Source organism: Achromobacter sp. UMC46, assembly GCF_014170335.1.
Classification (GTDB): Bacteria; Pseudomonadota; Gammaproteobacteria; order Burkholderiales; family Burkholderiaceae_B; genus Achromobacter.
Window position 1 is genome coordinate 1 of sequence record NZ_LZZS01000035.1, and the last position, 114516, is coordinate 114516.

A 114516-nucleotide genomic window follows, 5' to 3' on the forward strand; every position below is an offset into this window, starting at 1 on the left:
CTCCAAGCGCGGCAAGCCGCGTGCCCAGAACGCGCCGCGCAAGCTGTTCGTGCTGGACACCAACGTGCTGCTGCACGATCCCAGCTCGCTGTTCCGGTTCGAAGAGCACGACATCTTCCTGCCGATGATGACGCTGGAAGAACTGGACCACCAAAAGAAGGGCATGTCGGAAGTGGCGCGCAACGCGCGCCAGGTCAGCCGCTCGCTGGACGCGCTGGTGCAGGACACCACGCAGCTGGACGAAGGGCTGGAACTGGCCAAGCTGGGCAACAAGGACGCCACCGGACGCCTGATGTTCCAGACGACCGCCATCCACAGCACCCTGCCTTCCGACCTGCCGATGGGCAAGGCCGACAACCAGATCCTGGGCGTCGTCCGGGCCTTGCAGGAAAAGTACCCGCAGCGCGAAGTCGTGCTGGTGTCGAAAGACATCAACATGCGCCTGAAGGCGCGCGCGCTGGGCATGGCCGCCGAAGACTACTTCAACGACCACGTCCTGGAAGACTCGGACCTGATGTATTCGGGCGTGATGCAGCTGCCCGAAGACTTCTGGAACAAGCACGGCAAGGACGTGGAATCGTGGCAGCAAGGCGGCACCACCTTCTACCGCATCCACGGCCCGCTGTGCTCGCAGTTCGTCGTCAACCAGTTCGTCTACTTCGAAGGCCAGATGCCGCTGTACGCGCAAGTGCGCGAAGTCAGCGGCAAGATGGCGGTGCTGGCAACCCTGCGCGACTACACCCACGGCAAGAACAACGTCTGGGGCATCACGGCGCGCAACCGCGAGCAGAATTTCGCTATGAACCTGCTGATGAACCCGGAATGCGACTTCGTGTCGCTGCTGGGCCAGGCAGGCACGGGCAAGACGCTGCTGGCGCTGGCCGCGGGCATCACGCAGGTGCTGGAGACCAAGCGCTACACCGAGATCATCATGACGCGCGTCACGGTGCCCGTCGGTGAAGACATCGGTTTCCTGCCCGGCACGGAAGAAGAGAAGATGCTGCCGTGGATGGGCGCGCTGGAAGACAACCTGGACGTGCTGAACATGGGCGACGGCGAGGGCAACGGGGACTGGGGCCGCGCCGCCACCATGGACCTGATCCGTTCGCGCATCAAGGTGAAGTCGCTGAACTTCATGCGCGGCCGCACGTTCCTGAACAAGTACCTGATCATCGACGAAGCGCAGAACCTGACGCCCAAGCAGATGAAGACGCTGGTGACCCGCGCGGGCCCCGGCACCAAGGTGATCTGCCTGGGCAACGTCGCCCAGATCGATACGCCGTATCTGACCGAAGGCAGTTCGGGCCTGACGTTCGTCGTCGACCGCTTCAAGGGCTGGCCGCACTCGGGGCACGTCACGCTGCAGCGCGGCGAACGTTCCCGCCTGGCCGACTACGCGGGGGATGTGCTGTAGGGCATCCGCGGTCAAGTATGGAAAAAGCCCCTTGATCGCTCAAGGGGCTTTTTCTTGCCTGGGCAACGGGGCCGACGGTTACTTGTCGGCCGCGTTGGTGATGGCATTGCCGGCCCGCGACATGTCCTTGCCCATGCCGGCGACGGTATTGCAACCGGCGAGCACGAACCCGAACACGACAAAGGCGGTCAGCACGATCTTGCCGCGCATGCTGGAACTCCTGAACAAGATGAAAGAAAACGGTGCCGGAATCAGGCGATCTGCACGCGCAGTTCGCCCAGGCCTTCCACGCCGCCGGTGATCACATCGCCCTGCACGACCGCGCCCACGCCTTCGGGGGTGCCCGTGAAGATGATGTCGCCCGGCTGCAGTTCGAACAGACCCGACAGGTACGAGATGCTTTCCGGGATGTTCCACAGCATCTGCGAAATGTCGCTGGACTGCTTGCGCTGGCCGTTCACGTCCAGCCAGATCGCGCCCTTGTCCAGCGTGCCGACGACGCTGCGCGGGTGGATCGGGCCCATCGGGGCGGATTCGTCGAACGCTTTGCCGATTTCCCAGGGGCGGCCCTGCTTCTTCATTTCGCCCTGCAAGTCGCGGCGGGTCATGTCCAGGCCCAGCGCATAGCCCCACACGCAGTCATTGGCTTCTTCGACCGGGATATCGCGGCCGCCCTTGCCCAGCACCACGACCAGTTCCATCTCGTAGTGCAGGTTGGAGGTCTTGGGCGGATAGGCCATCTTGCCGGTTTCGCCGTCAGCCACGCTCAGCACGGCATCGGCCGGCTTGCAGAAGAAGAAGGGGTCTTCACGGCCCGTGAAACCCATTTCCTTGGCATGTTCGGCGTAATTGCGGCCGACGCAGTACACGCGGCGGACCGGAAAAAGCGCGGCGCTGCCGGCGACGGGGACCGCGACGGGCGGCTGGGGAGGTAGTACGTAGTCCATGAGCGATCAACCTATGACAAATACGTGAGGCGGGCAGCTTTATCCTGGGGCGGCCCGGATATCAAAAATCATCCGCGAGTTTATCGCTTTCCCGGGCGCAAGGCGCGCCCCTTGCGCGTTCAGGAAAACGTAGGGATATCCCCATCGAACACCACCAGGCGTTCGATGAAATCCGCCATGTAGGCCTTCATCTCCTGGTGCGCGGCGGACACCTGATAGCGGTCATGCGCCGCGCCGTCCGCGAAGGCGGCGACGACCGCATGGGTCAGACCGTCGGCGCGGGCGGCCTGGTTGGGCCGGAACGCGTACCCCGACACCCCGTCGCATTCCGCCAGGATCCGGTCGCAATACCCCGCTACCCGCCCATGGAAATCCGCATCGGCCGCGGCCGACAGTTGCAACATCACGACATGCAGGAACATCAGGACTCCTTTTTCACGCGGGTCGCGGCCAGCCAGGCGCGCGACACCAGCCCCATGATGCCGTCTCGCAACAGCAGCACGCACAAGACGAAGATCGCGCCCTGGACGATCAGCACCCAGGACCCCAGCGGCGCCAGGTAGTTCTGCAGCGACACGAAGGTGAGCGCTCCGGCCAGCGGCCCGAACACCGTGCCAATGCCGCCCAGCAACGCCATCAGCACGACCTCGCCGTTCGCATGCCAATGCACGTCGGTCAGCGAGGCCACGCCGAACACCAGCACCTTCAGCCCGCCCGCCAACCCGGCCACGGACGCCGACAGCGTGAAGGCGATCAGCTTGTAGCGCGACGTGGAATAGCCCAGCGACCGGGCGCGCTGCTCGTTGTCGCGCACCGAACGGATCACTTCGCCGAACGGCGAATTCAGCACGCGCAGCACGAAGGCGTAGCCCAGCGCGAACACGGCCAGCGTGAAGTAATACATCGGCATCACGCTTTCCAGGTCGAACAGGCCGAACAGCTTGCCGCGCGGCACGCTCTGCAGGCCGTCCTCGCCCCCCGTGAAGCCCACCTGCACCGCGATGAAATAGACCAGCTGCGACAGCGCCAGCGTGATCATCGCGAAGTAGATGCCCTGGCGGCGGATCGCGATGGCGCCGAACAGCAGACCCAGCAGGCCGCCCGTGACCACGCCGGCCAGCAGGCCGAGTTCCGGCGTGGCGCCGAACAGCTTCATGACGATGCCCGTGGCGTATGCCGCGGCGCCGAAGAATGCCGCATGGCCGAACGACAGCAGGCCCACATAGCCCACCAGCAGGTTGAACGCCGCCGCGAACAGGGCGAAGCACAGCACCTTCATCAGGAACGTGGGATAGACGAACCAGGGCGCGATCAGCGCCACCACCGCCAGCGCCGCCATCGACACGCGCATGGCGCGCCGGCTCAGTTGCACGGGCTGGCGCGTCGCTTCCGCGGCCAGCACGTTCTGCACCTGCAAGGGCTTGCCGAACAGCCCCGCCGGCTTGCACAGCAGCACCAGCACCATGATGATGAAGATCGCCAGGTTGGCGGCCTCGGGATAGAACACCTTGGTCAGGCCTTCGATGATGCCCAGCCCGAAGCCGCTGACGATGGCGCCCATGATCGAGCCCATGCCGCCAATGACCACCACCGCGAACACGACCACCACCAGGTTCGATCCCATCATCGGGCTGACCTGGTAGATGGGCGCCGCGATCACGCCGGCCACCGACGCCAGCGCCACCCCCAGCGCATAGGTCAGCGTGATCAGCAGCGGCACGTTGATGCCGAACGAGCGCACGATCGTGGGATTCTCCGTGGCCGCGCGCAGCATCGCGCCCACCCGCGTCTTCTCGATCAGCACCCAGACGGCCAGGCACAGCACCAGCGACACCGCCACGGCCCAGCCGCGGTACCAGGGCAGGAACATGAAGCCCAGGTTGACACCGCCGGTCAGCGCCTTGGGGATGATGTAGGGCAGGCCCGACACGCCGTAGGCCTGGCGCAGGCCGCCCTCGATCAGCAGGGCGATGCCGAAAGTCAGCAGCAGCCCGTACAGGTGGTCCATGCGGTACGTGCGCGAGATCAGCAGGCGCTCGGTCACGATGGCGAACACCGCCATGATGAGCGGCACCAGCACCAGCGCGGCCCAGTAGTTCATCCCCAGGTAGTTCAGCAGCATCCAGGCCAGGAACGCGCCCGCCGTGTACTGCGCGCCATGGGCGAAGTTGATGATGTTCAACAGGCCGAAGATCACCGCCAGGCCGATCGAGAGCAAGGCGTAGAACGACCCGTTGATCAGGCCAAGCAGCAGTTGGCCGAACAGCGCCGTGGACGGCACACCGAAAATTTCGAACACAGGCATTCTCCTCTCAGACGCCCAGGCGGCGTGCGATCCGGGCGGGATCGCGGCGCGCCTCATCCGCCGACAGCTGGTCGACCACGCAGCCGTGCTCCATGACGTAATGGCGGTCGGCCACCTTGGTCGCGAAGCGGAAGTTCTGCTCGACCAGCACGATGGTGAAGCCCCGCTCCTTCAAGGTGCGGATGGCCTGCCCGATCTGCTGCACGATGACGGGTGCCAGCCCTTCGGTGGGCTCGTCCAGCAGGATCAGCTGGGCCCCCGTGCGCAGGATGCGCGCAATGGCCAGCATCTGCTGCTCGCCGCCGGACAGGTTGCCGCCCGAGCTGGCGCTGCGTTCGCGCAAGTTCGGGAACAGCCTGTAGATCTCGTCCAGCGACATGCCGCCGGCGGCCAGGCGCGGCGGCAGCATCAGGTTTTCGGTCACGTTCAGGCTACGGAACACCGCGCGTTCCTCGGGGCAATACACCACGCCCAGGCGCGGAATGCGGTGCGGCGCCATGCCTACCGTTTCTTGCCCGTTCAACCGGATGGAACCGCGCCGCTTGTCAAGGATGCCCATGACGGCGCGCAGCGTCGTGGTCTTGCCCGCGCCGTTGCGGCCCAGGATGGTGACGAGTTCGCCCCGGTTCACGTCGATGTCCACGCCGTGCAGCACATGGGACTCGCCATACCAGGCGTTGAGGTCTTTGATCGACAGCATCTCAGTGCGCCTCCTCGTCGGAGCCCATGTAGGCGGTGATGACCCGCTCGTCGCGGGAGACGGCCGCGTAATCGCCCTGCGCCAGCACCGCGCCGCGCGCGAGCACGGTGATGGTGTCGGACAGGTCGGCCACCACTGACAGGTTGTGCTCGACCATGAGGATGCTGCGGTTCACCGACACGCGCCGGATCAGCGCGGCGATGCGGGCGACGTCTTCCTGGCCCAGCCCCGCCATGGGCTCGTCCAGCAGCATGACCTCGGGTTCCAGCGCCAGCGTCATGGCGATTTCCAGCGCGCGCTTGCGGCCGTAGGGCAGCAGCGCGGCAGTGCTGTCCGCCAGCGCCGCCAGGCCGACCGCGTCCAGCAATTCCATCGCGCGGCCGTTCAGGCGGTCGACGCTGCGCCGGCTGCGCCAGAAACGCAGGCCGTCGCCATGCTGGCGCATCAGGGCCACGCGCATGTTCTGCAACACGGTCAGGCCGAGGAAGACGGCGGAGATCTGGAACGAGCGGACGATGCCCAGCCGCGCGATCTGCTCCGGGGCCAGCGAGGTGATATCGCGCCCGCGGTAATGGATGACGCCTGCGTCGGGCGCCAGGAATTTGGTCAGCAGATTGAAGCAGGTGGTCTTGCCGGCGCCATTGGGGCCGATCAATGCGTGGATGGAGCCTTCTTGCAGGGCGAGGGTCACGCCGTCGACGGCATTGAAGCCGCCGAACCGCTTGACCAGCCCCTGCGCGGACAGAACCGCTTGGGTGCTCATGGCGGCGCTCCTACATGCGGGCCAACAGGCCGCCGTCGATCGCCAGGACATGCCCGTTGACGAACGACGCGCCCGGCGACGCCAGATACACCACAGCGGGCGCGATGTCTTCCGGCGCGGCCCAGCGCCCGGTCGGCACGGCGGTCGACAGGAACGACTGGAACTGCGGATTGTCCTGCAGCCCCTGCGTGAAATCCGTGCGGACGAAACCCGGCGCAAGCGCGTTGCAGGTCACGCCGCTGGCGCCGTATTCCACCGCCAGCGCCCGCGCGAACGCGGCGATGGCGCCCTTGGCGGTCGCGTAGGCGGCGATGTTCGGCATGGTCGCCTGCCCCGCCACGGACGACATCAGGATGATGCGCCCGAACCCGCGCTTGCCCATCCCGGGCAAGACGGCGCGGGCGCAATGGAACGCGCCGTTGACATGCACGTTCTGCAACGCCTGCCACTCGGCGGGGCTCATCTCCACCACAGGTTTGCGGTTTTGGTTGCCGGCGTTGCTGACCAGCACGTCGATGGCCAATCCCACGGCCTCCAGCCGGGCGACGGCGGCGGCGACCGCCTCGCCGTCGGCCACATCGAACGCGGCGCCGCGGGCCTTGATGCCGTCCTCCGCCAAGCGTGCGCAAGCGGCGTCGCAGGCCTCTGCCGACAGGTCGTTGACCACGACCTCCGCGCCCGCCATTCCCAGGCTCCGCGCGATGGCGAAGCCCAACCCCCTGGCGGCTCCCGTCACCAGCGCGACGCGCCCCGCCAGACCGAACGTCTGGTCCAGATAGTCGTGTTTCAAGCTTGTCTCCTTGTCTTATATGCACCGGATCTCTGGGTCCGGCCTGTATCGCCTTTGCTTTCTGGATGCAAAAACAAAGTTGACATCAATCTCAATATACGCGACTATTTTTAAACACTCAATAACAAGATTTTTACTTTATCTTCAATAACGAGTTACGGCTAGGAGACAAACCATGGCCCTCGAAACCCCCGGCTGCCCTGCGGCCAATGCGTTGCCGCCACTGGCCTCGCGCTTCCTGAAAGTCGCCGACCTGCCCTGGAAACCCACCCAGGTGGAAGGCATCGAGATGAAGGTGCTGATGCAGGACAAGGAGTCCGGCCTGCTCACCGCCCTCTTCCGCTGGCAGCCCGGCACCGAACTGCCGCTGCATGAACATGTGGAGGTCGAGCAGACCTTCGTGCTGGAGGGATCCATCGTGGATGCCGAAGGCGAAGTGTGCGCGGGCGACTACGTCTGGCGTCCGCGAGGCAACCAGCACGTGGCGCGCGCGCCCAACGGCGCGCTCGTACTGAGCTTTTTCCTGAAACCCAACCTGTTCATCGACGCCTACGCCGGCCAGACGCTGGAATAGGCCGGACCGCCGAATACCCCCGCGCGACCGCCCGGCACAGGGCGGCGCGCAACAGAACCAAGCCCCCGAGGAGACAACCCCATGAAGACCCGAATCAAGAACAGCCTTGCCGCCTGCGTGCTGGGCACCCTGTCCCTGTCCGCCCAGGCGCAGGTGTCGGACGATGTCGTGAAGATCGGCGTGCTGGGCGACCAGTCCGGCATGATGGCTGACCTGTCCGGCAAGTTCGGCGTGGAAGCCGTGAAGATGGCCGTCGAGGATTTCGGCGGCACCGTGCTGGGCAAGCCGATCGAAGTGATCTCGGCCGACCACCAGAACAAGGTCGACATCGGCGTGTCCATCGCCCGCCGCTGGTATGAGAACGACAAGGTGGACCTGATCCTGGACGTGCCCAACTCGGCCATCGCGCTGGCGGTCCAGGACCTGACCCGGCAAATGAAGCGCGTCGTGATCTTCACCAGCGCGGGGTCGGCGGACCTGACGGGCAAGGCTTGCTCGCCCAACGGCATGCACTGGACGTACGACACCTACGCCTATGCCACCGGCGTGGCCAACGGCGTGATGGATGACGGCGGCAAGAGCTGGTACTTCATCACGTCCGACTACGCCTTCGGCCATTCGCTGGAACGCGACGCGATGGCGGTGGTGAAGGCCCGCGGCGGCCAGGTCGTCGGCAGCGTGCGCCATCCCATCGCCAGCTCGGACTTCTCGTCGTTCCTGCTGCAGGCGCAGGCGTCCAAGGCGCAGGTGATCGGGCTGGCCAACGGCAGCGGCGACACCATCAACAGCATCAAGCAGGCGTTCGAATTCGGCATCATGGGCAGCAAGCAGCGCGTGGCCGCGCTCTTCATGAGCATCGTGGACGTGCGCAGCGTGGGCCTGGAATACGCCCAGGGCCTGAACCTGGTCGAGCCCTTCTACTGGGATCAGGACGACAAGGCGCGCCAGTGGTCCGAACGCTACTTCAAGCGCACCGGCCGCATGCCCTCGATGGTGCAGGCCAGCAACTACAGCGCCGCCATGCATTATCTGAACGCCGTGAAGGCAGCAGGCACCGACGGATCCGAGGCCGTGCTGAAGAAAATGCACGAGACGCCCATCAATGACTTCATGACGGAAAACGGCCGCATCCGCGAAGACGGCCGGGTCATGCGCGACCTGTACCTGTTCCAGGTGAAGAAGCCGTCCGAGTCCAAGCGCGAATGGGACTACTACAACCTGGTGCGCAAGATCCCGGCCGAGCAGGCCTTCCGCCCGCTCAAGGACGGCGGCTGCGCGCTGGTGAAGTCGTGATGGACGGCGCGCTTGGCCTCTTGGCCGGCAAGCGCGCCGTTGTCACGGGGGGCGCCAACCCCCGTGGCATCGGCGCGGCCGTCGTTGACCTGTTCCTGGCGCAAGGCGCCACCGTGGCGGTTCTGGACCAGGCCTATCCCGAGCGCGCCGGCGCCGGCTTGGCCGAAGGCCGCGTGGAGCTGCATTGCGACGTGTCGCGGGCCGCCTCCTGCGAAGCCGCCGTGGCGCACGCGGCGCAAGCGCTGGGCGGCGTCGACATCCTGGTCAACAACGCGGGCATCGTCGCCGCGACCCGCATCTGGGACCTGGCCGAAGACGAATTCCGCCGCATGATCGACGTGAACCTCACCGGCACCTACAACATCACGCACGCGGCCTTGCCGGCCCTGCTGGAAAGCACGCGGCGCCCCGCCATCGTGAACCTGGGCTCCACTGCCGCCCTGCGCGGCGGCGGCCTGCTGGGCGGGTCGCACTACGCGGCTTCCAAGGGCGGGGTCATCAGTTTCACCAAGGCGCTGGCGCGCGAACTCGGCCCGCGCGGCGTGCGCGCCAATTGCGTGGCGCCGGGCATCATCGAAACCGATATGACGCTCGGCAAATTCGGCGAAAATTGGGAACAAGAACTCAAACAGGGCATTCCGCTGCAACGCTTCGGCCTACCCGCCGACGTCGCGCAGGCCATCCTCTTCCTGGCCTCGGACCTGTCCTCCTACTCAACCGGCATCGTGGTCGACGTCAACGGCGGCTTCCACATTCACTAGGCGTTCCCACAAGCAATGAGCACTCCCGACCGCATGCTGTCCATCCTCGACCTCTTTCGCGACGGCACCACCGCCGCGTTCCAGGAAGACGTCATGGCGCATCTGGAGTGTTCGCGCGCCACCGCCTACCGCTACTTGAAATCGCTGACCGAAAGCGGCCTGCTGGCGCCTACCGCCGGCGGCGCCTATGTGCTGGGGTCGCGCATCATCGAGCTCGACCGGCACCTGCGCCAGCACGATCCGCTGATGCGCGCCGCGCGCGAGGTCATGCGCGCGACAGGCGACGAGCTTCACGCCAACCTGATGCTGTGCAGCTATTACGGCGACAAGGTCCTGTGCGTGGACCGCTACTGGACCGACCACTCCATCGAATCCAGCTATGCGCGCGGCCGGCCCTTCCCGATGTTCCGCGGTGCCACCGCCAAGCCCATCCTGGCCAACCTGCCGCCCTACCAGCTGCGCAACCTGATGCTGTGGCATGCAGCCGAAATCCGCGAAGCCGGGCTGGGGGACGACTGGGACGCGTTCCGGGCGAATCTGAAGCGGCTGCGCACGGCGGGCGTGTGCGTCTCGCATGGCGAAGTCGACCGCGGCCTGATGGGGATCGGCGCGGCGATCTTCAGCGCCGAACAGAAGGTAGTGGGCAGCCTGGTATTCATTGCTTCGGAAGCGCACACCCCGCCCGACCGCCTGGACATCCTGCAGGCGCGCATCCAGGTCGCGGCGGCCGAGGTGTCGCGGAACCTGCAGGCCCCGCAAAGCAACGGCGCGGCGGCGATCGGCATCATGCCGTCGCGGCCGCGCCGCATCAGAGCGCCGGCCGGTGCAGCACCGGCGCGGCCCAAGGCCTGATCAGGCCTTGTTGTAGCGTTCCACGCTGCTCACGATTTCCTGGTGGGCGGCATCGACGCCCTTCCAGCCCTTGACCTTGACCCACTTGCCCTTCTCCAGATCCTTGTAGTGCTCGAAGAAGTGCTGGATGCGCGCGACGTCTTCGGTCGGCAGATCTTCATAGGACTTGATGTTGCGGTACGGGGGGTACAGCTTTTCGATCGGCACGGCCAGCAGCTTGGCGTCGCCGCCCGACTCGTCGTCCATTTCCAGCACGCCGATTGCGCGGCAGCGCACGACGGCGCCGATCTGGATCGGGAACGGGGTCAGCACCAGCACGTCGGCGGGGTCGCCGTCGTCGGACAGGGTCTGGGGGATGTAGCCGTAGTTGCACGGGTAGTGCATGGCGGTCAGCATGAAGCGGTCAACGAAAATCGCACCCGACTCTTTGTCGACCTCGTACTTGACCGGGTCGGCGTTCATGGGGATTTCGATGATGACGTTGAAGTCTTCCGGCAGCTTCTTGCCAGGGGAGACGCGATCAAGACTCATGATTCAACCTTGTTGTTTGTCTGAAGAAATGTTCAAAGCGAGCCGTCGTCCTTGAACGGCGGCTTGGTGGCCGGCACCGGCGCCGCGGCAGGCGCGGCGGGTGCGGCGGGCTTGGGGCTGGCCGGCGAGTACGTCGGCACGGGTTCGTCGAAAGCCGCCGCCGGGATCGGGGCGCTGTCGAAGTACTCGTCGATGTCGGACGTGCCGCCAGCCAGCGGCGCGTCTTCCGGCGCCAGCGCGCGGGCGCGCTGGTCCTTGTTGACGCGCGCATCCGGATCCAGCACGAAGTCGGAGGCCGACGCGGCCACCGACGGCGGCAGCGCCGGGTAGTCGCCGCCGTTCTCGGCATCGCCGTCGGCGTCCGACAAGCCCACCGCGTAGCCGCCTTCGGCGTCCACGCGGTAAGGGTCCGAACCCGTGTCCGCGGCAGGCAGCGCGGCATCCGCGGCCAGCACCGGCAGCGCCATGCTGGCCGCCGTGGCCAGGCGCCAGTGGCGCACGGCATCGGCCGGACGGTCCAGGCGGTCGTACAGGCTGCCCAACAGCGCATGCGTCCGCGCATCGCTGCGGCGGCTGAGGCTGCGCAGCAGATAGCGTTCGGCCTGGCCCCACAACTGGCCGTTCAGGCACAGCATGCCCAGCGCGGTCAGCAGATCGGGATCCGTGGGACGCTGCTGCAGCCAGGTCTCGGCCTTCGCCAGCCGGCGCGACACCTGTTCGGCTTCGCAGCGAGCATAGGCAGCTACCAGCGTCGGATTGAACTTCACGGCCACGGCGGCTTCCAGCACGCGGGCCGCTTCGTTGGCTTCGCCGGCCGCTTCGAAAGCGGCCGCGCCCGCCAGCGCGATATCGGGCAGCAGGCGTTCTTCGGCCTTCAAGTCTTTCCAGATGGCGCGCCAGGCGTCGCTATTGGCCGCCGCGCGCAGACGCGCCGCGCCGGAAGCGTCGATCAGCTGATCGGCTTCGTTGCGGGCCAGCGCATTGCGGCGCACCAGGCCGCGGGCCAGCGTGAAGACTTGTTCGTCGTGGTGCAGCGCGGTGTGTGCGCGCAACAACAGACGCATGGTGTGCAGATGGCGGGCGCCGCCATCTGCCAACGGCGCCAGCACCGCCAGCGCGCGCTCGGCGCGGCCTTGGTCCAGCAGCATGTCGGCCGAGACCGTGGCCGTGGCTTCCACCAGGCCCGGCTCGGTGCCGGCGTGTTCCTGAGCGGTCGCCAGCAGACGATCGCGGCGGTCGAATTCACCCAGGCCATGCGCGGCGCGCGCGGCGGACAGGGCGGCCAACACGCGGCGGGTCTGGACCTTGGTCTGCTCAAGCAGCTTGGTCAGGTCCTTTTCGGCGTGGGTATAGCGGCCTTCCAGCAGGCCGATCCAGCCGCGTTCCAGCAATTCGTGGTCGCGCGCCTGGGCGCGTTTGCCGCGCCACACGCGGACGCGGTCGGGAATGGCCAGCAGCCATGCCAGCAGGCGCAGGCCGATGTACAGCGCGATGAAGGCCGCGACGATCAGCAGCACGGCCAGCGTCAACGACATCCCGATGCGCCACGGCCAGACCAGCAACAGCACGTTGCCGGAATGGGAACGCAGCACCACCGCCAGGGCGACGGCAATGACGGCAAGCAGCAGAGTCCAGAACCAGGTACGCATAAGGCTCAGTCCTGCCCGCTAGTCTTGAAACCCGCGGCGCGCAAGGCGGCCACGGCGTTCAGGCTGTCGGCCACTTCCGGCATGCGCACGGCGATGTCGGTCTGCGCCAGTTCGCGTGCCAGCGTCTGGGCGGCGACGGTGTCGGGGGAGCGGTTGTCGAAGTACTTGGCGAGCGTGACGCCGACGTTGTCGAGCTCGCTCTTCCAAACGGCCGGCTGGCGCATCAACATGGCCAGTTGCACGGTCAGCAGGCGCTGGCGCAGCGTGCCGCGCACCTGGTCGGCCTGTTCGGGCGACAGCAGCAAGGCGGCAGGTTCGTCCACGCGCTGGATCGTGATCAGGCCGCCCAGTTCCTGCGCCAGCGCGGAACCCGCGCGGCCAGGCCAGGAGACCACTTCGGCGCGCCAGCGCTGCCACCACGGGGCATCGGCCGGCAGGCCGGCCAGTGGATCGACCGCTGGCGCGGGCGCCACGGCCGGGCGGCTTTCGCCGGCGGCGACCACGCCCGGGGCGATGTTGTCGGGCACCAGCAAGGGGGCCTTGCCGACCAGCGACACCAATCGTTCGATGCGGGCCGATTGCGCCGGGATGTCAACCGTGGAGACGGCGCGCAAGCGGTCCAGGTCACCGTTGATCGCCTGTTGCAGGCTGGAGAAGCGGGGGCGGTCGGCGCGGGCCAGGCGCGATTGCGCGGTTTCCAGCGCCACGATCGCATTGGACACGTTGCCGGCCAGGCGCAACTGCTGGTTGGCGATGGTCAGCAGGCGTTCGATGTCGTTGGCCAGCAGTTCGTCGCTGGCGCTGTCGTTGAAGTTCTGCCAGGCCAGTTGCAGCGCGCTGTATTGGCTTTGCGCTTCACGCACAGTGTCTTCGAGCTCGCCCACGCGGCCGGCCTGGGCTTGCGCCAAGGCCAGGGCTTCGCGCGTGTCCTTGCGGGCTTGCGCCACGTCGGCCGTCAGCGTGTCGATACGCGACGCGACCTCGCGCCCGGCGGACACGAACTGCGTGCGCTGCTTCCACAGCGCGTAACCCAGGCCGACGGCCAGCAGGATGACGATTATCAGGGCGGTGACCAATGGGCCACTGCCGCGCTTGGCCGGACGGGCCTTGACGGAATCGGCCGGGGCCGATGCGGGCGCGCTTGCGCCCGGGGCGGCCGAGGGAACGGCCGGATCGGTAGCGGGAGTCTTGTCTGTCATGACGCGATTGTATTCGGTGTCTGTCCGATGCAACGAATCAAGCAGCAACAAAAGCCTGGAAAATCGACTCGTCGTTGGGCAAGCAGATTTTTACCATTGCTGAGGGTTCGCCATCATGACAGCCCGCCGGCACGCGTCGCGCCAGCGAGGGGTGCGTCAGCACGAAGCGGCACTGGCCCCACCAGGGGGCCAGCCCTGCGGCGTCCAGGGCCGCGCGCACGGCGTCCGCGCCCTCCCCGCTGGTGATGAGCCAAGTGGCGCTGACGCCGGCATCCGCCCAACGCCGCAGCGCCGCCCGTTGCGCCGCGTCCCAGCTTGCCGGATGGCGCCGATAGGCCGCGTGGCGCGTGACGGCCACGCCGTGCGCCTCAAGCCGGTCGCCCAGCCAGTCGCGGCCCTGGGTGCCGCGCACCAGCAGCACGCGGGCCGGCAGCCGCGGCAGGCCGCAAAGCACATTCCACAGGGCTTCGGAGTCGTGGCTGGGCGCAGCCTCGCCAGGATGCAGGACTGTTGTATTCGCGCCAAAGCCCGGGGATTCGCGCAGGCCTTGGGCGCTGGCCGGCCCGACCGTGGCGGCGACCGTGCCCGCCGGCCAGGCGGACGGACCGTCGGCGCGGGCCAACTGGTCGAGGTATTGCTTGCCCGCATTGCCGCTGACGAACACGACCATGTCGAAGTCCGCCGGCCGCGGCAGGTCCGCCGCGGCGACGTCCAGCGGGTGGATTTCAAGAGCCGGCAGGATGCAGGCGGACCAGCCGGCGTCGGTCAGACGGCCGGCCAGCGCCTCGTTCCGGCCCGCGGGCCGTGTCAGGACAGCGACGCGCGGCGGCGTGGACATCAGTCCGGCCGGGCGTCGTCTTGCAGCAGTTCCTGGAGGATGGCGGCGGCCCCGGCATCCAACAGCTCTTGTGCGGCGGCGATACCCAGCGCTTCGGCGCCGTCCACCGGGCCGCTGCGGGTCGCGTGGACCATGCGCGTGCCGTCGGGCGATGCCACCAGCGCGCGCAGCGACAGCGTGTCGCCCGAGATCTCGGCGAATGCCGCCAGCGGCACCTGGCACGAACCGCCCAGCTTGCGGGACACGGCCCGCTCAGCCAGCACACAGGACGTGGTGGCGGCGCTGATCAGCGGCGCCAGCCACGCGCGCATGTCGTCGCGGTCGTCACGGATTTCGATGCCCAGCGCGCCCTGCCCGGCTGCCGGCAGGCTGTCGGCCGGGTCCAGCAGGCTGCTGATGCGCCCGCCCAGCCCCAGGCGTTCCAGCCCGGCGGCCGCCAGCACGATGGCGTCGTATTCGCCCTTGTCCAGCTTGCCCAGGCGCGTGTCCAGGTTGCCGCGCAGCGGCTTGACCACCAGGGCCGGGTAGCGCGCGCGGATCTGCGATTCGCGGCGCAGGCTGGACGTACCCACGACTGCGCCCGCCGGCAGGTCTGCCAGCGTCGCATAGCGATTGGACACGAAGGCATCGCGCGGATCCGCGCGATCAAGGACGGCGCAAAGCTCGAACGGGGCTTGCAGATCCACCGGCACGTCCTTCAAGGAGTGCACGGCCAGATCGGCGCGCCCGTCGAGCAGCGCGTTTTCGAGTTCCTTGACGAACAGTCCTTTACCGCCCACCTTGGAAAGGGTGCGGTCGAGGATCTGGTCGCCCCGGGTCGTCAGGGTAAGAAGCTCAACCGCGCACGCCGGGTACAGCGTGCGCAGCCGGTCGCGCACATGCTCGGCTTGCCACAGGGCAAGCCGGCTGGCGCGGGTCGCGATGACCAGGCGTTGCGGAAGAGACACGAGACGTCATCAAACGAAATTGGAGACGATGACCGTCGCGACTACCCCGAGGATGGCCAGCACGAAAAGGCCCTGAAGGAGGCTCAGGCCCGATTCGGATTGCTGGGGATCAACGGATCTACGCAGACTCATGGGATTCCTTGGAAGCGGTTTTGCGGCTTGCCAGCCACCGTCCAAGGACAACAACGAGCAAGGCGCCGATAATTTCAGCGGCGATTTTAACCGTAGTGGGCTGAACACCGAATTGACGTTCGACAATAACATCGGTAATCAGCATTCCGCCGGCGATCCAGCCCAGCAAGGCGGCGCCAAACGTAACAACCAACGGGTACTTGTCGATCAGCTTGAGGACCAGCGTGCTGCCCCAGATGATGATCGGCACGCTGACGATCAGGCCGAAGGCGACCAGGCCGATCTGATGGTCGGCATGGGCGTTCTGGGCCGCGCCGGCGATGGCGATCACGTTGTCCAGGCTCATCACGAAGTCGGCGATGATGATGGTCTTGATGGCCGCGGCGATGGATGTCCCGCCCTTCACGTTGCCATGCGCATCGTCTTCAGGGACCAGGAGCTTGACGCCGATCCAGAGAAGCAGAAGGCCGCCCACGACTTTCAGGAACGGAATCGACAGGAGCGTCAGTGCGAAGGCGATCAGCACGACACGCAGGATGATGGCGCCCGCGGTGCCCCACATGATGCCCTGCATGCGCTGCTTGGGGGCCAGGTTGCGACAAGCCAGCGCGATCACGACGGCGTTGTCGCCGCCCAGCAGGATGTCGATGAGGATGATCTGGAATACCGCTGCCCAACTCAGCGTCTGGAAAAACTCAAGCACTATAGAACCCCCGAAGGCATTTATATGAAAAGAAAGGCCGGTCCCGAGCCGGCCATCCTGCCGTGCCGTGCACGGCAGGATCATTCAAAACAACTAATTATTGTAATTCAGCTTTCAGTCAGCTTTCTGGCGCATCAGCAAAACTTTACCAATTGCCAGCACCAGCACCGCGCCCAGCACCCCGGTCATCAGCTCGAAGCTGTGATGGGTGATGCCCAATGCCGCGTCGATACGCGCCACCGGTTCCTGCAGGACGGGATCCCCGACCAGCAATTCGCCCGCGATGAAGCCCAGCAGCGCCGCCCCCACCCAGACAATGACCGGGAAACGCTCAATGACCTTCAGAAGCAACGTGCTGCCGAAGATGACCAGGGGGATGCTGATGGCCAGGCCCAATACCAGCAAGGTCGTGTCGCCCATCGCGGCGGCGGCGACCGCGACCACGTTGTCCAGGCTCATGACCAGGTCGGCAATCATGATAGTGCGAATTGCCGTCAGCAGATTGCCTTGTGTCTTGCCCGCACCGTCTTCTTCGCCTTCCGGCATCAGCAACGTCACGCCGATGTAGACAAGCAGCAACGCGCCGATCAGCTTCAACCACGGCAGCAGCAGCAACTTGGCCGCCACCAGGGTCAGCACGATACGCATGATGATCGCGGCGGCCGAGCCGATCGTGATCGCTTTCTTCTGTTGGGCCGGAGGCAACGAACGTGCCGCCAGCGCAATAACCACGGCGTTGTCGCCTGATAGCAGGATGTTGACCCAAATGATCTGGAGCAACGCTATCCAGAATGCCGCTGAACTGAGTTCCATGCCTCTCTTTCCTAGGTGTGATCCCCCTAGGACAAACCAAATTAATGGATGAAAAAAAACGAAAGCCGTACTGACCGTCTTGGTGCGAGCCCGACGGCATTCTTGCTGGGTACGTGCGAAATTTCTTTCATTATAGTTTCGTTCAGCTTTCCGTATGTTTGCGCGACCGCGATATGGACACGGGATTTCCCTAGGGTCACCCGGGAATTTCCAGCCATCACCCCGAGGACGGACGAAAAAAAGCCCGCCGAAGCGGGCTTTTTGGCGCAATGCTGAAGACTTACAGCACCGACTTGAGCAGCTTGCCCATTTCGGAGGGGTTGCGCGTGGTGCGGATGCCGCAAGCTTCCATGACTTCCAGCTTGGCATCGGCCGTGTCGGCGCCGCCGGAGATCAGCGCGCCAGCGTGGCCCATGCGCTTTCCAGGAGGCGCGGTGACGCCGGCGATGAAGCCGACGACCGGCTTCTTCATGTTGTCCTTCGCCCATTCAGCGGCGTTGACTTCGTCCGGACCGCCGATTTCGCCGATCATGATGACGGCGTCGGTGTCGGGATCGTCATTGAACATCTTCAGGACGTCGACGTGCTTCAGGCCGTTGATGGGGTCGCCACCGATGCCGACGGCGCTGGATTGACCCAGGCCCAGCTCGGTAACTTGCGCCACGGCTTCGTACGTCAGGGTGCCCGAACGGCTGACGATGCCGATGCGGCCCTTGCGGTGGATGTGGCCCGGCATGATGCCGATCTTGATTTCGTCCGGCGTGATCAGACCCGGGCAGTTCGGGCCCAGCAGCAGCGTCTTGCTGCCCTTGGCCTTCATGCGGTTCTTGACTTCCAGCATGTCGCGGACCGGGATGCCTTCGGTGATGCAGATCACCAGATCCAGTTCGGCTTCGACAGCTTCCCAGATGGCGGCGGCGGCACCGGCCGGCGGCACGTAAATGACGGACACGGTCGCGCCGGTGTCGGCCTTGGCGTCTTTCACCGTAGCGAAAATCGGCACGCCTTCGAAGTCTTCACCCGCCTTCTTGGGGTTCACGCCAGCCACGAAGGCGGCTTTACCATTGGCATACTCACGGCACATGCGGGTGTGGAACTGGCCCGTCTTACCCGTGATGCCCTGGGTGATGACTTTGGTGTCCTTGTTGATCAGAATCGACATTTGTGAATCCTTGGCAATTTCTTTTACCGCCGGGCCGTCCCAAGGTGGAAAGCTCCCCCATGGGGGGCAGCAAGCCACGAAGGGGCGCGGCGAGGGGGCATATTTACTTAACGGCGGCTACGACGCGGGTGGCGGCTTCGGCCATCGTGTCGGCGCTGATGATCGGCAGACCCGAGTCGGCCAGCATCTTCTTGCCGAGTTCTTCGTTGGTGCCCTTCATGCGGACGACCAGCGGCACGTTCAGGTTGACGGCCTTGCAAGCAGCGATCACGCCTTCGGCGATGACGTCGCAGCGCATGATGCCGCCAAAGATGTTGACCAGAATGGCCTTCACGCTCTTGTTGGCGAGCATGATCTTGAACGCTTCGGTGACCTTCTCGGCCGTGGCGCCGCCGCCGACGTCCAGGAAGTTGGCCGGCTCGCCGCCGAACAGCTTGATGGTGTCCATCGTGGCCATGGCCAGACCGGCGCCGTTCACCAGGCAGCCGATGTTGCCGTCGAGCTGGATGTAGGCCAGGTCGAACTTGCTGGCTTCGATTTCAGCCGGATCTTCTTCGTCCAGGTCGCGGTAGGCGACGATTTCCGGGTGGCGGAACAGGGCGTTCGGATCGAAGTTGAACTTGGCGTCCAGGGCGATGATGTTGCCCTTGCCGTCGCGGTTCAGCGGGTTGATTTCAACCAGCGACGCGTCGGTGTCCATGTAGCACGTGTAGAGCTTCTGGAACACGTCCACGGCTTGGGCGGTCGAGTCGGCGGGCAGGCCGATCGCGTTGGCGATCTTGGTGGCTTGCTCGGCGGACAGGCCGGTCAGCGGATCGATGTATTCGGTGATGATTTTTTCGGGAGTGGAGTGGGCCACTTCCTCGATGTCCATGCCGCCTTCGCTGGAGGCGATGAAGGCGACCTTCTGCGTGGCGCGGTCAGTGACCAGCGACACGTAGTATTCCTTCTGGATGTCGGCGCCGTCCTCGATGTACAGGCGACGGACCTTCTGGCCTTCCGGGCCAGTCTGGTGCGTGATCAGCTGCATGCCCAGGATTTCCGAGGCCAGCTTGCGGACGTCGTCCAGCGAGCGCGCCAGCTTCACGCCGCCGCCCTTGCCGCGGCCGCCCGCGTGGATTTGTGCCTTGACGACCCAAACCGGTCCACCCAGCTTTTCAGCGGCAGCCACGGCCTCGTCGACGGAAAGAGCGGGAATCCCGCGCGGCACCGGGATGCCAAATTGCTTCAGCAGTTCCTTGCCTTGATACTCGTGGATTTTCATGTGTTACCTGTCAGGACGTATGAGAAAGAGAAGGTGAATCGGAGGACGAATCGGCCGATGCCTCAGCGCTACCCCCGGTGTACCACTTGGGATAGTGCTCAGCCACCACCGGGCCGCCAGTGCTGAGCGCATGACAGCCGTCCAATTGGAATGGACGCCGGTTCGGGTTGGTTTCCTGCCGCCGGCGGTTGGCCATGGTCTGGACCGCCGCGGTGGGAAGCACCTGCGACAGCTCGGTCATGTGCGTACAGCCTTCCACGTGCCCGAACCGCTCTTTGACCTGGCGGCGGAATCCCTTAAGCAGATTCATGCCGATCAGATCAGTGTAAGCCGGCTCGATGGCCATGCAATGACCGCCGTAAGGGGCGGCGTCATAGACCGCCTGCGCCGCCACGATCGAGAAATTCTCGTCGATGGTGATGCGCAGGTGCATATGGTGGATGGGCTGCCCGGCCTTGAACATCTTGCCGTCGCTCTTGGGGAAATCGTACGCCTTCACGTCGATCAGCTCGGCTTCCAGATCCCAATTGCCGTCCTCGCGCGCATACGACTGCACGCGTATGGAACGCGTGTGCAGCGGTTGGCGAGGGTAATCCGGCGGTGGCAAGGGCATGCTGGGGGCCTGCGGGGCGAAGATGGCCTGCGCATGGTGCGCGGCAACAAAACCTTGAAAGTATAGCGCAGGCGGGCGGCCATCAACCGTCTTGCTGCGGGCCGGCCGCTGGGGGACACAGCGCGGCGGAGGCCCAGAGCCCGTCGTGGCGGACCTGGCCGGTCAGCCGCGCGGCGGCCAGATGGCGTTCCCGCAGGGGCGTGTATTCCTCCAGCCCGCGGCGGCACGCCTTCAACCGGGCCTCCAGCGCGCTCCAGGTCCGGGCGAAGGCGTCCGCGCGCGCGGACGGGTCGCAGGCGGCCAGGCGGGCTGCGGCTTCCGGACCGCAATAAAGGCGGGCGACGTCGATGTCGCCTTCTCCGCCCCCTGCCCCGCCGTCGGCCAGGTCCACGCCGGGCATGCCCAGGCGCGACAGGCCGCACAGGATATAGGGGCCACAGTAAGAGAAAGAACTGTTCCAGCGGGCGCCCGGCGCCATGGCCGGGCCCTTGGGCGTTTCGGCCCAGGCCGGTGGCGTGCCGTCCCGGCGCAACAGTTCAGCGGAAAGCCAGTCCCGGGCGGCCTGGCGCTGCCCTTCCCGGCCGGCCGCCGCGTGCAGCAGCCACAACTCGACCGGTGCGCCCGCCTCGTTCAACCGCAGCGTCGCCGGCGGGGCCGCCGTCGTCGCCTGGAACTGGGCAATGGCCGACGCCCTGATCTCCCTCATCGCGTCCACGGGGTGGCCGGACTGCCCATCCAGGCCTGCCCGGCCGGGATGGCTTCGCCCTTCAGCACCAGGGTCAACGGGCCCAGCACGGCGCGGTCCTCGACGTGGGTGTCGTACAGGATCGTGCTGCGCGGGCCGACGTTGACGCCGCGGCCAATGCGGACCAGTCCGATCTTCATGACGCGGTCCTCGAACAGGTGGGTCTGCGGCCCGGACCAGGCATGCAGCACCGCGTCGTCGCCGATCTGGACGCAGTCGTATTCGGTGACGTCGGTTGTGTCCATGAAAACGCGCTTGCCGATGCGGGCGCCCATGCAGCGCAGCGCCAGGGGCAGCCAGGGCGTCGCGCGCAGGAAATTGAAGAAGTTCGGCACGGCGATCGACTCGTACAGGCTGGTCACCGCCTCGCTCTTCCAGACGAAGGGCGTCCACATGGGCTCGGCGCGCGGCCGGTACCGGCCCACCAGCACCCATTTCAGCAGCACCAGGAACAGGAACGTGCCCAGGCCGTACAGCACGCCCGCCAGCATCAGTTCATCGAACGCGGCCAGGAAGCCGTGGGCCGCGGCGATCGGGATGACCTTCATGACGGTCAGGTAGCCCACCGCGATCACGACCGCCAGCGGCAGGATCATGCGCATGCCTTCGACCGCGCCGCGCGCGACCTTGCGGCCCAGGCTGGGCCGGAACGTCAGATGCGCGGGGAAGCCCGCCGTCTGTTCCCGCGCGGGCAAGGCCAGCGGCGGATTGCCGAGCCAGGTCTGGCCGCTGGCCATGCGGCCGTTCGCCGGCGCCCGGCTCTGCACGCCGATCAGCACGTCATCAGGCAGCACCGAGCCATCAGGCACGTAGGCCCCGTTGCCGACAAAGCTGCGGTTGCCGATGACGGTGGGCCGCATGGTCATCCAGCCCCGGTCGATTTCCTCGTCACCCAGCATGACGCCGTCGGCGATGAAGCTGTCGCGTCCCAGCGTCAGCATGTCGGGCACGATGCCCATGGCGGTGGAGATTTCGGTGCCGCGCCCCACTTTCGCCCCCAGCAGCCGATACCAGGTGCCGGCGTAGATCGATGCGTACAGGCCGTGCAGCACGCTCAGGCTGGATTCCTGGATCTGGTTGGTGAGCCATCGGCGCAGATAGATCTGCCCGTAGACCGGCCAACGTCCGCCCGTCAGCCTGGGCAGCAGCGCCCAGCGCAGCAGGGCGGACACCAGCACCGTCAGCAAAAGCAGCAAGGCGCTGGCCGGCAATGCCAGCAGCAGATAGCAGAGGAAGGCGTAGGGCCAGGACACGCGGTCGCCCGTCAGGTCCAGCCAGCGCGCGTCGATCCAGTCGATCAGCACGAAACTGGGGAAGACCGGCATGAAGAACAACGCGGCGATCAGCGTGCCGCCCAGGGCATAAGCCACCACGTCCAGCCGGCGCAGGCGTCCCTCGCGGACGGGGCGAGGCGGCAATTCAGGCGCCTGCGCCTGGGGAGCGTGCCGCGCGGGCGAGCCCGTCCAGACCTGCCCCGCCGGCACGCGCGCGCCCGACGCCAGCGACGACAGGCCGTCCAGCCGCGCGCCCTCGCCCATCGACACGTCGCCTTGCAGCACCGCGTACGACCCGACGTAGGCGTTGTCCGCCAAGGTGATCGGCGCCACTTCCCAGACGCCGCCGCGCACCGCGAAGTTCTCCAGATTGACCGCCGCGCCGATGCTGACGCCATCGCCGATCGACAGCAGGTCCGGCGCGCGGACCGAGATGCGGCTGATGGCGGCATCCCGGCCGATGCGCGCGCCCAGCGCCCGCAGGTACCAGACCTGCAACGGGGAGCCGGCCAGCAGATGGGCCGGCGGAATGTCCAGCACCCGGTCCACCAGCCACCACCGGTAGAAGCGCCAGCCATACAGCGGATAGCGGCCTGGTTTGAGCCTGCCCAGGATGCCCCACTTGCAGGCCACGGCCACGCCGAAGCTCAGCAGGTTGCAGACCAGATAGCTGGCAATGGACAGCGCCACCGCGCGCCAGACCGAGTCGCCCTCGTCGCCCGTCCAATAGTGATAGGTGAAAAAGGGCGTCAACCAGATCAGCATGCGCACGCCGATCAGCAGCGGCAGCGCGGCCAGCTGGGCCAGGCCACATGCCCAGCGCCGCCATTCCGGCGCACGGGCGGCAAGGTCGGCGGCGCCGGCGTGGGTCTTTCCGTCGCCCTCGCCGCCGCTTGCACCTTCCGCCGCGACCGGCCGGGCCGCCGCCAGCGCGTCCAGGCGCGCGGCCAGCGCCCCCAGGCCCGGATGCTGATAGAGCTCGTGCATCGTCAGCGCCGAAAACTGCGGATGCTTGCGCAGTGAAGACACCAACCGCGCGGCCAACAGGGAATGGCCGCCCAGGTCGCGGAAGAAATCGCTGGCCAGGCGCAGGGGCTGCCCCGGGAACAACGGGCGCAGCGCATCGAATAGCGCCTGTTCGCCGGGCGTGACGGCGTCGTCGTCTTCGCCGCTGGGCTCGGACACGCTTTCCAGTTCACGCGACTTGAGCGCTTTGCGGTCGATCTTTCCCGAGGTCAGGCGCGGCACCTCGGCGACCCGCTCGAAGCGCGCCGGGATCATATAGGCAGGCAGGCCCTGCGCCAGCGCGGCCCGCAGGGCGTGCAGGTCCAGCCGCGCTTCGCCTTCGGGTTTCAGGAAGGCCACCAGTTGATCGATGCCCCCCAGATCGCGCAACACGACCGCCGCCGCGCCCACGCCCGGTTGCCGGTACAGCGCCGCTTCGATCTCGCCCAGCTCGACCCGGAAGCCGCGCACCTTCACCTGATCGTCGCTGCGGCCCAGGCACTGGATCTGGCCGTGCTCGTCGATGCGGGCCAGATCGCCGCTGCGGTACATGCGCGTGTCGTGATCGCCGACAGGCCGCGGATTGGCCAGGAATTTTTCCGCCGTCAGCTCGGGGCGCCCCAGATAGCCGCCCGCCACGCCCGGGCCGGTGATGCAAAGCTCGCCGACCTGCCCTTGCGGCAGCACCGCGCCGTCCTCGCCGCGGATCAGCATGCCGTAATTGGGCAGCGGCGTGCCGATGGTCACCGGCTGACCCGGCAGCAATTCCGCCAGGCTCGCCGATACCGTGGTTTCCGTCGGGCCATAGGTATTGAACAGGCGCCGGCCGGGCGTGGACCATCGCGGCACGAGGAAGTCGGGGCACACCTCGCCGCCCAGGTTCACGATCCGCAGCCCCGGCACGTCGCGCGCGAACAGCGCCAGCAAGGTCGGCACCGCGTGCAGCACGGTGACACCTTCTTGCACCAGCGCGTCGGGCAGGCCTTCGGGGTCGGTCGTCAACATCTTGGGCGCCACCCACAGGCTTGCGCCGACCAGGTAGCTGATCCAGATCTCTTCGAACGACATGTCGAAGGCCACCGAGAATCCCTGGTAGACCTTGTCGCCGGCCCGCACGCCCAGCACCTCGTTTTCACTACGCAGGAAATGGCAGATGCTGGCCTGGCTGATCGGTACGCCTTTCGGCTTGCCGGTGGAGCCGGACGTGTAGATCACGTAGGCGGGATGTTCGGGCAGCAGCCCTTCCCGCTTTCGCAAGCCGGCTTCCACGGGCATCGACAGCGCCCAGGTGGTCCAGGTGGCCATGCCGTCCAGGCGCACGTCGGCGCCCGCGATCAGCCCCTCCGCGCCCGCGTCCTGCAGACAGGCCAGCATGCGGTCGGGCGGCGTATCGGATTCGAACGGCAACCATGCCGCGCCAGCCTTGGCGATGGCCGCCTGCATCACCAGCAGGTCCGCGCCGCGCGGCAGGCACAGGCCCACGATCTGGCCGGGCCGCACGCCGGCCTCGATCAGATGGTGCGCGGCCAGATCGGCGCGCTGGCCCAGCATGTCGTACGTCAGGGTTTGATCCAGCCAGTGGATGGCGGCGGCGGCGGGAGACCGCAGGATCGTGGCTTCCAGAATATCGGGCAACGTTTCCGCGGTAAGCAGATCCGGCCGATAGGGGCCTTGAAGAATCATAGGAACGGCGAGAATCCGGCTGTGGGGATTTTTTTCTTATTGACCCACGCCGCGCGAATTCGTTCAAGCTCCCGCTCAAAAAAAATCCCCTGATTCGCGCTTGCGACACGCGAACCTGGGGCTTGCACCCGCGCCGCCGGCCTGAGGACTGACGGCGCGGACGGCCGATTGTCAGTTCGACTGGCGCAGCGTGCGGGCCGCTTGCACCATGCCGATCAGCGCGGCCTCGGTTTCGGGCCAGGCGCGCGTCTTCAGGCCGCAGTCAGGATTCACCCACAGGCGTTCCTTGGGCAGACGGGCGGCCGCCTTTTCCATCAGGCCGACCATCCAGTCCACTTCGGGCACGTTGGGCGAGTGAATGTCATACACGCCAGGGCCGATGTCGTTCGGGTAGTCGAAGTCTTCGAACGCCTTGAGCAGCTCCATGTTGGAGCGCGACGTTTCGATCGTGATCACGTCCGCGTCCATCGCGGCGATCGATTCGATGATGTCGTTGAACTCCGAATAGCACATGTGGGTGTGGATCTGCGTTTCGTCACGCACGCCGGCGGTCGACAGGCGGAAGCAATCCACGGCCCAGTCGAGGTATGCCTTCCAGTCGGCGCGGCGCAGCGGCAGGCCTTCGCGGATGGCGGGTTCGTCGATCTGGATGACGCTGATGCCGGCGGTTTCCAGGTCCACCACTTCGTCGCGCAGCGCCAGCGCCAGTTGGCGGCAGGTCTGTTCACGCGGCTGGTCGTCACGCACGAACGACCATTGCAGAATGGTGACCGGACCGGTCAGCATGCCCTTGACGGGCTTGTCCGTCAGCGACTGCGCGTACGACGACCACCCCACCGTCATCGGCGCAGGACGAGCCACGTCGCCGAAAATGACCGGCGGCTTGACGCAGCGCGAACCGTAGCTTTGCACCCAGCCGTTCTTGGTGAACGCGAAGCCGGCCAGCAATTCGCCGAAGTACTCCACCATGTCGTTGCGCTCGGGTTCGCCGTGCACCAGCACGTCCAGACCCACCTTTTCCTGGAAGCGGATGACTTCCTCGATTTCCTTGCGGATGGCGGTCTCGTAACCCGAATCCGTCAGCGCGCCGGCCTTCCAGTCGCGGCGCAACGCGCGGATCTCGGCGGTCTGCGGGAACGAACCGATCGTGGTCGTCGGGTAGGCGGGCAGGCCCAGTTGTTCTTGCTGGCGGGCGATCCGGCCGGCAAACGGAGCGCGGTCGCGCGACACGCCGGCCGCGCCAGCCATGCGCTGGCCCACCACCGGATTATGGATGCGGGCCGACGAACGGCGGGCGGCCAAGGCGGCGCGTTGCGTCGCCAGACCCGCCTGCACGGCCGGTTCCGTGGCGTTGTCCAGGGCTCGGCCCAGCAGGCTCAATTCTTCCAGCTTCTGCGCGGCGAACGACAACCAGCTCTTCAGCTCAGCGTCCAGTTCCGTTTCGTTGGCCAGGTCCACCGGCACATGCAGCAGCGAGCACGACGGGGCCAGCCACAGGCGGTCACCCAGTTGCTGCTTGACCGGAGCCAGCGCCGTGATGGCGGCGTCCAGGTCGGTGCGCCAGATGTTGCGGCCGTTGATGACGCCGGCGGACACTACCTGATCGACGCGCAGGCCGGCCACGACCTCAGCCAGTTGCTCTGGGGCGCGGACCAGGTCCACGTGCAGGCCGGCCACGGGCAGCGCCTGGACGGTGGACAGGTTGTCCTTCAAGCCATCGAAGTAGGTAGCGATCAACAGCTTGGCGGGGCTTGCGGCCAGCGTGGCATACACCTGCCTGAAGGCGTCGCGCCAGGCTGGCGGCAGATCCAGCACCAGGATGGGCTCGTCGATCTGCACCCATTTCACACCCAGCTTGGCAAAGCGGGCCAACACTTCTTCGTACACGGGCAGCAAGGCGGCCAGCAGTTGCAGCTTGCCGACATCGGCCGCGCCGCCCGCAAAGGCGTCGCCCTTGCCCTGGTATAGCCAGGTCAGCGGCCCCGGGATCACCGGCTTGACGGCATGGCCCAGTGCCTGCGCTTCCTGGATCTGCTCGAACAGCGATTCACGCGCAATGCGGAACGTCTGGCCCGGAACCAGTTCCGGCACGATGTAGTGATAGTTGGTGTCGAACCACTTGGTCATTTCGCAAGCGGCGGCGGGCTTGCCCGTCGGCGCGCGGCCACGGCCCATGCGGAACAAGGTGTCCAGCGTGACCACTTCATTGTCGCTCTGGCCGAAACGGGCCGGCACGGCGCCCAGCAGCGTGCTCCATTCCAGGATTTGGTCGTACCAGGCAAAGTCTCCCACGGGCACGAACTTCAAGCCGGCTGCGGCCTGCAGCTTCCAGTGCTTGGCGCGCAGTTCGCGGCCGGTGTCTTCCAGCGCTTCGGCGGTTTGCTTGCCGGCCCAATACGCTTCCACAGCGCGCTTGAGTTCGCGCTGGGCGCCAATTCGAGGAAACCCCAGATTATGAATAATAGTCATGACACCCCCGCCGTTAGACAAAATTTGTTCAAGTGAGGGCTATTGTGCAGGCAAATCTACATGAATCAAAATCAATGTCTACATTCATAAGATGAGTAAATCTCATACAATATGAGTTCATTCCACTCAGAGGGGAGGGAGCCGGCCGCGAACGCCCGCCGGGCGCCGCCCCCTCGCTCCCGCCGAAACCGATGCTAGAAATCCGCCATCTTGAAACGCTGACCGCCATCCGCGAAGGCGGCAGCCTGCAAGAAGCCGCCGAACGCCTGCACCTGACCCAATCCGCCCTGTCGCATCAGTTGCGCGACCTGGAAACCCGCCTGGGCACGCCGCTGCTCAACCGGCGCACCCGGCCGGCCCGGCTGACCACCGCCGGTTTGCGCGTGCTGGCTCTGGCGGACGACGTGCTGCCCCGCATCCGCGCGACTGAACGCGAATTGCAGCGGCTGGCCGCCGGCCGCACGGGCCGCCTGCATCTGGCCATCGATTGCCATTCCTGCTTCCAATGGCTGATGCCGGCGTTGGACGCCTTCCGGGCGCAATGGCCGGACGTGGCGCTGGACCTGTCGGCCGCGTTCTCGTTTGCTCCCCTGCCCGCGCTGGTGCGCGGCGACCTGGATCTGGTCATCACGTCGGATCCACAGCCGCTGGAAGCGGTCGAGTACCTGCCGTTGTTCAAGTACGAACTGGTGCTGGCGGTGTCGGAATCCAACCCGCTGGCCGGCAGCAAATTCATCATGCCCGACCAGTTGGCCGACCAGACGCTGATCACCTATCCGGTGGACAAGCAGCGCCTGGACGTCTTCACCGCCTTCCTGGATCCGGCCGACGTGGAACCCGCCACCATCCGCAAAGCGGAACTCACCCCCATCATCGCGCAACTGGTGGCCAGCAACCGCGGCGTGGCCGCGCTGCCGAACTGGGCGTTGACCGAATACATGAACCAGGGCTGGCTGCGGCAGTGCCGCCTGGGGCCGCAAGGCGTGTGGCGCACCCTGTACGCGACGGTCCGCAGCGAAGACACGGATGCGTCGTACATCGATGAATTCCTGACGATCACCCGCGACGTCTGCTTCAAGACGCTGTCAGGCATCAAATCCGCAAAATAAAGCTCGCAGGCTTGCTCTTCATCAGTCTTCGTCGCTGTCGCCCAATATCTTGCGGATGACGTCGTGCGCGAAGCCGCGGCTGGCCAGAAAGCGGGCTTGCTTGGCGTAGGCTGCGCGGTCGGCCGGCTTGGCATCGAAGCGTTTTTTCCAGACTTCCAGCGCGCGGTCATATTCGGTGGCGCGCAGCTTGTCGCGCAATTCCGCCACCTGATTGTCGTCCACGCCATGCTGGCGCAATTCCTGCACGATTCGGGCCGCGCCTTGCCGCGACGCGCGCCGGTGCACCAGGCTTTGCGCGAAACGTTCCGTGGACAGCCAGCCTTCTTTTTCAAGCGCGTCCAGCACCGCCTCAACCTCGGCGGCGTCTTCGGCGTAGGCCGACAGCTTGCGCGCGAGTTCTTCGCGGGCATGTTCGCGCCGCGATAAATACCCCACGGCGCGCATTTTCAGCGACGGCCCTTTACGCTCCGGCTTGCCGTTATCGGACTGGCCTGCCTGGCTGGCGGCACGTCGGCCGCGGGCGGGCGCACGCTGTTCGGAACTGCGCTGCCACTCGCCCGTATCGGCGGCGGGCGCCGCAGTTTCCTGTTCACGGCGCGCATCGGACGTGCGCCGCAAGCCCAGCGGCTTGGCGACGGTTTCGAATTCGTCATCCAACTTGGCGCGAAGACGGTCGGCTGACGCGGGGGTCGGTTTCCAGCTCATGCGCTTCCTGCTTGCTATGCAAAAACGGCAGGCCCGTCATGGCGCCTGCCGCATGTCGCCGACCCGAGGGCGCGGCGCAAACAATGTGCGGGCCGCCTGCGGTGCATCCGCCGGCGGCCGCAAGATTGCTTATTCGGCGGTGTCTTCCACCGTAGGCACGAATTCGGCGGCACGACTGACGATGCCCTGGTTCTCGCGAACGCGGTTCTCGATCTCGATGGCGATTTCCTTGTGCTCTTTCAGGTATTCGCGGACGTTGTCCTTGCCCTGGCCGATGCGGTTGCCGTTGTAGCTGTACCACGCGCCCGACTTGTCCACCACGCTGGCGGCCACGCCCAGGTCGATGATTTCGCCTTCGCGCGAGATGCCGGCGCCGTACATGATGTCGAACTCGGCCTGCTTGAACGGCGGCGCGACCTTGTTCTTCACGACCTTGACGCGGGTTTCGTTGCCGACGACTTCGTCGCCCTTCTTGATCGAGCCGATGCGGCGGATGTCCAGGCGCACAGAGGCGTAGAACTTCAGCGCGTTGCCGCCGGTGGTGGTTTCGGGGTTGCCGAACATCACGCCGATCTTCATGCGGATCTGGTTGATGAAGATGACCATGCAGTTGGTGCGCTTGATCGTGGCGGTCAGCTTGCGCAGCGCCTGGCTCATCAGGCGGGCTTGCAGGCCGGGCAGCGAATCGCCCATTTCACCTTCGATTTCGGCCTTGGGCACCAGCGCGGCCACCGAGTCGATGACGATCAGGTCGACCGAGCCCGAACGCACCAGCGCGTCGGTGATTTCCAGCGCCTGCTCGCCCGTGTCCGGCTGCGAGATCAGCAGGTCGGTCAGGTTGACGCCCAGCTTGTTGGCGTACTGCACGTCCAGCGCGTGTTCCGCGTCGACGAAGGCGCAGGTGCCGCCGATCTTCTGCATTTCAGCAATGACCTGCAGCGTAAGCGTCGTCTTGCCCGACGATTCCGGGCCATAGACTTCGACCACGCGGCCGCGCGGCAAGCCGCCGACGCCCAGCGCGATGTCCAGCCCCAGGGAACCCGTGGAAACGACCTGGATATCGTGCGAGACCTCGTTGTCGCCGTAGCGCATGATCGAGCCCTTGCCGAACTGCTTTTCGATCTGCGAGAGCGCGGCGGCAAGCGCCTTGGCCTTTTCCGAAGCGGCGGCCTTGGTGGTTTTGTCGTCCATGTAGAGTCCTGTCTGTAACGTATCTGGTGTCGAAGGGTGCCGGAGAGGTCGCCGGTCAGGCTGTGCGGGTTGCGCTGGGGTAGTGCGGTGTTGCCCTGCGCTTTGATTCAAGTGCAGATTATGGCATCGGATTGTACTGTACAAAAAACCAGTGTGCCAGAGTTTTGCACGTATACCCTGAGTGGGCAAGCCCCCCGCCATATGACAGAATCCAAAGCGAACCCGGCGTTTCGTCCCTTTTCCGCCGCCGGGCCGCCCGCAAGGCGGATGAACAAGGCGGACTGCCCCAAAGAGGGGCAAACGCGGCGCGCAAAGCGCTGGCGGCACAGGGACCCCTTCACTAGCAGCCCATGCGTATCCTGATCGCCGAAGACGACAGCATTCTGGCCGATGGCCTGTCCCGGTCCTTGCGCCACAACGGCTATGCCGTGGACGCCGTGCGCGACGGACTGGCCGCCGATTCGGCGCTGGCGGCGCAGGCGTTCGACCTGCTCATCCTGGATCTTGGCCTGCCGCAGCTGGCCGGCCTGGAAGTGCTGCGCCGCCTGCGCGCCCGCAATTCCGCCCTGCCCGTCCTGATCCTGACCGCCGCCGACAGCATCGAGCAGCGCGTCAAAGGCCTGGACCTGGGCGCCGACGACTACATGGCCAAGCCCTTCGCACTGTCCGAACTGGAAGCGCGCGTGCGGGCGCTGACCCGGCGCGGCGCCGGCGGCGGCGCCACGATGCTCAAGCATGGCCGGCTGCTGTTCGACCAGACCGGACGCGTCGCCATCGTGGACGACCAGACGCTGGACCTGTCCGCGCGCGAGGTCAGCCTGCTGGAGATCCTCTTGACCCGCAGCGGCCGCATGGTCAGCAAGACGCAACTGGTGGACCACCTGTGCGAATGGGGCGAGGAAGTCAGCACCAACGCCATCGAAGTCTATGTGCACCGCCTGCGCAAAAAGCTTGAGCCCAGCGGCGTGAAGATCGTGACCGTTCGCGGCCTGGGCTATTGTCTGGAGCGGGACCAGGGTGCCGCGTACCTCGCCAGCTGAATCTGCGCGGCCCGAGCCGCTGAATCAGGAAGCACTGGATATCTTGCAGGCCGGCTCCAAGGGCCCGAGCTTCGCGCCGCCCCAGCGCTCGCTGCTGGGCGAAATCCTGGACTGGATGCTGGCGCCGCTGTTCCTGCTGTGGCCCATGAGCGTCGCGATCACCTATGTGGTCGCGCAGAACATCGCCAACGTGCCGTATGACCGAGCGCTGGCCAACAACCTCCATGTGCTGACGCGCCAGGTCCACGCGCAGGACGGCCGCGCCGTGCTGAAGATGACCGACCCCGCGCGCGACGTGTTGCGCGCCGACGAGACCGACAGCGTGTTCTGGCTGGCGCTGGGCAGCCGCGGCGAATACCTGGGCGGCGACCGCGCCCTGCCGCTGCCGGCTTCCGTAGGCCAGCCCCGCCCCGGCGAGGTCCAATACGAAGACGACACCATGCGCGGCTTCGGCATCCGGCTGGCCTTCACGTGGGTCGACCTGAACCTGCCCGACACCCAGCCGGCGCTGCTGATCGTTGCCGAGACGGTGGAAAAGCGCACGCAACTGGCCAACGACATCATCAAGGGCGTGATCATTCCGCAGTTCGTGGTGCTGCCGATCGCCGTGCTGCTGGTGTGGTTCGGGCTGTCGCGCGGCGTGGCGCCGCTGAACGCCTTGCAGCAACGCCTGCGCGCCCGGCGCCCCGACGACCTTTCCCCCATCGACGAGCGCGCGGCGCCGTCCGAGATCGCCCCGCTGGTGGCGGCCATGAACGACCTGCTGGACCGCTTGTCCGCCAACGTCCAGGCGCAGCGCCGCTTCGTGGCGGACGCCGCGCATCAGTTGAAGACGCCGCTGGCGGGCCTGCGCACGCAGGCCGAACTGGCGCTGCGCGACGCCAGCCCCGAAGAGATGCAATCCAGCCTGCGCCAGCTGGTGACGGGTTCCGAACGCGCCACCCGGCTGGTCAACCAGCTGCTGCTGCTGGCGCGCGCCGAAAACCCCAGCGCCATCGGCCTGACGCGCACCGACCTCAACGCCATCGCCTATGAACAGGCCATGCACTGGGTGCCGCAGGCCTTGTCGCTCAGCACCGACCTGGGATTCGAGGGCGCGGACGAACCCGTCGAGATCAGCGGCAACCCCCTGCTGCTGGCGGAACTGCTGAACAACCTGGTGGACAACGCGCTGCGCTACACGCCGCGCGGCGGCCACATCACGGTGCGCGTGCAGCGCGTCGGCGACGAAGCCGTGCTGGAGGTCGAGGACTCCGGCCCCGGCATCCCGCCCGAAGAGCGCGAGCGGGTGTTCGACCGCTTCTACCGCGTGCTGGGCACGGGGTCGGACGGCAGCGGGCTGGGTCTGGCGATCGTGCGCGAAATCGCCCAGAAGCATCAGGCCACCGTCCTCATCAGCGATCACCCCACCGCGCACTCGGACCTGCCCGGCACCCGTATCCGCGTGGTGTTCCCGGGGTACGTCGAACACCCCGACCTGCTTGAAAGTTAAGCAGCGCCACCCGTCCGCCCGGCTAAGGACTATCCCTAGCCTCGCACGCAATGATTACATAATGTTTCAATTTTAAGATTCGGGTAAGGGTTACGTCAGAACCTCGTCAGCCTCGCGCCTCAATGTTGCGTATAGCTCGATGTCGGCTCGCCGGCGGAGGGTCAAGCACGGCGGAAAACCGCCGGCCTAAAACGAGGAGACATCATGAGCACAACAACCATGGCAGGCCGCGGTCCTTCCGCGGAACCGCGCCCGATGACCAAGGATGAACGCCGCGTCATCTTCGCGTCATCCCTGGGCACGGTTTTCGAGTGGTACGACTTTTACCTATACGGTTCGCTCGCGGCCATCATCGCGCAGCACTTTTTCTCGGGCGTGAACCCCACCGCGGGCTTCATCTTCGCGCTGCTGGCATTTGCCGCAGGGTTCGCCGTGCGGCCGTTTGGCGCACTGGTGTTCGGACGCCTGGGCGACCTGGTCGGCCGTAAATACACGTTCCTGGTCACCATCGTGATCATGGGCCTGTCGACCTTCCTGGTCGGCGTGCTGCCCAGCTACGCCAGCATCGGCCTGGCCGCTCCGGCCATCCTGATCGTGCTGCGCCTGCTGCAAGGCCTGGCGCTGGGCGGCGAGTACGGCGGCGCGGCGACCTATGTCGCCGAACACGCCCCGCACGGCCGCCGCGGCTTCTACACGTCGTGGATCCAGACCACCGCAACGCTGGGCCTGTTCCTGTCGCTGCTGGTCATCCTGGGCATCCGCACGGTCATGGGCGAAGACGACTTCAAAGCCTGGGGCTGGCGCATTCCGTTCCTGATCTCGGTCGTGCTGCTGGGCATCTCGGTGTGGATCCGCCTGCAACTGAGCGAATCGCCCACCTTCAAGCGCATGAAGGAAGAAGGCAAGGGTTCGAAGGCGCCGATCGCTGAATCGTTCGGCCAGTGGAAGAACCTGAAGGTCGTGATCCTGGCGCTGCTGGGCCTGACCGCCGGCCAGGCCGTGGTCTGGTACACGGGCCAGTTCTACGCGCTGTTCTTCCTGACGCAGACGCTGAAGGTCGACGCCAACACCGCCAACATCATGATCGCGATCGCGCTCCTGATAGGCACCCCGTTCTTCGTGGTCTTCGGCGCGCTGTCGGACAAGATCGGCCGCAAGCCCATCATCATGGCGGGCTGCCTGATCGCCGCGGCGACCTACTTCCCGATCTTCCAGGGCATCACGCACTTCGCCAACCCGGCGCTGGAAAAGGCCCAGGCCACGGCCCCGGTCACCGTCATCGCCGACCCCGGCACGTGCTCGTTCCAGTTCAACCCGGTGGGCACGTCCGCGTTCACCAGCTCTTGCGACGTCGTGAAATCCTTCATGGCCCGCAACTCGGTGAACTACAAAAACGAAGCGGCGCCGGCAGGCTCGCTGGCCAAGGTCAAGATCGGCAACGACGAATTCGCCTCGTTCGACGGCAAGGCGATGGCCCCCGCCGACTTCAAGGCCAAGGCCGCTGAACTGGACAAGGCCCTGACCACCGCGATCCGCAGCCACGGCTACCCGGCCAAGGCAGATCCGGCGCAAAGCAACAACGTCATGGTCGTGGTGCTGCTGGCGATCCTGGTCCTGTACGTGACCATGGTCTACGGCCCCATCGCCGCCATGCTGGTTGAGATGTTCCCGACCCGCATCCGCTACACCTCGATGAGCTTGCCGTACCACATCGGCAACGGCTGGTTCGGCGGCTTCCTGCCCCCGGTCGCCTTCGCGGTGGTGGCTGCCACCGGCAACATCTACGACGGCCTGTGGTATCCGATCATCATCGCAGTCATGACCCTGGTCATCGGCACGCTGTTCGTGCGCGAATCCAAGGACAACGACATCAACGACTAAACGACCATCCCCCGCCGGGTGGGACTGCTGCGCCTGCCCGGCCTTTCAAAAGCTCCTTATGGAGCTTTTTTTTTGTGGACCCCCACGCTGCGCGCTTCGCACTTGCTGCCCCCCGAGGGGGCTTTTTCCCCTTGGGGCGGCCCGGCGGGGGGAGAAAAGGCCCCCACGCTGCGCACGCTTTGCGTGCTTGCTGCCCCCCGAGGGGGCTTTTTCCCCTTGGGGCGGCCCGGCGGGGAAAAGGCCATCTTGCGACGGTCGTGGAGGCATGCCTGGCGCGCCGCTTGAAGGGGCGTCTTCGCAATTCCAGGGAGCAGACGGCTCTACGCGTCGCCCAAAAATCTCTTCTGCATTTTCAGGACGATGTCAGACCCTCCCGCTTAGACTGGCGCCTCAGATTACGGCCTTGCGCTGAATCGGCTGACGATTGATCCCCCTGTCAGACGATTGCAGGGCTAGTGTTCTGACACCGATACCGCGTTCCCCGCGAGCCTTTTATGACGCGGTATTGTGTGCTCCCGTACCGGCCCGGCCTTTATTGAGCCGGGCCGCTTTTTTTTGTGCGCGCAAAAAGAATGGCGGCCGCTAGGCGGCCGCCAGGGTCGGGCTGCGGGCCGGCCAGGCCGGCCGCCCCTTCAACGGCGCATGCCGACGCCGATCGCCAACACGCCGGCCACGATGGCCGCGATGCCGGCCCAGGTCGGGATGGGCACCGACTTCTCGGTTTCGGCCGTGGCCTTCACCGAACCGATCTGCAAGACGGTTTCTTCGGACTTGTAGTTGAAGCCCTTGTAGGCCAGGGCGGCAATGCCCAGGACGATCAGGATGGCGCCAATAATTTTCATGTATTCCTCTCCGATTCCATGCCGGTGCGCGGAAGTTAACGCATAGGCCCGCATGTGTCAGTGACAGAACGTGTCGCCTGTCGCAACCGTATTGCAGCACTTCGGCAAACTGCCCGCGTCGTATAGAATCTAGCCTTTTGGCCGACGCTCATGTGGTTCAAAAACCTCAAGATTTACCGCCTCTCCTCGCCGTGGACGCTCATTGGCGAGCAGCTTGAAGAAACGCTTGCGCGCCACGCCTACCAAGCGGGCAACAACCTCGAAATGCAAAGCCTGGGCTGGGTTCCGCCGCGCGAAAACGGCGGGCTCGCCCACGTCGTCAACGGCCAGATCCTGCTGTCGCTGCGCGCCGAGAAAAAGCTTCTGCCCGGCACGGTCGTGAACCAGGTCGCCAAAGCGCGCGCCCAGGAAATCGAAGAGCAGCAAGGCTACAAGCCGGGCCGCAAGCAGATGAAGGAAATCAAGGAACGCGTCACGGACGAGCTCCTGCCGCGCGCATTCAGCGTGTACCGCGACACCCGCGTCTGGATCGACCCGCAGAACCATTGGCTGGTCATCGACGCCGCCGCTTCGGCGAAGGCCGATGAAGTCATTGGCCTGCTGGCCAAATGCGTGGATCCGTTCCCGCTCGAAAACCTGTACGTGGCGCAATCGCCCGCGTCCGCGATGACGGGCTGGCTGGCCGAAGACGAGGCCCCGTCCAACTTCACCATCGACCAGGACACCGAGCTGCGTTCGTCGGGTGAAAGCGGCGCGGCCATCCGCTACGTGAAGCACTCGATCGACGCCGACGACGTGCGCCGCCACATCCAGTCGGGCAAGCAGTGCACGCGCCTGGCCATGACGTGGGCCGACCGCATCTCGTTCGTCCTGACCGAAGGCCTGGACGTCAAGCGCGTCTCGCCGCTGGACGTGCTGAAGGAAGGCAATGAAGGCGTCGCCGCCAACGACGACGAGAAGTTCGATTCCGACATGATGCTGATGACGGGCGAACTGGCCAAGATGATGGCCGAACTGGTCGAAGCGCTAGGCGGCGAAAAGAAGATCTAAGCCTCGCGCGGGCCCAGGCCCGAAGTAAAAGGCCGCTCTGCATCTGAACTGACCCCCGAAGGTTGGATCTACGTCCAACTTTCGGGGGTCAGTTCAGCATCAGGGCGGCCTTTTTTCATGGGAGCGCACGGCAGGCGGCGGGCAAGCCCGCCGCGATCAGGCCGCGACGCTCCGGTCGCGCCCCGCCTGCTTGGCGCGGTACAGGGCCTTGTCGGCGCGGTCGATCAGATAGGCATAGTCCGGGTGGCCGTCGAACGTGGCCACGCCGATGCTTGCCGTGATGCGCAAGGCGCCCGCTTCGGGAATCGAGAACGCGTGCCGGCGGATTTCGGCGCCCAGCTTCTCGGCCGCGGCCAGCGCGGCCTCTTGCCCCGTGTCCACCAGCACCACCAGGAATTCTTCGCCGCCGTAGCGGAACACGAAGTCGCTGGACCGGCAGGACTGATGCACCACTTCCGCGAACTGCCGCAGCACCTGATCGCCACCGGAATGCCCGTGCGCGTCGTTGATCGCCTTGAAATGGTCGATGTCCAGCAGCAGCACCGAAAAGCGGCTGCCCTGGCGGGTGGAGATGGCGATTTCCCGCCCCACCACCGACGGCAGGAAGCGCCGGTTCAACACATTGGTCAGCGGGTCGCTGCCGCTTTCGATCTCGGCCACCATGTCGAACAGGCCGTTGAGCAGATGCTTGATGCGCGCCACCAGTTCCTGCAGTTCTCGCACCTGGTCGGGCATCGATACCTGTTGCTGCGCGTCCGCCAGCATCAGTTGCGGCAGCACCACGTCGTCCAACTGCGCGACCGCCTCGGTGATCTGGCGAAGCGCCGGCGCGCTTTCGAACATCACGCCGCCCTTGTGCTGCAACCACAAGCCGAACTCGGACGCCGCCAGGCGTGGCAGCGCCTGTTCGGGTGCGCGGTAGTGCAGGCCGATCAGCACGGCTTGGCTCCATTCCAGCAGCGCGGCGCGCTGGCGCTCGCGCTCGGTCGATATGTTCTGGCCCAACGCGAACAGCCGGTAAGCCTCGTCGTTGCGCGCGCCGCGATTGATGTCGCGCATGAAGGCGCGGCTCATCTGCTCGATCGCCAGGTCGAACAGGTTGCAGACGTACTGCATCGCGATGGAGGCCGCCGTGCCGTCCAGGTCGCTCGCGCGCAGCCGTTCGGCGATTTCGTTCTTCAGGACGCGGGCGCCCGCCATCACCAGATGGATCGGGATATGGACGCGGGCATGCACTTCGCCCACTTTCTTCTGCGTCGCCATCAGCGCGGCGATATCGCCCTGGTCGCGTACGCAGAGCAGGCCTTTCAGCCAGTGCTTCATGCCGCTGTGCAGGCGCGTCGAGACGATCTCATGGGACAGCCGGGGCCCAGCCTCGGCATCGGCCAGCAAGGTGGAATAGAAGGCGTCCACCAGTTCCCTGGCGCTATCGCCCACCACGGCCGCGACCTGGCCGCGCGTGTAAGCGTCGACCGATTGATAGACCGCTTCCCAGGCTTGCGCGTTCGACGCGCTCAGGTAGCACGCTTGGTCCGCGCCGCCCGTCCACGCCGGAACCGCGCCACTGCTCGAAGACATATGATCATCCGCCCCAAAGACTCTGCGCGTGTCTCGGAGCGACACGCGACAGAAAAACAGCGCGGATTATCCTTCAAATCTCAAAGACTGCCCCGCCTTGGTGCAAACGGTCGGCGGGGCAGACGGCGTACTGGCTTATTCCAGTCCGTGGAAAACGGAATCGTCGGGGCCGACATGCGACGGATGCTGCCACGTCACATCGCGCAGCGAGTGCTGCACCAGCCCTTCCACGCCCAACAGCACCGCAAAGATCGCCATGCGGATCGGGATGCCGTTGTCGGTCTGGCGGAAGATGGCCAGGCGCGGGTCGTGGTTCAGGTCCACGCTCAGGTCGTTGGCGCCGGGACGGCTGTCGCGCGGCAGCGGGTGCATCACGATGGTCTCGGAGCTGCAATACGCGTCGATGATGGCGCGGTTGATCTGGAAGTCCGGCGTGTAGCCTTCGTTCTCTTCGTTGGCGAAGCGCTCTTTCTGCACGCGCGTCGCGTAGATCACATCGGCGCCGGACAGGCCTTCGGCCAACGAGGTCTTCTGTTCGATCACGTTGCCGTTGCGACTGGCCTGCTCGATGATGTAGCTGGGCATTTCAAGGCCCTTCGGCGACACCAGCGAGAACTTCACGTTCTTGTACAGCGCCATCAGCTTGATCAGCGAATGCACGGTACGGCCGTATTTCAGGTCGCCGACCATCGCGATGTGGGCGCCGTCCAGCAGTTTGCCCAGACGCGAGAACTCGGTCAGGATCGTGTACAGGTCCAGCAGGGCCTGGCTGGGGTGCTCGCCCGGGCCATCACCGCCGTTGACCACCGGGATATTGGTGGCACGCGCGAATTCCGCGACCGAACCCTGGTCCGGGTGGCGGATCACCATGGCATCCACATAGCCGCTCATGACGCGGCTGGTGTCATAGATGGATTCGCCCTTGGCCATCGACGAAAACGTGAAGCCCGTCGTGTCGCAAACCGAACCGCCCAAGCGGCAGAACGCCGAACCGAAGCTGACGCGGGTACGCGTGCTGGCTTCGAAGAACAGGTTGCCCAGCACGGCGCCTTCCAGCACGCGCGACACCTTCTGGCGGCGCGCGATGGGCTGCATCATGTCGGCCACGCGGAACAGGTCTTCGACCGACTCGCGCGTGAACTGGTCCACCGACAGCAACTGATTCTTGCCTTCCACGGCGATGCGCTCGCGCAACGGGCCGTCTTGTACGCTTTGCGTATACTTTTCCAGCAGCACGCCGTTTTGCACGATTTCGCTGACGAAACGCTGGACCACCTCCGGCATCGCGCGGAATTCCTGCGAGCCCTCGGGCAGCAGCCAGGTATCCAACGCCCGGCGTTTGACGCCGATCCGGGTCGCGAACACGTCGCGCGTGAGGTTCAGGCGGCGCATGGCGTCGCGCAGGAAGGCTTGCTGGGAGATGGTCATGACGGGCCCCGAGAAAGAGGATTTATATACGCACCGCGCATATTATTCTCAACGCAAGTGCAAGTCCAACACTTTTGCGTACAGGGGTTTACCCTTGGCCTCTACCGGCTTGCGTAGGACGTCATCTGCTGGGCGTCCGGGGTCGCCTGCCCCAGGGAGAACCAGCAGGCGCCGCAGAACGCTAACGCACTGAGCAGGTAGCAAATCATCGCCAGCAGCTGGGTCGGCCAATGCCCGCGCGTCAGATGCCCCGTGTCGCCCTGACGCAACAGGCTCACCTGCGCCAGGTAGGCGAACAGCTGGCCCAAGCATGACGCCAGCAGCCCGGCCAGGAACAAGGCCAGCGGCAATTGCAGGTCGGGCGCAGCGATGTCGCCGCCCACGATCCCCAGCGAAAAGGCCACCAGAGCCAGGGCCGCGCCCCCGTTCAACCAGCCCAGGAAGCGGAACGCCCCCGCCAGCAGCGAGAACGGCACGCCCGAAGATCGCAGCAACTGCGCGCGGGGATCCATGCGTCAGCCGTTATTGCCGCTGCGGCAGACGGGCGTCGCGCTTTGGATCGAGGCGCGGGCGGCGGCGATTTCATCCGCGTCCCAACGTCCTTGGCCCAGCACGGTCACGGTCACCTTGGATTTGGCGGGGCCGTCGGCTTCCGCCGAAATCAGCTCAAGCACCGTGGCGGGTTCACCGACCTTGTACAGCTGGATCTCGTCGGGCGCGCCCTTCTCGCCCAGGGTGTGGCGCCATGCGTAAGCGGCGCCATAGGGATGCTGCACGTTCACATGGCAGGCACGGACGTATTCACCGCCACGGCGAAAGGCGGCCTGATAGTTGGTGTCGACGCTGAAGGTCTCTTTCTTGACGGAGTCGGCCTCGTAGACGCCCTTGCTTGCGCACCCGGCCAACAGTGCCGCCAACGTTACACCCACCCATACTGACTTGCGCATGATTCTTCCCGCATTGAAATTCGGACTCCCACGATTATGCCAGCGGCTGCAAAAAGGCCACGCGGGAAATGCCTGGACATTTCTGGCGTGGCCTTGAGCCGGCTGGACGGCAACGGGATGACAGCCTACTTGTTCGCGGCGCCCTCGATTTTCTCTCCGCCTCGCTGGATGTCCTTGCCAGCGCCCGCAACAGTGTTGCAGCCGGCCGTAAGGGCGGCGATCGAAAGCAGCATGACGAGAACGACTCTGTTCTTCATAAACCTCTCCTGTCTGGGCGTGGAAACCGAAGCCAGCATACCCCAAAGGCCCCGATTTGCGCACCCTCCGGATGCGGCGGCAGGAGGCTTTAGCAAAACTATCCCCATCCGCCAGGAATGATCGTTTTACGCGGTTCCGCACGGAATCCAGAATGGGCCCAAGCCTGTAACCCAGGACATCGCCCCCCCTTCCATTCCCTGCCCATGACCGCCCCCGACTTGCATCTCTATACGGACAGCTCGCCCAATGGCTTCAAGATCACCATCGCCCTGGAGGAGTTGGCGCTGCCCTACACCCTGCACCATGTGCGCATCGAGCAGGGTGAGCATCGCCGCGCCGAATTCCTGGCGCTGAACCCGCATGGACGCATCCCGGTGCTGCATGACGCCGGCACGGGCATCACGCTGTTCGAATCCGCCGCGATCCTGCTGTACCTGGCCGACAAGACCGGCCGCCTGCTGCCTGCCGCCCCCGCGGCGCGATGGGAGGCCATCACCTGGCTGATATTCCATAGTGCCAGCGTGGGCCCCCTGCTGGGCCAGCGCGTGCATGCGGAGTGTTTTGCCGCCGAACGCCACGAACCCGCGATCCAGCGCTTTCGCCGCCTGAGCGAAGACACCTTCGCCGTGCTCGACGCGCGCCTGGCGGAACGCGAGTGGCTGGCCGGCGACGACTTCTCCATCGCCGACATCGCGACCTTCGGTTGGATGCACATCGCTCGGATCGTCGAATTCGATTTCAGCCGGCACGGGCATTTGAGCGCCTGGCACCGGCGGGCCAGCCAGCGCCCCGCCGTTCAACGCGGCGTCGCCCTGCCCCAACCGGCCACCGGCCCCTGACCTCGGCATCCGGATTCTGCCCCCATATTCGCCCCCATGCCCCCCATGACCGCATCCTTGACTGACTCCCCGCCACTCCTTTCTCCCGCTACCACCGGCGCGTCCGCGCCCGCTTTCGCCACGCATCCGGGCTACCGGCGCATGTTCGCCCCTGACCGCCTGACGCTGGGCATCTTCCTTCCCTTGCGCTTCTACCAAGGCGACATGGCGGTGCTGCAAGGCCAGGCCGACCTGGTCGCCGACATCGACCGCCGGGGGTTTGCCGCCGCCTGGGTTCGGGACGTTCCTCTTTTCGATCCGAACTTCGGCGACGCGGGCCAGGTATTCGACCCCTTTTCCTATCTAGGCTACCTGGCGGCCCGCACCGAACGCATCGCGCTTGCCACCGGCAGCGCCGTCTTCCCCTTGCGCCATCCCATCGATCTGGCCAAGGCCGCCGCCACGCTTGACCGCCTGACCGGCGGCAGGCTCGTCATGGGGATCGCCTCGGGCGATCGTCCCGTCGAATTCCCCGCATACGGGCTCGACCCCGCCCAGCGCGGTGACCGGTTCGCCCAGACCGTGTCGTACTTCCGCCAGTTGATGCAGGCCCCCCACGGCGCCATCGACTCTCCGCTGGGCCGGCTGGCGGGGCCGCAGTTGCTGCCCAAACCCGTCGCCGGACGCGTGCCGCTGCTGATCACGGGTTCCTGCCGCCAGACGCCGCAATGGGTGGCCGAGCATGCAGACGGCTGGCTGACGTATCCCGATAGCACGCACGACGATGCCGGACCCCAGCGCCTGGCGCAGAAAATCCGTTCCTGGCGTGCCTTGATCCCCGATGCCGGCTTCCGCCCGCACGCCACCAACGAATGGCTGGACCTCAGCGCCGACCCCGACCATCCCCGCACGCCAATGCAGGGCGGCTACGTGCTGCGCACGGGGCGCCGGGGCCTGCTCGACCTGCTGGCGCGGTGGCAAGCGGCCGGCGTCAACCACGCGGCGCTGGGCATCCAGTTCTCGGAACGGCCCGCCGCCGAAGTGATCCAGGAACTGGCCGAGGAGGTGCTGCCCCATTTTCCCGCGCATGACAGGGCGCCTCCGGCCTCGGCCAGCTGGTAGGGCTGTCCGACCTACAATGCGGCCCGGCCGCGGCTGTCGCGTATTTGCCGGCAATGGATTAGGATTCGAAAATGAACAAAAAACCTGTACCGCAGAACGCTGGCGCAGCCCCCCAGGGCTGGGGCTGGGAACAGCCGCAATGCCGTGGACAAGCGGCATTGGCGCTGTTCATCGACGATCTGCACCGAATTCTGCAAGCCCATGCCGCTGGCAAGCTCGCGGACAGCAGCACCTTGGAAGACGCACAAGCGCATGTCGACGCACTGCTTGCCCGTTACAACGAGATCAACGCCGCGCCGGAAATTTTCCTTGGACAATCGGTCGAACTGAAGGAAGGCGTCGACCGGAACGGCGTTTCTCATACGGTACCGATTTTTTCAGCCCGGCTGAAGAAATCGCTGGTGTCGATGCTGGGGCAAGGCCCCGGCTGAAACGCCTCTTATTCATCGGCCTGTCAGCGGCGGCCGGCAACGAACCAGAACAGCTACAGGAGACCCCACAATGAATTCGGACAATGTCGTAGAGTTTCTCCGCCTGCTGTCGCTGGACGTCTCGCTGGGCGCTGCCGCCCAACACGCCGCCGGCCAGCCCGATGCGCCGTTGGCCCTGGCCCGCCTGGCCACCGCGCAGGGCTTGCCGTGCAGCGCGTCAGACTGGTCCTTCTTCGCCCGCAGTTGCCTGGATACGTCGACGGAACCCCAGGCCGATGCCGACCCGGTCGCCACCATCTGGCAACTGGTGCAGGACCCTGCGCACGGCACCGACATTCCCGCCAGCGCCATCACGCGCGTCATCGGCATCATCACGCAGCCCGATGGCGGCCCGCCCGTCGTCGGCCATGTCGTGGGCGACCTGGCCCCGCGCACGCCGCTGGGCATGGCGCCCTATCCCACGGGTTCCTGATACCCAAGGCTGGCAGCCCTAGGGCCTGCCCGCCAGATAGGCCTTCACGCCCGTTGCGGCGACCCGTCCGCTGGCCATGCAGGCCGTCAGCAGGTAGCCGCCCGTAGGCGCCTCCCAATCCAGCATTTCGCCCGCGGCGAACACGCCCGGCGCCGACCGCAACATCAGACCGGCGTCCACGGCGTCGAACGACACCCCTCCCGCCGTGCTGATGGCCTCGTCGATCGGACGCGCGCGCAGAAGCGTCAGCGGCAGGGCCTTGATCCGCAGCCCCAGCCGCGCCGGATCCTTGAAATCCTCTGCCGGCGCGCACTCGCGCAACAGCCCCGCCTTCACGCCCGTCAATCCCAGGCGGCTTTGCAGATGGCTGGACATGGAACGCGCCCCGCGCGGGTGGGTGACCGCGGCCATGACTTTCTCGCGCGTCCAGTCAGGCGCCAGGTCCAGCGTGGCGATGGCGTGTCCTTGCGCGTCGATCCGGTCGCGCAACGGTGCGGACAGCGCATAGACGAGGCTGCCCTCGATGCCGGTTTCCGACACAACAAATTCGCCCTGGCGGACCATCACGCCGCCAGCAGGCGACGGGCAGGACATTGCGACGGATTTGACGGGTTGGCCCGCATAGCGTTGCCGGAAGTGCTCGGACCACTCCACATCGAACCCGCAGTTGGCGGGACGCAATGGCGCCATGCCGATTCCGTGCGTTTGCAATCCGGCGACCCAGGCGCCGTCCGACCCCAGCTTTGCCCAACTGCCCCCGCCCAAGGCCAGCACGACGGCATCGGCCGCCAGCGTACGCATGCCGTCGGGCGTGTCGAACCGCAAGGCGTCCGCGGAAGGCGCGCCGCCTGGCGGCCACCCCAGCCAGCGGTGCCGCATATGGAAGCGCACGCCGCTTGCGCGCAAGCGGGCCAGCCAGGCCCGCAGCAATGGCGCTGCTTTCATTTCCTGGGGAAAGACGCGTCCGGAAGAGCCGACGAAGGTCTGGACGCCCAGTTGATGCGCCCAGTCCCGCAACGCGGTGCCGTCCATCGCCGCCAGCCAGGGCGCCACCTGCGCGGCACGCTCGCCGTAGCGCGCCAGGAACGGCGCGGCCGCCTCGCTGTGCGTCAGATTCAGCCCCCCGCGCCCCGCCATCAGGAACTTGCGGCCCACCGAGGGCATCGCGTCGAATACGTCTACCTGCAGCCCCTCTGCGGCCAGGCCCTCCGCCGCCATCAGGCCCGCCGGACCGCCACCGATGACGGCAACGCGTAGGGAAGCGCTCAGGGTCATGGCGCTGACGCCGTCAAGGCGGGGACGAGCAAGGGAGAAGGACACGGCATGCAGGGGAAATCGAAGATGTCTGGACGGGCGATTCGCAGCGGGCGCCGCGACGGGAAAGATTGTCGCATGAGGCCGCTGTCGCTCTCTGCTCCGGCAACGCCAAGCGCTTATCGGGGCAGCCAGGCAGAAAAAAGGCCTGGCGCCGGCCATTTATTGACCGCAGGCGCCAAGCCTTTGTTATGACAGGACAATTCGGACATGCGCATAGGCTATCCCAAGGCTTGTCCACAGTCGCTGTGGGTAACTTCCCGCGTCAGGCGTTGCCCGCCGCCTGCATCGGCCCCGACCAGGGTTCCGCATCCAGCTGGAAGCGTAGTTCTTGGTATTCGCCGTCCACGCCGACCGAACGCAGCAGGCCGGCATCCATAGCCTGGCCCAGCGCGCGGCGGCACAGGGTTTCGGGATCGTCCGGCAACGACTGGAAGACGCCGTCGGGGATGCGCAGGCGCAGCAGCGCCTGGGGATCGCCGCGTTCCGCGGGCCGGCCGATATGAATATGCGCGGGGTAACCGTGCGGGCACCAGATGCCCACGTGATACTTGCCTTCGGCGCCGGTGTCGGCGACGTAGCCGGGATGATCGTATTTAGCGGTACCCATGGACCCTCCTCGAGTGCGGCGAACTAGCGCGCGTGACCCATGGTAGCTCAGGGCCGCGGCGCTGTGCGGCCCGCAACACCCGGGAAACTCCGGGCTGGAACAAAGGATTGACCCAAGGCAAGTCTCAGGCAAAAAAAGGACGAAAAAAAGCCGCGATGGGAATCGCGGCTTGTTTTCTTGAAACTGGTTGCGGGGGCAGGATTTGAACCTACGACCTTCGGGTTATGAGCCCGACGAGCTGCCAGACTGCTCCACCCCGCGTCTGATGTGTGAACTATACATCATTTTGAAATCTTGTGCAGCGCACCCAGGCGATTATTCGTGTTTTCGGGCTCATTCATGCGAAAAATATTCGCCGCCAGGCGGAAAAACCGCTCCAAAGGGCCTGGAACGTCCAGGCAGATCACTTCCGCCGGGCCGATTGCAGTCACGCGGACCGGCCCGCCGTATCCGACCCCGTGCGTTTCACCGGCATTGACCCGGATGGATACCGGCAAAGCCAGGCCGTTGGCGGCTTCGGCGGCAATGGGCGATTCTTCCACGCGCACGCTACCGGCCACGCAGACCAGCGCGGCGCCGGTTCGCAACGTCAAAAACCGGCTGGCGCCCGCGGCGATTTCCAGGCGGCGGGTCAGAGGTGGGGCTAAGTGGGGGTCGGGTTCGGCATGCATGGTGTTCTCCAGTCGGACCCACACAGGCTACGCGGGCCCTGCTTTGCGCAACAGCCACACTCCAAGCCTTTCTGTACCGATGCAGACACTCGATTTCGGCACTGTTATGGTGTACTTTCCCTGAATCTGTGCCTACCCTCATTCCAACCTCGGGGAGCATGATCGGCGCATGGACCCACAACCGCTGTACCTCCGCCTGGCGAACCACTACCGGCGCGCCATCCAGACAGGCGTCCTGGCGCCCGCCCAGCGCATGCCGTCGGTACGCACGCTGGTGCGCACCCACCACGTCAGCCTGTCCACCGCGCTGCAGGCGTGCCGCCAACTGGAGGACGACGGGCTGATCGAAGCCCGGCCGCGCTCGGGCTATTTCGTCCTGCAGCCGCGCCGCAACAGCATCCCGCCAGTCAACGAACCCGATATCCGCCAGACGCTCGGCGCGGCGCAGTACGTGGGCATTCACGACCGCGTCTCGGATTTCATCGCCAAATGCGAGGCCCATCCCGTCAGCGCCAACTTCGCGCTGGCTGCGGCGGTGCCCGAGGCATACCCGATGGATGCGCTGAAGCAGGCGATGACGCGCGCGCTGCGCATGTCGCCGCAGGTGCTGGTCAGCCCCGTTCCGCCGCAAGGCCACCCCGAGCTGCGCACGGTACTGGCGCGCCGCGCGCTGGCCAACGGCATCAACGCCACGCCTGATGACGTCATCGTCACGCACGGCTGCATCGAAGCCCTGAACCTGGCACTGCGCGCCGTGGCCCGGCCGGGCGACACCATCGCCGTCGAATCGCCGACCTACTTCGGCCTGCTGCAGATCCTGGAAAGCCTGGGGATGCGGGCGCTGGAGATTCCCACCAGCCCGCAGAACGGCTTGTCGATCGAGGCGCTGGACCTGGCGTTCCAGACGCACGGCAATATCCGCGCGGTCGTAGTCGTGCCCAATTTCCAGAACCCTTTGGGCTGCGTGATGCCCGATGCGGAAAAAGCCCGGCTGGTAGCGCTGTGCGAACGCCAGCAAGTCCCGTTGATCGAAGACGACACCTATGGCGCGCTGACGGACGACGACACCCCGCTGGCCGCGGCCAAGTCCTGGGATGCGACCGGCAACGTCATCTATTGCTCGTCCATGCACAAGACCCTGGCGCCCGGCATGCGGCTGGGCTGGCTGCTGGGCGGACGTTGGAAGACCCGCATCGCCATGCTCAAATTCGCGCAAAGCCGACCCAACGAACCCTTGGCGCAAATCGCCGTCGCCGAGTTCCTGGGGTCGCGCGCCTATGACCGGCATCTGACGCGCTTGCGCAGGCTGTTGAAGATCCAGCGCGACCAGACGGCCGAAGCCATCGCCGCGCATTTCCCGCGCGGCACGCGTCTGAGCGTGCCGCAAGGCGGCATGCTGCTATGGGTGGAGATGCCCGGCGGCCGATCGGGCATGGACGTGTTCGGGGCAGCGCTTGAGCAAGGCATCCGCGTGGCGCCTGGCGCGATGTTCTCGAACGGAACGCGCTACAACCATTTCCTGCGCATCAGCTGCGGCCAGCGCACCACGCCCGAGATCTCGCGCGCGTTGCTGACCTTGGCGCGTATCGTCGGCGAGCGCCCGGGATGAATCCGGCGCTGCATCAGTTCATCGTCGACTACGGCTTATGGGCCGTGCTGGGCGGCACCTTCCTGGAAGGCGAAAGCGTCGTGGTGTTCGCGGGTTTCCTGGCGCATCAGCATCTGCTGCATCTGCCCGAGGTGATGCTGTGCGCCTTCGCCGGGTCCTTCGCGGCCGACCAGTTGCTGTTCTTCCTGGGCCGGCGCTACCGCGAGCACCGCCTGGTGCGGCGCATCCGCGAGAAGCCCGCCTTCGCACGCGCCCTGGCGCTGGTCGACCGCTATCCGCACGGCTTCATCCTGAGCCTGCGGTTCCTGTATGGCCTGCGCACGGTGGGCCCGGTGGCGTTGGGCATGTCGCGCGTGCCGCCGCTGCGCTTCCTTGTGCTCAACGCGGTCGCCGCCGCGATCTGGGCGGCATGCTTCAGCTTGCTGGGCTACGCCTTCGGACAGACCATCGAGTCCCTGCTGGGGCGCCTGCACGGCGTGGAAACCAAATTGGCGGTGGCCGCCGCGATCGGCGCGGCGATCTGGCTGGCCTATCACCTGATCGCCAGGCGCCGGCGCTGACCGGCTGTCAGCAGACGACGCGACCGCTGGCGTACAACACGTGGCGCCGCCGCGCCTTGCGGTACCAGCCGCCGATCAGCGGCAGCAACGCCAGACGGCGCAGGATGGGATGGCGCTGGTCGAAGTCGTGCCAGGCCTTGAAGCCATGTCCCATGCGCTCCCAGCTCTGACGCGCTTCGGGAGTAAGTTTGCCGGGGTCGAACGCCGCCAGCTTTGCCGCTTCCGAGACACGGGCCAACATGGCGCCGCCCCGGTGTTCCAATCGATACTGATTCCGCATGGGGCCGCATATTACCCGGCTTGGGGCTAGCGTGTAGGAGATTGAAACAGGCTCGTGAAAAGCGCAAAAGGAGCCACCTTTGACCGCCCCACACAAGCCCTTGTAATTAAAGGGAAATGCGGATCTATGCCCGTACTATCCCAAGGCTTGTCCACAGAAGCTGTGGGTAACTTCGGCCAGGGAACGGCTTACTTCAGCGCGGTCGCGATCATGTCGCGCACGCTTTCGAACCCCGCCACGTATTGCGGATTCTCGGAGCGCGCCAGCAGGCTGGAATAGTTCTGCTCCAGCTGCGCCTCGATCGCTTCGCGCAAACCGGGCGACGCCTTGACAAGATGCAGCATCGACAGCAAGGTCGAATTCAGCGCATCGATGCGGCCGCCCTGATGCGAAATGGTGTGCACGATGACGGCGATTTGTTCCTGGATGTCCATGTGTAAGCCTCCTGGCATTGTTGGTCGGCGCAAATCCTAGCATGGCGCCTGCGGGCCAGCCGGCGCTAGGCAAGTGCCACGGGCCGCGCTAGCATCAAGCGTAGCCGCAAGGGCACCGCGGCGCATGCCCCCGGCGCCGCCCTCGGCGCCCCGGGCCACCGGAGCGCGCTCATGAAGACGATCCAGAACTATGCCCCCCCGGACACCCAGTCCCTGCAACGCTTGCAGGACCGCCTGGGCTACAGCGACGCACGCATGGCGGAACTGGCCGGGCTGGACGCGGCTACGCCCTGGCCCAGCTACGCCGGCGGCCCCGAACCCCGTCTGCTGGGCCGTCAGCGCCTGTTCTACATGGTGGCCCGCCTGGCGCTTGACGAGCGGGAATGGCAGAAGGTGCTGGCCGCCATGCGCGAAGCCGGCGCCCGCTTCGACTACGAAGACCCGCTGGCCTCGGACGCGCCGCCCGCGCCGGCACCCCAGGCCGACGAAGAGCGCAAGTTCGGCATGCTGCTGGTCAGCCGCAACGGCGCTTTCCACGAAATGGAGCAGTTGCGCGAGTTCGCGCATTTCGCCCAGGAATCCGACGTCAGCCGCTTCGTGCATACCGTGTTCTACGACAGCGACATCGACCTGTGCCGCTTCCGCTTCGCCGACCACGACGGATTGGACGCCGCCAGCCGCGACCGCATCTTCGACGCCGCGCACAAGACCATCACGCGCTTCGAGTTCGACGGGCGCATCTACCATGGCGGCATCCCACCCGAATCCGACGGCTAGGCCGGCGCGCCCGCGCCGCAAGCCTTGCACCCGCCCATCTCGATCCGCAGTGACGCGCATTGACGCCGACATGCCTGCGCCTGTACCGTCGGCTCTCCCCTTTCCCCCCCGCCCTCCGCATGAACGAACGACTCGACGCCATCGACCGGCAATTGCTCAGCCTGCTTTCCGCCAACGCGCGCGAACCCGCCGCGATTCTGGCGCGCAAGCTGGGGCTGGCCCGCACCACGGTGGTGGCGCGCATCGCCCGGCTGGAACGCGAGCACATCGTCTCGGGCTATGGCGTGCGTCTGGGGCGCCTGCTTGAAGAGGCCGCCGTACGCGCCTACTGCTTCATCAGCGTGCTGCCCAAGACACCCGCCGCCGTGATCCGGGAGCTGGAGCGGATGCCGGAGGTGGAAGAGGTGTCTTCCGTCAGCGGCCCCTACGACTATCTGATCTTCCTGCGTTGCGAAACCCATGAACAGCTGGACGAATTACTGGACCGCATCGGCCTGATCGACGGCGTCAAGCAGACGCAGACGTCGATCGTGCTGAGCCGCAAGGTGGACCGCCGCAGCGCCGTCGCCGCCCCCTGACGCGCCGGCGCCGGATCGCCCGCCTTTTCTCCCGGCCCGACATGGTGTTGTAATGGCGGATAACGAGATTTATGGACGACCCATGCTTGCACGCCTTGCCTCCGCCGCCGCCTTGCTGACCCTGCTTTCCGCCTGTTCCAGCATGAGCGAGGTCACGTCCGTCGACAAGAACACGTACAGCGTCACGTACAGTTCGGGCACGCAGTTGCTGACCTGGGTCGAAATCAAGAACCAGGCACAGCAACGCGCCGACCAATACTGCCAATCCCTGGGCCGCAAGCTGCAAAAGCCGAAGGTGACGTCCAACCACGCGACGGGCCTGGGCTCCAAGCGCGCCACCGTGACGTTCGAATGCGGCGCCATCGATCCCCCTAAAGACAAAGCATCGTGAAATCTTCCCTGCCCGTGGGAATCACCATGGGCGATGCCGCCGGCATCGGACCTGAAATCGTCGTCAAGGCATACGCGCAAGGCTTGAACGCGCCCTGCGTGGTGTACGGCGACGCCGGCGCCTTGCGCCGCGCCGCGGCCCAGTTGGGCGCGCGCCTGGATATCGTTGAAATCACCGGCGTGGACCAGGCGCTGCCAGACGCGGGACGCATCAACGTCATTGCCTGCAGCCCCGCCCTGCCCGCCGACCTGCCCGCCGGGCGGATCAGCGCCGCCGCCGGGCGCGGCGCCTACGACTATGTCTGCGCCGCCATCGACGACGCGCAGGCCGGCCGCATCCGGGCCATCGTCACCGCGCCGCTGAACAAGAAGTCCATGCACGAAGCGGGCATCGATTATCCCGGCCACACCGAGATCCTGGCCGAGCGGTCGGCGACGCAGGACTTCGCCATGATGCTGGCCAACGATGAACTGCGCGTCCTGCTGGTCACCATCCATGTGGCGCTGGCCGACGTCATCGCCCGCATCACGCCCGACGCCGAGCTGACCGCGATGCGGCTGGCCGACCGCGCGTGCCGGCAACTGGGCATCGCGGCGCCCCGCGTGGCGGTGGCGGGCCTGAACCCCCACGCCGGCGAAGGCGGCAAGTTCGGCCGCGAAGACATCGACATCATCGAACCCGCCATCGCCCGCGCACGCGACGAAGGCATCGACGCCAGCGGCCCCTGGCCTGGCGACACGATCTTCATGCGCGCGCGCCGCGGCGAATTCGACATCGTCGTGGCCCAATACCACGACCAGGGCCTGATCCCGGTCAAGTACCTGGGGCTGGACCACGGCGTGAACGTGACGGTGGGGCTGCCTTTCGTGCGCACCAGCGTCGATCACGGCACCGCCTTCGACATCGCCGGCCGCGGCGTGGCCGATCAGGCCTCGCTGGTCGCCGCGTTCGATCTGGCGCTGGCCATGACGCCCTAGGGCGCAGGCGAACACGGGACTACAATACGCCCCGTTTCCGGCGCCCCTTGCGCGCCGCCGCTTTCCCGACTTGCCCTTTATCCCCCATGTCACGCCTTGTCCGCCTTCTGCCCGACCGTTTCACGCTTTATCTGATCTGCACCGTCATCATCGCCAGCATCGTGCCCGCGCACGGCCAAGGCGTCGTGATTTTCGGCTGGATCACCAACATCGCCGTCGGCCTGTTGTTCTTCCTGCATGGGGCACGCCTGTCCCGCGAGGCCGTCGTCGCCGGCCTGACGCACTGGAAACTGCATCTGACGATCTTCTCGGCCACGTTCCTGATGTTCCCCTTGCTGGGACTGGCCCTCAAGCCGGTGTTGGAGCCGCTGGTGACCCCCGAGCTGTACCTGGGCATCCTGTTCCTGTGCTGCCTGCCCGCCACGGTGCAATCCGCCATCGCGTTCACGTCCATGGCCCGCGGCAACGTGCCCGCCGCCGTATGCAGCGCCTCCGCCTCCAGCCTGCTGGGCATCTTCCTGACCCCGCTGCTGGTGGGCACGGTCGTGGCCAACGCGGGCAGCGCGCCGATCTCGTTCGACGCGGTCGGCAAGATCATGCTGCAACTGCTGCTGCCCTTCGTGCTGGGCCAGTTCGCCCGCCGCTGGATCGGCGCCTGGGTGCACAAGCACAAGGCGATGCTGAAGTTCGTCGACCAGGGTTCGATCCTGCTGGTCGTCTACACGGCGTTCTCCGAAGCCATCAACGAGGGCCTGTGGAGCACCACGCCTATCCCCGCGCTCGTGGGCCTGGTGGTGTGCTGCGCCGTGATCCTGGCCCTGGCGCTGGGCCTGTCCGCACTGGCTGGCAAGCTGCTGGGCTTCAATGTGGAAGACCGCATCACCCTGCTCTTCTGCGGCTCGAAAAAGAGCCTGGCCAGCGGCATCCCGATGGCGCAGGTGCTGTTCGCCGGCCATGCCGTCGGCGCCATCGTGCTGCCCCTGATGCTGTTCCACCAGATCCAGCTGATGGTGTGCGGCGTGTTGGCCGCCCGCTACGGCAAACGCCCGGAAGCCGAGGGCTGAACGCCTCCGTTGCGACGAAAAAAAACCGCGCCGATGCGCGGTTTTTTCTTGAAGACCGTCAGGTCAGTACATGTCCCGCGGCTGCGCGCCCGAGAAGTTCAGGAAGCGCGTGCTGGAACCCTGGAAGGTCAGGCGCACCGTGCCGATCGGCCCGTTACGCTGCTTGCCGATGATGATCTCGGCGGTGCCCTTGTCCGGCGAATCGGGGTTGTAGACCTCGTCGCGATAGATGAACAGGATCACGTCGGCGTCCTGTTCGATAGCGCCGGATTCGCGCAGGTCGCTCATCACGGGGCGCTTGTTCGGACGCTGTTCCAAGCTTCGGTTCAGCTGCGACAGCGCGATCAGCGGGCAGTTCAACTCTTTGGCCAGACCCTTGAGCGAGCGGCTGATTTCCGACACTTCGGTTGCCCGGTTTTCACCGGATCCGTTACCCGACATCAGCTGCAGGTAGTCGATGATGATCAGGCCCAGCTGGCCGCATTGGCGGGCCAGACGGCGCGTGCGCGCGCGCACTTCCATCGGGCTCAGCGCGGGGGTCTCGTCGATGTAGACCTGCGCATCCTGCATCAGCTGCACCGCGTGCGTCACGCGGGGCCAGTCGTCGGCGATGAGCTTGCCGGTACGCATGCGGTGCTGGTCCAGCAAGCCGACCGAACCCAGCATACGCATGGCCAGCTGCACCGCGCCCATTTCCATGGAGAACACGGCCACGGGCAGACCTTGTTCGATCGCCACGTGTTCGCCGATGTTCATCGAGAACGAGGTCTTGCCCATGGACGGGCGTCCGGCCACGATGATCAGGTCGCCGCCCTGCATGCCGGAGGTCATCTTGTCCAGGTCGGTGAAGCCCGTGGGCACGCCGGTGACGTCCGAGCCGCCTTCGCGGTGGTAGAGCTCGTCGATGCGCTCGACGACCTGGGTCAGCAGCGGCTGGATCTCCTGGAAGCCCGCGGCGCCGCGCGAGCCTTCCTGGGCGATCTTGAACACCTTGGATTCGGCTTCGTCCAGCAGTTGCCGCGCTTCCTTGCCCTGCGGGTTCAGCGCCGCCGACGAGATCTCGTCGGCGATCGACACCAGCTTGCGCAGCATGGCGCGCTCGCGCACGATTTCGGCATAGCGGCGGATGTTGGCGGCCGACGGCGTGTTGTGCGCCAGCGCGTTCAAATAGGCCAGTCCGCCCGAATCTTCGGCCTTGCCGGCGCTGATCAGCGATTCATTGACGGTGATGACGTCAGCGGGACGCGCCAGCCCGATCAGCCGGGCGATGTGGTGCCAGATCAGCCGGTGGTCGTGGCGATAGAAGTCTTCTTCGGCCAGCACGTCGGCGATACGGTCCCACGCGCTGTTGTCCAGCAGCAGGCCGCCCAGAACCGACTGCTCCGCCTCGATGGAATGGGGAGGAACGCGCAGGTATTCAAGCTGGGGATCGGCAGGTGTGTTCATAACTTCAATAGTAACGGCTGCAAGATATCGGCAGCGCGGAAAAAGCCTTGGACGTCGCGCGAGGGCAAACGGCGCAACAGGGGCCGCAAGGGCCTTGCCACGCCGCAAAGGACGCGCGCCAGGCGCGTCAGGCGGGCCTTGACCTCGGGGTCGGGGTTGCTTTCCAGGTAGACGCCAAGCGCCAGTTTACCCAGCGCCAGGGCCACATCGTCCGGCAATTTACGCAAAGACACGAGCGAGGCCAGCATCTGGAACAGATCGTACGCCTGGGCCAGCGGGCGGGACAGCGTGGAACCGATGTTCTCTTCGAAATCGATGCGCCACAGTTCGCCGTCGCGCAGCGTGATGTTGCGAATCTGCGCGCCGCCGTGCCACATGCCTCGCGCATGGAACGCCGCCAGGTCGGTGGCGGCCGCGCGGGCCAGCCACAGCTGCGAAGTGGAGTCCTCGTTGCGGATCAGGTCGGCCAGGTCTTCGCCCACGTACTCCAGGACCAGCAGGCCTTGCTCTTGCCACCACACCTCGGGCACGCGGCAGCCGGCCTGCAGCAGCATCGACAGGCGCCGGGCCTCGTGCGCCAGGCCGTTCTGCAACAACACGCCAGGGCGCGGGAACTCGCCCAGGAACAGCTTGCAGCCCACGCCCAGCAGGAAGGCCCGGACGTAGCGCAGCGCGTAGGCGACGCCGCGGCCGATACTGGGGCGACGGCGCTTGATGATGCAGCGCACGCCATCGATCGTCACGTCCCGCACGGAGGGTTCGCGCGAGGCATCCACGCTGTCGAGCCAGGCACGCAGGCCGGGCGGCGCGTTGTGATGGACGGGCGGCTGAGTCAAGGGGTCCTCGGTACGAAACAGGGGCGCGCATCATGCGCAATGCCCGAAAGGCTACACGCAATGGCGGCCGGGCAAAAAGAAAAAAAGCCGGCGCGCGGGCCGGCTTCTTTGCACTGCGGGTACCGGCTTAGGACAGTTCGCCTTCAACCAGAACCGTGACGTCGACGACAACGTCGGCGTGCAGGGCGACCTGGATCGGGAACTCGCCGATCGACTTCAGTTGGCCATTGGGCAGACGCACTTGCGCCTTTTCAATGCCTTCGAAACCGGCCTTCTTCAGGGCTTCGGCGATGTCGGCATTGGTGACCGAGCCGAACAGACGGCCGTCAACACCAGCCTTCTGAGCGATCTTCAGCTGGAAGCCGGAGACGCGCTCGCCCAGCGCTTGGGCGGCGGCCAGCTTTTCAGCCTGGACCTTTTCCAGCTCGGCGCGGCGAGCTTCGAATTCCTTCAGGGCGGCGTCGGTTGCACGACGAGCCTTGCGCTGGGGAATCAGGAAGTTGCGGGCGTAACCATCACGCACGCGGACGACTTCACCCAGGTTGCCCAGGTTGACGACTTTTTCGAGCAGAATAACTTGCATTTCAGTGCCCCGGATTAGTTGTGGTTGTCGGTGTAAGGCAACAGGGCCAGGAAGCGCGCGCGCTTGATGGCGGTGTCCAGCTGACGCTGGTAGATTGCCTTGGTGCCGGTCAGACGAGCCGGGATGATCTTGCCGTTTTCTTGCACGAAGTCGCGCAGGGTGTCCAGATCCTTGTAGTCGATCTCTTCGACGCCGGCTGCGGTGAAGCGGCAGAACTTACGACGCTTGAAGAGCGGGTTCTGCTGCGTGAATTTGCGTTTTTCTTTGCGTTTTCCGAAGAAAGCCATGATATGTGCCTCTATGTTTGAGGGGATCTGGCGGTTAGCAACCGATCCAAACTCCCCATAACCTATCCGTATTCAGAAGGCGCTCTCGCACCTTTTGCCCATTCCCTTCAAGCCACCTGCGGATCGCGCCCTGCGCTGCCGCTGATCTTGCGTGCCTGCTGCAAATGCAGCTTGATCTTCACCGAGTCCTTGCGGGCGGGAGCCAAAAACCCCTGCACCAGCAATTCGGACCCTAACGCGGTGTTCTTCAACAGCAACGCCAGATCGCCTAGTGCCACGGCGGTAATCGTCAATTCGACACGGCGCGGGTGGCCGGCTTCAATGACTTCCGATTCGTGTGCCAGCAGCATTTCCAGCGCTGGCAGTCCGGCGGGAGTGTGGCGCAAAGGCTCGCATTCAAGAACGCGGGCGCTGAGTTCCAGCTTATTCATCCTGCCGTGCACCAAGGGGACTTCACGGGATGAGCTCTGCGTGAGCCCTGCTTACTCGGCCTGAGCCGGCGCTGCTTCAGCCGAAGCCTTACGGGCTTCTTCGCGCTCGACCGACTTCATCATGATCGAGGGCGTGGCCTGAGCCTTCTTGGTCTTGATGACCAGGTGGCGCAGAACGGCGTCGTTGTAGCGGAACGAGTGCTCGAGCTCATCCAGCGTGGCTTGGCCGCACTCGATGTTCAGGCAAACGTAGTGAGCCTTGACCAGCTTCTGGATCGGGTAGGCCAGTTGACGGCGACCCCAGTCTTCCAGGCGGTGAACCGAGCCGCCTTGGCCCGTGACCAGCGCTTGGTAACGTTCGACCATGGCGGGCACTTGCTCGCTTTGGTCGGGGTGAACGATAAACACTACTTCGTAGTGACGCATGAGTAAAACTCCTTGAGGATGTCTCGCTGGCCAACGCCCTGCACCCGCGCTTTCCATCATGGGTGTCGCACTGCCCACCTTGTGGTTTCAGCACGCTAGGATGTCGGCCCGCAAGGGGCAGCCCGCTACCCAAAAACCATGGGCGGTCGAGCAAGAAAGCCCTCGATTATCACCGATCGGGCGGTGCGGCGCAAGCAGGACGGGGGCTATGAAATAAGGGACGGGCTATTTTCGGCGCCATGGCCAGGGGCTTGAGGCAGATCGGCAACACCGATTTCCTGCGGCCGGTTGACCACGCTGACCATCACATAGCTGATGATCATCAGCAGGAACCACGACCCCAGCTTGGCGATCGACACCCATTCCCAGGCGTGCGACTGGTTGGGATAGCGCCAGGCGTTGGCGAAGGTGCCGATGTTTTCGGCGAACCAGATGAACACGGCCACCAGCACGAATCCCAGCAACAGCGGCATGCGGCGGTAGACCCGCCAGATCCGGAAATACACCCAGGTCCGCGCGAACAGCACCGCCGTCAGGCCGAACAGCGCCCACCGGAAATCCATGATGAAGTGGTGCGCGAAGAAATTCACGTAGATCAGCACCGACAGCGCCACCGTGGCCGCCATCGGGGGATGGGCGCGGAAACGGAAATCGAACAGGCGCCACACCCGCGCCAGGTAGCTGCCCACCGCCGCATACATGAAACCCGTGAACAGCGGCACGCCGCCCATCCGCAGCACGCTGGCCTCGGGGTAGATCCAGGATCCCGCCGCCGTCTTGAAGAGCTCCATCCCGGTGCCCACCACATGGAACATGAGGATCACGCGGGCTTCGCTCCAGGTTTCCATGCGCAGCGCCAGCAGCACGGCCTGGATGCCCAGCGCGGCAAGGGTCAGGAAATCGTAGCGGGCCAGCAGCGCGTCCTTGGGGTACCACCAATGCGTGCCCAGCAGCAGCGCGCACATCAGGCCGCCGAACAGGCAGGCCCAGGCCTGCTTCACGCCAAAGCGGAAGAACTCGTAGAGCGCCACGCCAAAACGGCCGCGGCCGGCCAAATGATTGGCCAGCCGCGATTCCCACTCTTGCAGCCCCGCGATAAGCGGCCAGTCCCTGGCCGCCGGATGGCTCACGGAACGCTCAACCTTCCACGACGGCGTAGGCCGAGTGGTTGTGGATCGATTCGAAGTTCTCGGCCTCGACGCGATAGCGGGCGATGCCGGGATGCGCGTTCAGGCGGGCAGCCACGTCGCGCACCAGGTCTTCGACGAACTTGGGGTTGTCGTAGGCGCGTTCGGTCACGTACTTTTCGTCAGGGCGCTTGAGCAGGCCCCAGAGTTCGCACGAGCCCTCTTCTTCGATCAGGCGGATGACGCCATCCATGCTGATGTCGTCGCTCAGGATGGCCGAAACGGTGACATGCGAGCGCTGGTTGTGCGCGCCGTATTCCGAGATGGCCTTGGAACACGGACAGAGGCTCGTGACCGGCACCTGCACGACCAGTTCGAATTCGACGCCGTCGCCCTGGGCGCGGGCGATCCACTGGACTTCGTAGTCCAGCAGGCTCTGCACGCCGGAAATCGGGGCCGACTTGTTGATGAAGTACGGGAACGACGCGGTGATGTCGCCGCGCTCGGCATGCAGCAGCGGCAGCATGTCGGCAGCCATGGCGCGGAACAGCGTCGGCGTCATGGGGGTGCTGCGGTACTTTTCCAGCAGCGCCACGAAGCGGGACATGTGGGTCCCCTTTTCTTCGGGCGGCAGCGCCACCGTCAGGGTCCAGTTGGCCACGGTGCCTTGGGCCGAGCCATCGCCGCCTTCAACCAGCATGGGGTGGCGCACGCCACGGATGCCCACGCGTTGAATCGGGATGTGCCGGGTATCCGCCGAACTCTGGACGTCGGGCATCACGATGGCGGGGTCGATCGGAGAATTCATTTCAGCTTACCTGTCTAGGCGATCAGTCGCTCGCGCACGGCCTAGGAAACTTTGAGAGAGGGCCATTATCGCCGAAACCCCGGCATCCGCCAGGGAAAACCCTTCTATTCGTAGGTTGGCGGGGCCGGAACAGTGTGTTTCATTTTCCGGGCAAAAGCGGCGCCTTCGCCCGGAACCCCGCAAGCGGTCAAGCCAGCAGATCGGCGTAGCGGGCGCGGATCGATTGCTCGATGCCGGCGGCATCCAGGCCGACGCCCGCCAACAGGGCAGACTGTTCGCCATGGTCGATGAAGGCGTCCGGCAGGCCCAGCTGCAGCACGGGGATCTGCACGCCGGCGGCGCTTAGCGTTTCCAGCACCGCGCTGCCCGCCCCGCCCATGATGGACGCGTCTTCCAGCGTGACCAGCGCATCGTGGCGGGCCGCCAGGTCCAGGATCAATTCGCGGTCGATCGGCTTGACGAAGCGCATGTCGGCCACGGTCGCGTCCAGCTTGCCCGCTGCGGCCAGCGCGGCCTGCACCAGGGTGCCGAAGCCCAGGATGGCGATCTTCCTGCCTTCGCGGCGCACCACGCCGCGGCCCAGTTCGACCGTCTCCAGCCCGGCGCTTTCCGGCGCGCCGCAGCCAGCGCCGCGCGGATAGCGCACGGAAGCCGGACCGGGGTACTGATAACAGGTGGACAGCAACAGGCGCGTTTCGCTTTCGTCGGACGGGGTGGCGACCACCATGTTCGGCACGCAGCGCAGGAAGGCGGTGTCGTAGTTGCCGGCATGGGTTGCCCCGTCGGCGCCGACGATGCCCGCGCGGTCCAGCGCGAAGGTCACGTCCAGGTTCTGCAGGGCCACGTCATGGATGAACTGGTCGTAGCCGCGCTGCATGAAGGTCGAGTAGATCGCGACGACGGGCTTCTGCCCTTCGCAAGCGATGCCGGCTGCGAACGTCACGGCGTGCTGCTCGGCGATGCCCACGTCGAAATAGCGCAGCGGGAACCGCTTTTCGAATTCGACCAGGCCGCTGCCTTCGCGCATGGCGGGGGTGACGGCGACCAGGCGCGAATCCTGCTCGGCCATGTCGCACAACCAGCCGCCGAACACCTGGGTGAAGGTGCGCTTGCCGGGGGCCTTGGATTGCTGGATGCCGACGGCGGGGTCGAACTTGCCCGGGCCGTGGTACAGCACCGGATCGGCCTCGGCCAGCTTGTAGCCCTGCCCCTTCTTCGTGACCACGTGCAGGAACTGCAAGCCTTGCAAGGCCTTCAGGTTCTGCAAGGTGGGCACCAGGGCGTCCAGGTCATGGCCGTCGATCGGGCCGACGTAATTGAAGCCGAACTCTTCGAACAGCGTGGCCGGCGTGACCATGCCCTTGGCATGCTCTTCAAAGCGGCGCGCCAGTTCCAGCACCGGCGGCACATGCTGCAGGACGGCGCGGCCCACGTTCTTGGCCGCGGCGTAGAAGCGGCCCGACATCAGCCGCGCCAGATAGCGGTTCAGCGCCCCCACCGGCGGCGAGATCGACATGTCGTTGTCGTTCAGGATCACCAGCAGGTTGATGTTGGGCGTGACGCCCGCGTTGTTCATGGCCTCGAACGCCATGCCCGCGGACATCGCGCCGTCGCCGATGACGGCGATGTGCGCGCGCTGCACGCCGGCGTTGCGCGAAGCCACCGCCATGCCCAGCGCGGCCGAGATGGACGTGGACGAATGCGCGGTGCCGAAGGCGTCGTATTCGGATTCGCTGCGTTTGGGGAAGCCCGAGATTCCGCCCGCCTGGCGCAGCTGCGCCATGCCGGCGCGGCGCCCGGTCAGTATCTTGTGCGGATAGGACTGGTGGCCCACGTCCCAGACGATGCGGTCATGCGGCGTGTCGAATACCTGATGCAGCGCCAGCGTGAGCTCGACCGTGCCCAAGTTGGACGACAAGTGCCCGCCCGTTTTGGATACCGACTCCAGCACGAAGCCGCGCAGTTCGTCCGCAAGCTTTTTCAGCTCGCGACGATCCAGGCGCTTGAGGTCTGCCGGGGATTGAATGCGGTCCAATAAATCAGTCGTCATGCTTTTATGGGGTTCGTTGACCCGGCCTGGACTCAGGCCGGGCTAGTCACGGATCAGCGGTCTCGAAGGACGATGAAATCGGCCAGTTGCGCCAGGCGCAAGCCGGCATCGCCCAGCGGTTCCAACGCCGCCAGCGCGGCCACACGCAATTCTTCGGCAAACGCTCGCGCCTCGGACAGGCCCAGGAGCGACACGTACGTTGGCTTGTTCTCCGCCGCATCCTTGCCCGGCGTCTTGCCCAGGCTGGCGGTGTCGGCGGTGACATCAAGAATATCGTCCACAACCTGAAACGCCAGGCCCATGGCTTGCGCGTACGCATCCAACGCCTGACGCGAGGCCGAGCTGGCGCCGGCCACGATGCCGCCCAGCGCCACGCTGCACGCGAGCATGGCGCCCGTCTTCATGCTGTGCATGGTCTGGAGCTCATCGCGCGACAGCGAATGGCCGACGCTCAGCAAGTCGATGGCCTGACCGCCCGCCATGCCCTGACTGCCGGCGGCGCGCGCCAGCGACTGGGTGGCCTGCACGATCAGCGCAGGCGCGATCGGCATGGACGCCAACAGGTCAAACGCCAGCGGCTGCAAGGCGTCGCCCGCCAACATGGCGGTGGCTTCGTCAAATTGCACGTGCGTGGTGGGCCGGCCGCGGCGCAGCGTGTCGTCGTCCATGCAAGGCAGGTCGTCGTGCACCAGCGAATAGGCGTGGATCAGTTCCACCGCCGCCGCCGCGCGGTCCAGCGAGGCCTCGATGGCAAGCATGCTGCCGCTGACGGGGCAGGCTTGCCCCGCGGCGTAGACCATGGCGGCGCGCACGCGCTTGCCGCCACCGAGCACGGCGTAGCGCATGGCTTCATGCAGGCGGACGGGCAGCACATCCGCGGGCGGCATCAGGTCGTCCAGGACGTCTTCGACGTGCCGCACGCGACCTTGCAGCCACTCCGGGAAAGCGAGTTGAGTTTGCTTCATCGGGTTCTTATTCGTCATCCAGCGCCGCCGGGTCCAGCGGGCGCAGCAAGTCGCCCTCCAGGACCTTCACCTGCTGTTCGGCCTGCGCCAAGCGGTCCTGGCAGACCCGGGTGAGCGCGACGCCGCGCCGGTAGGCGGCCAGCGATTGCTCAAGCGGCAGCGAACCGTCTTCCATGGCCGCAACCAATGATTCCAATTCGGCCAGGGCCGTTTCGAAATCCTGGGGCAAGGGACGGTCGTCGTTCTGCGGATCGGCTTGTGTGGGTTTGGCCAAACGGGTCTCCGAGGGCGCAAGGGGTGGATCAATCTCCGAATTGTACGAGATAGCCACGCCGGACCCGCCTCCGCCCCGACGATCAGGCGGATGCCCCCGCAAGACCCGCGATCGCCGCCCGCAGCGCGGGCCCCACGCGCGTGCGCAAGTCGGGTTCCGGCAACAGGCTGGCGGGGCCGCCGCAGCTCATCACGAAGACGCCTTCGCCGGTGATGGACGTGAACGGCACGGCGACGGCGTTGATGCCCGATTGCCATTCGCCGATGGCGAAACAGCAGCCCGAGTCCTGCAGTTCCAGGCGCGCGCGGGCAATGGCGTCCTTGGGAGGCGCGGCGGCGCCCAGGCGCGCCATCGCCTCGTCGCAGGCGCCCGCCGGCAGGCTGGCCAGATAGGCCCGGCCCATCGCACTGTCCAGGCTGGCGCGATAGCCGACGGGCAAGCGCAGGTACAGCGCGGAAGACCCGTGAATGGCTTCGACGTAGGTCATCGCGTCGCCGTCGAAGGCGCCAAGCGCGACCGCGCCGCCGGTATCCCGGGCCAGTTCGGTCATCGAGGCCTTGGCCAGTTCACGGACTTCCAGCCCGGCCAGCAGGCCGAAGCCCAGCGCCAGCACGCCATAGCCGGGCGAATACTTGCCGGTGTCGGGGTGATAGCGCAAGTAGCCCAGTTCGGTCAGCGTGTAGGTGATGCGGCTGATGGTGGGCTTGGGCAGGCCGGTCAGGCGCGCCAGATCCAGATTACCCAGCGCGGTCACGCCGTGGCGGAAGCAGCGCAGCACGTCCAACCCCCGCGCCAGCGCGGTGATGAAGTCGGGCGAATTGGCGCCTTCCCCCACGCCGGTGCTGCGCTTGCGGCGGGCCGGCTGGCTGAGTTCCAGCGTCTCGTCGGGCTTGGTGGCCGCATGGATGACGCGCTTGGCGTCAGAAAAAGATTGCATTTCTATTCGCTTCGTTTTTATAGTTTATTTCGAATAACAAAACTAAATTCCATATAACGGAATTTAAATCACCCAAGGAGACTTGGCAAGCCACCGCAACGCCCTGGCGGCGCGGACCGGCCAAGCCAGGCCCAACGATCCACTCACGCACGCGATTTCAAGGGGAAAAAACATGATTCGCACGAGTATCAAACTGCTGGCCACCGTCTTGCTCAGCGCCGCCGCCCTGGGCGCGCAGGCCGACACGTATCCGGCGCGGCCGATCAAGGTCGTCTCGCCCTTCCCGGCCGGCGGCGCCACCGACGTGCTGACCCGCATCCTGGCCGAACGCATGGCCAAGACGCTGGGCCAGCCCATGATCGTGGAGAACAAGGCCGGCGCGGGCACGTCCATCGGCGCGGCCTACGTGTCGCGGGAACAGCCGGACGGCTACACCATCCTGATGGCCACGAACTCCACGCTGGTCACGAACCGCTACCTGTATAAGGAACTGCCCTACGACCCGGACGGCTTCGCCCGCATCGGCATGGTGGGCGTCGGCCCGCTGGTGCTGCTGTCCAGCCCCAAGCGGCCGTTCAACAGCACGCAGGACATCGTGGCGTATGCCAAGCAAAATCCGGGCAAGCTCACCTTTGCGACCTTCGGCCCCGGCACGGCCTCGCACCTGGCCGGCGAACTGTTCAAGGAACGCGCCGGCATCGACATCCTGCATGTGCCCTTCAAGGGCGCGACCCAGGCCCTGCCCGCGCTGATCAGCGGCGACGTCGACCTGTTCTTCGACATGGTCGCCACCGGCATGCCGCAAGCGGACGCCGGCAAGGTCAAGGTCTTCGCGATCACCAGCCCGTCGCGGCTGGCGACGCTGCCCAAGCTGCAGACATTGGCCGAAGAAGGCTACCCCGCCTTCGACATGACCGCCTGGTTCAGCTTCGTCGCGCCCAAGGGCACGCCGGCCCCGGTGCTGGAAAAGCTGCAGGCCGCGCTGACCGAAACCCTGCAGGACGAAGCGGTGAAGAAGCGGATGCTGGACATGGGCATCGACCCGCGTTCGGGCACGGCGGCCGAACTGGACAAGCAGATCAAGACCGAACAGCCGATCGTGGCGCAGCTCATCAAGCAGACCAACATCGTCCTGCAATAAGCGCGCCCGGCCCGGCGCCAACGGTTTAGTGACAAATCGTTTGCGGTCTTGCCGGCCCGCGAAAGGGCGGCGGCCCCCTCGGTCCGCCTCCCTTTCCACCGACAGCGCCCACCGGGGTCCTGTCGGTTTTTTACGCCTTGCCTAACCGCTGGATACAGAAGCCGGGCGCATGCCGCTGCTAAGGTGAAAAAGGATTCACCAGCGGGAGCCCGGATGCCTGAAACCGAAGACCGATACGCCCGCCTGGACGCCGCCCGCTGGCTGGCGGCTGTGGCGGTCGTGCTGCTGCATAGCGCGGCGCTGATCGTCAGCGACCCGGCCGCCTATGGCCGCGGCGCCTGGCTGGCCGCCAATCTGTACGATTCGGCGGCGCGCTGGTGCGTGCCCGTCTTCGTCATGGTCAGCGGCGCACTGCTGCTGGACCCCGGCAAGCCCCACGACGCCCTCAAGTTCTACAGCCGCCGCATGGCGCGCATCTGCGCGCCGCTGGTGTTCTGGACCTTGTTCTATCTGGCCTGGCGCACCGGCCTGGACTGGTGGGACGACGGGCGCGTCGACTTTTCTTTCTGGCCGCGCAAGGTCGTCCAAGGCGAACCGTACTACCACCTCTGGTACCTGTACATGATCGTGGGGCTGTACCTGTTCGCCCCGCTGGCCCGCCTGCTGTATGCGCGCAGCACGCCGCGCGGACGCACGCTTTGGGTGGTGGGCATCCTGGGCGTGGCGATCCTGGACGCCCTGTACCGCCGCGCGCTGGGCGCGCCGCACGGCTTCTTCCTGACGTGGTTCCTGCCCTATCTGGGCTACTTCGTGGCCGGCCGCCTGATTTTCGACGGCGAAATGCGCGTCCCCCGGCCCGGCCTGATGCTGGCGGCCAGCGTCGCCGCCACCGCGCTGGGCGTCAGCGTCATGTCCAACGGCCACGCGCTGGACACCTACTTCTACGACTACTTCAGCCTGACGGTGCCGTTCATGTCGCTGGCCGCGTTCCAGTGGATCGTGTCGTCGCCGCGCCTGCCCCGGCTGGCTGCGCTGGCCCCGCTGACCTTCGGGGTCTATCTGATCCACCCCGTGTTCCTGGACGTGGCGCGGCGCGCGGGCGCCTTTACGGGCGGGAACCGCGATGCCTGGACCGTGCCGCTGCTGACCCTGGCCGTATTCGGCTTGTCGGCTGCCAGCAGCTGGCTTCTGAGGCGCCATCCGGCGACCCGCCGGCTCGTCTGAAAGACCTACGCCGGGAAGGGTTAATCGGCTTTTGCGGCCGGCCGGACACCCCCCTCGACAACTTCACCAAGCTTCACGGATCTTCACGGGCGTGGGGGAATCCCTTGGGGTACAATTCACGGCTTATTTGATCGGCCAGACACCGATTTTTCTTCGCGCCAGCACGGATTTAGCCAAGCTCGACTGTTGAGCTCAAGCGTTTGCAAAAGCAGTTCGCAAAATCGCTGGGCTTGAAACAAAAGCGCTTGGCAGAGCTCAAACCGTCCTGGCTTTTTTATCCGAGCGGAGGGAATCATGACCGACATCGGTCGGATGGCACATGTCGTGCCAGCTCGCACCCAGCTACCCGTCAGTGCTTATTTTGACGAAGCCCTCTTTGCCCGCGAGCAAGAACTCATTTTCAAGCAATCCTCGCAGTACGTCGGCCACCAGAAATTGGTGCCCGAGATCGGGGACTGGCGTACGTTGGTTCAGGAAAACGCAGGACGCGTGCTGGTTCGCAACCAGCAAGGCGTTGAACTCATCTCGAATGTCTGCCGTCACCGCCAGGCGTTGATGCTGGGCGGCGAGGCCGGCAATGTGGCCGGCAACTGCAATGCCCAGGGCAACCTGAAGGCCACCGGCGGCAACATCGTTTGCCCGCTGCACCGCTGGACGTACAACAACGAGGGCGAACTGTTGGGCGCGCCCCAGTTCGAGACCACGCCCTGCATGAACCTGCAGAAGTTCCGCCTGCGCGATTGCCATGGCTTGCTGTTCGAAGGCCCGCGCGATCCGGCCTCGGACATGGCCCCGCTGTTCTCGCGCCCGGAGTTCAACTTCGGCGACTACGTGCTCGACCATGTCGAAGTGCACCAGTGCAACTACAACTGGAAGACCTTCATCGAGGTCTACCTCGAGGACTACCACGTCGGTCCGTTCCACCCCGGCCTGGGCCGCTTCGTCACCTGCGACGACCTGACCTGGGAGTTCAACGACTGGTACAGCCTGCAGAAGGTCGGTGTACACAACGCGTTGGCGCAGCCGGGTTCGGACGTGTACAAGCAGTGGCACGACCGCCTGCTGTCGTTCCGCGACGGCGATGCGCCGGACTTCGGCGCGGTGTGGGTCACGTATTTCCCGACCCACATGATCGAGCTCTACCCGCACGTGCTGGTGCTGTCCACGCTGTACCCGAAGAGCCCGCAGGAAACGATCAACGTCGTCGAGTTCTACTACCCCGAGGAAATCTCGGCGTTCGAACGCGAATTCGTCGAGGCGCAGCGCGCCGCCTACATGGAAACGGCCATCGAAGACGATGAGATCGCCGAACGCATGGACGCGGGCCGCAGGGCCCTGATGCTGCGCGGCGTGAACGAGGCCGGCCCGTACCAGTCGCCGATGGAAGACGGCATGCAGCACTTCCACGAGTGGTACCGGCGCATCATGCAGGACCTGTAGGCACAGGGCTTGCCTGCCGTGGATAAAAAAGGGCCTCGCATACGTTGCGAGGCCCTTTTCATTGCACGTGGCGCGAAACGCGTCATTACCCGATCGCGCCCGCCACCGTGCGTTCGCCGATTGCCAGCCCCACCGTCATGCCGACGCCCGAGTGCATGACGGCTACGGTCGTCGCCGCGTCCACCGGCATCACCGAGAACGGCGCCGGGCCGTGGGCGCCATACACGCCCTGCCAACGTTCCAGCACGCGCAAGCGCGCGCCCAGCGCCTGCGAGGCCAGATCCAGCATGGCGTTGTCGACAGCCTCGTCGTTGAACGGGAACGCGTCCTGCCCGTAGCGGTGCGAATCCCCGATGATCAGCTCGCCGTTGGGCGTGGGGCTGATCAGCAGGTGAATGCCGTTCTCAAGCAGCATCGGCGTGCGCGCCTGGATCACGTCGCGCAGGACTTGCGCCGACGGCAGGTCCGAGAACGCGCCGTAATGCACGCAGGACAAGCCCGTCAGCACGGGACGGTCCAGCGCGATGGGGTTCGTCTCGAACGCCGCGCGCAACATCTGCAAGCGCGTGATCTCCAGATTCAGCGGCGCGAAGCGTTCGGGCAGCAGGGTCAGGTAGTCGTGGCCCGGGCAGACGAACACGTGCTTGCCCTGGAAGTCGCCGGCGGTAGTGCCGACCAGGCCGTTTTCCACGGCACGCGCCAAGGTGCCGGTGATGAAGGCCACGCCCAGCGATTCGGCCAGATAGCGCGTGATCGCGGGCAAGGCTTCGCGGGAATAGATCTGCAGGTCGTCATGGCCCTGCAGGCCAAGACAGTGGTGCGCCAGCTGCCCATCGTACAGGCCGGCCACGTCGCGGGCGGACAGCAGGCTGGCGCGGTAGCCTTCCTGCGCCAGCCGCGTCTCTGCGAACTCTTGCAGCACGGCGGCCTCGTCGGCATTGCGCGCCAGCACCAGGGCGCCGTTGGCGCGCACATGGAACCCGGCCTTGCCGGCCAGGTCCAGCCACAGTTCACGGGCCTGCTGCGCATGCGACAACATCATGCCGGGCGCCTGGCCGGTCACGATGACCTGGCCGAAGTTGCGGATCGTGGCGCCGTGCGCCTGACGGCTACGCTCGATCACGGCCACCGACAGGCCGCGCTTGGCGGCCGCCCAGGCGTGCGCGATGCCGAGCATGCCCGCGCCCACCACGATTACGTCGTAAGTTTTCATCTCTGGAACATTGCTGGAAGACATTCGGGGGAAGCCGCCGCGCGGCGGCGCTTCCCGGTATGCGGCGGCACGGCGCACGCCGCGCCGCCGCGCTGGCGGACGCTTACTTCTTCTTCGGCTCGGACTTGCCGTCGTAGCGCTTCGTCCATTCGGCGATGATGCGTTCGCGGTTCGTGGCGGCCCACACGAAGTCGTTCTTGATCATGCGCTTGGTCAGATCGGCCGGCAGGTTGGGGTTGGCCGTGGCGATGGACGGAATCGCCAGCACCGCGAAGTTGGCCTTGTACAGCTCGTTGGCTTCACGGCTGGCCGAGAAGTCGGCCAGCTTGCGGGCGGCTTCCAGGTTCTTCGTGCCCTTCATGATGGCGGTGGCTTCCACTTCCCAGCCCAGGCCTTCCGACGGGAACACGGCTTCAACCGGTGCGCCGTCGGCCTTCAGCTTGGCGGCGCGGTAGTCGAACGACACGCCGATCGGGAACTCGCCCGCGGCAGCCATGTTGCAAGGCTTCGAACCCGAGTGCGTGTACGAACCGATGTTCTTATGCAGGGCGTCCATGTAGGCCCAGCCCTTCTCTTCGCCGAAGATCTGCAGCCAGGCGCTGACGTCCAGGAAGCCCGTGCCCGAAGAGGCAGGGTTCGGCATGACGATCTTGCCGGCGTAGACCGGCTTGGTCAGGTCTTCCCACGACGTGGGCTTGGGCAGCTTCTGCTTTTCGGCTTCGATGGTGTTGAAGCAGATCGCGGCGGCGTAGCCATCCATGCCGACCCACGACGGCTCGGCCTTGGCGTCGCGCATGTTGGCGGCGATCTGGTCCAGGCCCTTGGGGGCGTAGGGCTGCAGCATGCCTTCCTTGTCCATCAGGCCCAACGCCGTACCGGCCAGGCCCCAGATCACGTCGGCCTTCGGGTTGCTTTTTTCAGCCAGGAGCTTGGCGGCGATGATGCCGGTGGAGTCGCGGACCCACTGGATCTTGATGTCGGGGTTAGCCTTCTCGAATGCGGCCTGGTAGACCTTGATCTGGTCGGCTTCGAGTGCGGTGTAGACCGTCAGCGTGGTCTCGGCGGAGGCGGCGCCCATCACGCCCGTCAGGGCGGCGGCCAGTGCAAGCAGCTTGTAGCGATTCATGAGGAACTCCGTGGATGAGCGGAAAAAAAGGGTGAGAGCCGCCCCCGCGGCCGGCGGGATGCCGGTTGCGGTGCGCGGGGTGAAAGAGGATTGCGGCCGGCGGCGCCGGCGGGACAGCGCTAGGTCAGGGGCGTTCGCCTCGTGCCAGACGGGCTTCGATATCGGTCACGACGGCCGGCAGGTCGGCCACCGTATCGATCAGGTAATGCGGCGAGGCGGACGAGAGCTCGCGGGTGGCCTCGGCGCGCGCCAGGTCGCGCCCGGCCTCGTCCAGGCTCAGGTATTCGTCCAGGGTCAGGCCGGCGGCGTTGCCCGACAGCAGCAGGCCCACCGTCCACATGCCGGCGCGGCGGCCTTCTTCGATGCCGGGCGACGTGTCGTCGACCTTGATGCAACCCGCGACGTCCGACAGGCCCAGTTCCACGACGTTCTTCAGCGCCATCGCCGGCGCCGGGCGCGCGCGCGGCACGTCGTCGCTGGCCACGATGCAGTCGGGCTCCAGGCCTTCGGAGGCGGCGCGCTCGACGACGCGGCGCATGACGCTGTCGGGATAGCCCGAGCAGGATCCGATCTTCAGGCCGTGCTGGCGCAGCGCGCGCAGCAGTTCGGCCGCACCGGGAATGGCCGCCGAATACTGCGCGACCTTTTCCATCTGCATCGGCAGGAAGCGCTCATAGATGACGGTCACGTCGTCATCGGTGGGCAGGCGGCCGAACTGGGCCTGATACTGGCTGGCGATAGCGGGCTGGTCGCACAGGGCGCGAATGTGGTCCCACTTGCCCACGCCCATCGGGCCGCGGGCTTCTTTCAACGACACGTCCATGCCGAACTGCGAGAACGCGTCCACGAACACCTTGGTGGGCGCGAAGGAACCGAAGTCGACCAGCGTGCCGGCCCAGTCGAAGATCACGGCTTCCAGTTGGACGGGCAAAGGGGAAACAGTCATGAGGGTCATCCTAGAAGTAAAGGTTCAGGGGGCCACGGGGCGGCGCCAGGCCTGGCTGCGCGCCACCAGTGCGCGACTGGCCAGATGCAGCACAAGCGCCGCGACGGCGGAACTGGCCATGATCACGGTGCACATGGCGGCGGCCGGACCGATGAAGCCTGCGTCATCCATGTTCAGCACGGCGACGGCGGCCAGCACCGTGGTCGGGCTGTACAGGAACACCACGGCCGACACGGTCGTCATGGCGGAAACGAACAGGTAGCGGGCGACATCCAGCGCCGCGGGCAGGCACATCGGCAAGGTCACGCGCAGGAAGGTCGTCATGCGCGGCACCTTCAGCGACGCCGAGGCGGCTTCGAACTCCGGATCGAGCGCGTTGAGCGCCGTGGCCGCCGTCAGATGCGCGCTGGTGTAGAAGTGGACGACCGTGCACAGGATCAGCAGCGGCATCGTCCCGTAGAGCACATTCAGGGGGTTCATCAGGCTATTGAAGAAGAAGATGTAGCCCAGGCCCAGTACCAGGCCGGGAACCGCCATCGGCATCAGCGCCAGCATGCTCACCGCGCCACGCAGGCCGCTGGCCACGGCGCCGCGCGCCGGCACTTTCTCCATCATCCAGGCGCCGACGAACACCACCACCGTGCCGATCAGGGCCGTGCAGAACGCCAGCTGCAAGCTGTTGCGCCAGGCCAGCCAGCCGCCGCCATCCATGTTGTCGAAATCGTAGGACCGCAGCGACAAGGACAGGTTGTACGGCCACATCTTCACGAACGACGCCCAGACGGCCACGCCGATGATCAGCAGCAGGAAGGCGGCCATCACGCCGGCCAGCGCCAGGAAGGCCGCATCGCGCCGGACATTCGCGCCCGAGACATAGGGCTGGGCCCGGCCGCTCATCTGGGCCCCTTGGCGGGCGCGCAACCGGCGGTCCAGCACGAAGGTCAGCAAGGCAGGCAGCAGCAACAGGATGCCGATGGCCGCGCCCTTGGGGAAATTCTGCTGGCCGACCACCGCCTTGTACGCTTCCATGGCCAGCACGTTGTAGTCGCCACCCACCACCTTGGGCACGCCGAAATCGGTCACCGTCAGCGTGAACACCACGCAGCAGGCCGAAAACACCGCATAACGGGTGCCGGGCAGGGTCACGGTCATGAAGGTGCGCCACGGACCGGCGCCCATCGCGCGGGCCGCGTCGTAGAGGCGGCCATCGGCCAGGGTCAGGCCGGTCAGCAGGATCATCAGCGCATGCGGGAAGGTGTAGAAGGCCTCGCCCACGACGATGCCCCAGAAGCCATAAATCGTGGCGCCGCCCGTCAGGCCCTTGAGCAGGCCCTGGTTGCCCAGCAGATAGACCAGCGCGATGCCGGGCAGCAGCGAAGGCGCCAGCAGCGGCAGCAAGGCGATGGTGCGCAGCAGGCCCTTGCCCGGCAGGCGCGTGCGGGTCAGGCCGTAGGCGAAACCGTAGGCGCAAGGCACCACCATCAGCATCGTGACGATGCCGACGGTCAGGCTGCGCCCGACCATGGACAGGAAGCCGTCCGCGCCGATAATGCCGGTCACGACCGACAGGCCCGCCCAGGCGCCGTCGCTGTCGGTGACGGACTTGGCCAGGATCGCCGCCAGCGGCAATGCCAGGAACAGCACCAGGAACAGCACCAGCGCGCCCTGCCCCGCCGTCAATCCCAGCGTGCCGATCCAGCCGGGCAGCGGGCGGCGGCCCAGGACGGCCATGACGGCGGGCTGAGCGGCCGCAGCGGATGGCACGGCGGCGGCGGCCGGCTCGGCGGCGGAGGGTCCGGTCACGGCGGAATCAAGCGTAGGCGCGAATCGCATGGCGCGGCAGCTCCACCCAGCAGCGGCTGGCAGCGTGAGGGCCCAACAGGGCGTCTCCGATTTCAGGGGACACGATGGAATGCACGGTGGACCCGGGCACGCCTTCCAGGCGCAGGGCCAGACGGTAGCCGCGGCCCAGGAACACGCCGTCCAACACGTCGGCCAGCATGGAGTTGGGTTCTTCCGGACGCGCCATGCTGACGCGCACCGCTTCGGGGCGCACGAACAGCTTGCCCGACGCGCCGTCCAGCGCCTCGTCCACGGCCAGTTCCTGGCGGCCCACGCGGGCGCGGTGGGCATCGATGCGCTCGAACGGCAGCCAATTCGCCTCGCCCACGAAATCGGCGATGAAGGCCGAACCCGGCTGGCGGTAGAGTTCGCGCGGGGTGCCGTACTGTTCGATCACGCCGCCGTTCATGACGGCGATGCGGTCGGCCATCACCATGGCTTCTTCCTGGTCATGCGTCACCATCAGCGTCGTGATGGACAGGCGCTTCTGCAAGGCGCGCAGTTCGATGCGCAGATGCTCGCGCACCCGGGCATCCAGGGCGGACATGGGTTCGTCCAGCAGCAATAGGGACGGCGACGGTGCCAGCGCGCGCGCCAGGGCCACGCGCTGCTGCTGGCCGCCGGAGATCTGCCCCGGATATTTTTCCGCCGCGCCCGACAGGCCCACCAGGGCCAGCATTTCCTCGACCCGGCTGGCGACGTGCTTGCGGTGGGCGCGCTTGCCGCTCAGGCCGTAAGCCACGTTCTGGGCCACGGTCAGGTTGGGAAACAGCGCATAGGACTGGAACAGGATGCCGTAGTCGCGCTCTTGCGGCTCGGCGTGCGAAATATCCCGGCCCGACAGCACGATGGCGCCGCTGTCCTGACGCTCCAGGCCGGCGATGGCCCGCAGCAGTGTCGTCTTGCCGCAACCGGACGGGCCCAGCAGGCACACCAGCTCTCCCGCGCGGATATCCAGCGAAACATCGGCCAGCGCCGTATGGCTGCCGAACCGTTTCACGAGATTTCGAACTGTCAGGAAGGCGTTATCGGGTTGGGGCATGGTGCCTCCGGTCTGGGAACGAAGGCAGTATGGAAGCCGCGTATTGAGTGTTTATGACACTTCGCGCAAATGCAGTAATAAAAACATCAAATTATTTTGGTGTACTGGCGGTCTTGCGCATTGCGTCCCTTTCCCGCCCCCATCATCGTGCTCGTCGCCGAACTCAAATCCTTCTATGCCGTGGCCCGCTGCGGCACCGTCACCAAAGCCGCCGCCCAGTTGGGCGTCAGCCAGCCCACGGTGACGGGGCAGTTGCGCCAGCTGGAGTCGCGTTACGGCGTCGAACTGTTCCACCGGCAAGGCCGCGGCATGCGCCTGTCCGACGCCGGCCAGAGCCTGATGCCCATGGTGGAGAAGCTGGTCCAGCAGGAAACCGAGATCGATTTCCGGCTGCGCGACGCCAGCGACCTGCGCGAAGGCAACCTGCGGATCGGCGCCACCGGCCCCTTCTACATCATGGACACGGTGCGCCGTTACAACCAGCGCTACCCGGGCATCGACCTGACCGTGACGATCGGCAACTCGCAGTCGATGCTGCAGGCGCTGCACGACTACCGCATCGAGATTGCCACGTCTTCCTTTCTGATGGATGACAAGCACCTGTACCGCCGGATGATCGCGGCCGACCCGATTCGCGTGGTGACGCACCGCGACCACCCGCTGGCGCGCCGCAGCCAGGTCCGTCTGGCCGATCTGGCCGACCACGCCGTGCTGTTGCGCGAACCCGGCTCCATGACGCGCCAGTTGACCGAGGACGCCCTGGCGGCGGCCGGGGTCACCGTGCGGCGCACGCTGGAGATCGGCAGCCGGGAATCGATCCGCCAAGCCATCCTGTGCGAACTGGGCATCAGCCTGATCCCGTCGCGTGAAATCCCGTCGCACCCCGATCTGGCCGCCCTGGACATCCAGGGCGCCGACATCGTGATGAACGAATACCTGTACTGCCTGCGCGAGCGCCAACCGGTGCAATTGATCGCGCGCTTTCTGGAGATGGCGCCGGCAGCCGGCTGACCCGCCAGGGTCACTGCCCGCCTCTTCCCCTTGCGGCCACTCAGGAGACAACCATGGCCTTCACCTTGCAAGAAATCGAGCAGATTTTCCTGGAACGCGGACACCGTTCCTATCACGGCGAGTCCGTCAGCCATTTGCGGCATGCGCTGCAGACGGCGGCGCTGGCCGAGCGCAACGGCGCCAACGCGCAACTGATCACCGCCTGCCTGCTGCACGACTTGGGCCATCTGATCGCCGACCGGCCCGGCACGCCCACGCTGCGCGGCATCGACGACAAGCACCAGTATTTCGTGCTGCCGTTCCTGCGCGGCCTGTTCAGTTCAGCCGTGCTGGACCCCATCAGGCTCCACGTGGAAGCCAAGCGCTACCTCTGCTATGTGGAGCCGCAATATGAAGCGTCGCTCTCCGAGGATTCGAAGCGCAGCCTGGCATTGCAGGGGGGCAGTTTCGACGCGGGCCAGGCGGTGGATTTCGCGAGCATGCCCGGCGCGCCGGATGCGATTCGCCTGAGGCGCTGGGACGACATGGCCAAGGTGCCGGGGCTGGCCACGCCGCCCCTGGACCACTTCCTGGAAATCGCGGAAAGCGTCTCGGGACGGGTGAAGCTGGCCGCGATCTGGTGAGGGCCGCTTAGGCGTCTTTAGCCACCGGGCGCGACGGGTCGCTGCACCATTCGCTCCAGGAGCCCGGGTACAGGCGCGACCCCGTCAGGCCCGCGATCTCCATCGACAGCAGGTTGTGGCAGGCTGTGATGCCCGAGCCGCACTGGTGGACGATGGAGGCCGGGTCGCGGCCGTCCAGCAGGCTGGAGAATTCGGCGCGCAGCTGTTCGGCGCTTTTGAAGCGGCCGTCGGCCTGCAGGTTTTCGCCGTTGGGGCGGTTCAACGCGCCCGGAATGTGCCCGGCCACGGGATCCATGGGCTCGACCTCGCCGCGGTAGCGGTTGGCGGCGCGCGCGTCGATCACGGTGAAGGACGGCTGGGCGATGTTGTCCAGCACCGCCTTCGCGTCCACGGCGCCCGCCAGCGACGGGCCCGGCTCCACGGGCTTGCCTGCCTGGACGGCGGCAGCGGCTTCGGTGACGGTCGGCAATCCGGCGGCCACCCAGGCCTGCCAGCCGCCGTCCAGCACGGCCACGCGGTCGTGGCCCAGCCAGCGCAACATCCACCACAGGTGCGCGCCATACATGCCGCCGCTGGCGTCGTAAGCCACGACCAGCGTCTGCGGCGTCACGCCGTGCGCGGCCATCAGCGCGCCGAACCCGGCCCGCGAGGGCAAGGGGTGGCGGCCGTTTTTGCCGGTACGCGGCGCGGCCAGTTCGGTCTCGTGGTCCAGGTGGCGGGCGCCGGGGATATGGCCGGCGTCATAGGCCTGACGGCCGGCCGCATGGTTGGTCAGGTCATGGCGCACATCGAACACGCGCACGTCGGGCGTACCCAGGCGAGCGGCCAGATCGGCGGCGGAAATCAGTGTCATCGTCATTCGGTGTGCTCCGGGTCGAGAGGAACGCGGGTCAGGCCGGCTTGGGGTCGCGCATCGTGCGCCACACCGACAGCAGCCCCGCGGAAATGATCAAGCCCATGCCGGCCCAGGCCACGCCGTCCAGGTGGTCGCCCCAGAGGCCCATGCCCAGCAAGGCCGCGAAGATAATGGTGCTGTATTGCAACGCTGCGGTCAGCAGCGCCGACCCCATGCCGAAGGCCCGGGTCATGGCCAACTGGCCGAACATGCCGGCCACGCCGACGCCGAACAGCGACGCGTAACCCTGCCAGTCGGCGTGGCCCCAGCCTTCGAACCACAACCCGGCCAGGCTGGACACGCAGACTGCCACGGAAAAGAACAGCACGGTGCGCCATTCTGGTTCGCCGATGCGGCCCAATTGGCGGATCTGCATCATGGCGATCGCCGACATGGCGCCTGCGCCCATCCCCATCACCGCGGCCACCCACTGGTCGTCGTTGATGCTGGGCCGCAGCACGGCGATCACGCCCAGGAAGCCCAGCGCCACCGCCACGATGCGCACCGGGTCGCGCTGCGCGCCGCCCCAGCCCAGCATCCAACAGGCGATGAAAAGCGGCGCGGTGTAGTTCAGGCTGGTGGCGGTGGCCAGCGGCAGGTGAGAAATGGCGAAAAATCCCAGCCACATCGACGTGACGCCGGACAGGTTGCGCCACAGGTGCAGCTTCCAGCTGGTCGGAATGATGGATTGCCGGCCGGCGCGCGCCCACAGCAGCAGGAGGATCACCGAAGGCAGCCCGCGGAACAGGACGATCTGCGGGAGGGAGGCGCCGTGCTCGGTGCCGAGCTTCACGAACGACCCCATGATGGCGAACATGGCGGACGCCAACAACATCCAAAGAGCCTGCATTGGGGTCTGCGCTAAGGGAAAAGTGGGGGTGGAATAGGGGAAAGCGATACTATACTCTTCGTCGCCGGGAGCGGCGCCGGCGAGTCGGGGAACTGGCTGGCCGCCGCGATGTCGAACCCGGGTATTTCCCGCTCGCAGAGGAACACAAAAAACATGAAACGCATTGTCTTGTTCGTCATCACCAACCTGGCCGTCATGCTCGTGCTGTCGGCCACGCTGCGCATCCTGGGCGTAGACCGCTACATCACCGCCAACGGCCTGAACCTGAACGCCCTCCTGATCTTCTCGGTCGTCGTGGGCTTCACGGGCGCGATCATCTCGCTGCTGATCAGCAAGCCGATGGCCAAATGGAGCACCGGCGCGCAGGTGCTGGACCCGAACGCCCCGCGCAACCAGCGCGAAGCCTGGCTGCTCGACACCGTGCACCAGCTGGCCGACCGCGCCGGCATCGGCCGCCCGGAAGTCGCCATCTATGACGGCGCCCCCAACGCATTCGCCACCGGCGCGTTCAAGAACGACTCGCTGGTCGCCGTGTCGACGGGCCTCCTGGAAAGCATGAGCGAAGAGGAAGTCGCCGCCGTGCTGGCGCACGAAGTGGCCCACATCGCCAACGGCGACATGGTCACGCTGACGCTCATCCAGGGCGTGGTGAACACGTTCGTCGTGTTCCTGGCCCGGGTGGTCGGCTACTTCATCGACCGCGTCGTGTTCAAGAACGAACGCGGCATCGGCCCGGGCTACTACATCACCGTGCTGGTCTGTGAGATCATTTTCGGCGTCCTGGCCTCCATCATCGTGGCCTGGTTCTCGCGCCAGCGCGAATACCGCGCCGACGCCGGTTCCGCCCACCTGATGGGCGCGCGCGAACCCATGATCCGTGCCCTGGCCCGCCTGGGCGGCCTGGAACCGGGCGACCTGCCCAAGTCCTTCGAAGCCTCGGGCATCACCGGCCGAGGCGGCTTCGCGGCCATGTTCGCTTCGCACCCGCCGATCCCGTCCCGCATCGCCGCGCTGCAGAACGCGCGAGTCATCTAAGCCAGCCCCGGCTAGACGGCAACAAAAAGCCCCTCCTCGGAGGGGCTTTTTCATGGGCGGCGCCTGCCGGCGCTTCAGCACTCGACGATGTTCACCGCCAAGCCGCCACGCGCGGTTTCCTTGTACTTGGTCTTCATGTCGGCGCCGGTTTCCCGCATGGTCTTGATCACCGAGTCCAGCGACACGTAATGCTGCCCGTCGCCGCGCAGCGCCATCCGGGCCGCGTTCACGGCCTTGATGGAGGCCATGGCGTTGCGCTCGATACAGGGAATCTGCACCAGGCCGCCCACCGGGTCGCACGTCAGGCCCAGGTTGTGCTCCATGCCGATCTCGGCGGCGTTCTCGACCTGCTCGACCGTGCCGCCCAACGCCGCCGCCAGGCCGCCGGCGGCCATCGAACACGCGACACCCACCTCTCCCTGACAGCCGACTTCGGCGCCCGACAGCGACGCGTTGTACTTGTACAGCAGCCCCACCGCAGCGGCGGTCAGCAGGAATTCCCGCACGCCCTCGCGGTTGGAACCGGGCACGAAACGGTCGTAGTAGTGCAGCACGGCCGGGATGATGCCCGCCGCGCCGTTGGTCGGCGCCGTCACGACGCGGCCGCCCGCGGCATTCTCTTCGTTGACCGCCATGGCGTACAGGTTCACCCAGTCCATCACGGACAAGGGGTCGGACAGCGTGCGCTCGGCGCGCTGCGTCAGGTTGCGGTACAGCTCGGGCGCGCGCCGGCGCACCCGCAGCGGGCCGGGCAATTCGCCGTCGGCTTCCGGGTAGTTGATGCCGCATCCACGCGACACGCAGTCCTGCATGACTTGCCAGATGCGGTCCAGGCCGCTGCTGGTTTCCGAGGCCTCGCGCCAGGTCAGTTCGTTCTGCATCATCAGCTGGGCCACCGACAGCCCGCTTTCGCGGCACATGGCCAGCAGTTCGCGGCCCGAGCGGAACGGGTACGGCAGCTGGTTGTGGGCGGCGATGACCTGGCTGTTCGAGGCGCCCGCCGTCACCACGAAGCCGCCGCCCACCGACAGGTAGCGCGATTCGCGCAGCGACTCGCCGTTGGCGTCCATTGCGTGGAATTTCATGCCGTTGGGGTGCTCGGCCATGGCTTCCCGGCGGTAGAACACCATGTGCTCTTTTTCGATGAACGACACCGGGTAGCGGCCCAGCAGCGGCAATTGGCGGCTGGCGCGCACAGAGGCGACCATGCCGGCGATGGCGGCCGGGTCGACCGTATCGGGGGCTTCGCCCATCAGGCCCAGCAGCACGCCCTTGTCAGTGCCGTGCCCCTTGCCGGTGGCGCCCAGCGACCCGTAGAGTTCGGCGCGGACGTAGGCCACGCGCGGCATCAGGCCATCGCGCTCAAGCCCTTGCGCGAACAGCAAGGCGGCCCGCATCGGGCCCACCGTATGGGAGCTAGACGGGCCAATGCCTATCTTGAACAGATCAAATACGGAAACGGCCACGCAACACCCCAGTACATCAAAGAATAGTCAGGCAATGATACGCGTAGCCACAGCCGCACGCAGCAAAGCCCCGCCGGGCGTATGCTGTATCAGGCCTACGGGTTTCCCCGCCCAGCCAGGCGTGCGATCATTACAGAATTATTACTTGTCATAAAAAGAAGGGAACACCCCTGGATGTCTGGACTTATTACCCTGCTTGACTTCGCCGGATATGTCGCACTGCTCCTTTGGGGAGTGCACATGGTCCAAACCGGCGTCCAGCGCGCCTTCGGAGCCGCCCTGGGCGCGGCGCTGGGCAAGGCGCTGGGCACCCGGCTGCGCGCTTTCGCCGCCGGGCTGGGCATCACCGCCGCCTTGCAGAGCAGCACGGCCACCGGCCTGATGATCACCGGCTTCGCGGCCGGCGGCCTCGTCGGCCTGGTGCCGGCGCTGGCCGCCATGCTGGGGGCCAACGTCGGCACCACGCTGATCGTCCAACTGCTGTCCTTCGACCTGACCTCGCTGGCCCCGATCCTGATCCTGGCGGGCGTCTGGATGTTCCGCCGCTATCCGCCCGGCCGCACGCGCGACCTGGGCCGGGTGTTCATCGGCCTGGGGCTGCTGCTGCTGTCGTTGCACCAGCTGGTCGAACTGTTCGAGCCCTTCCAGACCGCCCCCATGCTGGGCATGGTGCTGGACGCCCTGGCCACCCAGCCTGTCGCCGCCGTGCTGCTGTCGGCCGCCTTCACCTGGGCCGCGCACTCCAGCGTGGCCGTGGTCGTGCTGGTGATGTCGCTGGCCAGCCACCACATGGTCGCGCCGCACGTGGCCTTTGCGCTGGTGCTGGGCGCCAACCTGGGCACCGCCATCAATCCGATGATCGAAGGCGTGACGGGCGACGACCCGGCCGCCCGCCGTCTGCCCCTGGGCAATCTGCTGACCCGGGTGCTGGGCGTGCTGGCCGGCCTGTTGCTGCTGCCGGTGCTGCAACCGCTGATGAGCGAAATGGCCAGCGACCCGGCGCGCGCCGTCGCCAACTTCCACACGCTGTTCAACGCGGTGATCGCCCTGGTATTCCTGCCGCTCTTGACCCCTTACGCGGCGCTACTCACCCGCTGGCTGCCCAAGCGCGCCGACCCGAACGACCCGTCCCGTCCCCAATACCTGGACGAATGGGCGCACGACGTCCCGGCCGTGGCGCTGGGCAATGCAGCCCGCGAGGCCCTGCGCATGGCCGACATGGTGCAGACGCTGCTGCTGTACGCCCGCGCCGGCTTCAAGCGCGACAACCGCCACCGCCTGGTGCAGGCGCGCCAGTTGGACGCCGCGCTGGACAAGCTTGAAAACGCGATCACGACCTACCTGGCCACGCTGGACCAGGAAAACATGACGCGCGACGACATCCAGCGCATGGACGACATCCTGGCGTTCACCAGCAATATCGGCCACGCGGGCGACATCGCCCACCACGGCCTGCTCAGCCACGTCGCCAAGCTGCGCAAGCAGGGCTGGACCTTCTCGCCCGAGCAGCGCGCCAGCCTGGACGACACCCTGGGCCAGCTGATCGCCAACGAACGCCAGGCCGCCGCGCTCTTCGTCAACGACGACCTGCGCCAGGCCCGCGCCCTGGCCGGCGAAAAGAACCGCTTCCGCACGATCGAGACCCAGGCGGCGGACACGCACCTGCAGAAGATCAAGGCGGGCCAGGTCGACGCCGCCGAAGTCGGCGCACTGTACCTGGACATCCTGCGGGACATGAAGGGGATCAACTCGCACCTGGTGGGTGCCGCGGCCTATCCCTTGCTCGCCCGCCACGGCGAACTCCTCCCCAGCCGGCTACGCGAAACCGGAAATTAAAAAAAAGCCGACCTCATCAGGTCGGCTTTTTTTCAGCTCCGCGCGACTACAGATACCGCTGGAACCACTCCACCATCCGCTTCCAGCCATCCTTGGCGGCTTCGGGCTTGTAGCTGGCCCGATAGTCCGCCATGAAGGCGTGGTCCGCGTCGGGGTACACCACGAATTCCGACTGCTTGGCGGCGGCGTTGCCGTTGGCCAGCTTGGCCTTCATCGTCTCGATGTCCGCCACCGGGATGCTGGCGTCCTTGGCGCCGTACAGGCCCAGCACCGGGCCGTGCAACTCGTTGACCACGTCATAGGCGAAGCGTTTGATCAGCGGGCCATGGCCGACGCTGAGCTTGCCGTACCAGGCCACGGCGGCGCGCACGTTCGGATTGTGCGCCGCGTACATCCACGTCAGGCGCCCGCCCCAGCAAAAGCCCGTCACGGCCACGCGGCGGGCGTCGCCGCCGTTCTGCGCGGCCCAGGCCACGCTGGCGTCCAGGTCCGCGAACACCTGCTCGTCCGGCACCTTGCTGACCAATTCGGCGATGAGCTTCGGGATGTCGGTATAGACCGAGGCGTCGCCCTGGCGCTCGTACAGGTTGGCGGCCACGGCCAGATAGCCGGCTTTGGCGACCCGGCGGCAGATGTCCTTGATGTGCTCGTGCACGCCGAAGATCTCCTGCACGACCAGCACGATGGGCAGGTCGCGGCGGCCTTCTGGCGCAGCGTAGTAGGCGGCGATGGAGCCATCGGCCACGGGTAGCTTGAAATCCCCGTGGACGAGGCCCTGCGTGTCCGTATGGATGACGGTGGGAGCGACGTTGCCGGCGGCGGCGGAAAAACTCATGGAGTACTCCTGTGTAGGGGTCAACGACACCGGGCCTCCCGTTTCCGTGCGTCCCTAGTGCGGGTGGGCATGCTCCGCATGGGGCGCGCCGTGGCCGGCGTCGGCCCCGTGCTCGTGCCCATGGTGCATCAGGGTCGTCACGCTGTAGATCAGCGCCACGCCCACGCCTACCAGCAGCAATTGCGGGACGGCATCCGAAAGGGATACCCGTTCGTGCATCTGCGGCATCAGGTCGGCCACCGAGATGTAAAGGAAGCTGCTGGCGGCGATCACCAGCACATAGGGCACCCAGCCCTGTGCTTGCTGAAGCACGAAGTACCCTATTATGCCGCCCAAGGCTGAACACAAGCTGGTGAACAGGATCAGGGAAAAGGCCCGGCGGCGCGCCAGCCCGGCATTCAGCAGCACGACGAAATCGCTCAGCTTGTGCGGCACTTCGTGCACGATGATCGATGCGGCCGTCAACACGCCCAGCAGCGGATCCGTCAGGAACGCCGCCGCCACCAGCACGCCGTCGCACAGGTTGTGCAGCGAACTGCCGATCAGGATCAGCACCCCGCCCCGCCCCGCTTCGTGGTGGTCGTGGCCCTTGTGGTGGTGGTGGCCGTCGCCCTCGTGGTGATGGCTATGGCGCAGCAGCGCGATCTTCTCCAGCACGAAGAAGCCGATCAGCGACGCCAGCATCAGCCCGAACAGCGCGTGGGCGTCGCCCACCGCGCCCTCGAACGCCTCGGGCAGCAGGTGCAGCAGCGCCACCGACAGCAGCACGCCCACCGACAGGCTCACCATGTGATGCAGGTATTGGGCGAACACCTTGTAGGCCAGCCAGCTGGCGACAAGGACGGCGATAAGGCCACCGGTGACGGTGGCAAGCAAGACCCAGAGCAGCAACATTTGGGGGACGCAATATAGGCGGGGGAAGCGCAACATTATATTGTTGCAATCCCAAAATCGGAAATGGGCCGCCCGAAGGCGGCCCACCGGTCCTGCGGGCGATCAGGCGCCGGGCTTAGTGCGCCTGTTCCCAGTTCTTGCCCATGCCCACCTCGGCGACCAGCGGCACACGCAGCTCGGCTACGCCGCACATCAGGCGCGGCAGCGCTTCCTTGACGAGATCGATCTCGGCGTCGGGCGCTTCCAGCACCAGTTCATCGTGCACCTGCATGATCATGCGGGTCTGCAGCTTTTCGGCTTCCAGCCAGTCCTGCACGGCCACCATGGCCATCTTGATCAGGTCGGCCGCGGTGCCCTGCATCGGCGCATTGATGGCCGCGCGCTCCGCCCCCTGGCGGCGCGGACCGGAGGCGCCGCGGATTTCCGGCAGTTGCAGGCGGCGCCCGAACACGGTTTCCACGTAGCCCTGCTCACGCGCCAGCCGGCGGGTGTTTTCCATGTACATCGCCACGCCGGGATAGCGGGCGAAATAGCGGTCGATGTACGCCTGGGCGGCGTCGCGCGTGATGCCCAGGTTGGACGCCAGGCCGAACACGCCCATGCCGTAGATCAGGCCGAAGTTGATGGCCTTGGCCGCGCGGCGCTGCTCGGTCGACACGTCTGCCAGGGCCACGCCGAACACCTCCGACGCCGTGGCGCGGTGGATGTCCTCGCCGGCGGCGAAGGCGCGCTGCAGGTTGGCGTCGTCCGAGACGTGCGCCATGATGCGCAGTTCGATCTGCGAATAGTCAGCCGACAGCAGCAGGCCCTGCTCGGCGATGAACGCTTCGCGCACGCGGCGGCCGGCCTCGGTGCGGACCGGGATGTTCTGCAGGTTGGGGTCGGACGAGGCCAGGCGGCCCGTAATCACCGCGGCCTGCGCGTAGCGCGTGTGCACGCGCCCCGTGTCCGGGTTGATCATGCGGGGCAGCTTGTCCGTGTAGGTCGACTTCAGCTTGGACAGGCCGCGGTATTCCAGCAGCACCTGCGGCAGCGGGTAGTCTTGCGCCAGCTTGGTCAGCACGTCTTCATCCGTGGACGGCGCGCCGCCTGCGGTCTTGCGCACCACCGGCAACTGCATGCGGTCGAACAGGATCTCGCCCAATTGCTTGGGGGAATTCAGGTTGAAAGGCTGGCCGGCCAGCTCATAGGCCTTTTGCTCCAGGCGCAGCATTTCCTGGCCCAGCTTGTGGCTTTGGCGGCCAAGCTCGGCGGCGTCCACCTTCACGCCGTTGCGCTCGATCGTGGTCAGCACCGCCGACACCTGGATCTCAAGCTGGTAGACGCGGTTCAGCCCTTCGTCGGCCGCCACCATCGGACGCAGCACCTGATGCAGCTGCAACGTGAAGTCAGCGTCTTCGGCGGCGTAGTGGCCGGCCTTGTCGACCGCCACCTCGTCAAAGCCGATCTGCTTGGCGCCTTTGCCGCACAGGTCCTCGTAGGACACGCCGCTGCGGCCCAGGTACCGCTGGGCCAGGTCGTTCAGGCCCACGCCGCGATGGGATTCCAGCACGTACGCTTCAAGCATCGTGTCTTCGGCGATGCCTGCCAGCTTGATGCCTTCGTTGGCGAACACGTGGGCGTCGTACTTGGCGTGATGCAGCAGCTTGGCGCGCGAGGCGTCCTCAAGCCACGGCTTCAGGCGCGCCAGCACCTCGGCCTTGGGCAGCTGGGTCGCGCCGTCGGGGCCGCGATGCGCCACGGGGATGTAGCAGGCCACGCCCGGCTCCACCGCCAGCGACAGGCCCACAAGCCTGGCCTGCATCTGATCCAGCGAGGTCGTCTCGGTGTCCAGCGCCACCAGGGACGCGCCCTGCAGCTTGCCGAACCACGCGTCGAATTCAGTCCAGTCGGAAATGATGCGGTAATCCAGCTCGGCGGGCGCCGCGGGCACGTCCGCCGCGATGCGCGCGTCGCCGGTGGGCACGCGTTCGGCGTCGCCCGTCAGGTCGCGCAGCCAGGTGCGGAAGCCGTAGCGTTCGTATAGCTCGGTCAGCGTGGCGTCGTCGCGTTCACGCGGCGTCAGATCGTCCACGCTTTCGACGTGGCCGGTCAGGTCGCAGTCGTACTTCACCGTCAGCAATTGGCGGGTCAGCGGGAAATTCGGGATGGCCTCGCGCAGATTGCTGCCGGCCACGCCCTTGATGCCGTCGGCGCCTTCGACCAGCTTGTCGACGGAACCGAATTCCGTCAGCCATTTGACGGCCGTCTTGGGGCCGACCTTGGTCACGCCGGGGACGTTGTCCACCGTGTCGCCCACCAGCATCAGGTAGTCGACGATGCGGTCGGGCGGCACGCCGAATTTGTTGACCACACCCGGCTCGTCCAGCACTTCACCCGTCATCGTGTTGACGAGCGTGACGTGGCTGTTGACCAGTTGCGCCAGGTCCTTGTCGCCGGTCGAGACGATGGTGTGCACATCGTGTTCGGCCGCGCGCTTGGCCAAGGTGCCGATCACATCGTCCGCTTCCACGCCCTCGATGGCCAGCACCGGCCATCCCAGCGCGCGCACCGCGCGGTGGATGGGCTCGATCTGCGCCGCCAGGTCTTCAGGCATGGGGGGACGGTGCGATTTGTATTCGGGATACAAATCGTCCCGGAAGGTCTTGCCGCGGGCATCGAAAATACATGCGGCATACTCTGCCTTGTGGTCAGATACAAGCTTGCGCAACATGTTCACCACGCCATAGAGCGCACCCGTAGGTTCGCCTTGCGCATTGCGCAAATCAGGCATAGCGTGGAAAGCGCGGTACAAGTAACTTGAACCGTCGACCAGTAATAAGGTTTTTTTCATGGTTACAAAGGCAGATATGGCAATAACTGCGGAAACACCCGCCAACAAACAAATTCCGCTGATTATGTCAGAGATACGGACGGCGGCAGACAAGCTCGCAAACATCGGGCCCGCAGTCAGCGTCTTCGGCAGCGCACGAGTCAGTCGCAATTCCCCCCACTATGAAACCACCGTCGCCATATCGGCCGCCCTCGCCGGCGCCGGTTTCGCGGTCATCGCCGGGGGCGGCCCCGGCATCATGGAGGCAGCCAACAAAGGCGCGTTCGAAGCGGGCGGTACCAGCATCGGGTTGAACATCAGCCTGCCGCACGAAGCGCACAACAACGAATACCAGACCATCAGCCTGTCGTTCGAATATTTCTTTTCGCGCAAGGCGACGTTCTTCATGCACAGCTTCGCCTACGTGGCGATGCCGGGCGGCTTCGGCACCCTGGACGAGCTATTCGAAGCGTTGACGCTGATCCAGACGGGCAAGGTCCCGCCCGCGCCCATCGTGCTGGTGGGCAGCGAATACTGGTCCGGCCTGGTGGAATGGCTAGGCGGCCAGGTGCTGGGCAACGGCATGATCGGCGCGCACGACCTGGACCTCTTCATCATCGAAGACGATCCCGTCAAGGTGGTCCGCCGGGTGGTGGAGTTCCACGAAAAGGTCAACTCGGACGCGCAATACGCGCCCTCCATGCCGGCCTGATCCTGCCTTCCCACCCCATGGAAAATGCCCCCGAGGGGGCATTTTTCACTTCCGCATGAACGACGGCACGACCTCGGCCGGGATGGGGCACTGGTAAGGCTGGCCGCGGCGCGCGTCCAGCAGTTCCTCTTTGGCCCGGGACAGCGCCTCGGGGCGCGCGTAAAGATCGGCGGCGGTTGCCGCGATGACCTTGGCGGCATGCACCATGCCCTTGTGCGCCATGGACAGCTTGCCCTGCGCCACCATCTGCCACGAATGGAATGGCGTGCCATAGGCGTAGCATGCGCCCCAGCATTGCGCCGTGGGCGTCACCCAGCTGACGTCGCCCACATCGGTGGACCCGTACGAGATCTCGGTCTTGGCGGGGTCGAAAGGCGCCACGCCGGAGAACAGCGGCGTGGGGTTGCGCAACACCGCGCCCAGGTTCTTGCCCGCGTTGTCGATGTCGTCTTCGGTGATCGAATCCCACATGCGGCGCGCCGCCTGCTGTTCTCCGGGCGTGTAGGCCGGCCCTTGCAGCGCTTGCATGTTGGCGTACATCACTTCGTTCAACACGCGGTTCGGCATGTAGTTCGAGCAGGCCTTATCGAACACGATCTCAAGCTCGCAGCCCGTCATCAGCGCCGCGCCGCGCGCCACGTTCTTCACGCGCTCGTACAGCTCGGACGCCTGCGAATTGACCGGCGCTCGCACCAGGTACAGGACCTCGGCGCGGGCCTGCACCACGTTGGGCGAAATGCCGCCGCTGTTGGTCACCGCGTAGTGCACGCGCGCGTCGGGCACCATGTGTTCGCGCAGGTAGTTCACGCCCACGTTCATCAGTTCGACCGCGTCCAGCGCGCTGCGGCCAAGATGCGGCGAATTCGCGGCGTGGGCCGCAATGCCCCGGAAACGGAAATAGGCCTGGATGTTGGCCAGCGACGACTGGTGGAAAATGCCCGTATGCGAGGCCGGATGCCAGGTCAGGGCCGCATCCACGTCGTCGAACAAGCCGGCGCGCGCCATGAACGTCTTGCCCGACCCGCCCTCTTCCGCCGGACAGCCATAGAAGCGGATCGTGCCCGGCAGCTGGTTGGCCTCCAGGAATTCCTTGACGGCGACCGCGGCGAAATGCGCCGCCGTGCCCAGCAGGTGGTGCCCGCAACCGTGGCCGTTGCCATTGGGCGTTTCCGGCGACGGCTGGCAGGCGAACGCGCCGCTCTCCTGGCTCAGGCCGGACAGCGCGTCGTATTCCCCCAGAATGGCGATGACCGGGCCGCCCTGGCCCGCTTCGGCCACGAAGGCAGTGGGAATGCCGGCGGCGTCCCGCGTGATGCGAAAGCCCGCATCTTCCAGCATCGCGATGTGCAATTCGGCCGACTTGTGCTCGTCGTAGCGCAGTTCGGCCAGGCTCCAGATGCGGTCGCTCAGGTCCGAGTAACGCTCGCTGTGCGCGTCGATGAACGGCGCGAGTTTGTCGATGGCACCCATTGCTTCTCCAATGTAAGGGTTGGTCCTGTCCTGTTGAAAAAAACCGGTCATTCGTCGAGCTTGATCCCGGCAGTTTCAATGATTTTCCGATTGGCGGCCAGGTTCAAATGGCCCAGCGACCCGACCCCGGGCGAACCGAAGGAATACTTGCGGCGCTGAAACGACGATCAACGCATCGTCTTGATGATGGCCTCGCGCGCCAGTCCGATGAACTCGCTTTCACCCGCCCTGGCCGGCAACAGGCGGAATTCCACCTGGGGCAGCGCCGGCAGGCCGGGCGCGTGCAGGCGCGCGATGCCCGGCGCCAGCGCGGACTCGTTCAGGCAGGCCACGCCCAGGCCTGCCGACAGCGCCAGCTGCAAACCCGCCACGCCCGACGCCACATGCGCCACCGCGTAGGGCACGCCGCGGCGCGACAGCAGGCGCTCGACGTACTGCCGCAGGGCGCACGTCTCGGGCAGCACCAGCAACGGCAAAGGTTCGCCCAGCCGGGCGTCTTCCCCTTCCGCCGCCATCCATAGCAAGGGCTCGCGGCGCAGCAGATCGCCCTGCACCCGCGCGCGGGGCGCGCCGCGCTCCTGGATCGACATCGAGATGCCCACGTCGATCTCGCCGCGCTCGTAAGCCGCCTCGATCGCCCCGCTTTTCATGATCGTCACGTGCAGCCGCACCTGCGGATACTGCTCGTTCAGGCGCCGCAGCATCCGCGCCACATCGCCGGGCCGGAAATAGTCCGTGATGCACAGCCGCAGTTCGCCCCGCAACGCCACGCCCCGCAGATCGCGGTAGGCCTCGTCGCTCAGCGCCAGGATGGCGCGCGCATGCGCCAGCAGTCGTTCGCCCGCAGGCGTCGCCGTCACGCCCGACTTGCCGCGCACCAGCAACGGTTGCCCCGCACGGTCTTCCAGTTTGCGCATCTGTTCGCTGACGGACGATTGCGACAGGAACACCTTCGGCGCGGCTGCGGTCAAGCTACCGGCGTCCAGCACGGCAGCCAGCGTGCGCAACTGGTCCAAGTCAAATCCAGACATGGCTTATCCAACGGATTAAACGATGGATAGAATCGTAATTTCCCGCTTTTCCGATGTCAACCAGGCCCTTAGACTGGCTTCACACCTACCCGATCAGGAGCCTCTCATGCCTCACATCGTCGTTCATCTTTCCGGCACGCCCGATGCCGCCATCAACCGCCGCGTCGTCGATGCCGTGGCTGGCCTGACGCAGTCCGTACTGGGCAAGCAGTTGCCCGTGATCGCGATCACGCTGCAACACATCCCGCATGACCTGTGGTTCATCGGCGGCCGTCCGCTGTCGGAACTGGGCAAGAACGCCTTCCACCTGGACATCAGCGTCACGGACGAGACCAACACCAAGGCCGAGAAGGCGCGATTCATCAAGGAGATCTACGCGTCGTTCCAGGAAATCCTCGGCGAGCTGCACGCATGCTCGTACGTGCACGTGATCGACGCGCGCGCGGCCGCCTATGGCTACGGCGGGGCCACGCAGGAATACCGGCACCAGCAAAGCGGCGTCTAGGCCTCCTGAAGAAAAATGTCCTATGAGCGCCTGCCGTTGCGCAACGGGCGTTCAGTCCGAACGCCGGCCGAACAGGCCGGCGACGCCATACTTGATCCGCGACCACAGCGCCTTCAGGCCGATGCTGAGCATGTTCAGCTCAGCCGCTTTCGGCGCAGGCCGTGCTGGGCGCCCTCTAGCCTCAATGATTTTGGTTTGCGCCAGCGCCAGGATGGCCTGTGCCTGGCACAGCACGGCTTGCGCCTGCTGCAGCACCGCCTGCGCGTCGGCTGAGCCCGCCACGCCTGCGCCCAGGCTGGCAGGCCCCAAGGCGGGTGCTCCGGCGCTTGGCGCGGGCGCACCCGCTGCGCTGGCAAGGGAAGTCTCCGCAGCGGGATAAGCCGGCCTCCCCTCCTCCGGATGCGCTTCATCATCCAGCAACCGGCCGAGGTTTTGTTCAAACTGTCCCAGAATCTGAGACGCCACTTCCGCGATCATTCCGCTGCCTCGGCCATACTGGGCCACCGAACCGGACAACACGAGCTGGGTGACCACGGTGACATCGGTGCCACCCGCCGCGGCCGGGGTCAGCGCAAAGCTGAATTCGGATTGTGCCGCGCCGCGGCCTTTAGGATCCAATCCCGAACCTTGCAGCCAGGCGATGTGCGCATCCTCGTCCGTCCGCACCAATTCGGCCTGTCCATCAAAGGCCAGCTTGATCGGCCCGAGCCGGACTGACACGGAACCTCTGTACTTGTTATTGCCAAGCACTTCGGTCAGACGGGCGCCTGGCAGGCAGGGCAAGATGCGAGGCACATCCAGCATCAGCTTCCACGCCTCGTCCATTGGCAGGGGCACATGAAATTTGTTCGTGAATTCCATTACTTTTCCTCGGGGGATGGGCAAACGCCTAGGGGCGCGCCCGAAGCGCGGTCTATCAATTCCAGCAGGCGGACCGGGCTTAGCGGAAACTCCGCCAATCGCACGCCGATGTCCGATAAGGCATGTTCGACGGCGCCGATGACGGCGGCTGCCACCGGCACGGTGGCGCATTCGCCAATGCCCTTGACCCCAAGGGGGTTGAGCGTCGTCGGCGAAGGTTGGAAGAACACGTCGATATGCGGCACCTCCGGCGCGGTCGGAAGCAAGTACTCCGCAAAGGTCGTCGTGATGGGTTGGCCGCCGGCGTCGTACCCCATCCATTCGAACAAGGCATTGCCGATGCCGTGAACGACGCCGCCATGCACCTGCCCGTGCGCGAGCATCGGATTGATGATGCGGCCGCTGTCTTGCACGGCGACGTATCGGACAATGCGGATTTCACCGGTCAGCGGGTCGACCTCGACCTCGCAGGCATGGGAGGCGCCGGCGTAGGCCTGAGCGTCGCAATGGAAATGCACGGTCTCATCCAGGCCGGGGTCTCCTGCCTGAGGCAGCGCGTAGCCCGGCACGCCCTTCCAAAGCATCGCCAGGCGCGCCAAGGAAAGGGAGGCGTTGTCCGGGCCGCGCAACTCGCCGTTGGCAAGCGTGAGCGAGTCAGGCTCCACGTTCAACAGCGCGGCGGCACTATTGATGATCTTGATGCGCAACTTGGCCGCCGCCTGTTCAACGGCCGAGCCGGCCATGATGGCCTGGCGGCTGGCGAAGCCGCCCATGCCATAGTTGATGAACGATGTGTCGCCCGCCTGCACGTGCACCGCCTCGGCTTGCACACCGAAATGGGCCGCACAGATCTGCGCCAAGGTCGTTTTGATGCCTTGGCCCATGGCCAGCGCGCCGGTGTAGATGGTGATTTGGCCCGAGGGAAGCACGCGCACGCGGGCAGACTCGAACGGGCCGCGCCCTGTGGGCTTGACGCTGTTGGCCACGGCGATGCCTCGGGACAATCCGCGCGTGGCCGCTTCTGCACGCCGGGCGTCAAAACCCTCGTAATCGATTTCGAGCAACGCTCGCGCCTGCAAGGCGGGAAAGTCGCCGCTGTCGATGGTGAGCGGCACGCCGGCGCGGGACTTCAACGGCTTGGTGTAGGGGATTTCCTCTGGCGGGATGAAGTTGCGGCGGCGGCATTCGGCGCGGTCGATGCCAAGCTCGACCGCGATGCGGTCGATCATTCGTTCCATCACGAACGCCGCCTGCGGATAACCCGCGCCGCGCACGGTCGCCACCGGCACCTTGTTGGTGTAGACCACGCGGACGTCCAACTGATAGGCCGGAATGCGATACGGGCCCGACAAGGACGAAGCAGAGTTGTAGGGCACGTTAGTGCCCTGTGGCGTGTAGGCCCCATGATCATGCACCATGTCGCCGCGCACCGCCAGGATATGGCCATCGGCATCAACGGCACATTGGACAGACCAGTATTGGTCGCGCTCCTGGATGGATGTCAGGAAGTTCTCGCGTCGGTCTTCCAGCCACTTCACCGGCCGCCCCAGCATGCGGGCGGCAGCAGGGATTGCGATTTCTTCCGGATAGATCATGAACTTCGCGCCGAAGCCGCCACCGACGTCGGGCGTGATGACGCGCAACTGGTCTTCGGGCTGCCCGAGCATCAACGCAATGGTGTAGTGCAGCTCATGCGCCATCTGGGTCGAAGACCAGACAGTAAGGGTGCCCGATGCCGGGTCAGGCATGGCCAGGACGCCTCTGCCCTCCATCGGATGGGCCGCGCCCCGATGGGTCCAGAAGCGCTCGCTGAACACGCGATGCGCGCCGGCGAACACCGTATCGCAATCGCCATAGCTCAAGGTGTAGCGTTGCAGGACGTTGGATTCGAGCTCGCTGCGAACCCGTGGAGACGCCTCGTCGAACGCTTCGCGGCAGTCGGACACCGCCTCCAGCAGTTCGTATTCGATGGCGACCATGGCCGCGGCGTCTTCCGCCAAATGGCGGCTTTGCGCCACGACCAGCACGATGGCTTCGCCAACGAACGCGACTTCATCGGCCGCCAGGACAAACGGCGTGGTGTTGGCCGGCAAGGCAGCCAGCGCGAAGCCCAGCGGCATGCGCCATTCCGTCAATTGGCCATAGAAATCAGCGTAGGCGTATACCGCGACCACGCCGGGCATCGCGCGCGCCGGCTCCAGGTCGATGGAGAGGATTCGCGCATGGGCGTGCGGGCTGCGCACGAAGCAGGAGTGCAACGGGGCGGTGACGGGAATGTCGTCCAGGAATCCGGCATTGCCCGTAAGCAGCGCCGCATCCTCGACGCGCAGCACCGATGCGCCCACTCCTGTGGAGGGTGTCGCGTCCCCGATGACATTGGCGTGCATCGGCGCTTTCATGCAGCTTGTCTCGCACGTAGCAGGACGGCCGCGCGTCGCACGGCGCTGACAATATTCTGGTAGCCGGTGCAGCGGCATAGGTGGCCAGACAAGACGTCGCGGATTTCGGCCTCGGAGGGATCGGGATGATGGGTCAACATTTCAGCTACGGACATCAGAATCCCGGGCGTGCAATAGCCGCACTGCAATCCGTGAAGCTCGTGAAAAGCTTGCTGGATGGGATGCAGCGTGCCGTCCGCCTCGGCCAGGCCCTCAACCGTTTGAACCTCGCTGCCTTCGGCCTGCACAGCCAGCATCAGGCAACCGCGCGTGCTGCAGCCGTCGACCAGCACGGTACAGGCGCCGCAAACGCCGTGCTCGCAGCCTACGTGCGTACCCGTCAACCTCAGCTCGCCACGCAGAAAGTCCGCCAGGTTGACGCGCGGTTCGGCCGTGCCTTCGTAAGACTTTCCGTTGACATGCAGCCTGATCGGCCGTGCCTGGGATGCTTGCCCGTTGTTCATTCCTGCCTCGCAGTATGGTTGTGAGCCCGTTCGATTGCCAGCGCCAGCGCACGCTGCGCCAGCACGCCAGCCAGGCGCTGGCGGTACCAGGACGGAACATAGCTGTCGCCGACGGCGTCAATCGCGGCGCATAGGCGCGCCGCGTGGGCAAGATCAGCAGCCTCGCCACGGCTACCCAGCAAGACCGCCTCCGCCTCGTGCATGCGCAAGGGCGCAGACGCCACGCCGCCCAATGTCAGCGACACCCGCTGCAAGCGACCATCGTCAGCAAATAAAACGAGCGCCGCCGCGGAAACAATGGCGAAGTCCCCGTGCCTGCGTGCGAATTCAATGAAGGCGTGTCCATGCGCGGCGGGCCAGGGCTCGACACGGATGGCGATCAGCATTTCATCGGGATCCATGGCGGGGGTCATGTATCCAGCGGGAAAATCGGCCATCTTTACGCTGCGGGTGCCGCGCACCCCGGCTACCGTGAGGACCGCATCCATCGCCAGAGCCACGGTCGGAATTTCGGCCGACGGATCCAACTGACACAGGCTGCCGCCCACGGTGCCGCGATTGCGGGTCTGCCGATGACCGACATTCAGTATCGCTTCATGCCACAGCGGCAGGCGCGTCTGCACCAGTTCCGAGAACTCAACGCCGCGCTGGCGAGTCATGGCGCCGATCTCGATGCCCTGCTCGCCGTCGCGCAAGTATGACAACGCCCCGATGCGATTGACATCGATGAGGCAGTCCGGAAAGGCGAAGCGCATATTGAGCATCGCCATCAGGGACTGGCCGCCCGCAAGAATGCGGGCGTTGTCCACTTGGCTGAGCATTTGCAGCGCCTCGTTGAGCGTGGCGGGCGCGTGATACTGCAGCACGGGTGCTTTCATATGCCGTCAGATCTTGGACAAATCCAGCGCCGACGCCGCGAACAGCTCTTCGGGCTTGACCTGGCGCTTGGACAGGCCTTGCTCGAAGTGATAGCGCGCAAAGGTCTCGATCGTGTGCCGGTTGGCTTCCAGCCCGAACGGCCAGAAGTCATCGCCCATCAGGGCGCGCGTGTCGTTCAAGTGGTGAACCATCCAGGGCAAGGTGACTGCCAAATGGCAAATCTCGTTCAACTCATGGGTGGCCAGCGCCTTGGCTTTAATGAAGGCCTTGTAGACACTGACGGGCAGCCATGGGTTTTCCTTCACCAGAGACTTGCGGATGCCCACCATGTGCATGATCGGGAAAATGCCGGTGCGACGGTAATAGTCCTTCTCGGCCTCGATGTAGTTGTCACCGAACAGGCGCCCGACGTTGGGGGCGCCGCGCAGGAAGCACGACGGCGCGCGGGCGCCGATATAGCCGTCGATTTCGCCCGATGCGAGCATGTCGGACAGCGTCCGGTCATCGGGAATCTGCTTGAGGTCAATTTCCGGATCCAGTTCGATCGGCGCGCGCTCGCCGCGGCCCGGCTCTTCGATGCCGCCTCGCACCCATTTGATATCGCGGGGCTTGACGCCATATTCGTCCTCTAGAATGCCCCGAATCCAGACATTGGCCGTGATCTGGTATTCAGGCACGCCAATGGTCTTGCCCCGCAGATCTTGCGGCGTCTTGATGCCCCTGTCCGTCCGGACATAAATGCCCGATTGACGGAACACGCGTGAAATGAATGCGGGAATGGCAACGTATTCGTTGTCGCCGCGAGCGGTCGTCATCATGTGACTGCTCATCGAAATCTCGGTGACGTCGAACTCGTGATAGCGGAATGCGCGGTGAAATGCCTCTTCCGGCTCCAGGGGCACCGCGGTCACTTCGCAACCCTCGATCGGCGCACGGCCGTCGAACAGGGCTTGGGTACGGTCATAGTTTCCGCAGGACAGGCTGATACGCAATTTGCTCATGAGGTGATGCTCCTGGTTAATCTACCGAAAGACTGATCTTGTGGGCCAGCGCCGAGAATCGGTCGATGTCGTCGTTGACCATGGTCTGGAAGGCGGCCGGGCCATCGCTGGCCGTGATGTAGCCCAAGTCGGCCAGTTTTTTCTGAATGTCGTCGCGCTTCATGATCTGCGCCACACCTTCGTAGATTTTGTTTTTGATGGCTATAGGTGTTCCCGCTGATGTCAGGAAGCCATGCCACTGATTCAATTCATAGCCCGGATAGCCTTGTTCGGCGATGGTCGGAATGTCCGGCATCAGGGCCGAGCGTTCCTTGGCCGTCAAGCCCAGCGCACGCAGCTTGCCGGCCTTGATGAAAGGCATGGCGCTGGAAGCGGTAATGATTGCCAGCCCCACCTGCCCTCCCGCCACGTCATTCAAGGCCGGGCCGCAACCTTTGTATGGCACGTGCGTCATGTGGACATTGGCCTGCAAGTTCAGCATTTCACCGGCGAGATGCTGCGGTGTGCCGTTGCCACAGGAACCGAACGACACCAAATTCTTCCCCGGCTTTGCCGCGCTGATCACGTCGGACAGGTTCCGGTAAGGCGAGTCGGGCGGAACCACAAAGACTGACGGCACGTAGGCAATATTGATGATCGCCTCGAAGTCTTTCTTGGGGTCAAACGGCAGAGTTTTGAACACGCCCGGGTTAATCGCAAACGAGCTGTTCACCATCAGCAGCGAATAGCCGTCCGGCGCCCTTTCCGCGATGATGCGCGCGCCGACGTTGCCGCTGGCCCCCGGCCGGTTCTCCACCACCGCACCCTTGCCCAGGGTTTCCGTCATGTAATTGCCGATCAGCCGGGCCAGCAGGTCGGTTCCGCCGCCAGGCGGGAATGTGACGATGACGTTGATGGGTTTGCTTGGAAAGGCGGACGCGTCCTCCGCCCAGGTGGCGCTTGACGCGCTGATGCTGCAGGCGGCCACTAGGGCCGCCTGGACGATGCGACTACGACGTTTCATGTATTCCCCTTGTGCCGTGGCGTGAGCGCCTTTTGCCGGCTGTTGAATGAAGCGCGATCGGATCCAGACTCTGCTCAGTACGCTGAGCAAATTAATCATAGTGCTGATCAATTTAGCGATGCCATCGGGGTAAATACTGAGCGCAAGGGGATGGGGGAACGAGCGTCATCGCGCGACCATGCGCTGCACGGGCGGACCTGCTGGAGAAGCCGGCCCGCGAACAATCGACAATCTGCGGCCCAAAAAAAATAACCCCATGTCGGAACATGGGGTTATTCGGCAATCTGAAGCCGCACACCCGAAGGTGCGCGGCATCTTGCGTGTACGACTGAAACGCGAGGGGGGCGTACCCCCCCGGTCCACTTAGACGGCAGCGTCGCGCGCAGCGCGCTTGCGTTCGTTTTCCAGCAGGTAGCGCTTGCGCAGACGGATCGACTTCGGGGTGATTTCCACGAGTTCGTCGTCGTCGATGAATTCCACGGCGTATTCCAGCGACATCTGGATCGGCGGAACCAGGCGCACGGCTTCGTCGGTGCCCGAGGCGCGCACGTTGGTCAGCTGCTTGCCCTTGATCGGGTTCACGACCAGGTCGTTGTCGCGGCTGTGGATGCCGATGATCATGCCTTCGTACAGCGCATCGCCCGGACTCACGAACATGCGGCCGCGGTCCTGCAGCTTCCACAGGGCGTAGGCCACGGCGTCGCCTTGGTCCTGGCTGATCAGCACGCCGTTACGGCGTTCGCCGATCGAACCTTCCTTGACCGGGGCGTATTCATGGAAGATGTGGCTCATCAAGCCCGTGCCGCGCGTCAGCGTCAGGAACTCGTTCTGGAAGCCGATCAGCCCACGGGCCGGAATCAGGTATTCCAGGCGGGTACGGCCACGGCCGTCCGGCTGCATGTCCTGCAGGTCGCCCTTGCGGCGGCCCAGCTCTTCCATCACGCCGCCCTGGTGGGCGTCTTCGACGTCGACCGTCAGCGACTCGAACGGTTCGCACTTCACGCCGTCGATGTCCTTGAACACCACGCGCGGACGCGACACGGCCAGCTCGTAGCCTTCGCGGCGCATCGTTTCCAGCAGAATCGTCAGGTGCAGTTCGCCACGGCCCGACACTTCGAACACCGTGTCGTCGCCCGTGTCGCGCACACGCAGCGCCACGTTGGACTTCAGCTCGCGGTCCAGGCGGTCGCGCACTTGGCGGCTGGTCACGAACTTGCCTTCACGGCCGGCCAGCGGCGACGTGTTCACCATGAAGTTCATGGTCAGCGTCGGCTCGTCGATGCGCAGCATCGGCAGGGCTTCCTGCGTGGCCACGTCGGTGACGGTGCAACCGATGCCCAGTTCTTCGATGCCATTGATCAGCACGATGTCGCCGGCTTCGGCTTCGTCCACCACGACGCGTTCCAGACCATGGAACTTCTGCACCTGGTTGATGCGGCCGCGGCCGCCCTGGCCTTCAGGACCGAACTTGTAAGCCACTTCCATGCCGGGGCGCATACGGCCACGGTTGATGCGGCCCACGCCGATCTTGCCGACGTAGCTGTTGTAGTCCAGCGAGATGATCTGCATCTGCAACGGACCGTTGGGATCGTCGTCGCGCTGCGGCACGTGCTGCAGGATGGCTTCGAACAGCGGGCGCATGTTGCCTTCGCGCACGTCCGGGGTCAGGCCGGCGTAGCCCGACAGGCCCGAGGCGTACACCACCGGGAAGTCCAGCTGCTCTTCGGTCGCGCCCAGCTTGTCGAACAGGTCGAACGTGGCGTTGATGACGAAGTCGGTGCGGGCGCCCGGACGGTCGACCTTGTTGACCACGACGATCGGCTTCAGGCCCAGGGCCAGCGCCTTGCGGGTCACGAAAATCGTCTGCGGCATCGGGCCTTCAACGGCGTCCACCAGCAGCAGCACGCCGTCGACCATGGACAGCACGCGTTCGACTTCGCCGCCGAAGTCCGCGTGTCCCGGGGTGTCGACGATGTTGATGTGCGTGCCTTCGTATTCAACGGCACAGTTCTTGGCCAGAATCGTGATGCCGCGTTCTTTTTCCAGATCGTTCGAGTCCATGACCCGTTCGGTCAGCGCCTGGTTTTCGCGGAAGGTGCCGGATTGGCGCAGCAGCTGGTCGACCAGGGTTGTCTTACCGTGGTCCACGTGGGCGATGATGGCGACGTTGCGCAGGGCGCGAGTCATAGCGAGTCCTTTAAGGTCAGGGTGGAGGGCAGCAAGCCCTCCGGCAATTCGTTCAGTGCAAGCAATGCCTGCTTGGGGTCTGGCATGGCCTGCAAGGCTTCCAGCTCAACGGCGCGTTCCAGAGAAAATGGCCCGACATGCGTGCGCCGCAGCGCCGTCAGGTGGGCGTAACAGCCCAGCACGCGCCCGATGTCCTGGGCCAGTGTCCGGATGTATGTGCCTTTACTGCAAGCCACATCGATCTCTGCCTGCGTGCCCGACAGGGACAGCAGCTCGATGCGGTGAATCGTGATCTGGCGCGGTGCGCGTTCCAGCTCGATGCCGGCGCGCGCGTACTCGTACAGCGGCTTGCCATCGCGCTTGAGCGCGGAGTACATCGGCGGAATCTGCTCGATCGTGCCCGAGAAACGTGACAGCGCGTCGCGCAATGCCTGTTCCTCTACGACAAAGCCCGGTTCGGCGGTCGACACGACATTGCCTGTCAGGTCGCCAGAATCGGTTTCCACCCCAAATTGCAGCGTAGCGCGATATGCCTTGTCGGCATTAAGCATCGCGCCGGAAATCTTGGTCGCGCGTCCCATGCAGCACACCAGCAAGCCGGTGGCAAAGGGGTCCAGCGTGCCCGTGTGACCGGCTTTCGCCGCATCCATGGCACGCTTGGCGCGTTGTAATGCGTGGTTGCTCGACAAACCTACGGGTTTGTCGAGCAACAGCACACCGTCGAGCGCAAGCCCGCGTCGTTTAGCCATCGTCGGAATCCGTGTTTAGAGCAGTGACGACAGCCCGATCAGGACTGGTCTTCAGGTTCGTCGGGCACGCCCGAGTGGGGGCCCGGCCGGTTTGCGCGGTCGATAAGGATCGACATTTCGATACCACGGGCAATCTGCTCGTCGTGGAAGAAACGCAAAGTGGGGACAGTGTGAATGTGCAGCAGCTTGTAGAGCTGCGAGTGCAGCCAACCGGCTTTCTCGTTCAGCAAGGCGGTCGCGGCTTCGGGCTCAGCGCCCAATACCGTGAACCACACCTTGGCATGCGCGTAGTCGGTCGACAGTTCCACACCGGAGAGCGTGATCAGTCCCGCGCGAGTCATGTCGATCTCGCGCTGAATGATCTCGGCCAGATCCTTCTGGATCTGGTCGGCCAACCGCAAATTGCGGCCGGGGATGGCTTTGGACTTGTGACGGCTCATTAGAAATATTGCCTCGCGGACGCTTTACAGCGTACGCGCGATTTCCTTGATTTCAAAGACTTCCAGTTGGTCGCCCACCTGGATGTCGTTGTTGCCGCGCAGCGTAAGACCGCAATCGAAGCCCGACTTGACTTCCTTGACGTCGTCCTTGAAGCGGCGCAGCGATTCCAGATGCCCCGTCCAATTAACCACGTTGTTGCGCAGCAGGCGCACCTGGGAATCGCGACGCACGATGCCGTCAAGCACCATACAACCCGCGATGTTGCCGAGGCGCGAGATGCTGTAGACCTCGCGGATCTCGACCAGGCCGATGATTTCTTCTCTCTTCTCGGGCGCCAGCATGCCCGACATGGCTGCCTTCACTTCATCCACGGCGTCATAGATGATGTTGTAGTAGCGCACGTCGATGCCGTTGTTCTCGGCCAGCTTCTTGGCGCTTGCTTCCGCACGCACGTTGAAGCCGATCACGACCGCGTTCGAGGCGATGGCCAGGTTGATGTCGGTTTCCGAGATGCCGCCGACAGCCGCGTGCACCACTTGTACACGGACTTCGTCGGTCGACAGCTTGACCAGCGACTGGACCAGCGCTTCTTGCGACCCCTGCACGTCGGTCTTGACGATAAGCGTGAGCGTCTGCGTGCCCTCGCCCAGGTTGTCGAACATCGACTCCAGCTTGGCAGCCTGTTGACGGGCCAGCTTGACGTCGCGGAACTTGCCTTGGCGGAACAGCGCGATTTCGCGCGCCTTGCGCTCGTCGGACAGCGCCATCAGCTCGTCGCCGGCGGCGGGCACTTCGGTCAGGCCCTGGATTTCCACCGGGATGGACGGGCCGGCCGATTGGATCGGCTTGCCGTTTTCGTCCAGCATGGCGCGGACACGGCCGAAGCTTGCGCCGGCCAGCACCACGTCGCCGCGCTTGAGCGTGCCGCTCTGCACCAGGATCGTCGCGACCGGGCCGCGGCCCTTGTCCAGACGGGCTTCAATGACCAGGCCCTTGGCCGCTGACTCGACGGGTGCCTTCAATTCCAGCACTTCGGCCTGCAGCAGCACGTTTTCGAGCAGATCGTCGATACCTTCGCCGGTCTTGGCGGACACGCCCACGAAGGGCACGTCGCCGCCGTATTCTTCCGGCACGACCTGTTCGGCAACCAGTTCCTGCTTGACGCGTTCCGGGTTGGCCGACGGCTTGTCGATCTTGGTGACGGCCACGACCATGGGCACGCCCGCAGCCTTGGCATGGTGGATAGCTTCACGCGTTTGCGGCATCACGCCGTCGTCGGAAGCCACCACCAGAATGACGATGTCGGTCGCCTTGGCGCCGCGGGCACGCATGGCGGTGAACGCCTCGTGGCCCGGGGTGTCAAGGAAGGTCACCATGCCGCGTTCGGTCTGAACGTGGTAGGCGCCGATGTGCTGCGTAATGCCGCCGGCTTCGCCCGCGGCAACTTTGGCGCGGCGGATGTAATCCAGCAGCGAGGTCTTGCCGTGGTCGACGTGGCCCATGACGGTGACGACCGGGGCGCGCGGCAGTTGTTCGGCTTCGGAAACCGTTGCGGAGATGTCCAGGAACGCTTCCGGGTCATCCAGCTTGGCGGCGATTGCCACGTGGCCCAGTTCCTCGACCACGATCATGGCCGTTTCCTGGTCCAGCACCTGGTTGATGGTGACCATCTGACCCAGCTTCATCAACTGCTTGATGACTTCTGCGGCCTTGACGGACATCTTGTGCGCCAGGTCGGCCACGCTGATGGTTTCCGGCACGTGAACTTCACGTGCGATGAATTCTGCGGGTGCCGGCTCGTTGCGGCGGTCATTCTGCTGGTTGCGGCCACCACGGCCGCCGCCCTTGCCACCACCCTTGCCGCCTGCACGCCAGCCATCACGGCTGGCCGGGGCTGCCGGCTTGTCAGCGGGCTTCTTGCGCGAAGCGTCATCGGACCAGGTCGAAGCGACTTCGGCGGTCTTGATGGTCTTCTTCGTGCCAGGAGCGGCGGGCTTGGCGTCCTTCTTGGCTCCAGGCGTGGCGCCCGGCTTGCCGGCAGGCTTGTGCAGCGTGCCGGAAATGGGCGCGGCGGCGGGGGCGGCAGGCGCCTCCGGCTCGGGCGCGCGCAGCACCTTGCGGGGACGGTTCAGCATCTCGCGCAGCGCAGCGGCTTCAGCCTCGGCGGCACGGCGGGCCTCATCGCGGCCTGCCGACGTGGCGGAGGCGGCGAGCGGCGGGCCGGCGCGGCGGTTGTCGGCACGGTTGCCTACCCTGACCGCAGGCGCGGCAGGCGTAGACGCGGCGGGCGCGGCGGATTTGACGGGTTCGGACTTCGCAGCAGGCTGAGCCTGGGCGACAGGCGCGTTGGCCTGGGAGGAAGATGTTTCTGACTTATTAGCTAGCACAACGGGTTCCGGCTTGGCTTCTTCAGCCAGGGGCTCGGTGGATTCAGTCTTAACTTCGGGCTTGGCCTCTTCGGCCACGGGCTCGGCAGGAGCAGGCGCCGGCGTCGGTTCGGGTTCAGGCTGGGCCTGGACTTCGGGGGCTTGCGCCTCGACGGGGGCGGGCGCTTCGGCCGCGACGGATTCAACAGGCGCGGGCGCTTCAACCGGCGCGGGCGCTTCTACAGCAACGGGCTCTTCCGCCTGGACGGGGGCCGGAGCCTCCGCCTGAACGGGAGTGGCCTCGCGGGGCTCGACCACGGCAGGAGCCTCGGATGCAGCCGGCGCGGACACCTGCTGCTCGTCTTCGACGGAGGCTTCATCTTCGGCACGCGCGGACGCGGCCTGTTCCAGGGCGATTTCGGAGGGATCACGCTTGACGAACACGCGCTTCTTGCGCACTTCGACCTGAATCGTGCGCGAACGGCCGGTGGCGTCAGCCTGCCGGATTTCGGACGTCTGGCGGCGCGTCAGGGTGATCTTCTTGCCTTCGGTCGCGCCATGGGCGCGACGCAGCGATTCGAGCAATTTCGCCTTGTCGCTGTCGGTGACGGAATCGTCAACCGATTTGAGGTCAACGCCAGCCGAGCGCAGCTGATCCAGCAGCACATTGGCAGGCATTTTCAGCTCGGTAGCGAACTGGGCGACGGTGTTACTCGACATTAGGCTCTCTCTTCCCTATATGCAGCTATTACAAACAACGTGAACTTGCGGTGGATATATCCTGCACTACCCACCGCAGACCCGTGTCCTTTTGGTTATTCTTCGTCGAACCAATGGGCGCGGGCACGCATGATGAGGTCGCTGGCTTCCTGCTCGGTCAAGCCGGCGATTTCCGCCAGTTCGTCCGTTGCCAATTCGGCCAGATCATCACGCGTATGCACTTGACGCTCGGCCAGCTTGCCAGCCAGTTCTTGCGTCATGCCTTCGAGTTCAAGCAAATCCTGTGCGGTCTCAAGGCGCTCTTCCTGGGCAATCGCCTCAGTCAACAGCGCATTGCGGGCACGGGCGCGCAATTCATTGATGGTGTCTTCGTCAAACGCTTCGATTTCCAGCAGTTCCTGCATGGGCACGTAAGCGATTTCCTCGATACCGGTGAAACCTTCGTCAATCAGGATGTCTGCGACTTCCTCATCGACGTCCAGCTTGCTCATGAACGTGGCGCGCAGACCCGACCGCTCGACTTCCTGGCGGTTCAGGCTTTCTTCCGGCGTCATGATGTTGATCTGCCAGCCGGTCAGTTCGGACGCCAGGCGCACGTTCTGACCCTTGGCGCCGATGGCCTTGGGCAGGTTCTCTTCGTCGACGACAACGTCCATCGCATGCTTGTCTTCATCAACGACGATCGATTCGACGTTGGCCGGCGCCAGGGCGCCAATGACAAACTGCGCGGGGTCTTCCGACCACAGCACGATATCGACCTGCTCGCCGCCCAGCTCGTTGCGGACTGCGGTAACGCGTGAACCGCGCATGCCCACACACGTGCCGATGGGGTCGATACGCTTATCGTATGCCACCACGGCGATCTTCGCACGCACGCCGGCATCGCGGGCGGCGGCCTTGATCTCCAGCAGGCCTTGTTCGATTTCCGGAACTTCGTTCTCGAACAGCTGGCGGATGAACTCGGGCGAGGTACGCGACAGGATCACTTGCTGGCCACGCGCGGCGTGGTCAACACGCAACACGAAGGCGCGGACGCGGTCGGCCACCCGGAGGTTTTCCTTCGGGATCATCTCGGAACGCGGCAGGCGCGCTTCGATCTTGCCGGTTTCGACAATGGCGTCGCCCTTGTCCATGCGCTTGATCGTGCCGGACACGATGGTTTCACCACGGTCCAGGAAGTCGTTCAGCACCTGTTCGCGTTCAGCGTCACGGATCTTTTGCAGAATGGCCTGCTTGGCCGCCTGCGCGCCGATACGGCCAAATTCGATAGGCTCGAGCGGCTCTTCGATGTATTCGCCTTCCTGGATGCCAGGGACGATTTCCACGGCGTCCGACAGCATTTCCTGCTTATCGGGTTCTTGCAGCCCGGCTTCGTCCGGCACCACCAGCCAGCGGCGGAAGCCCTCGTGATCGCCGGTTTCCCTATCGATGGCGACACGAATGTCCGCATCATCCTTGAAGCGCTTTTTCATGGCCGAGGCCAGCGCACTTTCCAGTGCACCGAACACGACGTCGCGCGTGACGTTCTTTTCACGCGCCAAGGCATCGACCAACAGAAGAATTTCGCGACTCATCGCTTTTTGCCCTTGAAATCCAGAACGGGATCCAGTTTTGCACGTTCGATGTCATCGACCGTGAAATTCAAAACCTGGACTTCGTTCTTTTTTGCCTCAAATTCGAGACCGAACACGGTCTTGTGCATGCCAGCAGCAGCGTCCGAGGCGGCGGCGTCGTCTTCAGGCACGGTCAACGTGCCGGAGAAGACCTTACGTCCGTCTAATGCCTCGCGCAGCTTGATTTCGATGCGCTCGCCTGCGAAACGGCGGAACTCGTTCTCGTTGCGCAGCGGGCGGTCAATGCCCGGCGAACCGACTTCCAGCCGCTTGTAGTCGATGTTTTCGACTTCAAACACCCGCGACAATTGGCGAGACACCTGCTCACAGTCTTCGATGCGCACACCGCCGACCCGATCGATCGTCACGCGCAAAAGGCCCAGGGCGGCACGCTCGACGTCTACGAGTTCGAGGTCCATGCCGGCCAAAGCCTCTTCGGTCAATGCGAATAAATCAGCCATATACTCAAAAAAAATGGGCTGCACGCCCAGCCCACCGATATTGCGCAGAGCCCAGCCGCTTCCCTACTACACGTAAGGAGCAATGCTGGGCAGCGCCCTATATTGCGACCTAATTTGTTTGCGCCACGGGTTTCCCCCACACAGCCCCGCCCCAACCCGTCAATCCGGGCCCGGCGGCACTTGGCGCAACTCCGATGCCAACTGCTTTACCTACCGCAGTGCTACTGCTTGCTCAGTGCTCGCTTGCTCAGTGCTTGCTTATTCAGTGCCTGCTTCAGCGACTTTGCTGGCTTGCAGCCACGAAACGCCCTTGCCTACGCCTCTACCAACAATGGCTATCAGACCATGCTGCCAGACCGCGCCGCCAATCAAAAGGCAATGACGCGAAGCCATGAAAACCATTGATTTTACCAGATAAACCGGAAAAACGCCTGATTCGTCACGGGCTTACGTTTATATGGGACACATCGGACCCGGCGGCGCGCCCAGCGCGCCGCCTGATAGCGCTTAACGGCCCTGACGGCCACGCCCGCCCATCACGCCAAGGCGCGATTCGTGGGCCGACGCGCCACGCGGCTGCCAATCATCGCCACGGGGCGAGGACGACGACGAAGACGAGGCGCTGCGCGGGGCGCGCGGCTTACCGCCTGCACCCGACCCCTTGTTGTTGCCGGCGCCGCCTCCCGCCGCGCGCGGCGAGCCTTCGGCCTTGTTGCCGCCACGACCGGAACCTGCCGGCTTGCCGCCGCGGCTGTTGCCGCCGCCCGCGCCGGCCGGCTTGCCGCCACCCGGTTTACGACCGGAAGGCTTGCGGCCGCCACCACCCACGGGCACCTCGGCCACATTGCCGACGGCATCCGCCGAAGCCACGGGGCTCGACGGGCCGTTGGCCGCCGCCGAACGCGGACCGCGGGGCTTGCCGCCCGGCTTACCACCCGGCTTGCCGCCCTGCTTTCCCCCTGGCCGGCCGCCGCCAGCCGGCGCCGCCGAACGGCCGCCGCCGGGCTTGCCGCCCTTGCGGTTGCCGCCTGCGCCTTCGGCCGCCAGCGGATGGCCGTTGGCATAGCCGCCGGCAATCATCAGGCCAGTGCCAAACGGATCCGACGGACATGCGGCCGTTTGGCCGGCACTGCCCAGACGGCCGCCCTGCAGCTTGCCGCGACGGCCGATACGGGCGCCGTTCATGCCATTGCGGTCCATCGTGCCGAAGCCCGGGGGCAGCGCGCTGTCATGCGATTGCGGCTGTTTCGAGCGGCGGCGATTGCCACCAGATTCGTCGTCTTCGCGCAACAGTCCCAATTGGACCATCAGCGCGGTAACCAGCGAACCATCCAGTTCTTCCCAGCGGCCGCGCCGCAGCGTGCGCGGCAGCACCACGTCGCCGAAACGGGTGCGGATCAGGCGGCTGACCGTGACGCCGACGGCTTCGAACATGCGGCGGACTTCGCGGTTGCGGCCTTCCTGCAAGGTCACGCGATACCAGCGGTTGCTGCCGTCGCCACCCAGGTAATCCAACGCGCCGAAAGCAGCCAGGCCATCCTCCAGCTCAATGCCGTCGACCAGCGACTGGCGTTGCGCCTCGTCCATTTCACCCAGCACGCGGACCGCGTACTCGCGCTCGGTACCGTAGCGGGGGTGCATGATGCGGTTGGCCATGTCGCCCGAGGTCGTGAAAATCAGCAGACCTTCGGTATTCAAATCCAGGCGGCCCACCGACAGCCACTTGCCGGTGCGCAGCTTGGGCAAGCGCGCGAAGACGCTGGCACGACCACCCGGATCGTCATGGCTGACGATTTCACCCGCCGGCTTGTGATACAGGATCACGCGCGGCGGCCTCTTCGTGTTCGTGCGCATGATGGGCTTGCCGTTGACGCGGACCTGATCGTTCGGCGCCACGCGCTGGCCGATATGGGCCGGCTCGCCATTGACCGACACTCGGCCGGCGACGATCAGCTCTTCCATTTCGCGGCGCGAACCGATACCGGCGTCAGCCAGCACCTTATGCAGCTTCGGCATGACCGAATCGCTGTTCAGGTACTTGCCCAGGCGCTGCTCCATGCGGTCAGCGGAGTCCAGGTACGACAGGGCCTGTTCGGCCTCCTGCTCGCCGCCACGGGAGTCAGGCGACTCGACCGGAGCAGCGGCCGCTGCGGGCTGCTGGCCTTCAGCGGCCGGCGCCTGTTCGGCCGTCGCGTCGCCGCGGCGGCGGCGGAACGGCGTCCTCAGCTTGCGCCCGCGCCCACGGGCGCCGGCCTCGCCTTCGGCTGCCGGCTCGCGCGCGGCGGAAGCTTCCGATTGACCGTTGGAAACGGTGTCATCCGAACGGGGATTGTCGTCCTGCATTGCTGTATTCGTTGTCACTGGGACAGCTCCGAATTTCAAACTTGGGTAGGCCTGCCAGGGGCAGGCTCGTCATCATCAGGGGACGCCGATTCGCGGCCGGCGCGAGGCCGCTCCGGATCTGCCTCGCCCGGCGCCACGGAGGCGGCATCGGGGTCGGGCCGAACACGTTCATCAAGGCCGATTGCGGGCTCGTGCCCGGCGGCGCCAGGCGCTGCGTGATCGGTCTCGTCAATCGGTTCGGTCGGTTCCGCGTGTTTTGCGTTCTCGACACCTTCCTTTGCAGCACCGGCTTCTGTGACGTCGGCGGCCATATCGGAAGTGTCGTTGCCAGCCCCTTCGTCGGGAAAACCGGACGGGGTCGGCGTATTGGACAAGCCTTCGGCTTGCTCCCGGACGGTGGGTTCGTCTGCGGGATCCGCGCTTTCTTCTGTGCGCGAAACGACGGATTCTACGCTATCGCCCGGGGCTATGGGTGCATCGTGTTCCGAAACAGACAATTCCGCAACCGGGATATTGGCATTTTCGTCCACGCCAGCCGGCTCGTCGACGGGAATCTCCCCCTGCACGCCGCCAATTTCACCTTCGCTTTCACCTTGGCTTTCGCCTGCAACAGCGTCGTCCGGCGAGGCAGCCTCGACAGGCGCGGCGCCCTCGCCTGTCAATTGTTGCACTTCGCCCAGGTCCAGTCCTGCCAGCGCGGCGGCGGCTTGCGCCGACTCCAGCGGCGGAAGCTCATCGAGCGCCCGCAGGCCTAGATCGTCCAGAAATTGGCGCGTGGTGCCGAACAGGGCGGGACGGCCGGGCGCATCGCGATGCCCGATGACCTCGATCCACCCCCGGTCCTCCAGCGCCTTCACGATTTGCGAAGACACGGTGACACCACGAATATCCTCGATGTCGCCGCGCGTGACCGGCTGGCGCCAGGCCACGATGGCCAGCGTCTCCATGACGGCGCGCGAATACTTGGGCGGCTTTTCAGGACTCAGCCGCTCCAGGTAGCGCTGCATGTGCGGGCGGCTTTGGAAACGCCATCCGCTTGCCAGCTGCACCAGCTCCAGGCCGCCATCGGCCCAATTGCTTTGCAGCGTCTCCAACAGCCCGCGCAGCTTGCTGTTGTCGAATTGTTCATCGTCCCCGAATAGCTTGCGCATATCGGACAGTTGCATCGGCTGCACCGCGCATAGCAGCGCGGTTTCCAGCACGAGTATTGCCTCGCTATCGTTCATCGACATTCAAATTCAAAAAGGGCTAACTTGCGCTAGGTTGAAAATAAGGTTAATATTCTTTTCTCAGACGCGGGGTGGAGCAGTCTGGCAGCTCGTCGGGCTCATAACCCGAAGGTCGTAGGTTCAAATCCTGCCCCCGCAACCAAATTGACGAAGGCCTGGCGAATGCGCCGGGCCTTTTTCATTTGTGCTGGCAATTTGTGCCGACAAAATCAAAGCTTGTTTTGCTGCGGCAAACTTGCAGGATACCGAAGCGCAGGATACCGAAGCGCGGGATACCGAAGCGCCACGCACCGAGCCGCCACGCACCACAACGAAAGCGGCCGTGGAAACAACCGACGCGGAACCCGCCGAGAACACCGCGCCCGCACCCGCCGACAAAACCCCGGTACACGCGGGCTTGCTACAGACGGCATTGGTTTGCGTAGTGTTCACAACATTCCTGTGTTGACTGCCATGCATGACGGACTGCGCGGCGGATCGCGCGGTGGCTATGCGCCGAAACGGCCGCACCGATCAAGATAGGGCGATATGCCTGCCTGATTTACATCACGGCAGACGCCTTAAGCAAATTCTGGAAAAGCTGGCTATCACTTGCCAACAAGCCTGCGGGACACGCCACGCCGGTAACCCGGCGCCTTGTTCCTGCGGCGATCAGTATCAAGACCTGGATCGTCGATCTCAGGCATGAGACCCGGCATTGTGGCTGGCCACCACCGCCTGAACCCCATGCTCCCCCTCGCGCAGACGAAGACCGGTTCGTCATGCAATGACCCGACCCAAGCCGGACTTACGATTCTTAGATGTTTTCGACGACTACATGCTAGCGGACATCGGCCCGCCGCAAAATGGTTTGCCGGCAAAAAAACGGGATCAACCGCAGCCCGCCCGCCAAAGCAATACCCAAATTATACCGCCATAACCCTGACCCTCAAGCCCGGGCGCCCGCAAGGCGGCGCATCAAGACGACGCCACAGAAGGCACAACTGACGCCTGCGCGGGCTTGTCCCACGGCGCCGAACCCAGCCGCTCCACCAGAAAATCCAGCATCGACCGCAAGATCAATGGCATCTGGCGCCGCGAAGCATACACGCCGTAAATCCCCAGCTCCTGCGGTTTGCACTGCGGCAAGATGGCTTTCAAGCGCCCCGCCGCCACATACTCGGCCGCATAGTAAGTCGGCAGCATGGCGATGCCCGCCCCTTCCAGTGCGGCGCTCAACAGCACGGAGACCTCGTTGGCGCTGATATTCCCGCTGACCGGCACGTCCACCGGCTGGCCGTCACGCTCGAAGCGCCACAGGCTTTTGCCAAAATAGGAATGCGTCAGGCAGTTGCGCAAAGACAAGTCTTCAATACGTGCCGGCACGCCCTCGCGGGCCAGGTAGTCGGGCGATGCGCATACCACCGAACGGCAGACGGCCAACTTACGGGCGATCAGATTGGGATCCAGGTCATTCGTAATCCGCACCGCAAGATCGACCCGCTCTTCCACCAGATTGACGGCACGCTCGACCAGCATCAAGTCCACGGAAGTGCCCGGATGCTGCTTGACGTAGTCGGTGACGACGGCAGCCAGATGCCTGGAACCGAAGGACATGCTGGTGGTGATGCGCAGCAGGCCGCGCGGCGTGTCTTCAGGGGTCGAGACCGCACTGCGCAGATCACCCACCATGTCCAGCATCTGCCGGCAACGCGGCAAGGTCTCAGCCCCGGCGGGCGTCAGGCTGAGCCGGCGCGTCGTGCGGTGCAGCAACCGCACCCCGACCCACTGCTCCATTTCGGCCAGGTATCGCGACACCATCGCCCGCGACATGTCCAAATGGACCGCTGCCGCCGACAGGCTACCCCGGTCAGCGACTTCCACGAACACCTGCATGGCTTTCAGACGATCCATGATTGTCTCGGTTCTTGCATCAGACCGTACCGTTTATACCGTATTTTCGTGCAACATCCGTGCCCAAATAACGACATGAAGCGAGCACACCCTGCCAGGACCCCCAACGGCAGCCCTCAGGCGGGCAACTGGCCCAGCGCCTCGGCAACCTCGGCGCGGACACGGCCGGCGTCAAGGCCGCGCACGATATAGACCAGATGCGACGCGCGATCATCACCGGGCCATTGCGGCAACGCGCGCAGCGGATAGAGTTCGCCATGGACGCCATGCACCTCGCATGGCAGGGCCTCGCCCTCGAAGCACACCAGTCCCTTCATCCGCAACAGGCCCTGACCGAAGCGCTCCTGGATGCGCGACACGCCCGCCAGGAAGGCCGCCCGGCCCAACGGCGACGACAAGGTCAGGGAAAAACTGCCGACCTGCGCATGGCGGTCGGCCGCCGGCCGCGCAAACGCCTGAAGCCAGTTCGCCAGCGCGACGCCGTCACGGCGCGCCAGCGCATCGGGGCCGTCCCGCAACACGCCGGCCAACGGCGCATCCGGGCGCTGCACGCAACGCTGCGCGCCAGGGTTGATGGCCATGACGGCCTGCTCGACGCGGCACAATTGCGCCGCGTCCGCCAAGTCCGACTTGCTGAGCACGGCCGCATCGGCGAGCGCCAATTGCCGCGCCGCTTCGGGCTGCGCCGCCAACTGGGCCTCGCCATGCCGCACGTCCACGACCACGATCGCGCCCCGGTACGCGTAGCGCTCGGACAGGAAGCGGTCGTGCTTGAGCATGAACAGGATCGAGGCGGGGTCCGCCAACCCGCTGGTTTCGATCAGCACGCGGCGAAACGGCTTGATCCGTCGGCTGAGCGCCAACATGAACAGGTCGCGCAAGGTGTCCACCACGGCGCCGCTGACCACACAGCACAGGCAACCGCCCTCGATCAGCACGACATTCGCGGGCGCCAGGCGCACCAGATGGTGGTCGACGCCAACGTCGCCGTATTCATTGACGATGACCAACGCGTCGGCATACGCCGGCTCGTGCAGCAAACGGTTGAGCAGCGTGGTCTTGCCGCTGCCCAGGAAACCCGAAACCACCGTCACGCCAATGCGCTTGTCCTCGTCCATACCCACCCGTCCAACGGGCGCTACCCCGTATTGCGCGGCCGGTCCCACACCGGGAACGGATCCGCCAGCGCGGCCAGTTCGTCGACGGGCCGCGTCATTTCTTCCTGCGTCATCAAGCAAGCCTGCAAGCGCGCCCGCAACGCCGCCTCGTCCATGCCGATGCCGATCAATACCAATTCCTGGCACCGGTCACCATAGACCGGATCCCACTCCGCCACGATCGCCGCCCGCGACTCCGCATCGTCGGGCCATTGCTCGCGCGGCAACGCCGCCCACCAGTATCCCGCCGCACCATAACGCATGATCGGCCCCGCCTGCGACCATGATGCCGCGAGGGCCGGACGCGTCGCCAGCCAGAAATAACCCTTCGACCGCACTACACCCGGCCACTCCTGGTGGACGCAATCCCAGAAGCGCTGCGGATGAAAGGGGCGCTTGGCGCGAAACACGAAACTGCCTATGCCGTACTCCTCGCTCTCGGGAACCCGCTCGCCCCGCAACGCCTTCAGCCAGCCCGGCGCCTGCGCCGCGGCTTCGAAATCAAATCGCCCCGTATCCAGCACGCTCCGCATCGGCACCTGGCCGAACTCGCTGCGGACAAGATGCGCGCGCGGATTCAGGCGGCGCAATATCGCTTCCAGACGCGCCAATTCGTCGGGTAGCACCAGATCGGCCTTGTTCAAGACAATGACGTCGCAGAACTCCACCTGCTCGATCAGCAAGTCCACGACCGTGCGCGCATCCTCGTCGCCAAGGGTCTCGCCGCGCGCCGACAAGCGGTCCACGCTGGCGTAGTCCCGCAAGAAGTTGAAAGCATCCACCACCGTGACCATCGTGTCCAGCCGGGCGACATCATTCAGGCTGACGCCGCCCTCGTCGCGGAAAGTGAACGTCTCGGCAACCGGCAAGGGCTCCGAGATCCCCGTCGATTCGATCAGCAGGTAATCGAAACGCCCTTCGGCGGCCAAGCGGCGAATCTCGATCAGCAGATCTTCGCGGAGCGTACAGCAGATGCAGCCATTGCTCATCTCGACCAGTTTTTCGTCGGCGCGGGACAACGCCGCCCCGCCCTCGCGCACCAGGCGCGCGTCGATATTGACCTCGGACATATCGTTGACGATCACCGCCACCCGACGCCCCTCGCGATTATTCAGCACATGGTTCAACAGCGTCGTCTTCCCCGCCCCCAGAAACCCCGACAACACCGTCACCGGCAAGCGCCCATCGCGCATTGGGCCCGCATCATCTTTCCGCATCATGGCTTTGCTCCAAAAATAGAATGTTATTACATAACACTTATGGCGCAAACAGCTGCTGCGGATCAATTGCTGCGGACCAATTGCTGCGGACCAATTGCTGCGGACCAATCATTGCGGGCCGACTATTTCGGGCCGGACGAAGATTCTGTGCGGAAAACAAAAAGGGCCACCCACTTTCGTGAATGACCCTGATGTGCCCAGCGCTCGCGCAACTGAACTGTCGGTACTGAATTCTTTTTGGCTCCCCGAGCTGGGCTCGAACCAGCGACCTGCGGATTAACAGTCCGTCGCTCTACCGACTGAGCTATCGGGGATCTGCCAAGAACGCAATTATGACCTAAATTTTTCGCGCATGCAAACCACGATTTTTTTAGTTCTTTTTGGCCCGTTTGTTTCCCATCGCCAAAAAACTCTGATATGATTTCGGTCTTTCCAGATCAGGCCCCATAAACAGGGCAGCGAACTGGGAAGAACAAAGATGTTTTGCTTGCAGTTCAGCATTGCCGAATTCAACACCGGCACGCAAGAATCGAAGCAAATGGTCTTGCCGGCATAGCTCAGTTGGTAGAGCAGCGCATTCGTAATGCGAAGGTCGTAGGTTCGACTCCTATTGCCGGCACCAAATTCAAAAAGCAGCCCTCTCGGGCTGCTTTTTTCATTTCCGCTTCTCCTTCCCCCCCTCTTCTTGCAGGCCTTTCCCGATCACGGGAACTCCACCCGCCTGCCGTGCATCCAACTTGCTGGATTTCCGTCAACACCAAGCCAAGACCACCATGCGCATCCTACTCGTCGAAGACGACATCATGATCGGTGAAAGCGTATTGGACTGCCTGCGCGCGGAGCACTACGCCGTCGACTGGGTGAAGGACGGCAATGCCGCGGAACTGGCGTTGCGCACCGACACCTACGACCTGATCCTGCTGGACCTGGGCCTGCCCAAACGCGATGGCGTGACCTTGCTGCGCGACCTGCGCACGCGCAAGGACCGCACGCCGGTACTGATCGCCACCGCGCGCGATGCCGTCAGCGACCGCATCGCCGGATTGGACGCGGGCGCAGACGACTACATCGTCAAACCCTATGACGTAGACGAATTGCTCGCTCGCATGCGGGCGCTGATCCGTCGCAGCGCCGGCCGCGCCGAGCCGGTGTTCGAGCATGACGGGATCACCATCGACCCGCAATCGCACGCGGCCATGGTGGACGGCACGCCTGTCGCCCTGACCGCCCGGGAATGGGCGGTGCTGGAGCCCCTGATCGCGCGCCCCGGCATGATCTTTTCGCGCGCGCAGCTGGAAGAAAAGCTCTACAGCTGGAAAGACAGCGTCAGCAGCAACGCCGTTGAGGTTTATATTCATGGCCTGCGCAAGAAACTGGGTCCGAACCTGATCCAGAACGTCAGAGGCGTCGGCTATGTCATTCCCAAAACATGAGCATCCGGCTTAGCTACTCGCTGCGAGCCCGTCTGCTTTTCTTCCTGCTGGCCGCCATCGCGGTCGGCGCGCTGGTGCAAGGCGTGATCGCCTATCGCAGCACGCTGGCGCAAGCCGACGACATCTTCGATTCGTTGCTGCAACGCACCGCCCTGTCGCTGGGCACCGGCGACGGACTGCTCAGGACGGGCCCCACCCATGCGCGCGGAGCCGGTTCGCCCGTCGCCGACGACCTGATCATCCAGATCTGGACCCCGGACGGCCTGCGCGTGTTCAATTCGCGGTCGCGCCGCCCGCTGCCCGACCAGATCGTGCTGGGCTTTTCCGACACCACCATGGAAGGCACCACCTATCGCGTGTATGCGCTGGCCACGCCGTTCCAGGTGATCCAGGTGGCCCAAGACATGGACGTTCGCAAGGACATGGCGCGCGCGCTGGCCCTGCGCACCATCGCCCCTATCGCCGCCGCCGCCCCCTTGCTGATGCTGATCATCTGGTGCGTGGTCAGCTGGTCGCTGCGCCCGGTCAAGCGGGCCCGCGCCCAGGTCGCGGCGCGCCAGCCCGAGGACCTGTCTCCCGTCAACGTGCAGGGCCTGCCCGACGAGATCCAGCCCCTGATCCAGGAACTGAACCTGCTGCTGGAACGGATGCGCGGCGCATTCGCCCAGCAGAAGCAATTCGTAGGCGACGCCGCGCATGAACTGCGTTCGCCGCTGGCCGCACTGCGCCTGCAACTGCAGGCCTTGCAACGCGCCGGCGACGCCGACAGCCGCGAATTGGCCGAACAGCGCCTGGCGTCAGGCATCGACCGCGCCACTCGGCTGGTCGAGCAATTGCTGTCCATGGCCCGCCATGAAAGCGCGGCAGAGCCCTCGCCCGCCGTC

108 protein-coding genes and 4 tRNA genes (1 of these 112 only partly in view) are annotated in these 114516 nt (G+C 65.4%); 34 read left to right on the plus strand and 78 right to left on the minus strand.

Annotated elements, in window-relative coordinates:
- A partial coding sequence (locus A9973_RS23880; RefSeq protein ID WP_255469275.1) for a PhoH family protein occupies positions 1-1414 on the plus strand: 1414 nt, incomplete at its 5' end.
- Positions 1415-1492: 78 nt separating this feature from the next.
- On the opposite strand, the gene A9973_RS23885 is transcribed toward A9973_RS23880, so the two are convergent.
- The 7 genes from A9973_RS23885 to A9973_RS23915 form a co-directional block, all read right to left on the minus strand.
- The gene (locus A9973_RS23885) at positions 1493-1624 is read right to left on the minus strand and encodes an entericidin A/B family lipoprotein (protein WP_008164311.1); all 132 of its coding nucleotides are present in this window, start codon (positions 1622-1624) and stop codon (positions 1493-1495) included.
- A 41-nt stretch (positions 1625-1665) separates the two neighbouring features.
- Positions 1666-2361 (minus strand): fumarylacetoacetate hydrolase family protein, encoded by a 696-nt coding sequence (locus tag A9973_RS23890; protein WP_183016145.1) that lies wholly within the window; start codon positions 2359-2361, stop codon positions 1666-1668.
- A gap of 119 nt (positions 2362-2480) precedes the next feature.
- Complete coding sequence (locus A9973_RS23895) at positions 2481-2783, minus strand: Dabb family protein (protein ID WP_183016146.1); 303 nt, start codon at positions 2781-2783, stop codon at positions 2481-2483.
- Positions 2783-4660: an ABC transporter permease gene (locus A9973_RS23900; RefSeq protein ID WP_183016147.1), complete on the minus strand. Its 1878-nt coding sequence runs from the start codon at positions 4658-4660 to the stop codon at positions 2783-2785. Before A9973_RS23900 ends, A9973_RS23895 begins: the two co-directional genes overlap by 1 nt.
- A 13-nt stretch (positions 4661-4673) precedes the next feature.
- Complete coding sequence (locus tag A9973_RS23905; protein WP_183016148.1) at positions 4674-5366, minus strand: ABC transporter ATP-binding protein; 693 nt, start codon at positions 5364-5366, stop codon at positions 4674-4676.
- A gap of 1 nt (position 5367) precedes the next feature.
- Positions 5368-6129, minus strand: a complete 762-nt coding sequence (locus tag A9973_RS23910) for an ABC transporter ATP-binding protein (RefSeq protein WP_183016149.1) — start codon at positions 6127-6129, stop codon at positions 5368-5370.
- A gap of 10 nt (positions 6130-6139) precedes the next feature.
- Positions 6140-6919, minus strand: coding sequence for an SDR family NAD(P)-dependent oxidoreductase (locus A9973_RS23915; RefSeq protein WP_183016150.1), 780 nt, complete (start codon positions 6917-6919; stop codon positions 6140-6142).
- Between the two features lie 175 nt (positions 6920-7094).
- On the opposite strand from A9973_RS23915, the gene A9973_RS23920 reads away from it, so the two are divergent.
- From A9973_RS23920 to A9973_RS23935, 4 genes are all read left to right on the plus strand, one after another.
- Complete coding sequence (locus tag A9973_RS23920; protein WP_175177723.1) at positions 7095-7493, plus strand: cupin domain-containing protein; 399 nt, start codon at positions 7095-7097, stop codon at positions 7491-7493.
- A gap of 81 nt (positions 7494-7574) precedes the next feature.
- Positions 7575-8786: an ABC transporter substrate-binding protein gene (locus A9973_RS23925; protein ID WP_183016151.1), complete on the plus strand. Its 1212-nt coding sequence runs from the start codon at positions 7575-7577 to the stop codon at positions 8784-8786.
- Positions 8786-9547 carry an SDR family NAD(P)-dependent oxidoreductase gene (locus tag A9973_RS23930; RefSeq protein WP_183016152.1) on the plus strand — a complete coding sequence of 254 codons (762 nt, stop codon included), beginning with the start codon at positions 8786-8788 and terminating at the stop codon, positions 9545-9547. Before A9973_RS23925 ends, A9973_RS23930 begins: the two co-directional genes overlap by 1 nt.
- Before the next feature lie 15 nt (positions 9548-9562).
- The gene (locus A9973_RS23935; protein WP_183016153.1) at positions 9563-10399 is read left to right on the plus strand and encodes an IclR family transcriptional regulator; all 837 of its coding nucleotides are present in this window, start codon (positions 9563-9565) and stop codon (positions 10397-10399) included.
- Here A9973_RS23935 and ppa read toward each other — a convergent pair whose 3' ends face one another.
- The 14 genes from ppa to metE form a co-directional block, all read right to left on the minus strand.
- Positions 10400-10930 (minus strand): inorganic diphosphatase, encoded by a 531-nt coding sequence (ppa, locus tag A9973_RS23940; protein WP_183016154.1) that lies wholly within the window; start codon positions 10928-10930, stop codon positions 10400-10402.
- Positions 10931-10962: 32 nt separating this feature from the next.
- Entirely contained in the window at positions 10963-12579 is a 1617-nt protein-coding gene (locus A9973_RS23945) for a heme biosynthesis HemY N-terminal domain-containing protein (protein WP_183016155.1), read from the minus strand.
- A gap of 5 nt (positions 12580-12584) precedes the next feature.
- Positions 12585-13778, minus strand: a complete 1194-nt coding sequence (locus tag A9973_RS23950) for a uroporphyrinogen-III C-methyltransferase (protein WP_183016156.1) — start codon at positions 13776-13778, stop codon at positions 12585-12587.
- A 37-nt stretch (positions 13779-13815) separates the two neighbouring features.
- Complete coding sequence (locus A9973_RS23955; protein WP_183016157.1) at positions 13816-14616, minus strand: uroporphyrinogen-III synthase; 801 nt, start codon at positions 14614-14616, stop codon at positions 13816-13818.
- Positions 14616-15563: a hydroxymethylbilane synthase gene (gene hemC / locus A9973_RS23960; protein WP_183016158.1), complete on the minus strand. Its 948-nt coding sequence runs from the start codon at positions 15561-15563 to the stop codon at positions 14616-14618. The genes A9973_RS23955 and hemC overlap by 1 nt, the downstream gene beginning before the upstream one ends.
- A 9-nt stretch (positions 15564-15572) precedes the next feature.
- The gene (locus tag A9973_RS31270; RefSeq protein ID WP_006218348.1) at positions 15573-15695 is read right to left on the minus strand and encodes a hypothetical protein; all 123 of its coding nucleotides are present in this window, start codon (positions 15693-15695) and stop codon (positions 15573-15575) included.
- Complete coding sequence (locus tag A9973_RS23965; RefSeq protein ID WP_183016377.1) at positions 15682-16398, minus strand: TerC family protein; 717 nt, start codon at positions 16396-16398, stop codon at positions 15682-15684. The genes A9973_RS31270 and A9973_RS23965 overlap by 14 nt, the downstream gene beginning before the upstream one ends.
- Before the next feature lie 114 nt (positions 16399-16512).
- Positions 16513-17211 (minus strand): TerC family protein, encoded by a 699-nt coding sequence (locus tag A9973_RS23970; protein WP_183016159.1) that lies wholly within the window; start codon positions 17209-17211, stop codon positions 16513-16515.
- Between the two features lie 280 nt (positions 17212-17491).
- A complete protein-coding gene (sucD, locus tag A9973_RS23975; protein WP_054423501.1) occupies positions 17492-18373 on the minus strand; it encodes a succinate--CoA ligase subunit alpha in 882 nt (293 codons plus the stop codon).
- A 103-nt stretch (positions 18374-18476) separates the two neighbouring features.
- Positions 18477-19637, minus strand: a complete 1161-nt coding sequence (gene sucC / locus A9973_RS23980; protein WP_183016160.1) for an ADP-forming succinate--CoA ligase subunit beta — start codon at positions 19635-19637, stop codon at positions 18477-18479.
- 10 nt (positions 19638-19647) lie between these two features.
- Positions 19648-20250, minus strand: coding sequence for a DUF2889 domain-containing protein (locus A9973_RS23985; RefSeq protein ID WP_105554863.1), 603 nt, complete (start codon positions 20248-20250; stop codon positions 19648-19650).
- 82 nt (positions 20251-20332) lie between these two features.
- Positions 20333-20956 carry a 4'-phosphopantetheinyl transferase superfamily protein gene (locus A9973_RS23990; RefSeq protein ID WP_183016161.1) on the minus strand — a complete coding sequence of 208 codons (624 nt, stop codon included), beginning with the start codon at positions 20954-20956 and terminating at the stop codon, positions 20333-20335.
- The gene (locus A9973_RS23995; RefSeq protein ID WP_183016162.1) at positions 20953-24957 is read right to left on the minus strand and encodes a Pls/PosA family non-ribosomal peptide synthetase; all 4005 of its coding nucleotides are present in this window, start codon (positions 24955-24957) and stop codon (positions 20953-20955) included. Before A9973_RS23995 ends, A9973_RS23990 begins: the two co-directional genes overlap by 4 nt.
- A gap of 171 nt (positions 24958-25128) precedes the next feature.
- Positions 25129-27426, minus strand: a complete 2298-nt coding sequence (gene metE / locus A9973_RS24000; protein ID WP_183016163.1) for a 5-methyltetrahydropteroyltriglutamate--homocysteine S-methyltransferase — start codon at positions 27424-27426, stop codon at positions 25129-25131.
- 191 nt (positions 27427-27617) lie between these two features.
- Here metE and A9973_RS24005 point away from each other — a divergent pair, with 191 nt between their 5' ends.
- Complete coding sequence (locus A9973_RS24005; protein ID WP_183016164.1) at positions 27618-28535, plus strand: LysR family transcriptional regulator; 918 nt, start codon at positions 27618-27620, stop codon at positions 28533-28535.
- 21 nt (positions 28536-28556) lie between these two features.
- Here A9973_RS24005 and recX read toward each other — a convergent pair whose 3' ends face one another.
- Entirely contained in the window at positions 28557-29240 is a 684-nt protein-coding gene (recX, locus tag A9973_RS24010) for a recombination regulator RecX (RefSeq protein WP_183016165.1), read from the minus strand.
- 129 nt (positions 29241-29369) lie between these two features.
- Positions 29370-30431 (minus strand): recombinase RecA, encoded by a 1062-nt coding sequence (gene recA / locus A9973_RS24015; RefSeq protein ID WP_183016166.1) that lies wholly within the window; start codon positions 30429-30431, stop codon positions 29370-29372.
- Positions 30432-30781: 350 nt separating this feature from the next.
- Here recA and A9973_RS24020 point away from each other — a divergent pair, with 350 nt between their 5' ends.
- The 3 genes from A9973_RS24020 (at position 30782) to A9973_RS24030 (ending at position 34844) form a co-directional block, all read left to right on the plus strand.
- Positions 30782-31471: a response regulator transcription factor gene (locus A9973_RS24020; RefSeq protein ID WP_006218337.1), complete on the plus strand. Its 690-nt coding sequence runs from the start codon at positions 30782-30784 to the stop codon at positions 31469-31471.
- Between the two features lie 115 nt (positions 31472-31586).
- Positions 31587-32963 carry a sensor histidine kinase gene (locus A9973_RS24025; RefSeq protein ID WP_183016378.1) on the plus strand — a complete coding sequence of 459 codons (1377 nt, stop codon included), beginning with the start codon at positions 31587-31589 and terminating at the stop codon, positions 32961-32963.
- A 219-nt stretch (positions 32964-33182) separates the two neighbouring features.
- Positions 33183-34844, plus strand: a complete 1662-nt coding sequence (locus A9973_RS24030; RefSeq protein ID WP_370539531.1) for an MFS transporter — start codon at positions 33183-33185, stop codon at positions 34842-34844.
- Between the two features lie 632 nt (positions 34845-35476).
- Here the strand turns inward: A9973_RS24030 and A9973_RS24035 are convergent.
- On the minus strand, positions 35477-35686 hold the full coding sequence (locus tag A9973_RS24035) for a hypothetical protein (RefSeq protein ID WP_006225024.1): 210 nt from the start codon (positions 35684-35686) through the stop codon (positions 35477-35479).
- 150 nt (positions 35687-35836) lie between these two features.
- Here A9973_RS24035 and A9973_RS24040 point away from each other — a divergent pair, with 150 nt between their 5' ends.
- Positions 35837-36736 (plus strand): recombination-associated protein RdgC, encoded by a 900-nt coding sequence (locus A9973_RS24040; protein ID WP_183016168.1) that lies wholly within the window; start codon positions 35837-35839, stop codon positions 36734-36736.
- Positions 36737-36892: 156 nt separating this feature from the next.
- Here the strand turns inward: A9973_RS24040 and A9973_RS24045 are convergent, their stop codons facing one another.
- From A9973_RS24045 to A9973_RS24065, 5 genes are all read right to left on the minus strand, one after another.
- Positions 36893-38314, minus strand: coding sequence for a diguanylate cyclase (locus A9973_RS24045; protein ID WP_183016169.1), 1422 nt, complete (start codon positions 38312-38314; stop codon positions 36893-36895).
- Positions 38315-38449: 135 nt separating this feature from the next.
- Positions 38450-39742, minus strand: a complete 1293-nt coding sequence (locus A9973_RS24050) for an aspartate carbamoyltransferase (RefSeq protein WP_183016170.1) — start codon at positions 39740-39742, stop codon at positions 38450-38452.
- 101 nt (positions 39743-39843) lie between these two features.
- Entirely contained in the window at positions 39844-40254 is a 411-nt protein-coding gene (locus A9973_RS24055) for a hypothetical protein (RefSeq protein WP_183016171.1), read from the minus strand.
- Positions 40255-40257: 3 nt separating this feature from the next.
- Positions 40258-40689, minus strand: a complete 432-nt coding sequence (locus A9973_RS24060; protein ID WP_183016172.1) for a BPTD_2524 family lipoprotein — start codon at positions 40687-40689, stop codon at positions 40258-40260.
- Positions 40690-40814: 125 nt separating this feature from the next.
- Entirely contained in the window at positions 40815-40946 is a 132-nt protein-coding gene (locus A9973_RS24065) for an entericidin A/B family lipoprotein (protein WP_105555535.1), read from the minus strand.
- Positions 40947-41150: 204 nt separating this feature from the next.
- Here A9973_RS24065 and A9973_RS24070 point away from each other — a divergent pair, with 204 nt between their 5' ends.
- The 4 genes from A9973_RS24070 (at position 41151) to A9973_RS24085 (ending at position 43790) form a co-directional block, all read left to right on the plus strand.
- Positions 41151-41786, plus strand: a complete 636-nt coding sequence (locus tag A9973_RS24070; RefSeq protein WP_183016173.1) for a glutathione S-transferase family protein — start codon at positions 41151-41153, stop codon at positions 41784-41786.
- A 141-nt stretch (positions 41787-41927) separates the two neighbouring features.
- A complete protein-coding gene (locus A9973_RS24075) occupies positions 41928-42887 on the plus strand; it encodes an LLM class oxidoreductase (protein WP_220805637.1) in 960 nt (319 codons plus the stop codon).
- Positions 42888-42958: 71 nt separating this feature from the next.
- A complete protein-coding gene (locus A9973_RS24080; RefSeq protein ID WP_183016175.1) occupies positions 42959-43318 on the plus strand; it encodes a hypothetical protein in 360 nt (119 codons plus the stop codon).
- Between the two features lie 70 nt (positions 43319-43388).
- Complete coding sequence (locus A9973_RS24085; RefSeq protein WP_183016176.1) at positions 43389-43790, plus strand: hypothetical protein; 402 nt, start codon at positions 43389-43391, stop codon at positions 43788-43790.
- Positions 43791-43808: 18 nt separating this feature from the next.
- On the opposite strand, the gene A9973_RS24090 is transcribed toward A9973_RS24085, so the two are convergent.
- The 4 genes from A9973_RS24090 to A9973_RS24105 all read right to left on the minus strand — a co-directional run bounded on the left by A9973_RS24090 (position 43809) and on the right by A9973_RS24105 (position 46385).
- Positions 43809-45065, minus strand: coding sequence for a TIGR03862 family flavoprotein (locus tag A9973_RS24090; protein WP_183016177.1), 1257 nt, complete (start codon positions 45063-45065; stop codon positions 43809-43811).
- A 304-nt stretch (positions 45066-45369) separates the two neighbouring features.
- A complete protein-coding gene (locus tag A9973_RS24095; RefSeq protein ID WP_183016178.1) occupies positions 45370-45714 on the minus strand; it encodes a hypothetical protein in 345 nt (114 codons plus the stop codon).
- A gap of 184 nt (positions 45715-45898) precedes the next feature.
- Positions 45899-45975 (minus strand) — tRNA-Met (locus A9973_RS24100).
- Positions 45976-45995: 20 nt separating this feature from the next.
- The gene (locus tag A9973_RS24105) at positions 45996-46385 is read right to left on the minus strand and encodes a hypothetical protein (RefSeq protein WP_183016179.1); all 390 of its coding nucleotides are present in this window, start codon (positions 46383-46385) and stop codon (positions 45996-45998) included.
- 169 nt (positions 46386-46554) lie between these two features.
- Between A9973_RS24105 and A9973_RS24110 the strand changes: the two genes are divergently transcribed.
- The gene (locus A9973_RS24110) at positions 46555-47994 is read left to right on the plus strand and encodes a PLP-dependent aminotransferase family protein (RefSeq protein WP_183016180.1); all 1440 of its coding nucleotides are present in this window, start codon (positions 46555-46557) and stop codon (positions 47992-47994) included.
- The gene (locus A9973_RS24115; protein WP_183016181.1) at positions 47991-48554 is read left to right on the plus strand and encodes a DedA family protein; all 564 of its coding nucleotides are present in this window, start codon (positions 47991-47993) and stop codon (positions 48552-48554) included. The genes A9973_RS24110 and A9973_RS24115 overlap by 4 nt, the downstream gene beginning before the upstream one ends.
- A gap of 7 nt (positions 48555-48561) precedes the next feature.
- Here A9973_RS24115 and A9973_RS24120 read toward each other — a convergent pair whose 3' ends face one another.
- Positions 48562-48795 carry a hypothetical protein gene (locus A9973_RS24120; protein ID WP_105554886.1) on the minus strand — a complete coding sequence of 78 codons (234 nt, stop codon included), beginning with the start codon at positions 48793-48795 and terminating at the stop codon, positions 48562-48564.
- Positions 48796-49022: 227 nt separating this feature from the next.
- The gene (locus A9973_RS24125) at positions 49023-49268 is read right to left on the minus strand and encodes a hypothetical protein (RefSeq protein WP_006225041.1); all 246 of its coding nucleotides are present in this window, start codon (positions 49266-49268) and stop codon (positions 49023-49025) included.
- A gap of 171 nt (positions 49269-49439) precedes the next feature.
- Here A9973_RS24125 and A9973_RS24130 point away from each other — a divergent pair, with 171 nt between their 5' ends.
- The 5 genes from A9973_RS24130 (at position 49440) to A9973_RS24150 (ending at position 53055) form a co-directional block, all read left to right on the plus strand.
- Complete coding sequence (locus A9973_RS24130) at positions 49440-50045, plus strand: hypothetical protein (protein ID WP_183016182.1); 606 nt, start codon at positions 49440-49442, stop codon at positions 50043-50045.
- Between the two features lie 119 nt (positions 50046-50164).
- The gene (locus A9973_RS24135) at positions 50165-50623 is read left to right on the plus strand and encodes an Lrp/AsnC family transcriptional regulator (protein ID WP_006225043.1); all 459 of its coding nucleotides are present in this window, start codon (positions 50165-50167) and stop codon (positions 50621-50623) included.
- Positions 50624-50705: 82 nt separating this feature from the next.
- Entirely contained in the window at positions 50706-51014 is a 309-nt protein-coding gene (locus A9973_RS24140; protein ID WP_183016183.1) for a hypothetical protein, read from the plus strand.
- Positions 51011-51991, plus strand: a complete 981-nt coding sequence (pdxA, locus tag A9973_RS24145) for a 4-hydroxythreonine-4-phosphate dehydrogenase PdxA (protein WP_183016184.1) — start codon at positions 51011-51013, stop codon at positions 51989-51991. The genes A9973_RS24140 and pdxA overlap by 4 nt, the downstream gene beginning before the upstream one ends.
- Before the next feature lie 86 nt (positions 51992-52077).
- Positions 52078-53055 (plus strand): bile acid:sodium symporter family protein, encoded by a 978-nt coding sequence (locus A9973_RS24150; protein ID WP_183016185.1) that lies wholly within the window; start codon positions 52078-52080, stop codon positions 53053-53055.
- 63 nt (positions 53056-53118) lie between these two features.
- Here the strand turns inward: A9973_RS24150 and A9973_RS24155 are convergent, their stop codons facing one another.
- The 12 genes from A9973_RS24155 to A9973_RS24210 all read right to left on the minus strand — a co-directional run bounded on the left by A9973_RS24155 (position 53119) and on the right by A9973_RS24210 (position 63225).
- Positions 53119-54501, minus strand: coding sequence for a replicative DNA helicase (locus A9973_RS24155; RefSeq protein WP_183016186.1), 1383 nt, complete (start codon positions 54499-54501; stop codon positions 53119-53121).
- On the minus strand, positions 54498-55337 hold the full coding sequence (locus A9973_RS24160; protein ID WP_183016187.1) for a hypothetical protein: 840 nt from the start codon (positions 55335-55337) through the stop codon (positions 54498-54500). Before A9973_RS24160 ends, A9973_RS24155 begins: the two co-directional genes overlap by 4 nt.
- 127 nt (positions 55338-55464) lie before the next feature.
- Entirely contained in the window at positions 55465-55920 is a 456-nt protein-coding gene (gene rplI, locus A9973_RS24165; protein ID WP_183016188.1) for a 50S ribosomal protein L9, read from the minus strand.
- Between the two features lie 14 nt (positions 55921-55934).
- The gene (rpsR, locus tag A9973_RS24170; protein ID WP_006218308.1) at positions 55935-56207 is read right to left on the minus strand and encodes a 30S ribosomal protein S18; all 273 of its coding nucleotides are present in this window, start codon (positions 56205-56207) and stop codon (positions 55935-55937) included.
- A gap of 107 nt (positions 56208-56314) precedes the next feature.
- Positions 56315-56638, minus strand: a complete 324-nt coding sequence (gene priB / locus A9973_RS24175) for a primosomal replication protein N (protein ID WP_175177768.1) — start codon at positions 56636-56638, stop codon at positions 56315-56317.
- Positions 56639-56689: 51 nt separating this feature from the next.
- On the minus strand, positions 56690-57064 hold the full coding sequence (gene rpsF / locus A9973_RS24180) for a 30S ribosomal protein S6 (protein WP_183016189.1): 375 nt from the start codon (positions 57062-57064) through the stop codon (positions 56690-56692).
- A gap of 206 nt (positions 57065-57270) precedes the next feature.
- Positions 57271-58194 carry a DUF817 domain-containing protein gene (locus A9973_RS24185; RefSeq protein WP_183016190.1) on the minus strand — a complete coding sequence of 308 codons (924 nt, stop codon included), beginning with the start codon at positions 58192-58194 and terminating at the stop codon, positions 57271-57273.
- A 7-nt stretch (positions 58195-58201) separates the two neighbouring features.
- On the minus strand, positions 58202-58999 hold the full coding sequence (folE2, locus tag A9973_RS24190; protein ID WP_183016191.1) for a GTP cyclohydrolase FolE2: 798 nt from the start codon (positions 58997-58999) through the stop codon (positions 58202-58204).
- Positions 59000-59186: 187 nt separating this feature from the next.
- Positions 59187-61049 (minus strand): 1-deoxy-D-xylulose-5-phosphate synthase, encoded by a 1863-nt coding sequence (gene dxs / locus A9973_RS24195; RefSeq protein ID WP_183016192.1) that lies wholly within the window; start codon positions 61047-61049, stop codon positions 59187-59189.
- Between the two features lie 53 nt (positions 61050-61102).
- Positions 61103-62014, minus strand: coding sequence for a polyprenyl synthetase family protein (locus A9973_RS24200; protein ID WP_183016193.1), 912 nt, complete (start codon positions 62012-62014; stop codon positions 61103-61105).
- Between the two features lie 7 nt (positions 62015-62021).
- Positions 62022-62288, minus strand: a complete 267-nt coding sequence (locus A9973_RS24205; protein WP_183016194.1) for an exodeoxyribonuclease VII small subunit — start codon at positions 62286-62288, stop codon at positions 62022-62024.
- Between the two features lie 82 nt (positions 62289-62370).
- Positions 62371-63225 carry an IclR family transcriptional regulator gene (locus A9973_RS24210; RefSeq protein WP_183016195.1) on the minus strand — a complete coding sequence of 285 codons (855 nt, stop codon included), beginning with the start codon at positions 63223-63225 and terminating at the stop codon, positions 62371-62373.
- Positions 63226-63397: 172 nt separating this feature from the next.
- Between A9973_RS24210 and A9973_RS24215 the strand changes: the two genes are divergently transcribed.
- The 3 genes from A9973_RS24215 to A9973_RS24225 all read left to right on the plus strand — a co-directional run bounded on the left by A9973_RS24215 (position 63398) and on the right by A9973_RS24225 (position 67030).
- The gene (locus A9973_RS24215) at positions 63398-64366 is read left to right on the plus strand and encodes a tripartite tricarboxylate transporter substrate binding protein (RefSeq protein ID WP_183016196.1); all 969 of its coding nucleotides are present in this window, start codon (positions 63398-63400) and stop codon (positions 64364-64366) included.
- Positions 64367-64579: 213 nt separating this feature from the next.
- Positions 64580-65590, plus strand: coding sequence for an acyltransferase (locus tag A9973_RS24220; RefSeq protein ID WP_183016197.1), 1011 nt, complete (start codon positions 64580-64582; stop codon positions 65588-65590).
- A 294-nt stretch (positions 65591-65884) separates the two neighbouring features.
- Positions 65885-67030, plus strand: coding sequence for an aromatic ring-hydroxylating dioxygenase subunit alpha (locus A9973_RS24225; protein ID WP_183016198.1), 1146 nt, complete (start codon positions 65885-65887; stop codon positions 67028-67030).
- A gap of 85 nt (positions 67031-67115) precedes the next feature.
- On the opposite strand, the gene A9973_RS24230 is transcribed toward A9973_RS24225, so the two are convergent.
- From A9973_RS24230 to A9973_RS24250, 5 genes are all read right to left on the minus strand, one after another.
- A complete protein-coding gene (locus A9973_RS24230; protein WP_183016199.1) occupies positions 67116-68243 on the minus strand; it encodes a TIGR03364 family FAD-dependent oxidoreductase in 1128 nt (375 codons plus the stop codon).
- Positions 68244-68346: 103 nt separating this feature from the next.
- Positions 68347-69369 (minus strand): putative 2-aminoethylphosphonate ABC transporter substrate-binding protein, encoded by a 1023-nt coding sequence (locus A9973_RS24235; RefSeq protein WP_183016200.1) that lies wholly within the window; start codon positions 69367-69369, stop codon positions 68347-68349.
- A gap of 124 nt (positions 69370-69493) precedes the next feature.
- On the minus strand, positions 69494-70324 hold the full coding sequence (gene phnX / locus A9973_RS24240; RefSeq protein ID WP_183016201.1) for a phosphonoacetaldehyde hydrolase: 831 nt from the start codon (positions 70322-70324) through the stop codon (positions 69494-69496).
- Between the two features lie 15 nt (positions 70325-70339).
- Complete coding sequence (locus tag A9973_RS24245) at positions 70340-72148, minus strand: putative 2-aminoethylphosphonate ABC transporter permease subunit (RefSeq protein WP_370539529.1); 1809 nt, start codon at positions 72146-72148, stop codon at positions 70340-70342.
- Complete coding sequence (locus A9973_RS24250) at positions 72126-73199, minus strand: putative 2-aminoethylphosphonate ABC transporter ATP-binding protein (RefSeq protein WP_183016202.1); 1074 nt, start codon at positions 73197-73199, stop codon at positions 72126-72128. The genes A9973_RS24245 and A9973_RS24250 overlap by 23 nt, the downstream gene beginning before the upstream one ends.
- A gap of 147 nt (positions 73200-73346) precedes the next feature.
- Between A9973_RS24250 and A9973_RS24255 the strand changes: the two genes are divergently transcribed.
- Complete coding sequence (locus tag A9973_RS24255) at positions 73347-74210, plus strand: LysR family transcriptional regulator (protein WP_183016380.1); 864 nt, start codon at positions 73347-73349, stop codon at positions 74208-74210.
- Positions 74211-74263: 53 nt separating this feature from the next.
- Positions 74264-74833: a phosphonate degradation HD-domain oxygenase gene (locus A9973_RS24260; protein WP_183016203.1), complete on the plus strand. Its 570-nt coding sequence runs from the start codon at positions 74264-74266 to the stop codon at positions 74831-74833.
- Positions 74834-74840: 7 nt separating this feature from the next.
- On the opposite strand, the gene A9973_RS24265 is transcribed toward A9973_RS24260, so the two are convergent.
- Together A9973_RS24265 and A9973_RS24270 are read right to left on the minus strand one after the other, a co-directional pair.
- Positions 74841-75692: a sulfurtransferase gene (locus A9973_RS24265; RefSeq protein ID WP_183016204.1), complete on the minus strand. Its 852-nt coding sequence runs from the start codon at positions 75690-75692 to the stop codon at positions 74841-74843.
- A 31-nt stretch (positions 75693-75723) separates the two neighbouring features.
- Complete coding sequence (locus A9973_RS24270) at positions 75724-76578, minus strand: DMT family transporter (protein ID WP_183016205.1); 855 nt, start codon at positions 76576-76578, stop codon at positions 75724-75726.
- A 153-nt stretch (positions 76579-76731) separates the two neighbouring features.
- Between A9973_RS24270 and htpX the strand changes: the two genes are divergently transcribed.
- Positions 76732-77613: a protease HtpX gene (gene htpX / locus A9973_RS24275; RefSeq protein ID WP_183016206.1), complete on the plus strand. Its 882-nt coding sequence runs from the start codon at positions 76732-76734 to the stop codon at positions 77611-77613.
- 74 nt (positions 77614-77687) lie between these two features.
- Here the strand turns inward: htpX and A9973_RS24280 are convergent, their stop codons facing one another.
- Entirely contained in the window at positions 77688-79079 is a 1392-nt protein-coding gene (locus A9973_RS24280; RefSeq protein ID WP_183016207.1) for an L-serine ammonia-lyase, read from the minus strand.
- A 174-nt stretch (positions 79080-79253) separates the two neighbouring features.
- Here A9973_RS24280 and A9973_RS24285 point away from each other — a divergent pair, with 174 nt between their 5' ends.
- Positions 79254-80915 carry a Na/Pi cotransporter family protein gene (locus A9973_RS24285; protein WP_183016208.1) on the plus strand — a complete coding sequence of 554 codons (1662 nt, stop codon included), beginning with the start codon at positions 79254-79256 and terminating at the stop codon, positions 80913-80915.
- 46 nt (positions 80916-80961) lie between these two features.
- Here the strand turns inward: A9973_RS24285 and A9973_RS24290 are convergent, their stop codons facing one another.
- The 3 genes from A9973_RS24290 to polA form a co-directional block, all read right to left on the minus strand.
- A complete protein-coding gene (locus A9973_RS24290; protein WP_183016209.1) occupies positions 80962-81750 on the minus strand; it encodes a dienelactone hydrolase family protein in 789 nt (262 codons plus the stop codon).
- A 54-nt stretch (positions 81751-81804) separates the two neighbouring features.
- Positions 81805-82644 carry a ZIP family metal transporter gene (locus A9973_RS24295; protein ID WP_183016210.1) on the minus strand — a complete coding sequence of 280 codons (840 nt, stop codon included), beginning with the start codon at positions 82642-82644 and terminating at the stop codon, positions 81805-81807.
- Positions 82645-82759: 115 nt separating this feature from the next.
- Positions 82760-85477, minus strand: coding sequence for a DNA polymerase I (gene polA, locus A9973_RS24300; RefSeq protein ID WP_183016211.1), 2718 nt, complete (start codon positions 85475-85477; stop codon positions 82760-82762).
- A 64-nt stretch (positions 85478-85541) separates the two neighbouring features.
- Here polA and A9973_RS24305 point away from each other — a divergent pair, with 64 nt between their 5' ends.
- Positions 85542-86168, plus strand: coding sequence for a TIGR00730 family Rossman fold protein (locus A9973_RS24305; protein WP_183016212.1), 627 nt, complete (start codon positions 85542-85544; stop codon positions 86166-86168).
- A gap of 45 nt (positions 86169-86213) precedes the next feature.
- On the opposite strand, the gene A9973_RS24310 is transcribed toward A9973_RS24305, so the two are convergent.
- On the minus strand, positions 86214-87638 hold the full coding sequence (locus A9973_RS24310) for a M20 family metallopeptidase (protein ID WP_183016213.1): 1425 nt from the start codon (positions 87636-87638) through the stop codon (positions 86214-86216).
- A 167-nt stretch (positions 87639-87805) separates the two neighbouring features.
- A complete protein-coding gene (locus A9973_RS24315) occupies positions 87806-88669 on the minus strand; it encodes a LysR substrate-binding domain-containing protein (protein ID WP_183016214.1) in 864 nt (287 codons plus the stop codon).
- Between the two features lie 106 nt (positions 88670-88775).
- Here A9973_RS24315 and A9973_RS24320 point away from each other — a divergent pair, with 106 nt between their 5' ends.
- Entirely contained in the window at positions 88776-89174 is a 399-nt protein-coding gene (locus tag A9973_RS24320) for a 4-oxalocrotonate tautomerase (protein ID WP_183016215.1), read from the plus strand.
- 51 nt (positions 89175-89225) lie between these two features.
- Here the strand turns inward: A9973_RS24320 and A9973_RS24325 are convergent, their stop codons facing one another.
- The 14 genes from A9973_RS24325 to scpB form a co-directional block, all read right to left on the minus strand.
- On the minus strand, positions 89226-90035 hold the full coding sequence (locus tag A9973_RS24325; RefSeq protein ID WP_183016216.1) for an SRPBCC family protein: 810 nt from the start codon (positions 90033-90035) through the stop codon (positions 89226-89228).
- Positions 90035-92434 (minus strand): xanthine dehydrogenase family protein molybdopterin-binding subunit, encoded by a 2400-nt coding sequence (locus A9973_RS24330; RefSeq protein WP_255469277.1) that lies wholly within the window; start codon positions 92432-92434, stop codon positions 90035-90037. Before A9973_RS24330 ends, A9973_RS24325 begins: the two co-directional genes overlap by 1 nt.
- A complete protein-coding gene (locus tag A9973_RS24335; protein WP_183016217.1) occupies positions 92431-92937 on the minus strand; it encodes a (2Fe-2S)-binding protein in 507 nt (168 codons plus the stop codon). Before A9973_RS24335 ends, A9973_RS24330 begins: the two co-directional genes overlap by 4 nt.
- Positions 92934-93815, minus strand: a complete 882-nt coding sequence (locus A9973_RS24340; protein ID WP_183016218.1) for a xanthine dehydrogenase family protein subunit M — start codon at positions 93813-93815, stop codon at positions 92934-92936. The genes A9973_RS24335 and A9973_RS24340 overlap by 4 nt, the downstream gene beginning before the upstream one ends.
- Positions 93816-93821: 6 nt before the next feature.
- Entirely contained in the window at positions 93822-94817 is a 996-nt protein-coding gene (locus A9973_RS24345; protein WP_183016219.1) for an ABC transporter substrate-binding protein, read from the minus strand.
- A 16-nt stretch (positions 94818-94833) separates the two neighbouring features.
- Positions 94834-95820 (minus strand): tripartite tricarboxylate transporter substrate binding protein, encoded by a 987-nt coding sequence (locus A9973_RS24350; RefSeq protein WP_183016220.1) that lies wholly within the window; start codon positions 95818-95820, stop codon positions 94834-94836.
- A 363-nt stretch (positions 95821-96183) separates the two neighbouring features.
- On the minus strand, positions 96184-98007 hold the full coding sequence (gene typA / locus A9973_RS24355) for a translational GTPase TypA (protein WP_183016221.1): 1824 nt from the start codon (positions 98005-98007) through the stop codon (positions 96184-96186).
- A complete protein-coding gene (gene truB, locus A9973_RS24360; protein WP_183016222.1) occupies positions 98004-98756 on the minus strand; it encodes a tRNA pseudouridine(55) synthase TruB in 753 nt (250 codons plus the stop codon). The genes typA and truB overlap by 4 nt, the downstream gene beginning before the upstream one ends.
- Positions 98757-98794: 38 nt before the next feature.
- Positions 98795-99196, minus strand: coding sequence for a 30S ribosome-binding factor RbfA (gene rbfA, locus A9973_RS24365; protein WP_183016223.1), 402 nt, complete (start codon positions 99194-99196; stop codon positions 98795-98797).
- A 24-nt stretch (positions 99197-99220) separates the two neighbouring features.
- Positions 99221-102283 carry a translation initiation factor IF-2 gene (gene infB / locus A9973_RS24370; protein ID WP_183016224.1) on the minus strand — a complete coding sequence of 1021 codons (3063 nt, stop codon included), beginning with the start codon at positions 102281-102283 and terminating at the stop codon, positions 99221-99223.
- A 95-nt stretch (positions 102284-102378) separates the two neighbouring features.
- A complete protein-coding gene (nusA, locus tag A9973_RS24375) occupies positions 102379-103857 on the minus strand; it encodes a transcription termination factor NusA (RefSeq protein WP_006225085.1) in 1479 nt (492 codons plus the stop codon).
- A complete protein-coding gene (gene rimP / locus A9973_RS24380) occupies positions 103854-104357 on the minus strand; it encodes a ribosome maturation factor RimP (protein WP_183016225.1) in 504 nt (167 codons plus the stop codon). Before rimP ends, nusA begins: the two co-directional genes overlap by 4 nt.
- Before the next feature lie 507 nt (positions 104358-104864).
- Positions 104865-106700 (minus strand): pseudouridine synthase, encoded by a 1836-nt coding sequence (locus A9973_RS24385; protein ID WP_183016226.1) that lies wholly within the window; start codon positions 106698-106700, stop codon positions 104865-104867.
- Positions 106701-106735: 35 nt separating this feature from the next.
- Positions 106736-107932: an SMC-Scp complex subunit ScpB gene (scpB, locus tag A9973_RS24390; RefSeq protein WP_183016227.1), complete on the minus strand. Its 1197-nt coding sequence runs from the start codon at positions 107930-107932 to the stop codon at positions 106736-106738.
- A 62-nt stretch (positions 107933-107994) separates the two neighbouring features.
- On the opposite strand from scpB, the gene A9973_RS24395 reads away from it, so the two are divergent.
- Positions 107995-108071, plus strand: a tRNA-Met gene (locus A9973_RS24395).
- Between the two features lie 815 nt (positions 108072-108886).
- On the opposite strand, the gene A9973_RS24400 is transcribed toward A9973_RS24395, so the two are convergent.
- The 4 genes from A9973_RS24400 to A9973_RS24415 form a co-directional block, all read right to left on the minus strand.
- On the minus strand, positions 108887-109822 hold the full coding sequence (locus A9973_RS24400) for a LysR family transcriptional regulator (protein ID WP_183016228.1): 936 nt from the start codon (positions 109820-109822) through the stop codon (positions 108887-108889).
- Positions 109823-109938: 116 nt separating this feature from the next.
- On the minus strand, positions 109939-110940 hold the full coding sequence (locus A9973_RS24405; RefSeq protein WP_183016229.1) for a GTP-binding protein: 1002 nt from the start codon (positions 110938-110940) through the stop codon (positions 109939-109941).
- 20 nt (positions 110941-110960) lie between these two features.
- A complete protein-coding gene (gene zigA, locus A9973_RS24410; RefSeq protein ID WP_255469278.1) occupies positions 110961-112172 on the minus strand; it encodes a zinc metallochaperone GTPase ZigA in 1212 nt (403 codons plus the stop codon).
- A 265-nt stretch (positions 112173-112437) separates the two neighbouring features.
- Positions 112438-112513: transfer RNA gene (locus A9973_RS24415), tRNA-Asn, on the minus strand.
- Between the two features lie 232 nt (positions 112514-112745).
- Between A9973_RS24415 and A9973_RS24420 the strand changes: the two genes are divergently transcribed.
- From A9973_RS24420 to A9973_RS24430, 3 genes are all read left to right on the plus strand, one after another.
- Positions 112746-112821: transfer RNA gene (locus A9973_RS24420), tRNA-Thr, on the plus strand.
- Between the two features lie 151 nt (positions 112822-112972).
- On the plus strand, positions 112973-113632 hold the full coding sequence (locus A9973_RS24425) for a response regulator (RefSeq protein WP_183016230.1): 660 nt from the start codon (positions 112973-112975) through the stop codon (positions 113630-113632).
- A protein-coding gene (locus tag A9973_RS24430) for an ATP-binding protein (protein WP_183016231.1) crosses the window boundary here: on the plus strand, positions 113629-114516 show its 5' portion. 447 nt of this gene lie beyond the right edge of the window; the window shows 888 of its 1335 coding nt (coding positions 1-888); the start codon lies at positions 113629-113631; its stop codon lies beyond the right edge, outside the window. Before A9973_RS24425 ends, A9973_RS24430 begins: the two co-directional genes overlap by 4 nt.

Bases quoted from the DNA above. Each gene is read 5' to 3' on its own strand.
- A9973_RS23885 (WP_008164311.1), bottom strand. From the start codon at position 1,624: ATGCGCGGCAAGATCGTGCTGACCGCCTTTGTCGTGTTCGGGTTCGTG.
- A9973_RS23890 (WP_183016145.1), bottom strand. From the start codon at position 2,361: ATGGACTACGTACTACCTCCCCAGCCGCCCGTCGCGGTCCCCGTCGCC.
- A9973_RS23895 (WP_183016146.1), bottom strand. From the start codon at position 2,783: ATGTTCCTGCATGTCGTGATGTTGCAACTGTCGGCCGCGGCCGATGCG.
- A9973_RS23905 (WP_183016148.1), bottom strand. From the start codon at position 5,366: ATGCTGTCGATCAAAGACCTCAACGCCTGGTATGGCGAGTCCCATGTG.
- A9973_RS23910 (WP_183016149.1), bottom strand. From the start codon at position 6,129: ATGAGCACCCAAGCGGTTCTGTCCGCGCAGGGGCTGGTCAAGCGGTTC.
- A9973_RS23920 (WP_175177723.1), top strand. From the start codon at position 7,095: ATGGCCCTCGAAACCCCCGGCTGCCCTGCGGCCAATGCGTTGCCGCCA.
- A9973_RS23925 (WP_183016151.1), top strand. From the start codon at position 7,575: ATGAAGACCCGAATCAAGAACAGCCTTGCCGCCTGCGTGCTGGGCACC.
- A9973_RS23930 (WP_183016152.1), top strand. From the start codon at position 8,786: ATGGACGGCGCGCTTGGCCTCTTGGCCGGCAAGCGCGCCGTTGTCACG.
- A9973_RS23935 (WP_183016153.1), top strand. From the start codon at position 9,563: ATGAGCACTCCCGACCGCATGCTGTCCATCCTCGACCTCTTTCGCGAC.
- ppa (WP_183016154.1), bottom strand. From the start codon at position 10,930: ATGAGTCTTGATCGCGTCTCCCCTGGCAAGAAGCTGCCGGAAGACTTC.
- A9973_RS23945 (WP_183016155.1), bottom strand. From the start codon at position 12,579: ATGCGTACCTGGTTCTGGACTCTGCTGCTTGCCGTCATTGCCGTCGCC.
- A9973_RS23950 (WP_183016156.1), bottom strand. From the start codon at position 13,778: ATGACAGACAAGACTCCCGCTACCGATCCGGCCGTTCCCTCGGCCGCC.
- A9973_RS23955 (WP_183016157.1), bottom strand. From the start codon at position 14,616: ATGTCCACGCCGCCGCGCGTCGCTGTCCTGACACGGCCCGCGGGCCGG.
- A9973_RS31270 (WP_006218348.1), bottom strand. From the start codon at position 15,695: ATGAGTCTGCGTAGATCCGTTGATCCCCAGCAATCCGAATCGGGCCTG.
- A9973_RS23970 (WP_183016159.1), bottom strand. From the start codon at position 17,211: ATGGAACTCAGTTCAGCGGCATTCTGGATAGCGTTGCTCCAGATCATT.
- sucD (WP_054423501.1), bottom strand. From the start codon at position 18,373: ATGTCGATTCTGATCAACAAGGACACCAAAGTCATCACCCAGGGCATC.
- sucC (WP_183016160.1), bottom strand. From the start codon at position 19,637: ATGAAAATCCACGAGTATCAAGGCAAGGAACTGCTGAAGCAATTTGGC.
- A9973_RS23985 (WP_105554863.1), bottom strand. From the start codon at position 20,250: ATGCCCTTGCCACCGCCGGATTACCCTCGCCAACCGCTGCACACGCGT.
- A9973_RS23990 (WP_183016161.1), bottom strand. From the start codon at position 20,956: ATGAGGGAGATCAGGGCGTCGGCCATTGCCCAGTTCCAGGCGACGACG.
- A9973_RS23995 (WP_183016162.1), bottom strand. From the start codon at position 24,957: ATGATTCTTCAAGGCCCCTATCGGCCGGATCTGCTTACCGCGGAAACG.
- metE (WP_183016163.1), bottom strand. From the start codon at position 27,426: ATGACTATTATTCATAATCTGGGGTTTCCTCGAATTGGCGCCCAGCGC.
- A9973_RS24005 (WP_183016164.1), top strand. From the start codon at position 27,618: ATGCTAGAAATCCGCCATCTTGAAACGCTGACCGCCATCCGCGAAGGC.
- recX (WP_183016165.1), bottom strand. From the start codon at position 29,240: ATGAGCTGGAAACCGACCCCCGCGTCAGCCGACCGTCTTCGCGCCAAG.
- recA (WP_183016166.1), bottom strand. From the start codon at position 30,431: ATGGACGACAAAACCACCAAGGCCGCCGCTTCGGAAAAGGCCAAGGCG.
- A9973_RS24020 (WP_006218337.1), top strand. From the start codon at position 30,782: ATGCGTATCCTGATCGCCGAAGACGACAGCATTCTGGCCGATGGCCTG.
- A9973_RS24025 (WP_183016378.1), top strand. From the start codon at position 31,587: ATGCTGGCGCCGCTGTTCCTGCTGTGGCCCATGAGCGTCGCGATCACC.
- A9973_RS24030 (WP_370539531.1), top strand. From the start codon at position 33,183: ATGGCAGGCCGCGGTCCTTCCGCGGAACCGCGCCCGATGACCAAGGAT.
- A9973_RS24035 (WP_006225024.1), bottom strand. From the start codon at position 35,686: ATGAAAATTATTGGCGCCATCCTGATCGTCCTGGGCATTGCCGCCCTG.
- A9973_RS24040 (WP_183016168.1), top strand. From the start codon at position 35,837: ATGTGGTTCAAAAACCTCAAGATTTACCGCCTCTCCTCGCCGTGGACG.
- A9973_RS24045 (WP_183016169.1), bottom strand. From the start codon at position 38,314: ATGTCTTCGAGCAGTGGCGCGGTTCCGGCGTGGACGGGCGGCGCGGAC.
- A9973_RS24050 (WP_183016170.1), bottom strand. From the start codon at position 39,742: ATGACCATCTCCCAGCAAGCCTTCCTGCGCGACGCCATGCGCCGCCTG.
- A9973_RS24055 (WP_183016171.1), bottom strand. From the start codon at position 40,254: ATGGATCCCCGCGCGCAGTTGCTGCGATCTTCGGGCGTGCCGTTCTCG.
- A9973_RS24060 (WP_183016172.1), bottom strand. From the start codon at position 40,689: ATGCGCAAGTCAGTATGGGTGGGTGTAACGTTGGCGGCACTGTTGGCC.
- A9973_RS24065 (WP_105555535.1), bottom strand. From the start codon at position 40,946: ATGAAGAACAGAGTCGTTCTCGTCATGCTGCTTTCGATCGCCGCCCTT.
- A9973_RS24070 (WP_183016173.1), top strand. From the start codon at position 41,151: ATGACCGCCCCCGACTTGCATCTCTATACGGACAGCTCGCCCAATGGC.
- A9973_RS24075 (WP_220805637.1), top strand. From the start codon at position 41,928: ATGTTCGCCCCTGACCGCCTGACGCTGGGCATCTTCCTTCCCTTGCGC.
- A9973_RS24080 (WP_183016175.1), top strand. From the start codon at position 42,959: ATGAACAAAAAACCTGTACCGCAGAACGCTGGCGCAGCCCCCCAGGGC.
- A9973_RS24085 (WP_183016176.1), top strand. From the start codon at position 43,389: ATGAATTCGGACAATGTCGTAGAGTTTCTCCGCCTGCTGTCGCTGGAC.
- A9973_RS24090 (WP_183016177.1), bottom strand. From the start codon at position 45,065: ATGACCCTGAGCGCTTCCCTACGCGTTGCCGTCATCGGTGGCGGTCCG.
- A9973_RS24095 (WP_183016178.1), bottom strand. From the start codon at position 45,714: ATGGGTACCGCTAAATACGATCATCCCGGCTACGTCGCCGACACCGGC.
- A9973_RS24105 (WP_183016179.1), bottom strand. From the start codon at position 46,385: ATGCATGCCGAACCCGACCCCCACTTAGCCCCACCTCTGACCCGCCGC.
- A9973_RS24110 (WP_183016180.1), top strand. From the start codon at position 46,555: ATGGACCCACAACCGCTGTACCTCCGCCTGGCGAACCACTACCGGCGC.
- A9973_RS24115 (WP_183016181.1), top strand. From the start codon at position 47,991: ATGAATCCGGCGCTGCATCAGTTCATCGTCGACTACGGCTTATGGGCC.
- A9973_RS24120 (WP_105554886.1), bottom strand. From the start codon at position 48,795: ATGTTGGCCCGTGTCTCGGAAGCGGCAAAGCTGGCGGCGTTCGACCCC.
- A9973_RS24125 (WP_006225041.1), bottom strand. From the start codon at position 49,268: ATGGACATCCAGGAACAAATCGCCGTCATCGTGCACACCATTTCGCAT.
- A9973_RS24130 (WP_183016182.1), top strand. From the start codon at position 49,440: ATGAAGACGATCCAGAACTATGCCCCCCCGGACACCCAGTCCCTGCAA.
- A9973_RS24135 (WP_006225043.1), top strand. From the start codon at position 50,165: ATGAACGAACGACTCGACGCCATCGACCGGCAATTGCTCAGCCTGCTT.
- A9973_RS24140 (WP_183016183.1), top strand. From the start codon at position 50,706: ATGCTTGCACGCCTTGCCTCCGCCGCCGCCTTGCTGACCCTGCTTTCC.
- A9973_RS24150 (WP_183016185.1), top strand. From the start codon at position 52,078: ATGTCACGCCTTGTCCGCCTTCTGCCCGACCGTTTCACGCTTTATCTG.
- A9973_RS24155 (WP_183016186.1), bottom strand. From the start codon at position 54,501: ATGAACACACCTGCCGATCCCCAGCTTGAATACCTGCGCGTTCCTCCC.
- rplI (WP_183016188.1), bottom strand. From the start codon at position 55,920: ATGCAAGTTATTCTGCTCGAAAAAGTCGTCAACCTGGGCAACCTGGGT.
- rpsR (WP_006218308.1), bottom strand. From the start codon at position 56,207: ATGGCTTTCTTCGGAAAACGCAAAGAAAAACGCAAATTCACGCAGCAG.
- priB (WP_175177768.1), bottom strand. From the start codon at position 56,638: ATGAATAAGCTGGAACTCAGCGCCCGCGTTCTTGAATGCGAGCCTTTG.
- rpsF (WP_183016189.1), bottom strand. From the start codon at position 57,064: ATGCGTCACTACGAAGTAGTGTTTATCGTTCACCCCGACCAAAGCGAG.
- folE2 (WP_183016191.1), bottom strand. From the start codon at position 58,999: ATGAATTCTCCGATCGACCCCGCCATCGTGATGCCCGACGTCCAGAGT.
- dxs (WP_183016192.1), bottom strand. From the start codon at position 61,049: ATGACGACTGATTTATTGGACCGCATTCAATCCCCGGCAGACCTCAAG.
- A9973_RS24200 (WP_183016193.1), bottom strand. From the start codon at position 62,014: ATGAAGCAAACTCAACTCGCTTTCCCGGAGTGGCTGCAAGGTCGCGTG.
- A9973_RS24210 (WP_183016195.1), bottom strand. From the start codon at position 63,225: ATGCAATCTTTTTCTGACGCCAAGCGCGTCATCCATGCGGCCACCAAG.
- A9973_RS24215 (WP_183016196.1), top strand. From the start codon at position 63,398: ATGATTCGCACGAGTATCAAACTGCTGGCCACCGTCTTGCTCAGCGCC.
- A9973_RS24220 (WP_183016197.1), top strand. From the start codon at position 64,580: ATGCCTGAAACCGAAGACCGATACGCCCGCCTGGACGCCGCCCGCTGG.
- A9973_RS24225 (WP_183016198.1), top strand. From the start codon at position 65,885: ATGACCGACATCGGTCGGATGGCACATGTCGTGCCAGCTCGCACCCAG.
- A9973_RS24230 (WP_183016199.1), bottom strand. From the start codon at position 68,243: ATGAAAACTTACGACGTAATCGTGGTGGGCGCGGGCATGCTCGGCATC.
- A9973_RS24235 (WP_183016200.1), bottom strand. From the start codon at position 69,369: ATGAATCGCTACAAGCTGCTTGCACTGGCCGCCGCCCTGACGGGCGTG.
- phnX (WP_183016201.1), bottom strand. From the start codon at position 70,324: ATGACCCTCATGACTGTTTCCCCTTTGCCCGTCCAACTGGAAGCCGTG.
- A9973_RS24245 (WP_370539529.1), bottom strand. From the start codon at position 72,148: ATGCGATTCGCGCCTACGCTTGATTCCGCCGTGACCGGACCCTCCGCC.
- A9973_RS24250 (WP_183016202.1), bottom strand. From the start codon at position 73,199: ATGCCCCAACCCGATAACGCCTTCCTGACAGTTCGAAATCTCGTGAAA.
- A9973_RS24260 (WP_183016203.1), top strand. From the start codon at position 74,264: ATGGCCTTCACCTTGCAAGAAATCGAGCAGATTTTCCTGGAACGCGGA.
- A9973_RS24265 (WP_183016204.1), bottom strand. From the start codon at position 75,692: ATGACGATGACACTGATTTCCGCCGCCGATCTGGCCGCTCGCCTGGGT.
- A9973_RS24270 (WP_183016205.1), bottom strand. From the start codon at position 76,578: ATGCAGGCTCTTTGGATGTTGTTGGCGTCCGCCATGTTCGCCATCATG.
- htpX (WP_183016206.1), top strand. From the start codon at position 76,732: ATGAAACGCATTGTCTTGTTCGTCATCACCAACCTGGCCGTCATGCTC.
- A9973_RS24285 (WP_183016208.1), top strand. From the start codon at position 79,254: ATGTCTGGACTTATTACCCTGCTTGACTTCGCCGGATATGTCGCACTG.
- A9973_RS24290 (WP_183016209.1), bottom strand. From the start codon at position 81,750: ATGAGTTTTTCCGCCGCCGCCGGCAACGTCGCTCCCACCGTCATCCAT.
- A9973_RS24295 (WP_183016210.1), bottom strand. From the start codon at position 82,644: ATGTTGCTGCTCTGGGTCTTGCTTGCCACCGTCACCGGTGGCCTTATC.
- polA (WP_183016211.1), bottom strand. From the start codon at position 85,477: ATGAAAAAAACCTTATTACTGGTCGACGGTTCAAGTTACTTGTACCGC.
- A9973_RS24305 (WP_183016212.1), top strand. From the start codon at position 85,542: ATGTCAGAGATACGGACGGCGGCAGACAAGCTCGCAAACATCGGGCCC.
- A9973_RS24310 (WP_183016213.1), bottom strand. From the start codon at position 87,638: ATGGGTGCCATCGACAAACTCGCGCCGTTCATCGACGCGCACAGCGAG.
- A9973_RS24315 (WP_183016214.1), bottom strand. From the start codon at position 88,669: ATGTCTGGATTTGACTTGGACCAGTTGCGCACGCTGGCTGCCGTGCTG.
- A9973_RS24320 (WP_183016215.1), top strand. From the start codon at position 88,776: ATGCCTCACATCGTCGTTCATCTTTCCGGCACGCCCGATGCCGCCATC.
- A9973_RS24325 (WP_183016216.1), bottom strand. From the start codon at position 90,035: ATGGAATTCACGAACAAATTTCATGTGCCCCTGCCAATGGACGAGGCG.
- A9973_RS24330 (WP_255469277.1), bottom strand. From the start codon at position 92,434: ATGAAAGCGCCGATGCACGCCAATGTCATCGGGGACGCGACACCCTCC.
- A9973_RS24335 (WP_183016217.1), bottom strand. From the start codon at position 92,937: ATGAACAACGGGCAAGCATCCCAGGCACGGCCGATCAGGCTGCATGTC.
- A9973_RS24340 (WP_183016218.1), bottom strand. From the start codon at position 93,815: ATGAAAGCACCCGTGCTGCAGTATCACGCGCCCGCCACGCTCAACGAG.
- A9973_RS24345 (WP_183016219.1), bottom strand. From the start codon at position 94,817: ATGAGCAAATTGCGTATCAGCCTGTCCTGCGGAAACTATGACCGTACC.
- A9973_RS24350 (WP_183016220.1), bottom strand. From the start codon at position 95,820: ATGAAACGTCGTAGTCGCATCGTCCAGGCGGCCCTAGTGGCCGCCTGC.
- typA (WP_183016221.1), bottom strand. From the start codon at position 98,007: ATGACTCGCGCCCTGCGCAACGTCGCCATCATCGCCCACGTGGACCAC.
- truB (WP_183016222.1), bottom strand. From the start codon at position 98,756: ATGGCTAAACGACGCGGGCTTGCGCTCGACGGTGTGCTGTTGCTCGAC.
- rbfA (WP_183016223.1), bottom strand. From the start codon at position 99,196: ATGAGCCGTCACAAGTCCAAAGCCATCCCCGGCCGCAATTTGCGGTTG.
- infB (WP_183016224.1), bottom strand. From the start codon at position 102,283: ATGTCGAGTAACACCGTCGCCCAGTTCGCTACCGAGCTGAAAATGCCT.
- nusA (WP_006225085.1), bottom strand. From the start codon at position 103,857: ATGAGTCGCGAAATTCTTCTGTTGGTCGATGCCTTGGCGCGTGAAAAG.
- rimP (WP_183016225.1), bottom strand. From the start codon at position 104,357: ATGGCTGATTTATTCGCATTGACCGAAGAGGCTTTGGCCGGCATGGAC.
- A9973_RS24385 (WP_183016226.1), bottom strand. From the start codon at position 106,700: ATGCAGGACGACAATCCCCGTTCGGATGACACCGTTTCCAACGGTCAA.
- scpB (WP_183016227.1), bottom strand. From the start codon at position 107,932: ATGTCGATGAACGATAGCGAGGCAATACTCGTGCTGGAAACCGCGCTG.
- A9973_RS24400 (WP_183016228.1), bottom strand. From the start codon at position 109,822: ATGGATCGTCTGAAAGCCATGCAGGTGTTCGTGGAAGTCGCTGACCGG.
- A9973_RS24405 (WP_183016229.1), bottom strand. From the start codon at position 110,940: ATGGACGAGGACAAGCGCATTGGCGTGACGGTGGTTTCGGGTTTCCTG.
- zigA (WP_255469278.1), bottom strand. From the start codon at position 112,172: ATGCGCGATGGGCGCTTGCCGGTGACGGTGTTGTCGGGGTTTCTGGGG.
- A9973_RS24425 (WP_183016230.1), top strand. From the start codon at position 112,973: ATGCGCATCCTACTCGTCGAAGACGACATCATGATCGGTGAAAGCGTA.